This is a genomic window from Pseudomonas sp. MWU12-2029 (assembly GCF_023242425.1).
GTDB classification, from domain to species: Bacteria; Pseudomonadota; Gammaproteobacteria; order Pseudomonadales; family Pseudomonadaceae; genus Aquipseudomonas; species Aquipseudomonas kribbensis.
Window position 1 is genome coordinate 908442 of the sequence record NZ_JALJDY010000001.1, and the last position, 114940, is coordinate 1023381.

The 114940-nt window shown below is 60.3% G+C and carries 101 protein-coding genes, 3 tRNA genes, 1 other RNA gene and 2 pseudogenes (1 of these 107 running past the window's edge); 35 read left to right on the plus strand and 72 right to left on the minus strand.

The window, feature by feature from the left end; genetic code table 11:
* Window positions 1–6: 6 nt before the first annotated feature.
* Both M5B44_RS04360 and M5B44_RS04365 read right to left on the minus strand, forming a co-directional pair.
* A complete protein-coding gene (locus M5B44_RS04360; protein ID WP_248738330.1) occupies window positions 7–264 on the minus strand; it encodes a hypothetical protein in 258 nt (85 codons plus the stop codon).
* Window positions 265–424: 160 nt separating this feature from the next.
* Complete coding sequence (locus tag M5B44_RS04365) at window positions 425–1654, minus strand: MFS transporter (protein ID WP_248738331.1); 1230 nt, start codon at window positions 1652–1654, stop codon at window positions 425–427.
* A 436-nt stretch (window positions 1655–2090) separates the two neighbouring features.
* Here M5B44_RS04365 and M5B44_RS04370 point away from each other — a divergent pair, with 436 nt between their 5' ends.
* Together M5B44_RS04370 and M5B44_RS04375 are read left to right on the plus strand one after the other, a co-directional pair.
* A complete protein-coding gene (locus tag M5B44_RS04370; RefSeq protein ID WP_248738332.1) occupies window positions 2091–2498 on the plus strand; it encodes a helix-turn-helix transcriptional regulator in 408 nt (135 codons plus the stop codon).
* Window position 2499: 1 nt separating this feature from the next.
* Complete coding sequence (locus M5B44_RS04375; RefSeq protein WP_248738333.1) at window positions 2500–3825, plus strand: type II toxin-antitoxin system HipA family toxin; 1326 nt, start codon at window positions 2500–2502, stop codon at window positions 3823–3825.
* Between the two features lie 98 nt (window positions 3826–3923).
* Here the strand turns inward: M5B44_RS04375 and M5B44_RS04380 are convergent, their stop codons facing one another.
* Complete coding sequence (locus tag M5B44_RS04380) at window positions 3924–5507, minus strand: peptide chain release factor 3 (protein WP_248738334.1); 1584 nt, start codon at window positions 5505–5507, stop codon at window positions 3924–3926.
* A 357-nt stretch (window positions 5508–5864) separates the two neighbouring features.
* Here M5B44_RS04380 and M5B44_RS04385 point away from each other — a divergent pair, with 357 nt between their 5' ends.
* From M5B44_RS04385 to M5B44_RS04405, 5 genes are all read left to right on the plus strand, one after another.
* Window positions 5865–6554, plus strand: coding sequence for an ABC transporter permease (locus M5B44_RS04385; RefSeq protein ID WP_248738413.1), 690 nt, complete (start codon window positions 5865–5867; stop codon window positions 6552–6554).
* Between the two features lie 21 nt (window positions 6555–6575).
* Window positions 6576–7469 (plus strand): glycine betaine ABC transporter substrate-binding protein, encoded by an 894-nt coding sequence (locus tag M5B44_RS04390; RefSeq protein ID WP_248738335.1) that lies wholly within the window; start codon window positions 6576–6578, stop codon window positions 7467–7469.
* A gap of 13 nt (window positions 7470–7482) precedes the next feature.
* Window positions 7483–8136: an ABC transporter permease gene (locus M5B44_RS04395; RefSeq protein WP_007953690.1), complete on the plus strand. Its 654-nt coding sequence runs from the start codon at window positions 7483–7485 to the stop codon at window positions 8134–8136.
* Window positions 8133–9287, plus strand: a complete 1155-nt coding sequence (locus M5B44_RS04400; protein WP_248738336.1) for a betaine/proline/choline family ABC transporter ATP-binding protein — start codon at window positions 8133–8135, stop codon at window positions 9285–9287. The genes M5B44_RS04395 and M5B44_RS04400 overlap by 4 nt, the downstream gene beginning before the upstream one ends.
* Window positions 9288–9869: 582 nt before the next feature.
* On the plus strand, window positions 9870–11033 hold the full coding sequence (locus M5B44_RS04405; protein ID WP_039769212.1) for a type III PLP-dependent enzyme: 1164 nt from the start codon (window positions 9870–9872) through the stop codon (window positions 11031–11033).
* 60 nt (window positions 11034–11093) lie between these two features.
* Here the strand turns inward: M5B44_RS04405 and M5B44_RS04410 are convergent, their stop codons facing one another.
* Together M5B44_RS04410 and M5B44_RS04415 are read right to left on the minus strand one after the other, a co-directional pair.
* A complete protein-coding gene (locus M5B44_RS04410; protein ID WP_248738414.1) occupies window positions 11094–11795 on the minus strand; it encodes a tetratricopeptide repeat protein in 702 nt (233 codons plus the stop codon).
* Between the two features lie 57 nt (window positions 11796–11852).
* Entirely contained in the window at window positions 11853–12533 is a 681-nt protein-coding gene (locus M5B44_RS04415) for a Fe2+-dependent dioxygenase (protein ID WP_248738337.1), read from the minus strand.
* 207 nt (window positions 12534–12740) lie between these two features.
* On the opposite strand from M5B44_RS04415, the gene M5B44_RS04420 reads away from it, so the two are divergent.
* A complete protein-coding gene (locus M5B44_RS04420; protein WP_248738338.1) occupies window positions 12741–15059 on the plus strand; it encodes a TonB-dependent receptor in 2319 nt (772 codons plus the stop codon).
* A gap of 132 nt (window positions 15060–15191) precedes the next feature.
* The gene (locus tag M5B44_RS04425; RefSeq protein ID WP_248738339.1) at window positions 15192–17720 is read left to right on the plus strand and encodes a PepSY domain-containing protein; all 2529 of its coding nucleotides are present in this window, start codon (window positions 15192–15194) and stop codon (window positions 17718–17720) included.
* A gap of 55 nt (window positions 17721–17775) precedes the next feature.
* Here the strand turns inward: M5B44_RS04425 and M5B44_RS04430 are convergent, their stop codons facing one another.
* The 4 genes from M5B44_RS04430 to ptsP are packed head-to-tail and all read right to left on the minus strand — an operon-like array spanning window position 17776 to window position 24924.
* Window positions 17776–19317, minus strand: a complete 1542-nt coding sequence (locus M5B44_RS04430) for an alkaline phosphatase D family protein (RefSeq protein WP_248738340.1) — start codon at window positions 19315–19317, stop codon at window positions 17776–17778.
* 59 nt (window positions 19318–19376) lie between these two features.
* Window positions 19377–21110 carry a PTS fructose-like transporter subunit IIB gene (locus M5B44_RS04435; RefSeq protein ID WP_248738341.1) on the minus strand — a complete coding sequence of 578 codons (1734 nt, stop codon included), beginning with the start codon at window positions 21108–21110 and terminating at the stop codon, window positions 19377–19379.
* Window positions 21111–21121: 11 nt separating this feature from the next.
* Window positions 21122–22063 carry a 1-phosphofructokinase gene (gene pfkB, locus M5B44_RS04440; RefSeq protein ID WP_248738342.1) on the minus strand — a complete coding sequence of 314 codons (942 nt, stop codon included), beginning with the start codon at window positions 22061–22063 and terminating at the stop codon, window positions 21122–21124.
* Entirely contained in the window at window positions 22063–24924 is a 2862-nt protein-coding gene (ptsP, locus tag M5B44_RS04445) for a phosphoenolpyruvate--protein phosphotransferase (protein ID WP_248738343.1), read from the minus strand. Before ptsP ends, pfkB begins: the two co-directional genes overlap by 1 nt.
* Window positions 24925–25230: 306 nt before the next feature.
* On the opposite strand from ptsP, the gene cra reads away from it, so the two are divergent.
* Window positions 25231–26226, plus strand: coding sequence for a catabolite repressor/activator (cra, locus tag M5B44_RS04450; protein WP_248738344.1), 996 nt, complete (start codon window positions 25231–25233; stop codon window positions 26224–26226).
* A 3-nt stretch (window positions 26227–26229) separates the two neighbouring features.
* Entirely contained in the window at window positions 26230–27006 is a 777-nt protein-coding gene (locus tag M5B44_RS04455) for a TatD family hydrolase (protein ID WP_248738345.1), read from the plus strand.
* On the opposite strand, the gene M5B44_RS04460 is transcribed toward M5B44_RS04455, so the two are convergent.
* The 6 genes and pseudogenes from M5B44_RS04460 to M5B44_RS04480 form a co-directional block, all read right to left on the minus strand.
* On the minus strand, window positions 27007–27396 hold the full coding sequence (locus M5B44_RS04460) for a hypothetical protein (RefSeq protein ID WP_248738346.1): 390 nt from the start codon (window positions 27394–27396) through the stop codon (window positions 27007–27009). It abuts the gene before it with no gap.
* Between the two features lie 153 nt (window positions 27397–27549).
* A complete protein-coding gene (locus M5B44_RS28935; RefSeq protein ID WP_412546959.1) occupies window positions 27550–28479 on the minus strand; it encodes a methyl-accepting chemotaxis protein in 930 nt (309 codons plus the stop codon).
* Window positions 28456–29547, minus strand: a pseudogene (locus tag M5B44_RS28940) (methyl-accepting chemotaxis protein); the annotation flags it as partial. The pseudogene M5B44_RS28940 and the gene M5B44_RS28935, both read right to left, overlap by 24 nt.
* A gap of 218 nt (window positions 29548–29765) precedes the next feature.
* Complete coding sequence (gene ampE, locus M5B44_RS04470; RefSeq protein WP_085711839.1) at window positions 29766–30602, minus strand: regulatory signaling modulator protein AmpE; 837 nt, start codon at window positions 30600–30602, stop codon at window positions 29766–29768.
* Complete coding sequence (gene ampD, locus M5B44_RS04475; protein WP_085711840.1) at window positions 30599–31159, minus strand: 1,6-anhydro-N-acetylmuramyl-L-alanine amidase AmpD; 561 nt, start codon at window positions 31157–31159, stop codon at window positions 30599–30601. Before ampD ends, ampE begins: the two co-directional genes overlap by 4 nt.
* A gap of 63 nt (window positions 31160–31222) precedes the next feature.
* Window positions 31223–33412, minus strand: coding sequence for a DUF1631 domain-containing protein (locus M5B44_RS04480; RefSeq protein ID WP_248738348.1), 2190 nt, complete (start codon window positions 33410–33412; stop codon window positions 31223–31225).
* A gap of 255 nt (window positions 33413–33667) precedes the next feature.
* On the opposite strand from M5B44_RS04480, the gene nadC reads away from it, so the two are divergent.
* Window positions 33668–34516, plus strand: coding sequence for a carboxylating nicotinate-nucleotide diphosphorylase (nadC, locus tag M5B44_RS04485; protein WP_085711842.1), 849 nt, complete (start codon window positions 33668–33670; stop codon window positions 34514–34516).
* A gap of 51 nt (window positions 34517–34567) precedes the next feature.
* Here nadC and M5B44_RS04490 read toward each other — a convergent pair whose 3' ends face one another.
* Window positions 34568–34867: a DUF6388 family protein gene (locus M5B44_RS04490; RefSeq protein WP_085729552.1), complete on the minus strand. Its 300-nt coding sequence runs from the start codon at window positions 34865–34867 to the stop codon at window positions 34568–34570.
* 276 nt (window positions 34868–35143) lie between these two features.
* On the opposite strand from M5B44_RS04490, the gene M5B44_RS04495 reads away from it, so the two are divergent.
* A complete protein-coding gene (locus M5B44_RS04495; RefSeq protein WP_248738349.1) occupies window positions 35144–35647 on the plus strand; it encodes a hypothetical protein in 504 nt (167 codons plus the stop codon).
* Between the two features lie 7 nt (window positions 35648–35654).
* Here the strand turns inward: M5B44_RS04495 and M5B44_RS04500 are convergent.
* The 16 genes from M5B44_RS04500 to rlmE form a co-directional block, all read right to left on the minus strand.
* Window positions 35655–35730 (minus strand) — tRNA-Thr (locus M5B44_RS04500).
* 129 nt (window positions 35731–35859) lie between these two features.
* Window positions 35860–37965: a polyribonucleotide nucleotidyltransferase gene (gene pnp / locus M5B44_RS04505; RefSeq protein ID WP_007953735.1), complete on the minus strand. Its 2106-nt coding sequence runs from the start codon at window positions 37963–37965 to the stop codon at window positions 35860–35862.
* 193 nt (window positions 37966–38158) lie between these two features.
* Complete coding sequence (gene rpsO, locus M5B44_RS04510; RefSeq protein ID WP_085698397.1) at window positions 38159–38428, minus strand: 30S ribosomal protein S15; 270 nt, start codon at window positions 38426–38428, stop codon at window positions 38159–38161.
* A 115-nt stretch (window positions 38429–38543) separates the two neighbouring features.
* Window positions 38544–39461, minus strand: a complete 918-nt coding sequence (gene truB / locus M5B44_RS04515; RefSeq protein WP_007953739.1) for a tRNA pseudouridine(55) synthase TruB — start codon at window positions 39459–39461, stop codon at window positions 38544–38546.
* 4 nt (window positions 39462–39465) lie between these two features.
* Window positions 39466–39864, minus strand: coding sequence for a 30S ribosome-binding factor RbfA (rbfA, locus tag M5B44_RS04520; protein WP_248738350.1), 399 nt, complete (start codon window positions 39862–39864; stop codon window positions 39466–39468).
* Window positions 39865–40024: 160 nt separating this feature from the next.
* On the minus strand, window positions 40025–42544 hold the full coding sequence (gene infB, locus M5B44_RS04525; protein WP_085711845.1) for a translation initiation factor IF-2: 2520 nt from the start codon (window positions 42542–42544) through the stop codon (window positions 40025–40027).
* 27 nt (window positions 42545–42571) lie between these two features.
* Entirely contained in the window at window positions 42572–44053 is a 1482-nt protein-coding gene (gene nusA / locus M5B44_RS04530) for a transcription termination factor NusA (RefSeq protein ID WP_003221546.1), read from the minus strand.
* Between the two features lie 47 nt (window positions 44054–44100).
* A complete protein-coding gene (gene rimP, locus M5B44_RS04535) occupies window positions 44101–44559 on the minus strand; it encodes a ribosome maturation factor RimP (protein ID WP_065260004.1) in 459 nt (152 codons plus the stop codon).
* A gap of 138 nt (window positions 44560–44697) precedes the next feature.
* Window positions 44698–44774 (minus strand) — tRNA-Met (locus M5B44_RS04540).
* Window positions 44775–44871: 97 nt separating this feature from the next.
* Window positions 44872–44957 (minus strand) — tRNA-Leu (locus M5B44_RS04545).
* Between the two features lie 22 nt (window positions 44958–44979).
* Window positions 44980–45363 (minus strand): preprotein translocase subunit SecG, encoded by a 384-nt coding sequence (secG, locus tag M5B44_RS04550; protein ID WP_011332406.1) that lies wholly within the window; start codon window positions 45361–45363, stop codon window positions 44980–44982.
* A 4-nt stretch (window positions 45364–45367) separates the two neighbouring features.
* Window positions 45368–46123: a triose-phosphate isomerase gene (gene tpiA / locus M5B44_RS04555; RefSeq protein WP_119426653.1), complete on the minus strand. Its 756-nt coding sequence runs from the start codon at window positions 46121–46123 to the stop codon at window positions 45368–45370.
* A gap of 65 nt (window positions 46124–46188) precedes the next feature.
* Window positions 46189–47526 carry a phosphoglucosamine mutase gene (gene glmM / locus M5B44_RS04560; RefSeq protein WP_248738351.1) on the minus strand — a complete coding sequence of 446 codons (1338 nt, stop codon included), beginning with the start codon at window positions 47524–47526 and terminating at the stop codon, window positions 46189–46191.
* Window positions 47527–47542: 16 nt separating this feature from the next.
* The gene (gene folP / locus M5B44_RS04565; RefSeq protein ID WP_248738352.1) at window positions 47543–48394 is read right to left on the minus strand and encodes a dihydropteroate synthase; all 852 of its coding nucleotides are present in this window, start codon (window positions 48392–48394) and stop codon (window positions 47543–47545) included.
* Between the two features lie 8 nt (window positions 48395–48402).
* On the minus strand, window positions 48403–50313 hold the full coding sequence (gene ftsH / locus M5B44_RS04570) for an ATP-dependent zinc metalloprotease FtsH (protein ID WP_085711849.1): 1911 nt from the start codon (window positions 50311–50313) through the stop codon (window positions 48403–48405).
* Window positions 50314–50515: 202 nt separating this feature from the next.
* Complete coding sequence (rlmE, locus tag M5B44_RS04575; protein WP_134825455.1) at window positions 50516–51145, minus strand: 23S rRNA (uridine(2552)-2'-O)-methyltransferase RlmE; 630 nt, start codon at window positions 51143–51145, stop codon at window positions 50516–50518.
* Window positions 51146–51246: 101 nt separating this feature from the next.
* On the opposite strand from rlmE, the gene M5B44_RS04580 reads away from it, so the two are divergent.
* Window positions 51247–51555, plus strand: a complete 309-nt coding sequence (locus tag M5B44_RS04580; RefSeq protein WP_011332401.1) for a YhbY family RNA-binding protein — start codon at window positions 51247–51249, stop codon at window positions 51553–51555.
* A gap of 9 nt (window positions 51556–51564) precedes the next feature.
* On the opposite strand, the gene M5B44_RS04585 is transcribed toward M5B44_RS04580, so the two are convergent.
* The 8 genes from M5B44_RS04585 to grpE all read right to left on the minus strand — a co-directional run bounded on the left by M5B44_RS04585 (window position 51565) and on the right by grpE (window position 62039).
* A complete protein-coding gene (locus M5B44_RS04585) occupies window positions 51565–51969 on the minus strand; it encodes an MFS transporter (RefSeq protein ID WP_248738353.1) in 405 nt (134 codons plus the stop codon).
* 28 nt (window positions 51970–51997) lie between these two features.
* On the minus strand, window positions 51998–52474 hold the full coding sequence (gene greA, locus M5B44_RS04590) for a transcription elongation factor GreA (RefSeq protein WP_085711852.1): 477 nt from the start codon (window positions 52472–52474) through the stop codon (window positions 51998–52000).
* Window positions 52471–55692: a carbamoyl-phosphate synthase large subunit gene (carB, locus tag M5B44_RS04595; protein WP_085711853.1), complete on the minus strand. Its 3222-nt coding sequence runs from the start codon at window positions 55690–55692 to the stop codon at window positions 52471–52473. Before carB ends, greA begins: the two co-directional genes overlap by 4 nt.
* A gap of 126 nt (window positions 55693–55818) precedes the next feature.
* On the minus strand, window positions 55819–56955 hold the full coding sequence (gene carA / locus M5B44_RS04600) for a glutamine-hydrolyzing carbamoyl-phosphate synthase small subunit (protein ID WP_065259971.1): 1137 nt from the start codon (window positions 56953–56955) through the stop codon (window positions 55819–55821).
* A gap of 257 nt (window positions 56956–57212) precedes the next feature.
* Window positions 57213–58019, minus strand: a complete 807-nt coding sequence (gene dapB, locus M5B44_RS04605) for a 4-hydroxy-tetrahydrodipicolinate reductase (protein WP_114881376.1) — start codon at window positions 58017–58019, stop codon at window positions 57213–57215.
* A 9-nt stretch (window positions 58020–58028) separates the two neighbouring features.
* Window positions 58029–59153 carry a molecular chaperone DnaJ gene (dnaJ, locus tag M5B44_RS04610; RefSeq protein WP_085711856.1) on the minus strand — a complete coding sequence of 375 codons (1125 nt, stop codon included), beginning with the start codon at window positions 59151–59153 and terminating at the stop codon, window positions 58029–58031.
* A gap of 297 nt (window positions 59154–59450) precedes the next feature.
* A complete protein-coding gene (dnaK, locus tag M5B44_RS04615; protein WP_085711857.1) occupies window positions 59451–61367 on the minus strand; it encodes a molecular chaperone DnaK in 1917 nt (638 codons plus the stop codon).
* Window positions 61368–61469: 102 nt separating this feature from the next.
* Window positions 61470–62039 (minus strand): nucleotide exchange factor GrpE, encoded by a 570-nt coding sequence (grpE, locus tag M5B44_RS04620; protein WP_085685597.1) that lies wholly within the window; start codon window positions 62037–62039, stop codon window positions 61470–61472.
* Window positions 62040–62279: 240 nt separating this feature from the next.
* Here grpE and recN point away from each other — a divergent pair, with 240 nt between their 5' ends.
* Window positions 62280–63953 carry a DNA repair protein RecN gene (gene recN / locus M5B44_RS04625; protein ID WP_248738354.1) on the plus strand — a complete coding sequence of 558 codons (1674 nt, stop codon included), beginning with the start codon at window positions 62280–62282 and terminating at the stop codon, window positions 63951–63953.
* A 75-nt stretch (window positions 63954–64028) separates the two neighbouring features.
* Here the strand turns inward: recN and fur are convergent, their stop codons facing one another.
* Window positions 64029–64433, minus strand: coding sequence for a ferric iron uptake transcriptional regulator (gene fur / locus M5B44_RS04630; protein WP_064119476.1), 405 nt, complete (start codon window positions 64431–64433; stop codon window positions 64029–64031).
* 97 nt (window positions 64434–64530) lie between these two features.
* On the opposite strand from fur, the gene M5B44_RS04635 reads away from it, so the two are divergent.
* A complete protein-coding gene (locus M5B44_RS04635; RefSeq protein ID WP_085711859.1) occupies window positions 64531–65058 on the plus strand; it encodes an outer membrane protein assembly factor BamE in 528 nt (175 codons plus the stop codon).
* A 61-nt stretch (window positions 65059–65119) separates the two neighbouring features.
* Here M5B44_RS04635 and M5B44_RS04640 read toward each other — a convergent pair whose 3' ends face one another.
* The 3 genes from M5B44_RS04640 to M5B44_RS04650 are packed head-to-tail and all read right to left on the minus strand — an operon-like array spanning window position 65120 to window position 67272.
* Entirely contained in the window at window positions 65120–65434 is a 315-nt protein-coding gene (locus M5B44_RS04640; RefSeq protein ID WP_248738355.1) for an RnfH family protein, read from the minus strand.
* Window positions 65427–65861, minus strand: a complete 435-nt coding sequence (locus M5B44_RS04645; RefSeq protein WP_248738356.1) for a type II toxin-antitoxin system RatA family toxin — start codon at window positions 65859–65861, stop codon at window positions 65427–65429. Before M5B44_RS04645 ends, M5B44_RS04640 begins: the two co-directional genes overlap by 8 nt.
* A 7-nt stretch (window positions 65862–65868) precedes the next feature.
* On the minus strand, window positions 65869–67272 hold the full coding sequence (locus M5B44_RS04650; RefSeq protein ID WP_114881374.1) for a sodium-dependent transporter: 1404 nt from the start codon (window positions 67270–67272) through the stop codon (window positions 65869–65871).
* Between the two features lie 119 nt (window positions 67273–67391).
* On the opposite strand from M5B44_RS04650, the gene smpB reads away from it, so the two are divergent.
* Entirely contained in the window at window positions 67392–67874 is a 483-nt protein-coding gene (gene smpB, locus M5B44_RS04655; protein ID WP_007953781.1) for an SsrA-binding protein SmpB, read from the plus strand.
* A gap of 50 nt (window positions 67875–67924) precedes the next feature.
* On the opposite strand, the gene M5B44_RS04660 is transcribed toward smpB, so the two are convergent.
* Window positions 67925–68692 (minus strand): FCD domain-containing protein, encoded by a 768-nt coding sequence (locus M5B44_RS04660; RefSeq protein WP_085729535.1) that lies wholly within the window; start codon window positions 68690–68692, stop codon window positions 67925–67927.
* Between the two features lie 261 nt (window positions 68693–68953).
* Between M5B44_RS04660 and M5B44_RS04665 the strand changes: the two genes are divergently transcribed.
* From M5B44_RS04665 to M5B44_RS04700, 8 genes are all read left to right on the plus strand, one after another.
* Window positions 68954–70648: a lactate permease LctP family transporter gene (locus M5B44_RS04665; protein ID WP_085729534.1), complete on the plus strand. Its 1695-nt coding sequence runs from the start codon at window positions 68954–68956 to the stop codon at window positions 70646–70648.
* Between the two features lie 161 nt (window positions 70649–70809).
* On the plus strand, window positions 70810–71634 hold the full coding sequence (locus M5B44_RS04670; RefSeq protein ID WP_248738357.1) for a (Fe-S)-binding protein: 825 nt from the start codon (window positions 70810–70812) through the stop codon (window positions 71632–71634).
* Window positions 71631–73085 carry a LutB/LldF family L-lactate oxidation iron-sulfur protein gene (locus M5B44_RS04675; RefSeq protein ID WP_134825452.1) on the plus strand — a complete coding sequence of 485 codons (1455 nt, stop codon included), beginning with the start codon at window positions 71631–71633 and terminating at the stop codon, window positions 73083–73085. Before M5B44_RS04670 ends, M5B44_RS04675 begins: the two co-directional genes overlap by 4 nt.
* Window positions 73085–73756, plus strand: a complete 672-nt coding sequence (locus M5B44_RS04680; RefSeq protein WP_085746872.1) for a LutC/YkgG family protein — start codon at window positions 73085–73087, stop codon at window positions 73754–73756. Before M5B44_RS04675 ends, M5B44_RS04680 begins: the two co-directional genes overlap by 1 nt.
* Window positions 73753–76575, plus strand: a complete 2823-nt coding sequence (locus M5B44_RS04685) for an FAD-binding and (Fe-S)-binding domain-containing protein (RefSeq protein ID WP_248738358.1) — start codon at window positions 73753–73755, stop codon at window positions 76573–76575. Before M5B44_RS04680 ends, M5B44_RS04685 begins: the two co-directional genes overlap by 4 nt.
* Before the next feature lie 130 nt (window positions 76576–76705).
* Window positions 76706–76984, plus strand: a complete 279-nt coding sequence (locus M5B44_RS04690) for a hypothetical protein (protein ID WP_192552867.1) — start codon at window positions 76706–76708, stop codon at window positions 76982–76984.
* 95 nt (window positions 76985–77079) lie between these two features.
* Window positions 77080–77469: a transfer-messenger RNA gene (gene ssrA, locus M5B44_RS04695) on the plus strand.
* Between the two features lie 67 nt (window positions 77470–77536).
* Complete coding sequence (locus M5B44_RS04700; RefSeq protein ID WP_248738359.1) at window positions 77537–78019, plus strand: isochorismatase family protein; 483 nt, start codon at window positions 77537–77539, stop codon at window positions 78017–78019.
* A gap of 136 nt (window positions 78020–78155) precedes the next feature.
* Here M5B44_RS04700 and M5B44_RS04705 read toward each other — a convergent pair whose 3' ends face one another.
* From M5B44_RS04705 to M5B44_RS04715, 3 genes are read right to left on the minus strand one after another with little or no spacing between them, the layout of a single operon-like run.
* The gene (locus tag M5B44_RS04705; RefSeq protein WP_248738360.1) at window positions 78156–78353 is read right to left on the minus strand and encodes a hypothetical protein; all 198 of its coding nucleotides are present in this window, start codon (window positions 78351–78353) and stop codon (window positions 78156–78158) included.
* The gene (locus M5B44_RS04710) at window positions 78350–78637 is read right to left on the minus strand and encodes an STAS-like domain-containing protein (protein WP_318653914.1); all 288 of its coding nucleotides are present in this window, start codon (window positions 78635–78637) and stop codon (window positions 78350–78352) included. The genes M5B44_RS04705 and M5B44_RS04710 overlap by 4 nt, the downstream gene beginning before the upstream one ends.
* Window positions 78637–79623 (minus strand): hypothetical protein, encoded by a 987-nt coding sequence (locus M5B44_RS04715; protein WP_248738362.1) that lies wholly within the window; start codon window positions 79621–79623, stop codon window positions 78637–78639. The genes M5B44_RS04710 and M5B44_RS04715 overlap by 1 nt, the downstream gene beginning before the upstream one ends.
* A 417-nt stretch (window positions 79624–80040) precedes the next feature.
* Between M5B44_RS04715 and M5B44_RS04720 the strand changes: the two genes are divergently transcribed.
* From M5B44_RS04720 to M5B44_RS04730, 3 genes are all read left to right on the plus strand, one after another.
* Window positions 80041–80406, plus strand: a complete 366-nt coding sequence (locus M5B44_RS04720) for a DUF6124 family protein (RefSeq protein ID WP_248738363.1) — start codon at window positions 80041–80043, stop codon at window positions 80404–80406.
* Window positions 80407–80642: 236 nt separating this feature from the next.
* Complete coding sequence (gene rimJ, locus M5B44_RS04725; RefSeq protein ID WP_248738364.1) at window positions 80643–81230, plus strand: ribosomal protein S5-alanine N-acetyltransferase; 588 nt, start codon at window positions 80643–80645, stop codon at window positions 81228–81230.
* A gap of 69 nt (window positions 81231–81299) precedes the next feature.
* Window positions 81300–82736 carry an ArnT family glycosyltransferase gene (locus tag M5B44_RS04730; protein ID WP_248738365.1) on the plus strand — a complete coding sequence of 479 codons (1437 nt, stop codon included), beginning with the start codon at window positions 81300–81302 and terminating at the stop codon, window positions 82734–82736.
* Window positions 82737–82800: 64 nt separating this feature from the next.
* Here the strand turns inward: M5B44_RS04730 and M5B44_RS04735 are convergent, their stop codons facing one another.
* Window positions 82801–83622, minus strand: coding sequence for a phosphatase PAP2 family protein (locus M5B44_RS04735; RefSeq protein ID WP_248738366.1), 822 nt, complete (start codon window positions 83620–83622; stop codon window positions 82801–82803).
* Window positions 83619–84290 (minus strand): histidine phosphatase family protein, encoded by a 672-nt coding sequence (locus tag M5B44_RS04740; protein ID WP_248738367.1) that lies wholly within the window; start codon window positions 84288–84290, stop codon window positions 83619–83621. The genes M5B44_RS04735 and M5B44_RS04740 overlap by 4 nt, the downstream gene beginning before the upstream one ends.
* Window positions 84291–84679: 389 nt before the next feature.
* Between M5B44_RS04740 and M5B44_RS28945 the strand changes: the two are divergent.
* Together M5B44_RS28945 and M5B44_RS28950 are read left to right on the plus strand one after the other, a co-directional pair.
* A pseudogene (locus M5B44_RS28945) lies at window positions 84680–85558 on the plus strand (methyl-accepting chemotaxis protein); the annotation flags it as partial.
* A gap of 201 nt (window positions 85559–85759) precedes the next feature.
* Complete coding sequence (locus M5B44_RS28950; RefSeq protein ID WP_412546960.1) at window positions 85760–86464, plus strand: methyl-accepting chemotaxis protein; 705 nt, start codon at window positions 85760–85762, stop codon at window positions 86462–86464.
* A 99-nt stretch (window positions 86465–86563) separates the two neighbouring features.
* Here M5B44_RS28950 and M5B44_RS04750 read toward each other — a convergent pair whose 3' ends face one another.
* From M5B44_RS04750 to M5B44_RS04785, 8 genes are all read right to left on the minus strand, one after another.
* On the minus strand, window positions 86564–86995 hold the full coding sequence (locus M5B44_RS04750) for a type II toxin-antitoxin system VapC family toxin (RefSeq protein ID WP_248738369.1): 432 nt from the start codon (window positions 86993–86995) through the stop codon (window positions 86564–86566).
* The gene (locus tag M5B44_RS04755; RefSeq protein ID WP_248738370.1) at window positions 86992–87237 is read right to left on the minus strand and encodes a FitA-like ribbon-helix-helix domain-containing protein; all 246 of its coding nucleotides are present in this window, start codon (window positions 87235–87237) and stop codon (window positions 86992–86994) included. Before M5B44_RS04755 ends, M5B44_RS04750 begins: the two co-directional genes overlap by 4 nt.
* Window positions 87238–87331: 94 nt before the next feature.
* Complete coding sequence (locus tag M5B44_RS04760; RefSeq protein WP_248738371.1) at window positions 87332–88705, minus strand: DUF1329 domain-containing protein; 1374 nt, start codon at window positions 88703–88705, stop codon at window positions 87332–87334.
* A gap of 32 nt (window positions 88706–88737) precedes the next feature.
* Window positions 88738–90696, minus strand: coding sequence for a DUF1302 domain-containing protein (locus M5B44_RS04765; RefSeq protein ID WP_114881357.1), 1959 nt, complete (start codon window positions 90694–90696; stop codon window positions 88738–88740).
* Window positions 90697–90741: 45 nt separating this feature from the next.
* Window positions 90742–92028: a phospholipase gene (locus M5B44_RS04770; RefSeq protein ID WP_248738372.1), complete on the minus strand. Its 1287-nt coding sequence runs from the start codon at window positions 92026–92028 to the stop codon at window positions 90742–90744.
* 116 nt (window positions 92029–92144) lie between these two features.
* Complete coding sequence (locus M5B44_RS04775; RefSeq protein WP_248738373.1) at window positions 92145–93713, minus strand: FGGY-family carbohydrate kinase; 1569 nt, start codon at window positions 93711–93713, stop codon at window positions 92145–92147.
* Window positions 93714–93733: 20 nt separating this feature from the next.
* Window positions 93734–95329 carry a glycerol-3-phosphate dehydrogenase/oxidase gene (locus tag M5B44_RS04780; RefSeq protein ID WP_248738374.1) on the minus strand — a complete coding sequence of 532 codons (1596 nt, stop codon included), beginning with the start codon at window positions 95327–95329 and terminating at the stop codon, window positions 93734–93736.
* A gap of 5 nt (window positions 95330–95334) precedes the next feature.
* The gene (locus tag M5B44_RS04785; protein ID WP_248738375.1) at window positions 95335–96930 is read right to left on the minus strand and encodes an FAD-binding oxidoreductase; all 1596 of its coding nucleotides are present in this window, start codon (window positions 96928–96930) and stop codon (window positions 95335–95337) included.
* 211 nt (window positions 96931–97141) lie between these two features.
* Here M5B44_RS04785 and M5B44_RS04790 point away from each other — a divergent pair, with 211 nt between their 5' ends.
* A complete protein-coding gene (locus M5B44_RS04790; RefSeq protein WP_248738376.1) occupies window positions 97142–98170 on the plus strand; it encodes an AraC family transcriptional regulator in 1029 nt (342 codons plus the stop codon).
* On the opposite strand, the gene M5B44_RS04795 is transcribed toward M5B44_RS04790, so the two are convergent.
* From M5B44_RS04795 to M5B44_RS04835, 9 genes are all read right to left on the minus strand, one after another.
* On the minus strand, window positions 98167–98535 hold the full coding sequence (locus M5B44_RS04795; protein ID WP_085734057.1) for a glyoxalase superfamily protein: 369 nt from the start codon (window positions 98533–98535) through the stop codon (window positions 98167–98169). The two genes, M5B44_RS04790 and M5B44_RS04795, sit on opposite strands and share 4 nt — an antisense overlap.
* A 117-nt stretch (window positions 98536–98652) precedes the next feature.
* Window positions 98653–100110 (minus strand): N-acyl-D-amino-acid deacylase family protein, encoded by a 1458-nt coding sequence (locus tag M5B44_RS04800; protein WP_248738377.1) that lies wholly within the window; start codon window positions 100108–100110, stop codon window positions 98653–98655.
* A 25-nt stretch (window positions 100111–100135) separates the two neighbouring features.
* The gene (locus M5B44_RS04805) at window positions 100136–100774 is read right to left on the minus strand and encodes a YdcF family protein (protein WP_085713216.1); all 639 of its coding nucleotides are present in this window, start codon (window positions 100772–100774) and stop codon (window positions 100136–100138) included.
* Window positions 100771–101478, minus strand: a complete 708-nt coding sequence (locus M5B44_RS04810) for an HAD family hydrolase (protein ID WP_248738378.1) — start codon at window positions 101476–101478, stop codon at window positions 100771–100773. Before M5B44_RS04810 ends, M5B44_RS04805 begins: the two co-directional genes overlap by 4 nt.
* Window positions 101444–102619, minus strand: a complete 1176-nt coding sequence (locus tag M5B44_RS04815) for an MFS transporter (protein ID WP_248738379.1) — start codon at window positions 102617–102619, stop codon at window positions 101444–101446. Before M5B44_RS04815 ends, M5B44_RS04810 begins: the two co-directional genes overlap by 35 nt.
* 64 nt (window positions 102620–102683) lie before the next feature.
* Complete coding sequence (locus tag M5B44_RS04820; RefSeq protein WP_248738380.1) at window positions 102684–104405, minus strand: carbamoyltransferase; 1722 nt, start codon at window positions 104403–104405, stop codon at window positions 102684–102686.
* 419 nt (window positions 104406–104824) lie between these two features.
* Window positions 104825–105718: an NAD-dependent epimerase/dehydratase family protein gene (locus M5B44_RS04825; RefSeq protein WP_248738381.1), complete on the minus strand. Its 894-nt coding sequence runs from the start codon at window positions 105716–105718 to the stop codon at window positions 104825–104827.
* A gap of 103 nt (window positions 105719–105821) precedes the next feature.
* A complete protein-coding gene (locus tag M5B44_RS04830; protein ID WP_007953823.1) occupies window positions 105822–106733 on the minus strand; it encodes a LysR family transcriptional regulator in 912 nt (303 codons plus the stop codon).
* A 60-nt stretch (window positions 106734–106793) separates the two neighbouring features.
* Complete coding sequence (locus M5B44_RS04835) at window positions 106794–107384, minus strand: NAD(P)H-dependent oxidoreductase (RefSeq protein ID WP_085713210.1); 591 nt, start codon at window positions 107382–107384, stop codon at window positions 106794–106796.
* 201 nt (window positions 107385–107585) lie between these two features.
* On the opposite strand from M5B44_RS04835, the gene M5B44_RS04840 reads away from it, so the two are divergent.
* The gene (locus M5B44_RS04840) at window positions 107586–107900 is read left to right on the plus strand and encodes a putative quinol monooxygenase (RefSeq protein ID WP_248738382.1); all 315 of its coding nucleotides are present in this window, start codon (window positions 107586–107588) and stop codon (window positions 107898–107900) included.
* On the opposite strand, the gene M5B44_RS04845 is transcribed toward M5B44_RS04840, so the two are convergent.
* Window positions 107890–108654: a sulfite exporter TauE/SafE family protein gene (locus M5B44_RS04845; protein ID WP_192552830.1), complete on the minus strand. Its 765-nt coding sequence runs from the start codon at window positions 108652–108654 to the stop codon at window positions 107890–107892. The two genes, M5B44_RS04840 and M5B44_RS04845, sit on opposite strands and share 11 nt — an antisense overlap.
* Before the next feature lie 82 nt (window positions 108655–108736).
* Here M5B44_RS04845 and M5B44_RS04850 point away from each other — a divergent pair, with 82 nt between their 5' ends.
* The 3 genes from M5B44_RS04850 (at window position 108737) to M5B44_RS04860 (ending at window position 110635) form a co-directional block, all read left to right on the plus strand.
* A complete protein-coding gene (locus M5B44_RS04850; RefSeq protein ID WP_248738383.1) occupies window positions 108737–109618 on the plus strand; it encodes a LysR family transcriptional regulator in 882 nt (293 codons plus the stop codon).
* Between the two features lie 172 nt (window positions 109619–109790).
* Window positions 109791–110300, plus strand: coding sequence for a flavin reductase (locus M5B44_RS04855; protein ID WP_007953834.1), 510 nt, complete (start codon window positions 109791–109793; stop codon window positions 110298–110300).
* A gap of 59 nt (window positions 110301–110359) precedes the next feature.
* A complete protein-coding gene (locus M5B44_RS04860; RefSeq protein WP_085713206.1) occupies window positions 110360–110635 on the plus strand; it encodes a helix-turn-helix domain-containing protein in 276 nt (91 codons plus the stop codon).
* A gap of 52 nt (window positions 110636–110687) precedes the next feature.
* Here the strand turns inward: M5B44_RS04860 and M5B44_RS04865 are convergent, their stop codons facing one another.
* The 4 genes from M5B44_RS04865 to M5B44_RS04880 form a co-directional block, all read right to left on the minus strand.
* Window positions 110688–111245, minus strand: coding sequence for a chorismate--pyruvate lyase family protein (locus M5B44_RS04865; RefSeq protein ID WP_248738384.1), 558 nt, complete (start codon window positions 111243–111245; stop codon window positions 110688–110690).
* Window positions 111246–111320: 75 nt separating this feature from the next.
* Window positions 111321–111686: an ArsR/SmtB family transcription factor gene (locus M5B44_RS04870; protein ID WP_085713204.1), complete on the minus strand. Its 366-nt coding sequence runs from the start codon at window positions 111684–111686 to the stop codon at window positions 111321–111323.
* A 129-nt stretch (window positions 111687–111815) separates the two neighbouring features.
* A complete protein-coding gene (locus M5B44_RS04875; RefSeq protein WP_248738385.1) occupies window positions 111816–113267 on the minus strand; it encodes an efflux transporter outer membrane subunit in 1452 nt (483 codons plus the stop codon).
* Window positions 113268–113276: 9 nt separating this feature from the next.
* Window positions 113277–114940 carry the 3' portion of a MexW/MexI family multidrug efflux RND transporter permease subunit gene (locus M5B44_RS04880; protein ID WP_248738386.1) on the minus strand. It continues 1414 nt past the right edge of the window, so only the last 1664 of its 3078 coding nucleotides appear in the window; the start codon falls outside the window, past its right edge — the gene reads right to left on this strand; the stop codon is at window positions 113277–113279.

The following is a 114940-nucleotide window of genomic DNA, read 5'->3' on the forward strand; positions in this document are numbered from 1 at the left end:
TGCGATCTACGTCTGGCTGTCGCCATCGTCCGGATCATCGGTGTCCGGCTCGTCGGTGGTCGAGTCGTCATCGTCCTTGCTGCCACCCTGATCCTGATCACCGGGTTCGGATTCGGACTTGGCGAGCATGATCACACCCGCGTGCCCGTGGGCCGCATTGAAGCCCTGTGCGGGCGCCGCGTTGCTCGCCCACGCCGCCGTGGTGCCAAGCGTCAGCATCACCAAAACCTTAAGCAACAACACTATGCGTTGAAAAATGCTCATAAGCGTTTCCATCCTTTCGTGGTTGAAGCCAGAGTGCCGGTCCGGCGCTGAATAAAATCTAGTTCCGATCAGCCGGGTTCACCAGATAGGACGCTAACCAATGCCCGGAAATGCCATGGCTGGACAGACCGCTTTCGAATAACCCCCATAACCGGATCAGCTAAGCGAGGCGGCTTTGCGGGTTTGCACGGGCTGGCTGGCCGAGACGCAAACGAGTCGCCAGACAAACCAGCGGGACCGACATAATGGCCAGCGCCGCACTGGCTACCCAGACACTGTGCCCACCGAAATGCCCGTACAACTGACCGCTGAGCACCGGTGACAACAACGCACTCGCACTCCAGGCCATGAAGAACAGACCGAAGTACTGGCCGCTCTTGCCACGTTGCGCATGCTGCATGACCAGCACATTCAGCGGCGGCATGAACAGCGCCTCCCCCAGTGTCCAGACCACCGTCGACAGGCAGGCATAAAACAGCCCGGAACCCAGTGGCAGCATGCCGAGCCCGACTGCCAGCAATACGCAACCGGCGATCAACGGGCGGCGCGAGCCCCAGCGTTCGCCCGAATGCGAGATTGGAATCTGCAGCGTCACGACAAGGACTGCATTGATTGCGAACTGCCAGCCGATGGCCTCGGTACTCAAGCGATAGTAGTCGCGCAGATAGTTGCCGAGGGTGCTGTAAACGGTGTCGAACGCCATGCCGAGCAGGACGGTCGCCGCCAGCAGCCAGAGAAACGGTTTGTCGCGATATGGCAGGCCGGAGCCGGCCTGCGTCTCTGGCGTTTCGTCCGGGATCAGCACCGTTCGCCCCCAGGTCGTGCGGACAAACCACAGCAGCGCCACCAGCGTCAGCACCGCACTGATGAAGAACACCCAGCGAAAATCCGTCTGCGCCAGAACACCGCCCGCGATACCGGCGGCGGCCATCCCGAGGTTTCGCGCGATACGGCTCAAGGCCTGCGCCCGGGCGCGCTGTGCAACCTCGCAATATTCCATGATCAGGCGTTGATGCAACGTACGGATCGCGCCGTCGATCGTACCGCTGAGCAACAGCAACGCGGCCAGCAACGGCACTTGCGTCACCAGCCCGAGCCCGAGCAGCACCCATGCCGAAACGAAGAACAGCGCCGCCGTCAGCCGCGCGGTGCGGATATGGTCGCTGAGCAAGCCCCCCAACATCGAACCGATCAACAGCCCGCCGCCATACGCCGCCAACAGCCAGCCGACGGTCTCGATGGCGAAACCCAGCTCCTGACGCAGATACAACGCCATGAACAGCTTGACCATGCTGCTCAGGCGATTGATGAACAACAGCGCCGCGAGTACCCAGGCCATGGTGCTGAAGTAACCGTCGAATCGCAGCAAGTGAGTGAACAACCCTCTCATTCCATTGATCCTTGGAGGTGCGTGAGCGTTGACACTAGCCGCCAGAAAGCGGGTTGTCGCCTGGACAATCAGTGAAGATTGAAATCCGGAGTCCGCTCACCTACTGATAGGAAAAGGCCTACACGAAGAGCCTGTGCACTCTTTTACATCGCACGTAGCATTGGCATCGAATTGAAAGTGCCTCCAGGCAACCAGGCGAGAGCCGAAAGCGCTCCACTGGTCTGAAAAGAGCGTCTTCATGATCGCAAAATCATCACGAAATCTTAGCTAGCCTATAACACAAAGAAATATTTTCATTTGCCCGCACTTCATCGCATAAAACAAATAAAAATTTTCCTTAGAGAGTCGAATGAAAAGATCTAAAACTATGCATAATACAAAAAAATATTTTCCTTGAGTCTGAAAAAAGACCACAACACAAAGGAATATTTTCCTTATGCGAATACAACGTAAAAGTGATGACGCAATCTCCGCTCAGTTAGGTGAGGCCCTGCGCGCGCGCCGCCTGCGCAAGGACATCACACAAGACCAGCTTGCAGACAGTGTCGGAGTCAGTACTCCCACGATTCAAAAGCTGGAAAAAGGCAAAGGCACCCTACAGTTACTGATCGCAGTGCTACGAGAGTTTGACTCTCTGGACCTTCTCTCCGGCCTGATCGAGCCTCCCCGTGCGAGCCCGATGGCTGCGGCTCAGACAGGCAAGACAGGTCGTGTCCGTGCGCTGGGGGCCGTTCGTACCAGCGACGGCCGGATACATGTCCACCAAAGCACTCAACCGCAGACATCAACAAAAAACAAAGAGCAGGGCAAAGCGAAACCTTTGCTGATACCAAGGAAGAAATGACGTGGCGATAACTGCAGAAGTGTGGATGTGGGATACCAAGGTAGGCGCTGTGCTTTGGGATGAAAGCCAGTCCCCCGCAACAGCAACATTTGAATTCGATCCAGCGTTTACCGAAATCGGACTGGAGATTGCACCACTGACCATGCGAGCAGTGGCAGGTGAGGTGTACGCCTTCCCATCGCTGAACGTTCAGGCTTTCAAATCTCTCCCGCCATGCCTTTCAGATTCGCTTCCCGATGACTTCGGTAACGCAGTGATCGACGCTTGGCTGGCCAAGGAAGGACGCGACCCCAACAGCTTCACTCCCGTTGAGCGATTGCTTTACATCGGCGCCCGAGGCATGGGGGCGCTGGAGTTCCGCCCTGCCGTGGACAGGGCCAGGACCAGGATCGAAAAGCTGGAGCTCGATTCTTTGGTGGAGCTTGCCGGACAGATCCTCGAGCAGCGTCAACAGCAGTTTGCCGGGCTGCAACTGGGTCATGAAGGCAAGCAGGGTGAGGAAGCGCTCAAGCATATGTTTCAGGTGGGTTCATCGGCTGGCGGCCAACGACCGAAGGCAATCATTGCCATCAATGAAAAGACCGGTGAGCTTTGCTCGGGACAAATCACGGCCCCGGCGGGGTACAGCTATTGGCTGTTCAAGTTCGACGTGCCCAAAGGGGCAAACTCACTGGGTGACCCTGCCGGCTTTGGCCGGGTGGAATACGCTTACCATCTGATGACTGTCGCCTCGGGGATTACCATGACCGAGTGCCGTCTGCACATTGATGGTCCTCGCGCTCACTTCATGACTCGCCGTTTCGACCGGATGGACGATGGTGACAAGATTCACGTGCAAACATTGTGCGCCATGGACATTGCCGACTACACCAAACCAGGCGCGTACTCTTACGAACAAGCGCTACTCGTAGCGAGGGATCTGAGTCTTCCCAGAGAGGATCAAATAGAGCTGTTTCGACGCGCCGTGTTCAATGTGATTGCGCGAAATCAGGACGACCACACTCGAAATATTGCTTTCCAGGTCTGGAGGGACGGGGTTTGGCGCCTGACTCCGGCATATGACATGTGCTGGGCTTATCGCGTCGACTCGCCATGGGTATCCACTCACCAGATGACCATCAATGGGAAAAGGGATGCCTTTACGGTCGAAGATCTGCTCGCACTGGCGAAACAGATCCCCAGGTTGAACGGGCGCAAAATCATCAAGGAGGTCGCCGATTCGGTTCGTCGATGGCGCGAATTCGCAGGTATCGCTGGCATTGAAAATGAAAAACTGATCGAAGAAATTGAACACAGCCACCGGCTGTATCTTGCGGACGACCTGTGAAGCAAAAACAAAAAAGCCCTGCAGGCGTAAACCTGCAGGGCTGTTCGCTCTGAACCCCGCAGTTTGCGCTGCAGGGAATCAGCACAGTAGATCAGCGCTTAGTGATGCTCACGGGTCGCACGGAATTTCACGTCCGGCCAGCGCTCTTCCATCAGGGCCAGGTTGACACGGGTCGGGGCGAGGTAGGTCAGGTGACCGCCGCCGTCCAGCGCGAGGTTTTCCACAGCCTTGTTGGAGAATTCCTCCAGCTTCTTCTTGTCGCTGCATTCGATCCAGCGCGCGGAATACACGGTGATCGGCTCGTAGGAGCATTCGACCTTGTATTCCTCTTTCAGGCGGCTGGCGACCACATCGAACTGCAGCACACCGACGGCGCCGAGGATGATGTCGTTGCTGCGCTCCGGGAAGAACACCTGGGTCGCGCCTTCTTCGGCCAGCTGTTGCAGGCCCTGGCGCAGTTGCTTGGATTTCAGCGGATCGCGCAGGCGTACGCGGCGGAACAGTTCCGGGGCGAAGTGCGGGATACCGGTGAAGCCCAGGGTTTCGCCTTCGCTGAAGGTGTCGCCGATCTGGATGGTGCCGTGGTTGTGCAGACCGATGATGTCGCCGGCGTACGCCTCTTCCAGCTGTTCACGCTCGGAGGAGAAGAACGTCAGGGCGTCGCCAATGCGCACGTCCTTGCCGGTACGCACGTGGCGCATCTTCATGCCTTTCTCGTACTTGCCGGAGCAGATACGCATGAAGGCGATGCGGTCGCGGTGTTTCGGGTCCATGTTCGCCTGGATCTTGAAGATGAAGCCCGAGAACTTCTCTTCCACCGGCTCCACGGTGCGCTCGTTGGCCACCCGTGGCAGCGGACGCGGCGCCCAGTCGACCACGGCGTCGAGGACGTGATCGACACCGAAGTTGCCCAGTGCGGTACCGAAGAACACCGGGGTCAGCTGGCCGTCGATGAACTCCTGCTGGTTGAACTCGTGGCAGGCGCCCTGCACAAGTTCCAGCTGCTCGAGGAAACGATCGTACTCGTCGCCCAGATGCGCGCGGGCTTCGTCGGAATCGAGCTTTTCGATGATCTTGGTTTCGGTACGTTCGTGACCGTGACCGGCGGTGTAGACAATGATGTAGTCGTCCGCCAGGTGGTACACGCCCTTGAAGTCGCGGTAGCAACCGATCGGCCAGGTGATCGGCGCAGCCTTGATCTCCAGAACGGCTTCGATCTCGTCGAGCAGTTCGATCGGGTCGCGGATGTCACGGTCGAGTTTGTTGATGAAGCTGACGATCGGCGTGTCACGCAGACGGCAGACGTCCATCAGGGCGATGGTCCGTGGCTCTACACCTTTACCGCCGTCGAGAACCATCAGGGCCGAGTCCACCGCGGTCAGGGTGCGGTAGGTGTCTTCGGAGAAGTCTTCGTGGCCCGGGGTGTCGAGCAGGTTGATCATGTGTTCGCGATACGGGAACTGCATGACCGACGTGGTAATGGAAATACCCCGCTGCTTCTCCATCTCCATCCAGTCGGATGTCGCATGGCGGTCGGATTTACGGGATTTCACCGTACCGGCCACTGCAATCGCCTTGCCCATCAACAGGAGCTTTTCGGTGATCGTGGTTTTACCGGCATCGGGGTGGGAAATAATGGCGAAAGTGCGGCGTTTCGCGACTTCGGCGGCCTGTCTGGTCATGGGAAATCGCCTGGCGGTGATTCAAAAAAGGGCCGCGATTATAGCCCAAGTCAAGACAATAACCGAACCGTTGAGCACATTAAGGGTGGCCAAATGCTGCCTCAGATGGGAACCTTTTAAAGCACGGAGACGTCCATCCCCTGTTACGACTTTTCGTCAGGGGCTGAAAAATCAGCAAGTTAGCCTGACGAGGCTGCGCTCATGGCTCGCTTTCAGACCGCTTTTCGCCGGTGCTGGGGGAGCTGCTTCTCGCGAACGTTCACTCCCGGCAGCCAGGCATGGCATGCCACTCGGGACAGCGTCCGCCGACTATAAAAAAGGAGTCCGCCTGTGGCTATCCGCTATGGCAAAGGGCTGATGGGAGGTGCGGTGGTGATCGCGCTCCTGGCCCTGCTGGTTCACTGGATCGGCATCAACACGATCGAACACTACCGCGACGATTTGTTGTTTTACCTGCAAGCTCATCTGATTCTCGTCCTCGCTTCAATGCTGGCCGCCCTTTTCGTGGGCATCCCCGCCGGTATCTTCCTGAGCCGCCCGACCATGGTCGGCCGCGCCGAACGCTTCATGCAGATCTTCAACATCGGTAACACCGTGCCACCGCTGGCCGTACTGGCGATTGCCCTGGGGATACTCGGCATCGGCAGTGGTCCGGCGATCTTCGCTTTATTCCTCGCCTCACTCTTGCCGATTGTGCGCAACACCTACGAAGGCCTGAAAAACGTCCAGGGCTCGCTGAAAGAAGCCGCCACCGGCATCGGCATGACCCCGCGCCAGGTGTTGTGGCAAGTCGAGTTGCCCAACGCCGTGCCGATCATCGTCGGCGGTGTGCGAGTGGCCCTGGCGATCAACGTCGGTACGGCGCCGCTGGCGTTCCTGATCGGCGCCAACAGCCTCGGCAGCCTGATTTTCCCCGGCATCGCCCTGAACAACCAGCCGCAACTGCTGCTCGGCGCCGCGTGCACCGCGCTGCTGGCCCTGCTGCTCGATGGCGTGGTCACCCTCGCCAGCCGTCTCTGGCTGGAACGCGGTTTGCGCCCGTCTTAAGGCTTCGGCAAAGGAATATTCATGAAACGACTTAGCTTGATTCTGGGCTGCGTTCTGCTGTTCGCAGGATTTGCCCAAGCGGCGGAAAAGCCGCTCATTCGCCTCGGTGCCCGAGTGTTCACCGAACAAACCCTGCTCGCGGAAATCACCGCCCAATACCTGGGCAGCAAAGGCTATGACGCGCAGATCACCGGCGGACTGGGCAGCAATCTGGCCCGCAGCGCCCACGAAAGCGGGCAGCTGGACATGCTCTGGGAATACACCGGCGTATCGCTGGTGGCCTACAACCATGTCACCGAGAAACTCGACAGCGAACAGTCCTACGCCCGGGTCAAAGAACTCGACGCGAAAAAAGGCCTCGTCTGGCTGACCCCGTCGAAGTTCAGCAACACCTACGCCCTCGCCCTGCCAAAAAAGGTCGCCGAGGAATATCCGCAGATCAGCACCATAAGCCAGTTGAACGATGTGCTGCGCAGCGAGGCCAAGAGCAATCATCTGGTGGCGCTGGACACCGAGTTCGCCAACCGCTCCGACGGCCTTAACGGCATGGTCAAGCTCTACGACATGAACCTGACCCGCCAGAACATCCGGCAGATGGATGCGGGGCTGGTCTACACCGCACTGCGCAACGGCCAGGTGTTTGCCGGCCTGGTCTACACCACCGACGGTCGCCTCAACGCGTTCGGGCTGAAGCTGCTGGAAGACGACAAGCATTACTTCCCGGACTACACCGCCGCACCTGTGGTGCGTCAAGCCTACCTCGACGCTCACCCGCAACTGGCGGCGCAACTCAAGCCGCTGGCCGAGCTGTTCGACGACGAAACCATGCGCCAGCTCAATGCGCGGGTCGATGTCGATCATGAAAGCCCGTCGAAAGTCGCTGCCGATTTCCTGCGCCAGCACCCACTGAACTGAAGGAGGAGAAGTCATGGAATTCCTGAACGCCTTTTCCCACCTCGACTGGCAGCAGGTGATGCACCTGACCTGGCAGCACATCACACTGGTCGGCATCGCCGTCAGCCTGGCGATTCTCATCGGCGTGCCGCTGGGCATCCTGATGACGCGTTTCCCGAGCCTCGCCGGCCCGTTGCAGGCCAGCGCCACGGTGCTGCTGACCGTGCCGTCGATTGCACTGTTCGGCCTGTTGCTGCCGTTCTACTCGAAGTTCGGCCAGGGCCTCGGCCCGATGCCGGCGATCACCGCCGTGTTCCTTTATTCACTGCTGCCGATCATGCGCAACACCTACCTCGCCCTGACAGGCGTCGAACCGGGCATTCGCGAAGCTGCACGCGGCATCGGCATGACCTTCGGCCAGCGCCTGCGCATGGTCGAGCTGCCTATTGCGGTGCCGGTGATCCTCGCCGGCGTGCGCACCGCCGTGGTGATGAACATCGGCGTGATGACCATCGCCGCGACCATCGGCGCCGGCGGCCTCGGCGTGCTGATCCTCGCCTCCATCAGCCGCAGTGACATGTCGATGCTGATCGTCGGCGCGCTGCTGGTCAGTCTTCTGGCGATCTTCGCCGACCTCATTTTGCAGTGGCTGCAACGTTCGCTGACTCCAAAAGGACTCCTCAAATGATCGAACTTCAAAACCTCAGCAAGACCTTCCAAAGCAACGGCAAAGACGTGAAAGCCGTGGACTCGGTAAGCCTGACCGTCAATGAAGGCGAAATCTGCGTGTTCCTCGGGCCATCGGGTTGCGGCAAAAGCACCACGCTGAAAATGATCAACCGCCTGATCAGACCCACCTCGGGCAAGATCCTGATCAACGGCGAAGACACCACCGATCTCGACGAAGTGACCCTGCGTCGCAACATCGGCTACGTGATCCAGCAGATCGGTCTGTTCCCGAACATGACCATCGAAGAAAACATCGTGGTGGTGCCGAAACTGCTCGGCTGGGACAAACAGAAATGCCATGACCGCGCCCGCGAACTGATGAGCATGATCAAGCTTGAGCCCAAGCAATATCTGCATCGTTATCCGCGTGAACTGTCCGGCGGCCAGCAACAACGGATCGGCGTGATCCGCGCACTGGCGGCGGATGCACCGTTGTTGCTGATGGACGAACCGTTCGGCGCAGTCGACCCGATCAACCGCGAGATGATCCAGAACGAGTTCTTCGAGATGCAGCGGGCGCTGAACAAGACCGTGATCATGGTCAGCCATGACATCGACGAGGCGATCAAACTGGGTGACAAGATCGCCATCTTCCGCGCCGGCAAACTGCTACAGATCGACCACCCGGACACCCTGCTCGCCCATCCGGCGGACGACTTTGTCAGCAACTTCGTCGGCCAGGACAGCACGCTCAAACGCTTGTTGCTGGTGAAGGCGGAAGACGCAGCGGACAACGCTCCATCGGTGAGCCCGGAAACTCCGGTGGCCGATGCGCTGGAGTTGATGGACGAGCATGACCGTCGTTACGTGGTGGTCACCTGCGCCGAGAACAAGGCACTGGGTTATGTGCGACGTCGCGACCTGCACCGTCAGACCGGGACCTGTGCGCAGTTCCTGCGTGAGTTCAACGCCACGGCTGCGTACGACGAGCATTTGCGCATCCTGTTGTCGCGCATGTACGAGTTCAATCGGGCGTGGTTGCCGGTGATGGATGCCGAGCGAGTGTTCCTTGGCGAGGTTACCCAGGAGTCGATTGCGGCGTATCTGAGTTCGGGTCGTTCGCGCGGAATGAAGACCAATATCGTGTCGCCGGCCGAAGCGGTAGCCTGATCAAAAGCAAAAGGGCTGTTCGACAGCCCTTTTTTTCGACCGCCGGATCCTCAAGGCCGGGATTTTTTCGCCGACGATGAGCCGGCAAGAAATATCAACACACCAGAGCGCCGAACCCGGCCGATTTTGTCAGCTGCAACCAGCAAATCCCCCCTCACCTGCCCTTCTCGCCGCCAACGTCGCCGATGTTGAAGTGATCGTAGTTATCTGAGAGTTGGCGCACATCAGCATCGAACGTGCAGGTATTTTTAACACCTGAAAATTATTGCGGAACATCTGACCGTCATCTCGGTCGGCTACAAAGAGTGATATCCGCGACGCACGTCAGAAGCGTGCAGAAACGCGACATTTTTAGTTGATCTCAGGCCCCTCACGCCCTAAAGTTCGCGCCGAACGTCCATGCTGGAAACGATCCATCCGGCTCAAGTACTGACGACGAGACAGCAAGGCCAAGGGCAACGACCCATGGCCTTTTTGCTTTCGGCGACATGCCTTGGGAAGTAGGCGAACCAAAGTGGGGATACGGAGGACGTTCATATGCACCCATTGTTTTTACCCGTTTGCCCATAGGAGCTCCCAAGTATGTCGATCCAGGTCGAAGACTATTTCGCGCGCGAAACCTTTCAGAAAATGAAGGCGTTCGCCGACAAGCAGGAAACCCCGTTCGTGGTGATCGACACCGCGATGATCGCCCAGGCCTACGATGACCTGCGCGCCGGTTTCGAATTCGCCAAGGTCTACTACGCGGTCAAGGCCAACCCGGCCGTCGAGATCATCGACCTGCTCAAAGAGAAAGGCTCGAGCTTCGACATCGCCTCGATCTATGAGCTGGACAAAGTGCTGAGCCGTGGCGTCAGCCCGGACCAGATCAGCTACGGCAACACCATCAAGAAATCCAAGGACATCCGCTACTTCTATGAGAAGGGCGTGCGCCTGTTCGCCACCGACTCCGAAGCCGACCTGCGCAACATCGCCAAGGCTGCGCCGGGCGCCAAAGTCTACGTGCGCATCCTGACCGAAGGCTCGACCACGGCCGACTGGCCACTGTCGCGCAAATTCGGCTGCCAGACCGACATGGCCATGGACCTGCTGATCCTCGCCCGCGACCTGGGTCTGGTGCCGTACGGCATCTCGTTCCACGTCGGTTCGCAACAGCGTGACATCAGCGTCTGGGACGCGGCGATCGCCAAGGTCAAAGTGATCTTCGAGCGCCTGAAGGAAGAAGACGGCATCCACCTCAAGCTGATCAACATGGGCGGTGGCTTCCCGGCCAACTACATCACCCGCACCAACAGCCTGGAAACCTACGCCGAAGAAATCATCCGCTTCCTCAAGGAAGACTTCGGTGATGACCTGCCGGAAATCATCCTGGAGCCAGGCCGTTCGCTGATCGCCAACGCCGGTATCCTGGTCAGTGAAGTGGTACTGGTTGCGCGCAAATCCCGTACCGCCGTCGAGCGTTGGGTGTACACCGATGTGGGCAAGTTCTCCGGCCTGATCGAAACCATGGACGAAGCGATCAAGTTCCCGATCTGGACCGAGAAGAAAGGCGAGATGGAAGAAGTCGTCATCGCCGGCCCGACCTGCGACAGCGCCGACATCATGTACGAAAACTACAAGTACGGCCTGCCGCTGAACCTGGCGATCGGTGATCGCCTGTACTGGCTGTCGACCGGTGCGTACACCACCAGTTACAGCGCCGTAGAGTTCAATGGCTTCCCGCCACTGAAGTCGTTCTACGTGTAAGCGTTGCTGCCGTAATGCAAAAAGCCCATGACGTGTCATGGGCTTTTTTGTGGCTGCGATTCAGGTGTTCTGTAACTCGACGCAGCGGTGAGCGTATGCCTGCGCCAGTGCCTGGATTTTAGGATCGGTTGCGCTCGCCAGCGTCTGGCTCGCCACTCTCAGGAAATTCAGATTGCCGCCGGTCAGCGCTTTCTCCAGCCAGACAATCGCGTCGTCGACGCGCCCCTCAGCCGCCAGCACCGCCGCATGACTGAACTGCCCGCGAAAATCCCCGCCCTCGGCCGAACGTCGATACCAGTCACGGGCCGCTACGGGATTCGCCGGGCACACTTGCCCTTCTTCCAGATAACGCCCGAGCAGATTCATCGACTTGGCATGACCGGCTTCGGCCGCGCGTTGATACAGCGTCATGGCCTGAAGATGATCGACCGCTACACCGCGCCCGGTCGCCAGCAGATTGGCGAGGTTGTACATCGCCCAATCCAGCCCGGCATCCGCTGCAACGCGATAATGCCTGGCGGCAACCGCCGCGTCGGCCACACAACCCCATCCATGTTCATGGCAACGGCCGAGCATGTTTCGCGCCATCAGATGACCTTGTCCTGCGGCGATTCCAAACCAGCGCAATGCCAACGGTTGATCCTGAGCGATCCCGTGACCATCGAGCAGAATCTGCCCGAGCAGCGCCTGTGCCTCCAGCACGCCCTCACCCGCCGCCATCAGAATCGCTTGAGCCGCGCGGGCCGGACTTTCTTCAAGCATCGCGGTGAGGCGTTCGCCGTCGAGGACTTCCTCGCGGCGCAAACGAAAATCCGCCACTCAGACCTCGACCCAGCGACGCAACAGGTTGTGATAAGTGCCGGTGAGGCGGATCAACGAAGGGTGATCGGGCATGTCATGGGTGAGTTGCTGGATCGCGCCGTCCATCTCGAACAGCAAGGCGCGCTGGCTGTCTTCGCGCACCAGGCTTTGGGTCCAGAAGAACGAGGCATAACGTGCGCCGCGGGTGACGGCGTTGACCTTGTGCAAGCTGGTGCCGGGGTACAGCACCATGTCGCCGGCGGGCAGTTTTACGCGCTGGGTGCCGTAGGTGTCCTGGATCTCCAGCTCGCCGCCGTCGTAATCCTCGGGCTCACTGAAGAACAGCGTGGCCGACAGATCGGTGCGCACGCGCTCGATGCTGCCCTTGGGCTGACGCACCGCGTTGTCGATGTGAAAATCGAAACTGCCGCCCGCCGTGTAGCAATTGAGTAACGGCGGAAATACTTTGTGCGGCAATGCGGCCGACATGAACAGCGGATTTTTCCACAGGCGTTCAAGCATCGCGGCGCCGATTTCCTTGGCCAGTGGGTGACCTTCCGGCAGTTGCAAATTGTGCTTGGCCTTCGCCGATTGATAGCCGGCGGTGATCTTGCCATCGGCCCAGTCGGCCTGTTCCAGAGCCTCGCGGATGCGCCGCACTTCGTCTTTCTCGAACAGAGCGGGGATGTGCAGCAGCATGTCGAAGTCACCTGATGGCAAAGAGGCGGCAATGGTATTGATTCTTATTGGCTGTGTAAAACCCGCTAGACGAATGAATCGGCAAAAACCGTAAGGTTAAATTGTAAAGAATGTAAATTCGTCGCGAATAACAATGTTTCGCAATTGATACGAATACCTGTTTACCCTATATTCCGCCGCCTCAAATCCTTGGGGAGGGGAATAAAAATGTCACGTCAACACGCACAATTACCCGTCAGCTCACCACGTCTGCTCGCCTCTGCCATCGGCGTTGCACTGACCGCCGGCTCCGCAGGCCACATGGTGTTCGCGGCCGAAAAGACCGACAGCAAAGCCTCCGGCAATGCCATTGCCCTGGACGCCACCGCCATCACCGGCGAAGCCCAGGACTCGACGTCCTACCAGGTCGAGAAAGCCTCCTCGCCCAAGTACACCGCGCCGCTGGTCGACACGCCGCGCTCGGTCACCGTGATTCCGCAACAAGTCCTGAAAGACACCGGCGCCCTGAACATGCAGGATGCGCTGCGCACCGTACCGGGCATCACCTTCGGTGCCGGTGAAGGTGGCAACCCGCAGGGCGACCGTCCGTTCATCCGTGGTTTCGATGCCCAGGGCGACACTTACCTCGACGGCGTGCGCGACACCGGTTCCCAGAGCCGCGAGATCTTCGCCGTGGAAAACATTGAAGTCAGCAAGGGCCCGAACTCCGCTATCGGCGGTCGCGGCGCAGCTGGCGGCAGCATCAACCTGGTGAGCAAGAAAGCCCACCTGGGCAACTCGTTCGACGGTGGTTTCACCTGGGGTTCCGACCAGACCCAGCGCTACACCCTGGACGGCAACTACCAGTTCAGCGATACCGCTGCCGGCCGTCTGAACCTGATGAGCCACGAGAGCAACGTCGCCGGTCGCGACAGCGTCGACTACGACCGTTGGGGCATCGCGCCGTCCCTGGCCTTCGGCCTGGGCACCGACACACGCGTCAACCTCGACTACTACCATCTCGAAAGCAACGACACGCCGGATTCGGGCATCCCGTACACCATTCCGAAGGCCGGTTCGGCGGCACGCACCAAGTCCAACCCGGACAAGCCGTACTCCGGTGGCGATCACAGCAACTTCTACGGTCTGGACGGTCGCGACTTCCGCAAGGGTCGTACCGACACCGCGACCTTCGCCATCGAGCATGACCTGAGCGACTCGCTGACCATCAAGAACACCCTGCGTCACGGCACCAGCATGCAGGACTACATCCTGACCCAGCCGGACGACAGCAAGGGCAACGTCAACAACGGCAGCGTCTGGCGTCGTGCGAACACTCGCGTGAGCAACACCGAGACCACCACCAACCAGACTGACCTGTTCGGCAACTTCTACGTTGCGGGCTTCAAGAACAGCTTCTCCACCGGTGTCGAATACACCCGTGAGGAAAGCCGCAAATCCTCGTACAACGTCAACACCGACACCACGCCGCGCACCAGCGCCGCGACCACCAACTGCACCCCGTCGATGATCGGCGCGTCGAGCGGCTACAACTGCACCTCGCTGTCGAACCCGAACCCGAACGATCCGTGGAACGGCGCAATCTCGCGCAACTACGCCGGCACCGACACCCAGTCCGATACCTACGCGCTGTATGTGTTCGACACTCTGGAACTGTCCTCGCAATGGCTGGTGAACATGGGCCTGCGTTACGACCACTTCGAAACCGGCTACCACACCTACACCAACGCGGGCACCACCACCGCCAAAGGTGCTGACACCAGCGAGTTCGTCACCGGTCAGTTCGGCATCGTCTACAAACCGGCAGAGAACGGCAGCATCTATGCGTCCTACGCCACCTCCGCCACGCCACCAGGCAACACCCTCGGCGAAGGCATGGACGGCAACCCGCTGAGCGGCACCACCGATCGCAACGGCAACCTGCTCAAGAGCGACATGGAGCCGGAAACCACCAAGAATTACGAAATCGGCACCAAGTGGGATCTGTTGAACGATCGCCTGTCGCTGACCGCCGACATCTTCCGCACCGAGAAAGAAAACGCTCGTGTCCAGGTTGATACCACCTCGTACGAAAACGCCGGCAAGACTCGTGTACAAGGTATCGAGTTGTCTGCCAGCGGCAAGATCACCGACAAGTGGCAAGTGTTCGCCGGTTACGCCTACATGGACAGCGAACAGGTTGATGGCGGCCCGCTGAACCGTGCCACCGACGGAAACGAACTGCCTAACACGCCGAAAAACAGCGCCAGCCTGTGGACCACTTACCAGGTCACGCCGAAGCTGACCATCGGTGGCGGTGCGTTCTACGTGGATGACGTGTTCGGCAGCGTGGCCAACACCACCATGGTCGATTCCTACGTTCGCTACGACGCGATGGCCGCGTACAAGCTGACCAAAAACGTCGACCTGCAACTGAACGTGCAGAACCTGACCAACGAAACCTACTACGACAAAGCCTTCTCGACTCACTTCGCCAACCAGGCGGCGGGCCGTACGGCATTGCTGAGCACCAACTTCCACTTCTGATCGAAGAGGGAAGTACCGAGCCCCGTTCATTCACTTGAACGGGGCTTTTGTGCGTAATAAAGAACGTTTCTCGATAACCCACGGCATAATGCACGCCGTGAACATCACTTTCGAACGGACAAGGCTAGCGACGTGTTGAAGAAAACCCTGTTCCAGTTGCACTGGTTTTTTGGCATCACTGCCGGGCTGGTGCTGGCCCTGATGGGCATCACCGGCGCTGCCTATTCGTTTCAGGACGAGATCCTGAAAGCCCTCAACCCCTCCGTGTTGCAGGTGGAGAAACAGGTCGCCGGCGTCCTGCCACCCGCCGAGCTGGTGGCGCAGATCGAAGCCGCCTCGGGCAAGAAAGTCTCGATGCTCTCGGTCGAGACCGAGAGCGGCACCGCCGGGCGCGTCTGGTTCACTCCGCCGAAAGGCGAGCGCCGTGGCGAGATGCGTTACTTCGACCCCTACACCGCCGAGTTCAAGGGCGAGGCCACCGGCCAGGACTTCTTCGGCCTGATGCTGCAGCTGCACCGGTTCCTGGCCATGGGCGATACCGGCCGCAACATCACCGGCGCCTGCACCCTGATGCTGCTGTTTTTCTGCCTGTCCGGCCTCTATCTGCGCTGGCCGCGCCAATGGAACAGCTGGCGCGTGTGGCTGACCCTGGACTGGAAGAAAAAGGGCCGCAGCTTCAACTGGGACCTGCATTCGGTGTTCGGCACCTGGTGCATGCTGGTTTACCTGCTGCTGGCGCTGACCGGACTGTCCTGGTCCTACGAGTGGTACAACAAAGGCCTGACGAAACTGCTGTCGGACGCGCCGCAAAACGAGCGCGTGCGCGGCGGCCGTGGCCCGGCTCCCGAAGGTCCGGCGCCGACTGCCGATTACGCAGCCATGTGGATCAGCATCTACAGCGCCGCCGGTCCAGGCCTCGCCTCCTACAACATCCGCATGCCGCCAGTGGCCGGCCAACCGGCGACCGTGTTCTACCTGCTCGACAACTCGCCCCACGAGCGTGCGCTGAACCAGATCACCCTCGACCCGGCCACCGGCGTCGTCAAACGGGTCGACCGCTACGCCGACAAGAGCTTCAAGGCGCAATTGCTGACCAGCATTTATGCGCTGCATGTCGGAAGCTATTTCGGTCTGGTCGGGCGGATCATCGTGACGGTCGCGGCGGTGCTGATGCCGCTGTTCTTCATCACTGGCTGGCTGTTGTACCTGGATCGCCGACGCAAGAAAAAGCAGATCAAGGATGCCCGTCAGGGTCTCGAACAACCGGCCGGCGATGGCCCGGCGTGGCTGATCGGTTTCGCCAGCCAGAGCGGTTTTGCCGAACAACTTGCTTGGCAGACGGCAGGCCAGTTGCAGGCCGCCGGTTTGCCGGTGAAAGTGCAGCCGTTGGCGAATGTCAGCGAACAGGATCTGCAGGAATCAAACAACGCGCTGTTCGTGGTCAGTACCTTCGGCGACGGCGAGGCGCCGGACAGCGCTCGCGGTTTCGAGCGCAAAGTCCTGAACCGTGCCTCGGCTCTCGACAACCTCAACTACTCGGTGCTCGGTCTCGGCGACCGTCAGTATCAGCACTTCTGCGGCTTCGCCCGACGCCTGCATCAATGGCTGGGCGAACACGGCGGCAAGACCCTGTTCGCCCCGGTGGAAGTCGATAGCGGCGACCCTTACGCGCTGCGGCACTGGCAGACCCAGCTCGGTCTGATCACCGGCCAGGTGCCGGTCGATACCTGGCAGGCACCGAGCTACGGCAACTGGACGCTGGTCCGCCGCGAGTTGATGAACCCTGACAGCAGCGGCTCGCCAGTGTTTCTGCTGGGACTTTCCGCACCGGATACCAGCAGCTGGCTGGCCGGCGACCTGGTGGAAGTGCTGCCGCGCAACTGCCCGTGGGCCATCGAACACTTCCTCGACGGCCTCGGCATTCGCGGCGAAACCAGCGTGAAGGTCAACGGCCTGGAAGAATCGCTGGAAGTGGCCCTCGCCACCCGCCAGTTGCCCGAGCACCGCGCCCATCTGGTCGGCCTGCACGCTCAGGCGCTGGTGGATGCGATGGTGCCGCTGGCGATGCGCGAATACTCGATCGCCTCGATTGCCGCCGACGGCGTACTGGAACTGATCGTGCGTCAGGAACAGCACAGCGACGGCACCCTCGGCATCGGCTCCGGATGGCTGACCGAGCACGCGCCGGTGGGCGGCAGCATCAGCCTGCGGGTTCGGCGTAACAGCGGGTTCCACCTGCCGAACCAGCCTGTGCCGATGATCCTGTTGGGTAACGGCACCGGCCTTGCCGGTTTGCGCAGTCTGCTCAAGGCGCGGATTGCCGACGGGCAGCAGCGCCAATGGCTGTTGTTCGGCGAGCGCAATCGGGAACACGATTTCCTCTGCCGCGCAGAACTCGAAGAGTGGTTGATCAATGGTGATCTGGCGCGTCTGGACCTGGCGTTCTCCCGGGATCAGGCCGAGAAGATCTACGTCCAGGACCGCTTGCGCGAATCGGCTGGGGAACTGAAGAAGTGGCTGGCGGACGGTGCCGTAATCTACATCTGCGGCAGCCTGCAAGGCATGGCGTCAGGCGTCGACCTGGCGCTGCATGACATCCTCGGCGCCGAAGAAGTCGAACGCCTGATCGAACAGGGTCGCTACCGCCGCGACGTTTACTGACCATAAATAACAACTGTGGGAGCAAGTTCGCTCCCACAGTTTGTTTGCGCTGAACTCAGGTCGGCTGTAACTTCTGCTCGAATACCGCCACCCCGTTCAGATCCCGCAACACCACGCTCATCTCCCCGCTCTGCCCCTCGATATTCACCTCGCCAAAAAACTGGAATCCGGCAAACGGCGAGGCGTTTTGCGTCGGCGGCGCTTTCTGGAACACCACTTCCGGGCCAAAAGTCTTGTCCAGCGGATTGGGTCCGAAGCTCCCGGCATTCAACGGTCCTGCGACAAACTCCCAGAACGGTTCGAAATCCTGGAACGCCGCGCGTTCCGGGTGATAGTGATGCGCCGCGCAGTAATGCACGTCCGCTGTCAGGAACACGAAATTGCGCACCTGATGTTTACGTAGAAACCCGAGCAATTCCGCGACTTCCAGCTCACGGCCCTGAGCCGGGCCGGGGTCTCCGTTGGCCACGGCCTCCCAACGCGGCACGCCGGGGCTGACTTCACCGTCCGGCACGCCAAGACCGATCGGCATGTCGGCCGCGATGACTTTCCACTGGGCTTTCGAGGCCTTCAATCCGCGCTTGAGCCAGTTCAGTTGCTCACGCCCGAGGAACGGTTTTTCCGCCCCGAGATTGTCGTCGTTGGCGCCGCGATAGCTGCGCATGTCGAGCACGAACACATCGAGCATCGGCCCATAGCTCAACTTGCGATAAATCCGCCCGCCACCGTCCGCTGCCTGACGGCGCATCGGCGAATATTCGAGCCAGGCCTGACGCGCGCGCCCGACCAGGGTGTGGATATCTTTTTCCTGATAGCGCTCGTCGAGCTGCTTGCCCGGCGACCAGTTGTTGACCACTTCATGGTCGTCCCATTGCCATATCTGCGGCACTTCGGCGTTGAAGCGGCGGATGTTTTCATCCATCAGGTTGTAGCGATAGTTGCCGCGATAATCGTCGAGGGTCTGGGCGACCTTGCTCTTGGCTTCCGTGGTGAGGTTGCGCCACACGCGGCCACCCTCGGTGGTCAGTTGCGCCGGCACCGGGCCGTCGGCGTAGATGGTGTCGCCGCTGTGGATAAAAAAGTCCGGCAGACGCAAACGCATGGATTCGTAGATGCGCATGCCGCCGATGTCCGGGTTGATGCCGAAGCCTTGACCGACCGTGTCGCCGCTCCAGACGAATCGGATATTGCGCCGTGCGGTCGGTGCGCTGCGCAGGTGGCCGAGCCACGGTTCACTGGCGACGCCGGTCTGGGCGTCCTTGAAATACACGCGATAGAAAATCGCCTGATCGGCGGGCAATCCGGTGAGCTCGACGCGGGCGGTGAAATCGCTGCGCGCGTCGGCCAACGCGGAGATGACACGCCGAGGATGGCGGAACTGACTGCGGGTGTCCCACTCCACCACCATCCGCGCCGGGCGGTCGCTGCGGCTCCAGATCATTGCCCGGTCGCCCTGCAGGTCGCCGGACTGCACGCCGTCGGTGAGTTGCGGTCGATCCTTGACCGAGGCGATCACGGCCGGCGCCAGCCCCGGCATCAGCAAACCGGCGCCGACCACTTGCATCACGCGCCGGCGACCGAGGTTGAAATCGCTCATGCTGTTCTCCCTGAAAAAAGGAAAACTTAACCATCACCAGATGAAGCGGGTATGACACCTCAGGCGTTGGCCGGCTCCAGCGCCAGCTCGACCGCTTCCGGCCGCTTGACCAGCGCATACACCACCGCCGTCAGCAGACTGCCCGCGACAATGGCCAGCAGGTACAGCAGCGCATGGTTGATCGCATTCGGAATCGCCAGCACAAACAGGCCACCGTGGGGCGCCATCAGCTTGCAGCCGAAGTACATCGACAGCGCACCGGTCAGCGCACCGCCGGCAATGCTCGCCGGGATCACCCGCAACGGGTCTTTCGCGGCAAACGGAATCGCCCCTTCGGAAATGAAGCACAAGCCCAGCACCAGCGCCGCCTTGCCCGCCTCGCGTTCGGTCTGGGCGAACTTGCGTCGAGCGATGAACGTAGCGATGCCCAGACCAATCGGCGGCACCATGCCGGCGGCCATGGTCGCGGCCATCGGTGCGTAACTCTGCGAAGCCAGCAGCCCCACCGAGAACGCATACGCAGCCTTGTTGATCGGCCCGCCGAGGTCGACGCACATCATGCCGCCCAGCAACACACCCAGCAGGATCGCGTTGGTGGTGCCCATGCTGTCGAGGAAGTGCGTGAGCGCCGCGAGCATCCCGGCCACCGGTTTGCCGACCACGTAAATCATCACCAGCCCGGTGATCAGGCTGGCGAACAGCGGGATGATCAGAATCGGCTTCAGCGCTTCCAGACTTTGCGGCAATGCCACATAACGACTGATCAGCTTCGCCGCATAACCGGCAATGAAACCGGCGACGATCCCGCCGATGAACCCGGCGCCCAACGTACTCGCCAGCAAACCACCGATCATCCCCGGCGCCAGGCCCGGACGGTCGGCAATCGAGTAGGCGATGTAACCGGCCAGCAACGGCACCATCAATTTGAACGCGGTTTCGCCACCGATCTGCATCAGCGCCGCCGCCAGCGTGCCCTCTTCCTTGAACGCGGTGATGCCGAACACGAACGACAACGCAATCATCAAACCGCCCGCCACCACCATCGGCAGCATGAACGACACACCGGTCAGCAGGTGTTTGTAGACGCCGGTTTTCTCTTGTTTGGCCGGGGCCTTGCCGTCGCTTGCAGCGCTTTCCTGCTTGCCTTCGGCCAGGGCTTTTTTCAGCGTGGCTTCGGATTGCTTCAACGCGATCCCGGTGCCGCAGCGGTAGATTTTCTTGCCGGCGAATCGCTCGGTGGCGACTTCGATATCGGCTGCCAGCAGCACCACGTCGGCCTCGGCAATCGCTGTTGCGCTCAGGGGATTTTTCGCTCCCACCGATCCCTGGGTTTCCACTTGAAACTCATAGCCCAGACGCTTGGCGGTTTGCTGCAACGCTTCGGCGGCCATGAAGGTGTGGGCCACGCCGGTCGGGCATGCAGTGACGGCGACGATGCGTGGCACGCGTTGCTCGACCGCAGCCGGGGCGACTTCGCCGGCGACATGGATTTCGGCTTCTTCGGCACCGCGACGCAGCGCCGCTTCGACATCCTGCAGCGCTTGCGCCGGCGCGATCCGGAATACGCGCTTGCCGATGAAACGCGTCATGTCGATGTCGCCGGTGGCCACCAGCAACACCCACTCCGCCGCCTCGATGGTGGCCGCCGACAACGCGCGTTCAGGATGCGCCGCATCCACCACTTCGACGCTGGTGCTCCAGCCCTGACGCTGGGCCGCGGCATCCAACAGCCGGGCACACAGCACACTGGTGACCATGCCGTTCGGGCAGGCCGTGACGATGGCTAACTTCATGACAAACCCTCTTATTGTTCTGTCAGGGGACGCACGCGCACGCCCTGTTCGAGCTGCGTCAGTTGCGCAGCATCGTGAATACCGAAACCGATCTGGGTCACCGCCTGCGCCGCAATCGCCGTGGCCGTGCGCAGGGTCTGTTCCGGCGTATCGGCGCTGAGCAGACCGTGGAGCATGCCGGCCAGCAACGAATCGCCGGCACCGACCGTGCTGGCGACGCTGACCTTCGGCGGCGTGGCATGCAACGCCGAGCCGACGCTGAACCAGTTCACACCGTCGGCACCGTGGGAAATCACCACGTGCTCGATGCCTTGGGCGTGCAAGCGACTGGCCGCTTCTGCCTCTGCAACGTGGGACAGCACTTCACACCCCAGCGCGTCGGCCAGCTCTTCGGTGTTCGGTTTGATCAGCCACGGCCCAGCCTTGAGTGCCGTGCGCAGCGCTTCACCGCTGGTATCCAGCGCCACTTTCAGGCCCAGCCCCTTCAGGCGCTCGATCAATTCGCGCAACCACTTCGCACTGACCCCGCGCGGCAGACTGCCGGCCACCACCACCGCGTCATGCCCCGGCGCAATCTGCACCAGTCGATCCAGCAACGCCTGTTGCGCCACTGCGCCCACTACCGGCCCCGGACCGTTGATGTCGGTGATTCGTCCTTCCTGTTCCGCCACTTTGATATTGCTGCGGGTCTCGCCCGGAACGCGGATGAAGGCGTCGACGAAGCCGCGTTTGGCGAACAGGTTTTCGAACGCCTGCAGATTGTCTTCGCCGAGAAATCCGCTGACGGTCAGTTGATGACCGAGATCGGCGAGCACCTGCGCGACGTTCACGCCTTTACCGGCAGCGTGGGTGTGCATCTCGTCGCTGCGATTGACCTGACCGGGTTCCAGACGCCGCAACTGCACCGTGAGGTCCAGCGCCGGGTTGAGGGTCAGGGTAAGAATCTTGGCCATTACAGGGCCTCCACTAATGCGCGCACTTCGTTGGCGCTGCCCACGGCCAGGGCTTGTTGAGCAAGGGTTTGCGTCTGGGTCAGGCTGAGTTCGCGGATGCGCGCCTTGACCTCGGCGATGCTGCGTCCGGAGACGCTCAGTTCATCCACGCCGAGGCCGACCAGCACCGGTACCGCCAGCGGGTCCGCCGCCAGTTCGCCGCACACACCGACCCATTTGCCGTGGGCATGGGCCGCACGCACGGTGATGTCGATCAGTTGCAACACCGCCGGGTGCAGGCCGTCCGCCTGGGCGGACAGGGTCGGATGACCACGGTCGATGGCCAGGGTGTATTGGGTCAGGTCGTTGGTGCCGACGCTGAAGAAGTCGACCTCTTTGGCCAGCACCGGCGCCAGCAAGGCAGCGGATGGCACTTCGATCATGATCCCCAGTTGCAGGTCGGCGACCGGGATTTCCAGACGCAGGCGCTCGGTCATGTTCCGGGCCTGACGCCACTCGTCGACGCTGCCGACCATCGGGAACATGATCCGCAGCGGACGGTTGTCCGCCGAGCGCAGCAAGGCGCGCAACTGCGCTTCCATGATCTGCGGACGCTGCAGGGTCAGGCGAATCCCGCGCACACCGAGGAAGGGGTTTTCTTCTTTGGCGATCGGCCAATACGGCAGCGGTTTGTCACCGCCGACGTCGAGGGTACGCACCACCAGCGGCCGGCCGGCGAGGCCATCGAGGACGCGGCGGTATTCGGCTTCCTGAGTCGCCTCGTCCGGCGCCTGCGGGTGAGCCATGAAAATCAGTTCGGTGCGCAGCAGACCGATGCCTTCGGCGCCCTGCTCCACCGCGCTGATCACACCGGCGCTTTCGCCGATGTTGGCGAACACCTCCACGGCGTGGCCGTCGGTGGTGTGCGCCGGTTGGTGACGTTGTTCGGCGGCGGCTTTCAGGCGTTGTTCGCGTGTGTCGCGTTCTTCGGCGGCGCGTTGCAGGGTCGCGGCATCCGCATCGACATGCAGGCGACCGCGCTGGCCGTCGAGCAGCAACGGCGTGCCCGGTTTCAGCAGCAACACCGCTGCGCCCGCACCGACCAGTGCCGGAATGCCCAGCGCGCGAGCCACGATGGCGCTGTGAGCGGTGGCGCCACCCCGGGCGGTGAGAATCCCCGCCACCCGCGCCGGATCGAGCCGCGCCACGTCGGACGGACCGACCTCATCCATCACCAGAATGTACGGTTGCTCAGGCTCGGCAGGCGTCTGCACGCCGCACAGTTGCGCCAGCACCCGACGCCCGATGTCGCGCAGATCGGCAGCACGTTCGGCGAGCAAGGCGTCCTGCAGGGATTCCTGCTGCTTCGCGGCGGCCTCGATCACCGCCATCCACGCCGCTTCGGCGCTTTCGCCCTGCTTGAGGCGGGTGTCGACCTCGTCGGTGAGTTCCGGGTCGTCGAGCATTTCCTGATGGGTGATGAAAATCTCGCGGATCGCCTTGGCCTTGCTGCGCTCGATCAGGCCCTGAATGTCTTGGCGCACATCGGCCAGCGCTTGCTTGAGGCGTTCACGTTCGATGGAAGCGGACTCGCCACGCAACGGGTAATCGATGGTTTGCTGGACCTGAATGTGTGCCGGGCCGATGGCAATACCGGGGGCGGCGGGAATCGCTTGCAGCAGGCTGCCGGAGGCCGGGGCGCTCAGGACTTCGGCAATGTCGGCAATGACTTCGCGTTGCTGACTGACTGCCGGCAGCGGTTCGACTTCTTCGCCGAGGCCTTCTTCGATGGCGGCCAGCAAGGCCGGCAAGGCATCGGCAGCGATGCTCGGCTCGGCGATGATTTCCAGCACCTGGCCGCGACGGGCGCCGAGGCTCAGCAGTTTGCTCAGGCTCTTCACCGATACAGCGCTGTCCTGACCGTCGACGATGCGGACACGGATTTCACCGTCAAAACTCTTCGCCAGTTGCGCGAGAATCTTCGCCGGCCGCGCATGCAAGCCATGGGCGTTGGCCAGGGCAATCCGCGCACTCGGCCAGTCGGCCGGCAACTCGCCGCCGAGCACTTCGAGGACTTTGCGACTGCTGGTGGCACGGCCCAGTTCATGGCCGCGACCTTCGATCAGCAGCGCACACAAACGCTCGAGCAACGCCTGATGCGCTTCGCCGAGACTGGCCAGGCAAAACAGACCACTGAGGGGCTGACCGAGGTAACGCATCGGTTTGTCCGGCGTGACGAACGCCAGGCCCGGACGCTTCACGGTCTGTTCGCTATGCAGCCACCACAATCCATCACCCAGCGGCAGCGCTTCGACTTGCTGCAACACCCCGGCAAAACCGTTGCTCACGCAATCAGCCTGACGCAGCAGACGCGCACCGCGCCAGACCAGTTCTTCGAAATCGTCGGCAGATACGCCGAGGCCGATCATCTGCGCATCCAGTGCCAGTTCCTGCGGCGCGCCTTGTAGCAGTTTCAGCAACGCTTCGGGCGAACTGGCGCGGCGCAGGGCCTGGCCCAGATCGGTCTCGCCGAGGGCGCGGGTCAGCAATTGCAGCAGGCGCAGGTGTTCGTCGGATTTGGCCGCGATGCCGATGGCCAGGTAGACGATCTGCCCGTCGCCCCAGTCCACGCCGTCGGGAAACTGCATCAGCCGCACGCCGGTAGCAAATACCTGATCGCGGGTTTCGGGCGTGCCATGGGGGATCGCAATCCCCTGACCGAGAAAGGTCGAGCCCTGGGCTTCCCGCGCCTGCAAACCGGCCAGGTAACCGTCGGCGACCAGACCATCAGCGACCAGATGATTGGCCAGCAATTGCAGGGCGGCGGGTTTATCCACAGCCGATTGGCCCATGGATATCTGCTCTACAGTGAGCTCGAGCATGCGATCTCCTTTTTGACGCGTTGGTGCGCCAGGTATTGTTTTGAATGGTTGCAGCTTAGGCGCTTGTAGGCTTCCCTTTCAGGAGGCAGTTTTGGCGGTTTCACGGCAGAACCGGCCAAAGGCGTCTAAAACGTAGAAAATACGCTTGCTGAAACGTTTAATCTAGATTGATCGGCACGTTACTCGATAATGTCTCATCCTTGAAGTCCAACTTGTCGGATGCGCTGCGACAATGGTCGCCTGCCTGAATCGGGTAGGATTGGCGAAAATGTGGCGGCAAGCTCGAAAAAACAAGGAAATCCCGGGTTGAAACTCAGTGATATCGCGCGGTTGGCCGGAGTGTCCGTGACCACCGCCAGCTACGTCATCAACGGCAAGGCCGAACAGCAACGCATCAGCACCGCGACCGTCGAGCGGGTACGGGCGGTGGTCGATCAGCACGGCTTTACTCCCAATCCACAGGCGGCCGGGCTGCGCAGTCGGCACACCCGGACCCTGGGTTTTATCCTGCCGGATCTGGAAAACCCCAGTTACGCGCGGATCGCCAAGTTGCTGGAACAAGGCGCCCGGGCGCGGGGCTATCAGTTGCTGATCGCCAGCTCCGACGATGCACCTGACAGCGAACGGCAACTGCTGCAACTGTTCCGCGCCCGACGCTGCGATGCGTTGATCGTCGCCAGTTGCCTGCCGGCCGGTGACGACAGCTACCGCCAGTTGCAGGCCAAGGGCTTGCCGGTCATCGCCATCGACCGGGTGATGGACCCCGAGCATTTCTGCTCGGTGGTCAGCGACGACCGCGAGGCCAGCCTGCACCTGACCGAAAGCCTGCTCGACCCGCAGCCGAAACAGATAGTGCTGCTGGGCGCCCGCCCGGAACTGAGCATCAGCCAGGAACGTGCCGCCGGTTTCAAACAGGCCCTCGCCGGCTTCAAGGGCGAAGTGCTGATCGAGCACGCCGAGTCCTTCAGCCGCGAGTGCGGCAAGCAATTGATGGAAGAACTCCTGCAACGCCTCGGGCATTTGCCGGATGCGCTGGTGACCACGTCCTACGTACTGCTGCAGGGCGTGTTCGATGCACTGCATGACTTCCCGCTGAAAAACCGCCCGTTGCGTCTCGGCACGTTTGGCGACACCCAGTTGCTGGACTTCCTGCCGCTGCCGGTCAACGCCATGGCCCAGCAGCACCAGTTGATCGCCGACAAGGCCCTGGCGCTGGCGCTGGCAGCGGTCGAACAATCGGATTACCAGCCTGGCGTGCAGGCCATCGCCCGTACCTTCAAGCAGCGCATTCACCGGGACTGAGCCGTGGAGCTGATCGACAGCCACACCCATCTGGACTTTCCCGACTTCGACGCCGACCGTGCGGCGCTGATGGCCGAAAGCCGTGCCCTCGGGGTGCGGCGGATGGTGGTGCTGGGGGTGTATGAAGGCAACTGGCAGCGAGTGTGGGATCTGGTGCAAAGCGATCCCGACCTTTACGCGGCGTTCGGCCTGCACCCGGTGTATCTCGATCAGCATCGACCGGAAGACTTGCTTGCCCTGGGCGACTGGCTGACACGGCTGCGCGGTCATCGACAACTGTGCGCTGTCGGCGAAATCGGACTGGATTACTTCATTGAAACCCTCGACCGCGAACGCCAGCAGGCACTGTTCGACGCGCAACTGCAACTGGCGGCGGATTTCGAGTTACCGGCGCTGATCCATGTGCGGCGCAGCCACGCGGCGGTGATTGCCACGCTCAAGCGTTTCAGGCTCAAGCGCGCCGGGATTATCCACGCCTTTGCCGGCAGCCGTGAAGAAGCGCGGGAATACATCAAACTCGGTTTCAAACTGGGTCTCGGCGGCGCGCCGACCTGGCCCCAGGCCTTGCGTATGCATCGGGTATTGGCGGATTTACCGCTGGGCTCGGTGGTGCTGGAAACCGACTCACCGGACATGGCGCCCGCCATGTACCCCGGCGTGCGCAACACACCGGCGCATCTGCCGGCGATCTGCAACGCGATTGCGGGATTGATGGGTATCAGTGCAGAACAACTTGCCGAAGCCAGCACCGCCAACTGCTGTGAGGTGTTCGGCTGGTAGTCAGTCGCCGTGAGCCTTCACCGCGTCGAGCGTCAGGGTCATGTGCTGACGATGGTGAACAAAACGCATCAGCGCGAAGTACACGAAAACCACGATCAATGAAGCATTCAACTGCTCCGTCACGTTAAGCAGCCCGATCCACTCCATCACCAGCGCCACCAGCAGCGCGGTGCACACCGTCAACGATGCACTGAAGCGCAACCAGCCCAGCGAATCGAGAGATTTGAAGCGTCTGATCTGTTTCGGGCAGCGCAGCTCCAGGGTTTTCTGGCAGTGAGCGCAGGTGAACGGTTCATTGATCGCGATGGCATTCAGTTGCCAGGGTTTGAGCAGCAGCGTGGTCTGGCAATGGGCACAGCGGCCCTGGACTCCCAGGGTTGCAACAGACATGTGTGGCCTCCTCCAAACGGTCAGTTGATGTGATCTTGATCCATTGAAGACGAAAAATCAGAGCACGGAGGAAATCAGGAAATTGCTTACAAACGTAAGCAAAGAAGTACTACAAATTATTCCGACATGCCTGCCTCCGGAGAGGCAGGCCGCTTAAACCCGGAACGCGCTGATCAACTGCTTCAACTCCACCACCTGCGCCGACAGTGCCCGACTGGCATTTTCGGTCTGACAGGCACCTTCGGCCGTGCGCTCGCCGGCGCGGTTGATTTCAACGATGTTCTGGTCGATGTCATGAGCCACTGCGGTCTGCTGCTCCACGGCAGCGGCGATCTGCTGGTTCTGATCAACGATCATGCCTACCGCACCGAGGATGTTTTCCAGCGCCTGCTGGACCTTTTCCGACTGTCCGACGGTGCCGCTGGCCATCGAATGACTGACGCCCATGGCTTTCACCGCTGCACCGACCCCGCCGTGCAGTTTGGCGATCATCTGCTCGATTTCTTCGGTCGATTGCTGGGTGCGTTTGGCCAGCGTCCGCACTTCGTCCGCCACCACCGCAAAGCCCCGGCCCTGCTCACCGGCCCGCGCCGCCTCGATCGCCGCGTTGAGGGCCAGCAGATTGGTCTGCTCGGCAATGCTCTTGATCACCTCCAGCACGCTGCTGATCGACTGGCTGTCGCTGGCCAACTGATTGATCACCCGCACCGACTGATCGATCTCGCTGGCCAGTGCCGCGATGCTGCCCTGCTGCGACTCCACCAGGCCACGTCCGCTGATGGTTTCGTCGTTGACGCTGTGGGCGCTGCTCACCGCAGCCGCCGCACTGCGCGCGACTTCCTGCGAGGTCGCCGACATCTGGTTCATGGCCGTGGCCACCTGCTCGATCTGGCTACGCTGACCGGCCACGGCCTGGTTGCTTTGCGCCGAGACATCTTCCACTTGCCCGGCCTGACGCTCGACTTCGCCGACCGTATGACCGACCCGCTCGATCAGGTCGTGGATCTTGCGCACCGTGCCATTGAATACCTCGCCCAGTTCGCCCAGTTCATCGCGGCTATGGGCCACGAAGTTGACCGTCATGTCCCCGGCCGCGACTTTGTCCATCATCGCGCCAAGACGTTTTAGCGTATTGCGGGTCGAGGCGTAGAAGCCGCCGTAGAGGTAGAAAATCAGCACGAACACCACAGACAGCGCCACGGCCTGCAACACCATGTGCGTGCGGTTCTGCGTCAGGCGTTGTTGTAATTGGGTATCGAGAAATTTCAGGGTGGCTTCGTTGAGCTGATACGTGCGGTCCATCAGCCCGGTGACCTGATCGTAAAAAGCCTGCCACGGCGCATCGAGGGTCTCGGCAACCACCACTTGCTCTTCGAATATTTCGCTGGCCTGCTTCAGCGTGGCCTTGCTGGCGTCGGCCGCCGCACTCAGCGAATCCCGCGCGGCCTTGCTCGAGCCCAGAGCGTCCTGCAGTTTCAGCCCGTACTCGCCTTGGAGCTTTTCGATCTGCGCCAGCAGTTCATCGAAGCGGGTGCTGGAGGAACTGTTGAGAAACCCCTGCCCCAACGAGAAAGAGCCCATGGCCCGGCCTTCGCCAAGGGTCTGGGTGATGGCTGGCGTGATCGCGGTGACCAGTTCGCTGAGTTGGCGGATATCGCTCTGGGTGTCGCGGCTCAGACCGGCCTGGCTGGCGACGATCTGGCTGAAAATCTGCGCACTGCCCAGCAGTTTGCCGATCAGCGCACTTTTGCTTTGCAGGGAGTTCTCCGCTTGCTGGGCCTTGAACGCGGCAATCATTTCATCGCGCTTGGCATCGAAGACCTTGATCTGTTCCGGGTCCTCGGTCATGGCCGTCAGCCCTTGCAGGCGCGCCAGAACGTTTTGCTCGAGGCTGGTGATTTGCGACTCGACATTGCCGGCCTTGCCCGACTGGCCGAGGGTGACGTTGATCTGCACCAGGTTGTTGAGGGTTTCCAGATCCCGACGCAGGGTCAGGCTGCTGCCCAGCAGGTCGAGGCTTTGCAACTCCACCCGGGTGCCCTGGAATTCGCGATAGGAATCGCGCACCAGATAGAAGTTGGTCACCAGCATCGGTACCAGGAACAGCACGCTGATCAGGCTGAACTTCATGCCGAAGCTCAGGCGGTTCATCAGCGAGACGGCGGGATAGAGCAAGCTCTTCACTGGAAGTCTCCCTTGGTTTTTTTCTTGTTTTTATTGGCAGGCGCGGAGCGACAGCAGATAGCCACTATCGGGCGCTATCTCTGTATAGCTCAAATCGAAGGGAGGTTTTGTAACTTAAGGTTAACGGCAGAGAATCGCCCGAACACGGGCTGCGTTCGGGCGACATTTTGATCTTCAGGCAGGCATCAGTGGATCAGGACGGTCCAAAGGGCAAACCCGGCGTACCACAACACCGCTGCACGCAGCAGCAGCTCCCACAGGCAATCGAGGGTGTTGATGCCTTCCGGGCCGACGACGGCGGGCGGGATTTCTCCGGCGGCCAGGCCGACCCTGTTGATCAATTGCGCGGCGCTGATGTTCCAGTTCAACAGCTCATGCAGCATGATGCGGCTGACCGCAACGAAGTTGCCGACCAGAGCCAGACTCGCCGCCAGCAGGCGCACCGGTACCCAGTCGAACGCGTGCCGCAGCTGCCCTGCCCGCTCGGCCAGTGCCGGGTTCTGTGCGTTTTCCTCAGCCAGCGCCAGCAGGCGATAGCTCAGCGCGGCAACCGGGCCAAGCAGGAAGTACCAGAAAATCACCGCGAAAAAGCTCTGGTAGGCCTGCCACAACAGATGCCGCTGCACTTGTTCCAGCAATTGCTCGCCACTCTCGGCGCAGATATCCAGATCGCGCTTGGCCACGTGAGCGGCGGCTTGCAAGTCTTCCCGACGCCAGGCATCACGGAACGGACCGAGACCGCCGAGCAGATCGCCGCGCCCCAAGCTGTAAATCACCACCAGCAAATGCACCGGCAGGGCCAGCAAGCCGTAGGCGACCGGCTCCAGCACCAGCAGCAATAACCCCAGCAATGCCACCGGCAGCAGCACCAGAATGACCAGCACCAGCCACGGCCGTTTTGCCAGGTTGCCGCTTTCAAGCTTGTGCAGTTCGCGGATCCATCCGCCATCGCGTTGAACCCGATGGCGCAGGGCCGAGAACTTCTCGATCCATACCGCCAGCAGTAACACCAGAAAACTCATTGTCCTTCCTCTTGTGCCAGGGCGGCGCGGTAGCGTGCCCAGTCGAATGCGGGTCCAGGGTCGGTCTTGCGTCCGGGTGCGATGTCGCTGTGTCCGCAGATACGTTCGACAGTGATCGCTGGAAACGCTTTTTGCAAATGCCGGGTCAGCACGATCAACGCCTGATACTGCGCCTCGGTGAACGGCAGATCATCGGTGCCTTCAAGCTCGATGCCCACGGAAAAATCGTTACAGGTTTCCCGTCCTTCGAACACCGACACGCCGGCATGCCAGGCACGCTCAAGGCAGGAGACAAACTGGGTGACCTTGCCGTCACGTTCGATCAGGAAATGCGCGGAAACGCGCAGGTCGGCGATCCCTGCAAAATAGGGATGCTCCGTGACATCCAGACGATTCTGGAAAAATTCCTGCACCTTGCCGGTGGCGAACTGCGCCGGCGGCAGGCTGATGTTGTGGATGACCAACAGGGAGACTTCGCCCGCCGGGCGTTCATTGAAGTTGGGCGAGGGGCAGACCTGCACCCCGTGACACCACCCGCTTGCGGGATCCAACTGCATACCGATTCCTTCAACGCCGACTGTGTTGCGCCCAGTATGCCGTGATCGGCCCCCGGCGCGCGATCACTTGCCGCGATTGAGCCGTCGCAGATTGCCGAGCACCGACTCCAGCGCGCGGTCGAACAACAACGTGTCATCCAGCGCCCGCACCGTCCCGCGACGGAACTCCATGGCCAGGGCGATGCGGCTACGCTCCTGCACTTTCGTTCCGGTGCGGTCGACAAACACATACTTGCCGGTCGCCTCGATGATCGCCGCCAGTTTGCAGCGCAAGGTGTGTTCCTCATCCTCTTCGAACGCCACCCAGCTACCCAGGCGCAACTGGTCGACCTGACGCAGACTGGCGTCATCGGCCGGCAAACGCTCCGGGCCCAACATCGGATGACCTTCTTCGGCGGTCTGCAAAACGATGGCCTGAGACACCTGGATCATCGGCGGCGACTCGGCCTGATCCGGCTCGGTGCAAGGCCGGAGCAAACGAACGTGCAACGCTTCCAGCGCGCTGAAGAACTCGCTGGTGGCAAACGGATCGAACGCCGAGCTACTCAACCCGTCACGCAGCGACTTGAGCAGTCCCGGCACCAGTGACAGCAAACGCAGGCCCGACTCGGCATCCTCGTGACGCTGCACGCTCCAGATCAACTGTTCCATGGTCTGCACGTCGGCCTGCCATTCGGCGGACTGATCGCCGTGCTTGAGGCACGTCAGCAGCAAGACTTTGCTCCAGGCCGACTGGACGAAGGTCACCACCGTCGGCGGCAGGACTTTGCCGAGCATTGCCTGGTTCAACGCCTGCTCGACACGCAGGCGGGCCAGTTCGGTTTTCGCCCGGCCCTCTTCGGCATCGCGCAGGCGCTGCTCAAGCAGTTCACTGCGGCGGCGCTCGTCGCTGGTGAAGGTGAGGAAGTCCGCCAGCAACTCGGAGAAAATCGCCGGGTCATCGACGAAATCCGTCAGCAAGCGCTGCACCACTTGCTCGATGCGCAGATAGAGGCTGTCGCGCGCGTCGCCGTCGCATTCACCCCAGCCCATGGCCGCTTCGGCGATTTCATTGAGCAGGCGTCGAGCCGGATGGCTGCTGCGACTGAAAAAACTCTTGTCGATCACCGCGACCTTCAACATCGGGATCTGCAACCGGGCGATCAGCGCCTTGAGTGAATCCGGCAGATTGCGGTCGTCGAGAATGCAGTCGAAAACCATGGCGACCAGGTTGATCACATCCTCGTCCGCACCGCCGACGATCCGCGATTTGCCGCTTTTCACGCTGACCCGAGTCAGCAGTTGTTCAAGCTGATTGCGCAGATCGAAATCTTCTTGTCCTGCCAACGCCGGCACGTACTGCTGCAAGTGCGAGAGCAGACGCAGCAGGTCGCGGGTGGAAATCGGCTGGGGCGCTGCACTCGGTTCAAGGGTCGGCGCGACACTGCCGCGCACGTGCAACAGCAACTCCTGGAGTGCGGCGAAAACTTCCTGCACGCCCGCGTCCGCCGGCGATTGATCGTGTTCGTCAAACTCGCTGTGCGCGCTGGCCGAGGCGTGATCCCTGGCCCGGCGGGCCGGTGCAGGCTTGAGCTCGGGCAACACCCCGGTGGCGACCAACAGTTGGTTGGCCTCCGCGAAAAGTTGGTCGGTGTCGGCCAGCACATAGCGCTCGAACAGTTTGAGCAGGATCAGCTTGACCTTGATCTCCACGCCCAGGTTGCGCCCGGCCTGGAGGAAATACTCACACAGCATCGCCGGGCCCAGCGGGTTGTGTTGATCGTCCAGGGATTTGCCGAGCAGCGCATTGAATCGCGCGGTCAATTGATCGAGGGCGAAACCGTCGCGATTCAGTACGCGCCCCACCATCGTTTCGATTGCGACGCTGCGCTCCATGTCGTCGGTGCGCGCCGTGGTGTCCTCGTACTGCAACGCGTGAGGCACGACATTCGGTACGGGATCATATTGAGTGAGGCCGACAAAGGCCTCGAAGAATTGTTCGAGAAAGCCGCGCTCGATGTTCTTGCGCTTGAGGCGCAAGTCGCGCATGGCTTCGAAAAAGATGTTCTGTTCGACGTCGTTGCGGGCCCGGTCGGCCATTTCGAATAGCGTGTCGTCGGCGTTATCGAACAGTTCCTGCAGGCCATTGCGCAAGCGCTGTGCAGCCTTGTCGCGAACCTGAAGCAGAATCACAGGCAGGCGGGCGAGCGGCGAGTGAGTCGCCTGATCGGTAGCAACCTTGTGCAAAGGCACTACATTCCCGTCGTTGTGCATCCAAGCCTCCTGAAACGGTGATTTGCCGACGTCAAAGTCATGGCGTCAAATGCAAGGCGGATTATCTTGCAAAAGTTGTCTCCGGCGCCAGAGCCGTCAGGGTTTCCCCTATAAGCCGTCACCTTCCAGTGACCACGACGGAATCGGGTTTGCTCAAAGAAAATCGACCGGATGCAGCGCTACGTAGCCGTTCTCGCCTTGGGTTGGCCGACGCCATGCCCCTATAATCGGGCCACTTAGTTTGTGGAGCCCGTTATGCCGAATCTACGTCTCGCCGATTTGACCGCCGAAATCGAAGCCAACGTGCGCCGTGCGTTGCTCGAAGACATCGGCAGCGGCGACATCACCGCGCAACTGATCCCGGCCGAACGCCTGGCCAAAGCCACCATCATTACCCGCGACGCGGCTGTCATCTGCGGCACAGCCTGGGTCGATACGGTGTTCCGTCAGCTCGACCCTCGGGTGGCGGTGCACTGGCAAGTGCGCGATGGCGAACGGGTTTCGCCGAACCAGCCGTTGTTTCACCTGGAAGGCCCGGCCCGTTCGCTGCTGACCGGTGAACGCAGTGCCCTGAACTTCCTGCAGTTGCTGTCCGGCGTGGCCACCCGCGCGCAATACCTGGCCGACTTCGTGGCCGAAACCGACGTGAAACTGCTCGACACCCGCAAGACTCTGCCGGGTCTGCGCCTGGCGCAGAAATACGCGGTCACCTGCGGTGGTTGCCATAACCATCGCATCGGTCTGTACGACGCGTTCCTGATCAAGGAAAACCACATTGCCGCCAGCGGCGGAATCCCGCAGGCCATTGCCGCCGCACACAAGATCGCGCCGGGCAAACCGGTGGAAATCGAAGTGGAAAGCCTGGATGAACTGAAGGAAGCGCTGGCGGCCGGCGCCGACATCATCATGCTCGACGAACTGAGTCTCGACGACATGCGCGAAGCCGTGCGCCTGAACGGCGGCAAAGCGAAGCTGGAAGCCAGCGGCGGCATCAACGAAAGCACGTTGCTGCCGATTGCCCAGACAGGGGTGGATTACATCTCGATCGGTGCGATGACCAAGGATGTGAAGGCCGTGGACCTGTCGATGCGCCTCAGTCTCTGAATCGAGCGCGCAATAAAAAACGCCAGCCCTTTCGAGGCTGGCGTTTTTGTTTCAGACCACCAGATTATTCATCTCGCAGTACTCTTCCCAATCGACACCCAGCACTTCGGCCGCCTCCTTGTGCAGTTCCAGGCGTTTGGCCTCGAACTCTTCAGGGCTGCTGGTGTACTTGAGCGTCAATTCCCACGGCTGCAAACCCTGGGCTTCGGCTTCATCTTCGAACGCCCACTGGATCTGGTCCTTCTGCTCATCGGGACTCAGGTCCTTGATCTCGTCCATCAACTCCGGCGCATCAAGTTTGTACTTCTCCAGCGCTTGTTCGTGGCGTTGCTCTTGGGTCAATTCAGTCATGGCGTTCTCGCTGATCGTAAGAATGGAAGATGGATCTGGATCATCAAGGATCTCTCTGACGCGGATTGTCCGGCCTTCGGAACCATTCGGGATCATCTGAAAACTGCTGGGCGATGCTCATGCAGACAGCGAATATAGGACGTTTGGCGAGCGAATTACACGGGTCTTTACATCTCTCCCACAAAAAGTTGACCTGCGGAACATAAACCGGATTTCCAAGTCATAGCGATGTGCCATATCGGCACTCACCTTCGCTGTTCACAAGGAAACCCAGTGATGCGCAGTTTTTCGAAGATTTCTTCTGTTGTGTCCGCCACCGCTTTGACCGCCCTGCTGGGCACACTGGCCCTGCCGGCCAGCGCAATGGCCGTTGAACTGAGTAGCAGCAGCCCTTCCTATGGCGACCAGATCTCCGCCATTCACAACGATTTCGGCAAAGACGTGGTGATCAAGAGCGGTATCGGTGTCGAAGACCTGAAAAAGATGCGCGACACCGTCAACGACCAGTCGCGTCAGATCGAAGAACTCAAGCGCAGCAGCGGTTCGAGCTCAAGCTCCAGCGGCAGAGAGATTGATGACCTGAAGAACAAGGTCAAGGAACAGGATCGTCAGATCGATACGCTGAGCCGTCAGGTCGACGACCTCAAGCGCAACAGCGGCTCAAGTTCCAGTTCGAACAACAGCGAAATTTCCAGCCTGAAGCAGAAGCTCAACGATCAGGATCGCGCGATGGATCAGCTCAAACGCACCGTCGAGGAGTTGAGCCGCAAGGTGAAATAAGGGGAAGTGGTGCCCGAGACAGGAATCGAACCTGCGACCTTCGCGTTACGAGTGCGCTGCTCTACCGGCTGAGCTACACGGGCGGTGGGCTAAACCTAGCACCGGTATTGAAGGTCGGCAACTTCGTAGAATGACTCGATATTTCGCAGACAAAAAAATGCCCCGCCGTTTTCACGGCGGGGCATTTTTATTGCGCTAAAGCGACGGGGTGATTAAACGCCCGAAGCCTTGGCCGCTGCCACGTCTTTGATGGACAGCTTGATACGACCGCGGTTGTCCACGTCCAGTACCAGCACTTCCACTTCCTGGCCTTCTTTCAGGATGTCGGTCACTTTCTCAACACGAGCGTCGCTCAGCATCGAGATGTGAACCAGACCGTCCTTGCCCGGCAGGATGTTGACGAACGCGCCGAAGTCGACGATGCGCTCAACCTTGCCGACGTAGATCTTGCCGATCTCGGCTTCTGCGGTGATACCCAGAACGCGCTGACGTGCTGCTTCAGCCGCTTCCTTGGTTTCGCCGAAGATCTTGATCGAACCGTCGTCTTCGATGTCGATCGAGGCCTTGGTTTCTTCGCAGATCGCACGGATGGTCGCGCCGCCTTTACCGATAACGTCACGGATCTTGTCGGTGTCGATCTTCATCGCGATCATGGTCGGAGCGTTGGCCGACAGCTCGGTACGCGACTGACCGATGATCTGGTTCATCTGGCCGAGGATGTTCAGGCGCGCTTCCAGGGCCTGGCCCAGAGCGATTTCCATGATCTCTTCGGTGATGCCCTTGATCTTGATGTCCATCTGCAGCGCGGTAACACCTTTGGCGGTACCGGCTACTTTGAAGTCCATGTCGCCCAGGTGGTCTTCGTCACCCAGGATGTCGGTCAGAACAGCGAATTTCTCGCCTTCTTTAACCAGACCCATGGCGATACCGGCAACTGGTGCCTTCATCGGAACACCAGCATCCATCAGGGCCAGGGAAGCGCCGCAAACGGAAGCCATCGAGCTCGAACCGTTGGATTCAGTGATTTCCGAAACCACACGGATGGTGTACGGGAACACGTCAGCAGCAGGCAGCATGGCCGAAACCGAACGACGGGCCAGACGGCCGTGACCGATTTCGCGACGACCGGCGCCACCCATGCGACCACACTCGCCCACCGAGAACGGAGGGAAGTTGTAGTGCAGCATGAACGGGTCTTTTTTCTCGCCTTCCAGGGTGTCCAGCAGCTGTGCGTCACGGGCGGTGCCCAGCGTCGCGACGACCAGAGCCTGGGTTTCGCCACGGGTGAACAGTGCCGAACCGTGGGTCTTCGGCAGAACGCCGACTTCGATGTTCAGCGGACGTACGGTGCGAGTGTCGCGACCGTCGATACGTGGCTTGCCGTTAACGATGTTTTCGCGAACGGTGCGGTATTCGATTTCGCCGAAAGCGGCTTTGACGTCGGAAGCCGAAGGCTGGCCTTCTTCGCCGGACAGCTTGGCAACCACTTGGTCACGCAGCTCGCCCAGACGCGCATAACGGTCGGCCTTGATGGTGATGGTGTAAGCCTGGGAGATCGCTTCGCCGAACTCGGAACGGATGGCGGCCAGCAGCTCGGTGGCTTCCGGAGCCGGGGCCCAGGTCCAGGTCGGCTTGGCCGCTTCGGCAGCCAGTTCTTTGACTGCATTGATCACGACCTGGAACTCGTCGTGAGCAAACAGTACCGCGCCCAGCATCTGGTCTTCGGTCAGCTCTTTGGCTTCCGATTCAACCATCAGTACGGCGTCCGAAGTACCGGCAACGACCATGTCCAGGCTCGAGGCAGCTTGCTGCTCGTAGGTCGGGTTCAGCAGGTAGCCGGTGCTTTCGTGGAAAGCAACGCGGGCGGCGCCGATCGGGCCGTCGAACGGAATGCCCGAGATCGCCAGGGCAGCCGAGGTACCGATCATCGCAGCGATGTCCGGATCGGTCTTCTTGCTGGTGGAAACGACGGTGCAGACAACCTGCACTTCGTTCATGAAGCCTTCAGGGAACAGCGGACGGATCGGACGGTCGATCAGTCGGGAAGTCAGGGTTTCTTTCTCGGAAGGACGGCCTTCACGCTTGAAGAAACCGCCAGGGATCTTGCCGGCAGCGTAAGTCTTTTCCTGGTAGTGAACGGACAGAGGGAAGAAGCCCTTGCCCGGATCGGCTTGCTTGGCACCGACTACGGTCACCAATACGCTGACATCGTCGTCAACGGTGACCAATACTGCGCCGGAGGCCTGACGGGCGATACGGCCAGTCTCGAGGGTAACGGTCGACTGACCGAACTGGAATTTTTTGATTACCGGGTTCACGGTGTCCTACCTTCTTTGTGGCTCTTGGGGGAACTGGTTTCTTGCGAAATTCTTGGGCAACGTCGGGAATCGGCCCGCCGACTGTCCGGGTAAAACGGTAGTTCAGATAAAACTTGAGGCTGGGAGCCTGCCATGCGCCAGCGGGAAACCCGTTGACGCACGACAGACAACCAACCTCTAGCGCAATCGCTGATTAGCGACGCAGACCCAGGCGAGCGATCAGAGCGCTGTAACGGCTCAGGTCCTTGCCTTTCAGGTAGTCCAGCAGCTTGCGACGCTGGTTTACCATGCGGATCAGACCACGACGGGAGTGGTGGTCTTTACCGTTGGCCTTGAAGTGACCTTGCAGTTTGTTGATGTTGGCGGTCAGCAGTGCAACTTGCACTTCTGGCGAACCAGTGTCACCAACAGCTTGCTGGTAGTCAGCTACGATTTGGGCTTTTTCTTGAACGTCGAGAGCCATGAGGCAATCCTTTTATCAGGAAACCGTTACAAAAACGGTTTCAACAGGCCAGGGACAAATCCCTGTATCTATAAATGAGTAGTGACCGTGCCTGTTAACAGCCACACTCGTTCGGTCATTCTGACCGAATCAGTCGACGCGGCGCGATGCGCCCGTCTTCGCTCACTTCACCGATACCGATGAAGCGACCGTTATGATCCTGTACCCGCACCATGCCGAACTTCGGAGCATCCGGGGCACGTACCGGCTGGCCGTTGAGCCAGTAGAACGCGCTCGCTTCCGAGAACTGCAGCAGTGGCCAATCCTGCAGGCCGCTGTCCGATGGCATCAGGAAGCGGTCGACCGCTTCGTTGCCGCCTTCGGCATGTACCGCTTCCAGCTCTTCGAGGGTCACGGTCTGCGCCAGGGTGAAAGGCCCGGCCTGGGTACGACGCAGTTCAGCGACGTACGCACCACAACCGAGTTGCTCACCGATATCCTCCACCAGGGTACGAATATAGGTGCCCTTGCTGCAATCCACCGCAAGACGCGCAGTATCGCCTTCGAAGGCCAGCAATTCCAAGCGCGCAATAGTAACAGAACGCGGTTCGCGCTCCACTACTTCGCCTGCACGGGCCAGCTTGTACAGCGGCTGGCCATCACGCTTGAGAGCCGAGTACATCGGCGGTATCTGACTGATTTGACCGCGAAATTTCGGCAGGACCGCTTCAATGTCGGCCTGACCAACGGTCACCGGGCGCTCCTGCAAAACCTCGCCTTCGGCATCTGCCGTGGTGGTGGTCTTGCCCAGTTGCGCCAGGGTTTCATAACCCTTGTCGGAATCGAGCAGGTACTGCGAGAACTTGGTCGCCTCGCCAAAGCACAGCGGCAGTACGCCGGTGGCCAGCGGGTCGAGACTGCCGGTGTGGCCGGCCTTCTCGGCGTTGAGCAGCCAGCGAACCTTCTGCAACGCGGCGTTGGAGGTGAACCCCAACGGCTTGTCGAGCAGGATGATGCCGCTGACGTTACGACGGATACGTTTGACCTGAGCCACCGAGTTACTCCTTGGAGTCTTCGGGTGCAGCAGTTTCGTGCTGACTGTCTTCGGCCACCGCGCGCTCGATCAGAGCCGACAGGTGCGCACCACGGGCGACACTTTCGTCGTAGTGGAAATGCAATTGAGGCACGCTGCGCAGCTTCATTTCACGGGCCAGCTGCATGCGCAGGAAACCGGCGGCAGCATTGAGCACCTTGATGCTTTGCGCGATGTCTTCGGCGTTGTCCTGCCCCATCACGGTGATGAAGATCTTCGCGTGACCCACGTCACGGCTGACATCAACAGCGGTAATGGTGACCAGGCCGACACGCGGATCTTTGACTTCACGACGGATCAGCTGGGCCAGCTCACGCTGCATCTGATCGCCGATACGTTGGGTACGGCTGTATTCTTTTGCCATGATTTGTTACCTGTTACTGCCCCGCGGTGAAACCCGCAAGGTCTGAAAGCGGCAAACGCCCGGCCTGACAAAAAGCCAGACCGGGCGTTGCGTTTAGAGTCCTGACGCCGTGCCGCGCATTTTCATGCGACGGCCCGACGTGGCCCTTGAAGTGCGCGAGTCAGAGGCTGCGAGCAACCTGAACCTTCTCGAAGACTTCGATCTTGTCACCGACCTTGACGTCGTTGTAGCTCTTCACGCCGATACCGCATTCCATGCCGGCACGTACTTCGGAAGCGTCATCCTTGAAGCGGCGCAGGGATTCCAGCTCGCCTTCGAAGATCACGATGTCTTCACGCAGTACACGGATCGGACGGTTACGGTGAACAGTACCCTCGATCACCATGCAGCCGGCGATGGCGCCGAACTTAGGCGAACGGAACACGTCACGGACTTCGGCCACACCGAGGATGTTCTCGCGAACATCGCTGCCAAGCATACCGGTCAGGGCTTTCTTGACGTCTTCGATGATGTCGTAGATCACGTTGTAGTAACGCATGTCCAGACCTTCCTGCTCGACGATCTTCCGTGCGCCGGCATCGGCACGCACGTTGAAGCCGAACAGTACAGCGTTGGAAGCCAGTGCCAGGTTGGCGTCGGATTCGGTGATACCACCGACACCGCCACCGACCACGCGCACTTGCACTTCGTCGTTGCCCAGGCCGTTCAGAGCGCCCTGCAGTGCTTCCAGCGAACCACGGACGTCGGATTTGAGGACGATGTTGAGCGTCTTCTTCTCTTCCTGACCCATGCTTTCGAAGATGTTTTCCAGCTTGCCGGCGTGAGCGCGAGCCAGTTTGACTTCGCGGAACTTGCCTTGACGGAACAGAGCCACTTCACGGGCTTTCTTCTCGTCGGCAACCACGCTCATCTCGTCGCCAGCATCAGGCGTACCGTCCAGGCCGAGGATCTCGACCGGAATGGCCGGACCTGCTTCCTTGATCGGCTTGCCGTTCTCGTCGAGCATGGCGCGCACGCGGCCGTAGTTCGAGCCGACCAGCACCATGTCGCCTTGACGCAGCGTACCGTCCTGAACCAGAACAGTCGCCACCGGGCCACGGCCCTTGTCCAGACGCGATTCAACCACGACGCCACGGCCAGGAGCCGATGGAGTGGCAGTCAGTTCGAGAACTTCGGCTTGCAGCAATACCGCTTCAAGCAGTTCGTCGACGCCGGTACCCATTTTCGCCGAGACCGGAACGAATGGAGTGTCGCCACCCCAGTCTTCGGAGGTCACGCCGTGGGCCGACAGTTCGCTACGGATGCGATCGAGATCAGCGCCCGGCTTGTCGATCTTGTTCACTGCAACTACCAGCGGAACGCCAGCAGCCTGAGCATGCTGAACGGCTTCGATGGTTTGTGGCATCACGCCGTCGTCCGCCGCAACCACCAGGATCACGATGTCGGTCGCCTTGGCACCACGGGCACGCATTGCGGTAAACGCGGCGTGACCCGGGGTGTCGAGGAAGGTGACCATGCCGCGTTCGGTTTCAACGTGGTAGGCACCGATGTGCTGGGTGATACCACCGGCTTCGCCAGCAGCTACCTTGGCACGACGGATGTAGTCGAGCAGCGAGGTCTTACCGTGGTCAACGTGACCCATTACGGTCACAACCGGCGCACGAGGAACAGCCTCACCTTCAAACTTCAGGGACTCGGCCAGGGAATCTTCCAGGGCGGTGTCGCTGACCAGGGTCACTTTGTGGCCCAGCTCTTCGGCTACCAACTGAGCAGTTTCCTGATCAAGCACCTGGTTGATGGTCGCTGGAGTACCCAGTTTGAACATGAACTTGATGATTTCAGCAGCCTTCACCGACATCTGTTGAGCGAGATCGCCAACAGTGATGGTTTCGCCGATTTTCACTTCACGCACGACAGGGCCGGTCGGGCTCTGGAAACCGTGGGCGTTGCGTTTCTTCAGCTTGGCCTTGCCGCGACCGCCGCGACGGAAGCCATCGCTTTCTTCGTCGGTAGTGCGTGGCGCCACACGTGGAGCCGGTGCCTTTTCCTTGACCGAAGCGCGATGCGGAGCGTTCTTGCGCTCGCCATCGCCACTGCCGCGACGGTTGTTGTCGTCGGCGCGTGGTTTGTCCGGACGGCGCTGTTCGTCACGCTTGCGAGTGTCGGCAGCTGGTGCAGCAGCCACAACCGGTGCAGCTTCGCGCACGGGTTCAGCGGCTGGCGCAGGCGCAGCAACAGGCTCGGCGGAAGCGGTCGGTGCAGCAGCAGGCTGGCGACGCGCTTCTTCTTCGGCGCGAACGCGGGCTTCTTCTTCAGCCTTTTGACGGGCAGCATTTTCTACTGCGCGACGCTCATCCAGTTCACGCTTGCGCTCGGCTTCGATTTCTTCCGGGCTACGCTGTACGAAAACTTTCTTCTTGCGGACTTCAACGCTGATGCTTTTGCTGCCAGCCACACGCAGGGTGCTGGTGGTTTTACGCTGCAGCGTGATCTTGCGTGGTTCTTCCACTTTCGCCTTGTGGCTGCTCTTCAAGTGAGTCAGCAGGGATTGCTTCTCACTGTCAGTCACATGTTCTTCGGCGGCGGTGTGCGGCAGACCTGCCTCACGCATCTGCTGCAACAGGCGCTCTACCGGTGTTTTGACCTCATCGGCCAGTTGTTTCACCGTGACTTGCGTCATGCATTTCTCTCCTCAGGCCGCGCCTAATTACTCGAACCAGTGGGCTCGGGCGGCCATGATCAACTTGCCGGCACGATCATCGTCAATGCCGTCGATGTCGAGCAGGTCGTCAATAGACTGCTCGGCCAGGTCTTCGCGGGTAATTACGCCGCGCACCGCCAGTTCCATCGCCAAATCCTTGTCCATACCCTCAAGCGAGAGCAGGTCTTCGGCCGGATGGGCGTCTGCCAGCTTTTCCTCAGTAGCGATGGCTTTGGTCAACAAGCGATCCTTGGCACGAGCGCGAAGCTCGTTGACGATGTCTTCGTCAAAGCCGTCGATGTTGAGCATTTCTTCCAACGGTACGTAGGCAATCTCTTCCAGGCTGGTGAAGCCTTCGTCTACCAGCACCTGAGCCAGCTCTTCGTCGACTTCCAGCTCGTCGATGAAGTTGCGCAGGATGTCGCCGGTTTCCGCTTGTTGCTTAGCCTGGATGTCCGATTCGGTCATCACGTTCAGGGTCCAGCCAGTCAGCTGGCTCGCCAGACGCACGTTCTGACCACCACGACCGATGGCCTGAGCCAGATTGTCTGCGCCAACGGCGATGTCCATGGCGTGGGCATCTTCGTCAACGATGATGGCCGCCACTTCTGCCGGCGACATGGCATTGATCACGAACTGCGCCGGGTTGTCGTCCCACAGGACGATGTCGACACGCTCGCCACCCAACTCGCCCGACACGGCCTGGACGCGCGAACCGCGCATACCGATGCACGCGCCCTGCGGGTCGATGCGTTTGTCCTTGGAGCGGACAGCGATCTTGGCGCGCGAACCCGGATCACGGGAAGCGGCCATGACTTCGATGAGGCCTTCAGCGATTTCCGGCACTTCGATACGGAACAGCTCGATCAGCATTTCCGGCGCGGTACGCGACAGGATCAGCTGCGGGCCGCGGTTCTCGGTGCGGATTTCCTTGAGCAGCGCACGCAGACGCACGCCGACACGGAAGGTCTCGCGAGAAATGATGTCTTCACGGGCCAGCAACGCTTCGGCGTTATTACCCAGATCGACGATCACGTTGTCGCGGGTCACTTTCTTCACGGTGCCGGAGATGATTTCTCCCAGGCGCTCGCGATAAGCGTCGACCACTTGAGCGCGCTCGGCTTCGCGCACTTTCTGCACGATGACCTGCTTGGCGGTCTGCGCAGCAATACGGCCGAATTCGATGGATTCGATCTTTTCTTCGACGACGTCACCGACCTTGGCACCAGGATGCGTTTCGGCAACCTTGCTTGGCCAGGTTTCGATGGCCGGATCATCGAGATCATTCTCTTCGACGACCGTCCAGCGACGGAAAGTTTCGTAAGAACCGGTGTGGCGATTGATTTCCACACGCAGATCAACTTCGTCTTCAAAACGCTTTTTGGTAGCAGTGGCCAGAGCCAGCTCCAGCGCTTCAAAAATTACGCTTGCCGGTACGCCCTTTTCATTGGATACCGACTCAACAACCAGCAGTACTTCTTTGCTCATCGTACGCCTCGCCTTTCGCAAGCCATTGGATCCGCGGGATCCGCGTCTCAGTCAAAACTGGGAATAATGTTGGCCTTGTCGATCATATCGATCGGCAACAGGAACTCATGGTCATCTACCTGCACCACGACATCCTGCTCTTCTACACCGCGCAGAAGGCCCTGAAAGTTGCGTCGTCCTTCAAAAGGCGAGCGCAGCCTGATCTTTACTTGTTCACCGGCAAATTTGGCAAACTGCTCAAGAGTGAACAGTGGGCGTTCCATGCCAGGCGAGGAAACTTCAAGGGTGTATTCAACGGAGATCGGATCTTCAACATCCAGCACGCCGCTGATCTGACGGCTGACGATGGCGCAATCGTCCACCAGTACGCCGCCTTCCTTATCGATATAAACGCGCAACATTGAGTGACGACCTTGAGCCGAGAACTCAATACCCCAGCATTCATAGCCCAGGGCCACGACCACCGGGGCCAACAAGGCCTGCAACTCTTCTAGCTTGCTCGACACCTGAACCCCCTCGTGCATGTATGTGCATGCTTTGCAAAATAAAAAAATGGGCGAAACGCCCATCCTTGAAACGCCGTCGAACAGCGGCGTTGAAAGTGTCCAGCTAACAAAAAGCCCCTTAAAAGGGGCTCCTTAAACTGGTTGCGGGGGCCGGATTTGAACCGACGACCTTCGGGTTATGAGCCCGACGAGCTACCAGACTGCTCCACCCCGCGACAAAGCTGGGGCGGAAGTATACGACCGATCCCCAATAGGGTCAATGTAACCTTCCACCTGCAAGAAAGCCCGCAACAGCGGGCTCTCCTGACTAATTGGTACCGAGAAGGGGACTCGAACCCCTACACCCTATGGGCACAACCACCTCAAGGTTGCGTGTCTACCAATTCCACCACCTCGGCAATACTACGTTTGAAACCCTTCTTACTTCTGCTCTTGAGCTGGAGGCACGTCAGTCGCTGGAGTAGCCGACTTTTGCTCTTGAAGCACCGGGACATCATCAGAAGCCGGTTGTTGCTTTGGAACTTCCAACACTGCCGGATTTGGCAAACCTGCTTGAGTCAGCTGATGAGCCTTCTCTTTAGCAAAGTATCCTAACCCCAAGCTGGTTATGAAGAAACCGGCGGCAAGTATAGCAGTAAACTTACTAAGAAAGGTAGAGGAACCTTGGCTTCCGAACACAGTATTTGAAGCACCTGCTCCGAAAGACGCGCCAGCGTCCGCACCTTTACCCTGCTGCAGCAAAACCAGAGCAACTACGCCCAATGCACCCAGCAGATGAAAAACGACTACGACTGTTTCCAGCATTTTTTCAGTTTCCCGCGGCGCGACAGATCGCACCGAACTCATCTGCATTCAGGGAAGCTCCACCAATGAGCCCCCCATCGATATCCGGCATGCCGAACAGTTCGACCGCATTGGCCGCCTTCACGCTGCCGCCGTATAGAAGCCGCACATTTCGCGCGACTTCAGAATTCTCTGCCGCCAGCTGCTCGCGAATGGCTTTATGCACATCCTGAGCCTGCTGCGGCGTTGCAGTCAGCCCGGTGCCAATGGCCCAGACCGGCTCGTAAGCGATCACTGCATTGGCAAAAGCACCGACACCCAGCTCCTCGATGATGCTGCCCAGCTGACGCCCGACAACCTCAAGAGTTTTTCCGGCTTCGCGCTGCTCCAAGGTTTCCCCTACACACAACACCGGAATCAAGCCACATGCCTGTGCCGCTGCGAACTTGCGATTCAGCATTCCGTCTCGCTCGCCCATGATCTGGCGGCGTTCGGAGTGCCCGACAAGCACCAGGGAACAACCTGCATCCACCAACTGACTCGGTGCAATTTCACCGGTCAACGCACCTTGCATCGATTCCACCGCAGAATTCTGCGCGCCGACCGAAATCGACTTTCCTTTCAAGCCATCAATCACTTGATTGATATGCAGGCAAGGCGGGAATACCGCGACATCAACACCGCTTGGCAAGGCCAGATGACGAAGGCCGTTGATCAGCTCAGCGACGCTGGCGCGGGTACCGTGCATCTTCCAGTTACCAGCTACCATAGGGCGACGCATGCTGTACCTCGTCGGTCAAAGTGGGCGCAGATGTTACCCAACACAATCATGGCTGGCAAGCCGTATCAGGCAGAAACTTCAGTTACCAGTTTTGCCAGTTCTTCGGCATAGCTGCGAACCTGGGTTTCGTCCTCGCCTTCGACCATGACACGCACCAGAGGCTCTGTCCCGGACTTGCGCAGCAGCACACGCCCACGACCCGCCATTGCGTCGGTTACACGCTTGCTGGCTTCCTTGACAGCCGGGTGATCGAGCGGACTGTCGCCGCCACCGAAACGGACATTGATCAACACCTGAGGACACTTGCGCAACGCCTGACGGGTTTGCGCCAGGCCCTCGTTTCGGGTTTTCAGCGCCATCAACACCTGCAGGGCCGCGATGATCGCATCACCTGTCGTTGTGTGATTGAAGCAGACAACATGCCCCGAGTTTTCACCACCCACCAGCCAATCGCGCTCAAGCAGCTCGGCAATCACATAACGGTCGCCGACATTTGCACGCACGAAAGGAATACCGAGATCCGCCAGCGCCAACTCCAGGCCAAGGTTGCTCATCAGCGTACCGACCACGCCACCCTGCAATTTGCCACGCTCATGCAGGTCACGCGCAATAATGAAGATCAGCTCGTCACCATCAACAATTGCACCCGTGTGATCGACCATCAGTACCCGGTCGCCATCACCGTCGAATGCAATCCCCAGATCAGCGTGCTCGGCCAGCACCGCCGCCTGCAACGGCCCCATATGAGTGGAGCCGCAGTTGTCGTTGATGTTCAGACCGTTCGGCTGCGCGGACAGCACCACGACGTCAGCGCCCAGCTCGCGGAACACACTTGGCGCGACTTTATAGGTCGCTCCGTGTGCACAGTCGATCACGATCTTGAGACCTGCAAAACTGGTATTGGTCGGCACACTGCTCTTGCAGAACTCGATGTATCGGCCGGACGCGTCGTTGATTCGCGAAACCTTGCCGATCTTGCTCGACTCGACAACGGTCATTGGCGTATCGAGCAACTCCTCGATCATCAGCTCCAGCTCATCCGGCAACTTGGTGCCTCTGCCGGAGAAAAACTTGATGCCGTTATCGTCGTGAGGGTTGTGCGATGCACTGATCACAATGCCGGCTTCAGCCTGGAAGGTTCGCGACAAGTAGGCGATAGCCGGCGTCGGCATCGGACCGAGCAGCATCACATCAGCACCCGCCGATGTCAGGCCGGCTTCCAGCGCCGATTCGAACATGTAACCGGAGATTCGCGTGTCCTTGCCGACGAGCACCTTGCAGGCACCCATTTTTCGGAAGGCCATGCCCGCAGCCCAGCCGAGCTTGAGCATGAAGTCAGGAGTAATCGGGTATTCACCGACACGACCACGAATGCCGTCGGTACCAAAGTATTTCTTGCTCATAAGTGCTCCATCATTCTTATTCGGCTGATTCCACGGCCGCGATCATCCGCACAACATCCACCGTCTCCGCCACGTCATGGACGCGCAATATACGCGCCCCCTTGACGGATGCCAGCGCCGCCAGGGCCAAACCACCATGCAGACGCTCGCCCACAGGGCGATTCAGGGCCTGTCCAATCATGCTTTTTCGCGAGACACCAACCAGCAGAGGCCGCCCCAATGCATGAAGGGCATCCATGTGCTTGAACAAGCTTAGATTGTGCTGCAGGGTTTTGGCGAAGCCGAAGCCAGGATCAAGAATGATCCGCTCGGCAGGAATGCCAACCGAAGCGCATCGCTCCATACGCTCGGCGAGAAACTCACTCACTTCCCGGGTGACATCCTGATATTGCGGATTGTCCTGCATGTCACCTGGCTCACCCAACATGTGCATCAGACAGACCGGCAACCCGGTGGCTGCAGCGGCATCCAGTGCACCGTCACGCTGCAGCGACCTCACGTCATTGATCAACCCGGCGCCCAGTCGAGCAGTTTCCCGCATGACGGCCGGAGTCGAGGTATCGACAGAGATGATCACATCCAGCTCGCGATTGATCAGCTCTACGATCGGCGCCACACGCTCCAGCTCTTCGAGTGGCGAAACCGCTCGCGCACCAGGCCGTGTGGACTCTCCGCCAACATCGATCAGCGTCGCACCGGCCAACACCATTGCCTCGGCATGACGCAGGGCCGCATCAAGCTGGCTGTATCGGCCACCATCGGAGAAGGAGTCGGGAGTGACATTGAGAATGCCCATGACATGCGTCCGGGCCAAATCAAGAACCCGGTTGCCGCAAGGCAACCGGGTCAGGGACTGTACAGAAGTCATTTCAAACCTTAAACGTCAGCAGCCGGACCGCCAATCGGTGTTTCCGGACGCTCATCCTGAACCACCGGAGGAGGCGTGCCAGTTCCGGTACCACCCGACCAGTCACGAGGTTCGCGAGGCGTGCGACCCGCCATGATGTCGTCGATCTGCTCGGCATCGATCGTCTCGTACTTCATCAAGGCATCTGCCATGGCATCGAGCTTGTCACGATTGTCGGTCAGGATCTGCTTGGCGGTGCCGTAGCACTGATCGATGATGCTGCGCACTTCCGAGTCGATCAGCTTCGCGGTTTCGCCCGAGAAGCTGGCGTTCTGACCGCCACCGCCACGACCGAGGAACACCTCGCCCTCTTCTTCTGCATACATCAACGGACCGAGTTTTTCAGACAGGCCCCACTTGGTCACCATGTTCCGTGCAATCTGGCTGGCACGCATGATGTCGTTGGAGGCGCCGGTGGTCACACCGTCGAAGCCCAGGGTCATTTCCTCAGCGATACGACCGCCATACAGCGAGCAGATCTGACTGATCAGCGCGCGCTTGGACAGGCTGTAGCGATCCTCTTCCGGCAGGAACATGGTCACACCCAACGCACGACCGCGCGGGATGATCGAAACCTTGTAGACCGGATCATGCTCGGGCACGACGCGACCGACGATAGCGTGACCCGCTTCGTGGTAGGCAGTGTTCTGCTTTTCTTTCTCGGACATGACCATGGATTTGCGCTCGGCGCCCATCATGATCTTGTCCTTGGCCAGCTCGAACTCTTTCATCTCGACGATACGCTTGCCGGCACGGGCAGCGAACAGCGAGGCCTCGTTGACCAGGTTGGCCAGGTCAGCACCGGAGAAACCCGGAGTACCACGTGCGATAACGGCCGGAGCAACGTCATCACCCATTGGCACTTTACGCATGTGCACCTTCAGGATCTGCTCGCGACCACGGATATCCGGCAGACCGACCACTACCTGACGGTCGAAACGGCCCGGACGCAGCAGCGCCGGGTCCAGCACGTCAGGACGGTTGGTTGCAGCGATGACGATGATGCCATCATTCATTTCGAAGCCGTCCATCTCCACCAGCAACTGGTTGAGGGTCTGCTCGCGCTCGTCGTGACCGCCACCCATGCCGGCGCCACGATGGCGACCAACGGCGTCGATCTCGTCGATGAAGATAATGCAGGGTGCGTGTTTCTTGGCTTGTTCGAACATGTCGCGAACACGGCTGGCGCCGACACCGACGAACATTTCGACAAAGTCGGAACCGGAAATGGTGAAGAACGGCACCTTGGCTTCGCCGGCAATCGCCTTGGCCAGCAAGGTTTTACCGGTGCCCGGAGGACCAACCATCAGCACGCCGCGAGGAATGCGGCCGCCCAGACGCTGGAACTTGCCCGGATCACGGAGGAACTCGACCAGTTCGCCCACTTCTTCCTTGGCTTCGTCGCAACCGGCAACGTCAGCCAGGGTGGTTTTCACCTGATCTTCGGACAGCAGACGCGCCTTGCTCTTGCCAAAGCTCATCGGCCCGCCCTTGCCGCCCGCACCGCCCTGCATCTGGCGCATGAAGAACATGAACACCGCGATGATCACCAGGATCGGGAAGCTGGCCACCAGAAGCTGGGTCCAGATGCTTTGCTGCTCAGGCTGCTTGCCTTCGACCACGACGTGATTGTCGACCAGGTCGCCGATCAGGCCATTGTCCTGGATTGCCGGACGAATGGTCTTGAAGCTGTCGCCATCGTTGCGCTTGCCGGTAATCACGTAGCCGTCGACGGCCACGCGCTCGACCTTGCCATCCTTGACCTGCTGGATGAAGTCGGAATAGTTGAGGGTCTGCGGCTCGTTAGGGCTGGAGAAGTTGTTCATCACCGTCACCAGGACAGCCGCGATGATCAACCACAGGATCAGATTCTTTGCCATATCGTTCAATTAACTACCCTCTGAAGCAAGCTCCGCTACTGGCGCGCGCTTCGCATGATATTCACCGGCCTAACTTACTACATTACCTACAGCTCTGGCAGGCGCCGTCTGTAACCCTTTGTGAAACACTTTCTACACAATATTCGCTTATGCACGCGGGGCGAAATACGAAAAACCTATCACCCCGCCAAAAAACTTCGCTTTACTCGTTACCACCGCGATAACCCCAAGCCAGCATGTACTGCTCGCGGGAACTGTCTCGGGAAGAGTCCGGCTTGATCATCTGGACCTTGTCGAATTTCCGACGAGCGTCCTTCAGGTAAACATCGAACCCCTCACCCTGAAATATCTTGATCAGGAAATTACCGCCCGGCTTGAGAATCCGCTCGGCCAGGTCAAGCGCCAGCTCGCAAAGAAACATGGCTTTCGGCATATCTACGGCAGGCGTACCACTCATATTGGGGGCCATATCGGAAATCACAAGGTCTACCTGTGAATTACCCACCGCCTCAAGGATTTGAGCGAGCACTTCATCCTGAGTGAAATCCCCCTGAATGAAGGTCACGTCCGGAATGCTGTCCATTTCCAGGATGTCCGAGGCGATCAGACGCCCCTGGCCACCGATCAGCCGACTGGTGACCTGAGACCAGCCGCCGGGCGCCGCGCCCAAGTCGACCACGCTCATGCCTGGGCGGATCAGTTTGTATTTCTCCTGGACTTCCAGAAGCTTGTAACTCGCACGCGAGCGGTAGCCATCCTTCTGCGCCTGCTTCACATAAGGATCGTTGACATGTCGTTTCAGCCAACCAAGGCTTGTCTTGGAACGCGCCATTGGGCACCTCGTTGATTAGGGTCGTGATTAATTGGGCGGATCCACGAGCCCTCGGGTAAAATGGCCGCCATTTTACAGAATCCAGACGAAAGGGTCAGATTATGCCGCTCACTCCAGAGCAGAAGAAACAGTACAAATCCATCGGCCACCACCTCAAACCAGTTTTGACGGTAGCTGACAACGGTTTGACTGAGGGTGTTTTAGCCGAACTCGAACGCGCATTGGCGGACCACGAGCTGATCAAGATCAAGCTCAACATCCTTGATCGCGAGGCGCGCCTGGCGTCCGTTGCAGAACTGTGCAAGGTCGGCAAGGCCGATCTGGTTCAGGTCATCGGCAAGATGGCACTGATCTACCGCAAGAACTTCAGCGTCAACAAGCAGCTGTCGAACGTTCATCGCTTCAAGTGATGAAAAGGGTCAAGGGTGTGCTTCGCGCACCCTGCCACTCCATCCCGGCACCGGCTGCAACACCAGTACCAGCCCGGAAAAACCCAGAACAAGATAACTGAACACCTGCCAGCGCTGCGCATCCGGCCAGCCGACACGCACTGCGACATACATCGCACTCGCATACAACGCCATCAGCAGCACTTGCCCGCGAAAATCCCGCCATAGACTGGCAAGGCCTTCGGCCCGTACCAGCACCAAAGCCTGAAAAACCACACACACGGCAGCGAAACCCACCACCGGTACTTCAAACGCACTGGCGATTTCGTCGATCAGCAGCGGCGCCAGGCCAATCTGGCCCAGCACCGGCCGCAGACCGAGGTGCACCAGCCATAAACCGCCGACCCACAACATCTGGGTCAGCTGCCAGAGCATGGCGCCCGCCTGCAGCGGGCGCCCTGTTTCAGATGTGACGGACTTCGACAATCTCATACTCGATATCGCCGCCCGGCGTTTTCACGACGACCGTGTCGCCCTCTTCCTTGGCAATCAAGGCGCGGGCGATCGGCGAGCCGACCGAAATCTTGCCGAGCTTGATGTCCGCCTCGTCTTCACCAACGATCTGGTAAGTCACGCTTTCATCAGTCTCGACGTTGGCGATTTCGACGGTAGTGCCGAAAATCACCTTGCCGGTGTGCGGAATGGTCGTCACATCGATGATCACGGCATTCTGCATGCGACCTTCGATGTCACGGATCCGCGCCTCGACCATGCCCTGCTGTTCGCGGGCGGCATGGTATTCGGCGTTTTCCTTCAAGTCACCCAACTCGCGGGCCGTACCGATGTCCTGGCTGAGCTTCGGACGAACGACCTTGGTCAGATGAGCGTGTTCCTCTTCCAGGGCTTTCGCGCCCTGGACGGTCATTGGGTATTTATTCATGCCTTCAATCCTGCGTGTAGATCCTGCAAGCGGCGCACGGTCTTCTCGGGACCGAACTTCAGCGCTTCGCAGATGGCTTCGCCAGCAGCAATGGTGGTGGTGCAGTAGATCTTGTGCTGCAAGGCGTTACGACGAATGGAGTAAGAGTCGGCGATCGACTGACGACCTTCGGTGGTGTTGATGATCAGTGTGACTTCGTCATTCTTGATCATGTCGACCACGTGCGGACGACCCTCGGTCACCTTGTTCACACGACGCACTTTCAGGCCTGCAGCCTCGATCAGCTTGGCAGTGCCGGCAGTGGCGACCACTTCGAAGCCCAAGTTGATCAGATCACGCGCCACACCTGCAACCAGCGGCTTGTCGTCATCACGCACGCTGATGAATGCGGTACCGCCGGTCGGCAGTACTTCGCTCGCGCCCATCTGGGCTTTTGCAAACGCTTCGCCGAAGGTGTCGCCGACGCCCATTACTTCACCGGTGGACTTCATCTCCGGGCCGAGGATCGGGTCAACGCCAGGGAATTTGGCGAACGGGAACACCGCCTCTTTCACGCTGTAGAAGTTCGGGATGATTTCCTTGGTGAAGCCGATTTCCTTCAGGGTCTTACCGGCCATCACGCGAGCCGCGATCATGGCCAGGGAAACACCGATGCACTTCGACACGAACGGTACGGTACGGGAAGCACGCGGGTTGACTTCGATGACGTAGATGTCTTCGCCTTGCAGCGCCAACTGAACGTTCATCAGGCCGACCACGCCCAGCTCCAGGGCCATTTTCTTGACCTGTTCGCGCATCTCGTCCTGGATGTGCGCCGGCAGCGAGTACGGCGGCAGCGAGCACGCGGAGTCACCGGAGTGAACACCTGCCTGTTCGATGTGCTGCATGATCGCGCCGATCACTACATCCTTGCCGTCGCAGACCGCATCCACGTCCATCTCGATGGCGCAGTTGAGGAAGTGGTCGAGCAGCACCGGGCTGTCGTTCGACACTTGCACCGCGTCACGCAGGTAACGCTTGAGCTCTTCTTCCTTGTAGACGATTTCCATCGCCCGGCCGCCCAGTACGTAGGACGGACGCACCACCAGCGGGTAACCGATCTTCGCGGCAGCGCGAACGGCTTCGTCTTCGCTGCGCACGGTGGCGTTTGGCGGCTGACGCAGATTCAGACGCTCAACCATCTGCTGGAAGCGCTCACGGTCTTCGGCACGGTCGATGGCGTCAGGGCTGGTGCCGATGATCGGCACGCCGGCCGCTTCGAGGGCGCGAGCCAGTTTCAACGGAGTCTGGCCGCCGTACTGGACGATCACGCCTTTCGGCTTCTCGACGCGGCAGATTTCCAGCACGTCTTCCAGGGTCACCGGCTCGAAGTACAGACGATCGGAAGTGTCGTAGTCAGTGGAAACGGTTTCCGGGTTGCAGTTGACCATGATGGTTTCGTAGCCGTCTTCGCGCAGGGCGAGAGCGGCGTGTACGCAGCAGTAGTCGAACTCGATGCCCTGGCCGATACGGTTAGGGCCGCCACCCAGAATCATGATCTTGTCGCGGCCGGACGGCGCTGCTTCGCACTCTTCCTCGTAAGTCGAGTACAGGTAAGCGGTGTCGGTGGCGAACTCGGCAGCGCAAGTGTCGACGCGCTTGTAGACCGGGAACACTTCCAGCTTTTGACGGTGAGTGCGCAGGTTCTTCTCGGTGACGCCCAGCAGCTTGGCCAGACGCTGGTCGGAGAAGCCTTTGCGCTTGAGCTTGAACATCAGGTCGCGGTCGATAGCGGACAGACCCAGGGTCTTGACCTTCTCTTCGTCCTTGATCAGATCTTCGATCTGCACCAGGAACCACGGGTCGATCATGTTCATGCCGAAGATTTCTTCGACGGTCATGCCGGCGCGGAAAGCGTCCGCCACGTACCAGATACGCTCGGCGCCCGGCACGGTCAGTTCGCGCTTGAGCACGCTCATGCTTTCCGGATTGCTCAGGTCGACTTTCTCGTCCAGACCGCAAACGCCGACTTCCAGACCACGCAGAGCTTTCTGCAGGGATTCCTGGAAGGTACGGCCGATGGCCATGACTTCACCAACCGACTTCATTTGAGTGGTCAGGCGAGCGTCAGCGTTGGCGAACTTCTCGAAGGCGAAGCGCGGCAGCTTGGTCACGACGTAGTCGATGGACGGTTCGAAGGACGCCGGGGTCTTGCCGCCGGTGATGTCGTTCGACAGCTCGTCGAGGGTGTAGCCGACTGCCAGTTTGGCCGCAACCTTGGCAATCGGGAAACCGGTGGCTTTCGAAGCCAGGGCCGACGAACGCGATACACGCGGGTTCATTTCGATCACGACCATACGGCCGGTGTCCGGGCAGATACCGAACTGAACGTTGGAACCGCCGGTCTCGACGCCAATCTCGCGCAGTACCGCCAGAGAGGCGTTACGCAGGATCTGGTATTCCTTGTCGGTCAGAGTCTGAGCCGGGGCAACAGTGATCGAGTCACCGGTGTGCACGCCCATCGGGTCGAAGTTTTCGATCGAGCAGACGATGATGCAGTTGTCCTTTTTGTCGCGGACAACTTCCATTTCATATTCTTTCCAGCCGATCAGCGATTCGTCGATCAGCAGTTCCTTGGTCGGCGACAGGTCCAGACCACGGGCGCAGATTTCTTCAAACTCTTCACGGTTGTAAGCGATACCGCCACCGGTGCCGCCCATGGTGAAGGACGGACGGATGATGCACGGGAAGCCCAGGCGCTCGAGCACCGCGTTGGCTTCTTCCATGCTGTGGGCAATACCGGAACGCGGGCATTCCAGGCCGATGGCCTTCATTGCCTTGTCGAAACGCGAACGGTCTTCAGCCTTGTCGATGGTGTCGGCGTTGGCGCCGATCATCTCTACGCCGAACTTCTCCAGAACGCCTTCGCGTTCCAGGTCCAGGGCGCAGTTCAGAGCGGTCTGGCCGCCCATGGTTGGCAGCACCGCATCCGGACGCTCTTTTTCGATGATCTTGGCAACGGTCTGCCACTTGATCGGCTCGATGTAGGTGGCGTCGGCCATGTCCGGGTCGGTCATGATGGTGGCCGGGTTGGAGTTCACCAGGATGACGCGGTAACCCTCTTCGCGCAGGGCTTTGCAAGCCTGGGCGCCGGAGTAGTCGAATTCGCAGGCCTGGCCGATAACGATCGGGCCAGCGCCGAGAATCAGGATGCTTTTAATGTCTGTACGTTTTGGCATGGGTTTGTCACTCAAATCCGCAGGTCAGTCGGCAAGCCGTCTTGATCGATTTCTGAAGTCCCGAGGGGGCCGCCGGTTCCGGGGCCGCCCTCGAGGGGCTTCTCGCTACAGTCTCAAGGCGAGCGCTTAGCGTCGCTTGGCCATCTCGTTGATGAAGCGGTCAAACAGAGGGGCCACATCGTTCGGGCCCGGGCTCGCTTCAGGGTGACCCTGGAAGCTGAACGCGCTCTTGTCGGTGCGCTCGATGCCTTGCAGGGTGCCGTCGAACAGCGACTTGTGGATCGCACGGACGTTGGCTGGCAGGGTCGCTTCGTCAACCGCAAAACCGTGGTTCTGGCTGGTGATCATCACGACGCCAGTGTCCAGATCCTGAACCGGGTGGTTGGCACCGTGGTGGCCGTGGCCCATTTTCAGGGTCTTGGCGCCAGACGCCAGGGCCAGCAACTGGTGACCGAGGCAGATGCCGAACACCGGAATTTCGGTTTCCAGCACTTCCTTGATCGCCTTGATCGCGTAGTCGCAAGGCTCCGGATCGCCAGGGCCGTTGGACAGGAACACGCCGTCCGGATTCAGGGCCAGCACGTCGGCTGCCGGGGTTTGCGCCGGCACTACGGTGACACGGCAACCGCGCTCGACCAGCATGCGCAGGATGTTGACCTTGACGCCGTAGTCGTAGGCAACCACGTGGTATGGCAGCTCGGAGGCTTCGATTGTCGCGTGGCTGTCGGTTTTCAGCTCCCAGACAGTGGAGCGCCATTCGTATTGGGTCTTGGTGCTGACGACTTTCGCCAGGTCCATGCCCTTCAGGCCCGGGAAGCCTTGCGCAGCGGCGATAGCCGCTTCTTCGGAGATGTTGTCGCCGGCCATGATGCAGCCGTTCTGTGCGCCTTTTTCACGCAGGATGCGGGTCAGGCGGCGGGTGTCGATACCGGCGATTGCCACAACGTTGTTGGCTTTCAGGTAGTCGGACAGGGACATCGTGTTACGCCAGTTGCTCGCTACCAGGGGCAGGTCACGGATGACCAGGCCAGCGGACCAGACGCGATTGGACTCGGCGTCTTCCGGCGTGGTGCCGGTGTTGCCGATGTGCGGGTAAGTCAGGGTAACGATCTGTTGGGCGTAGGAAGGATCGGTAAGGATTTCCTGATAGCCGGTCATTGCGGTGTTGAACACCACCTCACCAACGGTCTGACCGTCGGCTCCAATGGCTTCGCCGCGAAAAATGCTGCCATCAGCAAGGGCGAGTATGGCTGGCTTAGTCAAGAAGACCTCCCGTAAATAACGCATGAAAGGGCAATCGCAGGTTGTAAAAAAGCGGAGTGACGTATGGACACGTCACCCCGCTTCTTCACTGAATTATTCTGCGCGCTTTTAGTGGACACACTAAAGCTGTAGCTTACAGAAAAAGGGATTTTTGGTCTACCGCCAATGAGCCCGAAAGGCCGGAGAATGCGACAGGACGTCGCCAGGCGGAGCAAAACCGGCACAAACAGGGCGTTTGCGCCGGGTTCAAACAAGGCTCAACGCAGGTCGAGCACGTCCTGCATGTCATAAAGACCCGGTTCGCGAGCATCCAGCCACAACGCCGCACGCACCGCACCCTTGGCGAATGTCATGCGGCTCGAAGCCTTGTGGGTGATTTCCAGACGCTCGCCCTCGCAGGCGAACAGCACCGTGTGATCACCTACCACATCACCACCGCGAACAGTGGCGAAACCGATGGTTTCACGCTCACGCGCACCGGTGTGGCCTTCGCGACCATAGACCGCGACCTTCTGCAGATCACGATCCAGTGCACTGGCAATCACTTCACCCATGCGCAGGGCCGTACCCGACGGCGCATCGATCTTGTGACGGTGATGGGCTTCGATGATTTCAATGTCCGCATCATCACCCAGCACCCGTGCAGCCATGTCGAGCAGCTTCAGCGACAGATTGACGCCAACGCTGAAGTTGGCGGCGAACACGATCGGAATATCCTTGCCCGCCTCGGCCAGCAACTGCTTCTGGGCAGCGTCCAGCCCGGTCGTGCCGATCACCATCGCCTTGCCGGCCTTGCGGCAGAAGGCCAGGTTTTTCAGCATGACTTCCGGCAGGGTGAAGTCGATCAAGACATCGAACTCTTCTGCGACCGATTCCAGATTCCCGGACAACGGCACGCCGATTCGACCGAGCGAAGCCAGCTCACCGGCATCCACCCCGATCAGCGTACTGCCAGGGCGGACAATTGCAGCCGTCAAACCGGTCAGCGGCGCGCGCTGCTGCACGGCCTCGACCAGAATCTTGCCCATGCGCCCGGCGGCGCCCATCACAGCTATACGTCGCATGCCGACTCCTTACAGATCGCCGAAGAAGCGCTTCACGCCATCGAACCAACCGGTGGTTTTCGGCGAGTGGCTGTTGTCATCCGCCAGAGAGCTGCGGAATTCTTCGAGCAATTCACGCTGACGACGGTTCAGATTGACCGGGGTCTCGACCGCCACACGGCACATCAGGTCGCCCGCACCACCGCCACGCACCGGCGCCACGCCTTTGCCGCGCACGCGGAACTGCTTGCCGGTCTGAGTCCCTTCCGGAATCTTCAGCTTCACGCGACCGTCGAGGGTCGGGATTTCCAGCTCGCCACCCAGGGCAGCATCGACAAAGCTGATCGGCACTTCGCAGAACAGATGCTTGCCGTCACGCTGGAAGATCGCGTGCTCGCGCACATTGATCACAACGTACAGGTCGCCGGTCGGGCCACCCTGAGTGCCCGCCTCGCCTTCGCCGGACAGACGAATGCGATCACCGGTATCGACACCGGCCGGTACTTTGACGGAGAGGGTTTTGTATTCTTCGACGCGACCGTCACCGTGGCAGGAGTCGCACGGATCGGAAATGATCTTGCCCTGGCCATGGCAACGCGGGCAGGTCTGCTGCACCGAGAAGAAGCCTTGCTGCATGCGCACCTGGCCGATGCCGCCGCAAGTCGGGCAAGTCGATGGCGACGAGCCTTTCTTGGCGCCCGAACCATCGCACGGTTTGCAGTTGACCAGTGTCGGAACGCGGATATTCACGGTGGTGCCGCGCACCGCTTCTTCCAGGTTCAGCTCCAATGTGTAGCGCAAATCGCTGCCACGCTGGGCGCCGCCACGGGAACCGCCGCGACCGCCACCGAAGAAGTCACTGAAGACATCACCGAAGATGTCGGAGAAGTTCTGACCGCCGAAACCGGCACCGCCGCCACCCATGCTCGGGTCGACGCCGGCATGGCCGTACTGATCGTACGCCGCACGCTTGCTGGAATCGGACAATACTTCGTAGGCCTCGTTGGCCTCTTTGAACAGTTCTTCCGACGCTTTGTCATCGGGATTACGGTCCGGGTGATGCTTCATCGCCAGACGGCGATAGGCCTTTTTCAGGTCTGCTTCGCTTGAGCCGCGCTCAACACCCAACACTTCGTAATAGTCACGCTTAGCCATAAGTTCTTCATACTCTTGAGGACGTTCGGCAAACCCCTCCTGAGCTTCGCCAAACTCGTTGAGCCCCAATACAGGCCCGGACCCAACTCACGTCAATTCAACGATCCTGGTCTTTGATTCATGCGGTACTTGCGGCGCGAAAAGCAGGAGCATTCCCGGCCATACCGCCAACACGCGAAGCTTGTCGCATGCTGTAAAAATTCGCGTATTCCAGATACGCCAACGCGGGAGCAAGCTCCCGCGCGGCGACATCCTACCAGTCAGTGCCCAAAGGCAGTCAACCGGCCGACCAACAACTTACTTGTGGTCTTTGACTTCTTCGAACTCGGCATCGACAACATCGTCAGCCTTTTCAGCTTTCTCTGCGTGCGGTGCCGCGCCTTCGGCAGGCTGAGCCTGTTCGGCGTACATCTTCTGGGCAACCGGCGCAGAGACTTTCGACAGCTCTTCAACCTTGGCGTCGATGGCAGCCTTGTCGTCGCCTTTGACGGCGGCTTCCAGGGCAACCACGGCCGCTTCGATTGCAGTCTTCTCTTCTGCAGTCACTTTGTCGCCAGCGTCAGCGATCATCTTGCGAGTCGAGTGAACCAGTGCATCACCCTGGTTACGGGCAGCGGCCAGCTCTTCGAACTTGCGGTCTTCCTCGGCGTTCAGCTCGGCGTCGCGCACCATCTTCTGGATTTCTTCATCCGACAGGCCGGAGTTGGCCTTGATGGTGATCTTCTGCTCTTTGCCGGTCGCCTTGTCTTTCGCGCCGACGTGCAGGATGCCGTTGGCGTCGATGTCGAAGGTCACTTCGATCTGTGGCACACCGCGTGGCGCTGGTGGAATCTCGGCCAGGTCGAACTTGCCCAGGGACTTGTTCTGTGCGGCTTGCTTGCGCTCACCTTGCAGGACGTGAATGGTCACGGCGCCCTGGTTGTCGTCGGCAGTCGAGAACACTTGCGATTTCTTGGTAGGAATCGTGGTGTTTTTCTCGATCAGCGCGGTCATCACGCCACCCATGGTTTCGATACCCAGGGTCAGCGGGCTGACGTCGAGCAGCAGAACGTCTTTCACGTCACCGGCCAGAACGGCGCCCTGGATGGCAGCACCCATGGCAACGGCTTCGTCCGGGTTCACGTCTTTACGAGCTTCTTTACCGAAGAAATCGGTAACTGCCTTCTGCACCAGAGGCATACGAGTCTGGCCACCGACCAGAATCACGTCGTCAATTTTGCTGGCATCGATGCCGGCGTCTTTCAGAGCGATGCGGCATGGCTCGATGGTACGGTTCACCAGATCTTCAACCAGCGACTCGAGTTTGGCGCGAGAGATCTTCACGTTCAGGTGCTTAGGACCGGTCGCATCTGCTGTGATGTACGGCAGGTTGACGTCGGTCGACTGCGAAGAAGACAGCTCGATCTTGGCTTTCTCGGCGGCTTCTTTCAGACGCTGCAGGGCCAGAGGATCGTTCTTGAGGTCCATGCCGGACTCTTTCTTGAACTCGTCGACGAGGTAGTCGATCAGACGCATGTCGAAGTCTTCACCACCCAGGAAGGTGTCACCGTTGGTGGCCAGTACTTCGAACTGGTGCTCGCCGTCAACTTCAGCGATTTCGATCACGGAAACGTCGAAGGTACCACCACCCAGGTCGTAAACGATCACGGTGTGATCGCCCTTGGCCTTGTCCATACCGTAAGCCAGAGCAGCTGCGGTTGGTTCGTTGATGATACGTTTTACGTCCAGACCGGCGATGCGACCGGCGTCTTTGGTCGCCTGACGCTGGCTGTCGTTGAAGTAGGCCGGAACGGTGATCACCGCTTCGGTCACTGCTTCGCCGAGGTAGTCTTCGGCGGTCTTCTTCATCTTCTTCAGGACTTCGGCGCTGATTTGCGGCGGAGCCATCTGCTTGCCGGAGGCCTCGACCCAAGCGTCACCATTGTTGGCCTTGACGATCTTGTAAGGCACCAGCTTGATGTCTTTCTGCACGACTTCTTCGTCGAAGCGGCGGCCGATCAGGCGCTTCACCGCGAACAGTGTGTTGTGCGGGTTGGTCACAGCCTGACGCTTGGCGGACTGGCCGACCAGGATTTCGCCATCGTTGGCGTAAGCGATGATCGACGGCGTGGTACGCGCGCCTTCGGCGTTTTCAATAACTTTGGCTACGCCGTTTTCCAGCACGGAGACGCAGGAGTTGGTAGTCCCCAGGTCGATACCGATAATTTTGCCCATGTTCACTCTCCCGAAACTTTGGATTTGGTTGCCGCAGCAGTGGTGGCTAACTGCGGTAATACTTAAACGCTTGACTTCTAAATGGGGGCCTTGCGGCTAATTTCAAGCCTTCTCGTCAATCGAAGGCGAAACTGGCGCCGGCGCCTTGCTGACCACGACCATCGCCGGACGCAGCAGGCGACCGTTGAGCTGGTAGCCCTTCTGGAACACTTTCAGAACGCTGTTCGGTTCCAGGTCAGCACTTTCCTGCATGGCCATCGCCTGATGTTCCACGGCGTTGAACGGCTCGCCTTCCTGCGGACTGACGGCTACAAGCTGATAGCGCTTGAGGGTGTCCTGGAACATTTTCAGGGTCAGCTCGATACCTTCGCGCATCGGACGGATGCTTTCGTCGTCCGGGCTCGACAGCTCGAGGCCGCGCTCCAGGCTGTCGACGATCGGCAGCAGGTCGCCGGCGAATTTTTCCAGTGCAAACTTGTGAGCTTTCTCTACGTCCTGCTCGGCACGGCGGCGGACGTTCTGCAGATCGGCAGCTACGCGCAGAGATTGATCCTGCGCGGCGGCCAATTGCTCTTCGAGCACTTGTACACGGGTCGCCAGGTCATCACCCGAAGCCTCGGGCGCCTGATTGGCTTCTGGATTTTGCGTATCTACTGTCTGTTCGTCAGCCATAGAATTCTCCTTTCAATATCGTCCGCGAGTTCGATTCGCGCTTCTGCACCGGTATATGGGGCCGCAAAATCAGGCTTCAAGGGCTGACAATGATTAACCCTACAAAAAAGTGCTGCATTGTCATTCCCGGGCGCGATAAGCATTTGATCGGATCAAGCCAATCGAGCTAAGCGAGGGCATTGTCAGGCCGAAACAAAACACTGTATAAATAACCAGACCTAAAGCCTGGGAGCGGCCTTTATGCTGGTGCACCTGTCCGTACACAACTACGCCATCGTTGAACATCTCGATCTCGAACTTGATCGCGGGATGAGCGTGATTACCGGGGAAACCGGCGCCGGCAAGTCGATCATGCTCGACGCCCTCGGCCTGACCCTTGGCGATCGTGCCGACAGCGGCGTGGTTCGCCCGGGCGCCGACAAGGCCGATATCCTGGCGACCTTCGACCTCATCGACATTCCCGAAGCGAGCGCCTGGCTGGCCGAACGCGACCTGGAAATCGACGGCCCGTGCATCCTGCGTCGGGTCATCACCTCGGAAGGCCGCTCCCGCGGCTATATCAACGGCACGCCCTGCCCGCTCGGCGACCTCAAGGCCCTCGGCGAGCTGCTGATCGACATCCACAGCCAGCACGAACACCAATCCCTGCTCAAGACCGATACCCACCGCCGTCTGCTCGACGAGTACGCCGGCGCCACCGATCTGGCCCGACAGGTACAACTGGCTGCCCAGCGCTGGCGCCAGACCCGCCAGGAGCTGGAGCGCCTGTCCAACTCCGGCGACGAGCAACGCGCCCGTCATCAACTGCTCAGCTATCAGCTCGAAGAACTGGAAAACCTCGGCCTCGGCGAGAACGAACTGGAAGACCTTGAGCAGGAACACAAGAACCTGACCAACGCCGAAACCCTGCTGGGCATCTGCCGGCAAGTGGTCGAACAATGCAGTGAAAGCGATTCCGGCAATGTGCTGAATGCGCTGACCGCCAGCCTCAATCGCCTGTCCAGCGTGAACAACTCGATTGGTGCCCTGGGCGAAGCCAGCAGTTTGCTGACCAGTGCGCAGATCCAGGTCGAAGAGGCTGTCGGTGAACTCAATCGTTTCCTCGACAACTTCGACGCCGATCCGGCACGCCTGCAGTATCTGGAAGAACGCCTGGACGCCATTTACACCCTGGCGCGCAAACACCGGATCCAGCCGACCGAAGTCGCCGAGATGCAGCAAAAACTGCTGGATGAAATCGAAACCCTGAATGCCAACGATGAATCCATCGAGCGTTTGGGCGAAGAGCTTGCTTCGTATGCCCGTCATTATCAGGAAAAGGCTCGCGAGCTGAGTGATCTGCGCCATCAGGCTGCGGGCAGCTTGGCCAGCGCGGTAGAGCAGGAGATTCAACGCCTCGGCATGCCTGGAGGACGCTTCACCATCGAGTTGCGGCCCAACGCCAGCGGCGAACTCCTGCCCAACGGCCTCGAACAGGTCGAACTGCTGGTCAGCGCCAACCCTGGCCAGCCATTAAAGGCCTTGGCCAAAGTGGCCTCCGGCGGCGAACTCTCGCGGATCAGCCTGGCGATTCAGGTCATCACCGCCCAGACCTCACGCGTGCCGACGCTGGTATTCGACGAAGTGGATGTGGGCATCGGCGGCCCGACGGCCGAGATTGTCGGCCAGTTGCTGCGACGCCTGGGCGAACGCGGTCAGGTCCTGACCGTTACGCACTTGCCGCAAGTGGCCGCGCAGGGCCATCAGCATTTGTTCGTACACAAGGTGCGGGGCGATCAGGCGACTCACACGGCCGTCTCGAAGCTGAGCAAAAATGACCGTATAGAAGAAGTCGCACGTATGCTCGGCGGCATCGATCTGACCAAAGAGTCCCTGGCACACGCCAAGAAGATGGTCGTTACCGCAAAGGTTTAAGCACGACAGAAAGCACGAAGGCGACCCTTGGGTCGCCTTCGTTCGTTTCGCGAACCTGAAATTCGCGCGACATGCTTACTTTTTCTTGCGTACGTACAGCACCAGGTTGTGATCCACCAACTCGACACCGTGCTCTTCGGCAATTGCCTTCTGGAGCTTTTCGATTTCGATGCTGACGAATTCGACAACCTCACCGGTTTCCACGTTGACCATATGGTCGTGGTGGCCACCGTCGGCCAATTCGAATACCGCGTGGCCACCGTCGAAGTTGTGACGGACCACGAGGCCAGCCGCTTCGAACTGGGTCAGAACACGGTAAACCGTGGCCAGACCGACGTCCTCGCCAGCTTCCATCAACGCCTTGTAGACGTCCTCGGCACTCATGTGACGCTGCTCGGTAGAGTCGAGCATTTGCAGGATCTTGACCCGTGGCAGGGTCACTTTGAGGCCGGCTTTGCGTAGTTCGCTATTTTCAACCATGGTCAGCTTTCTCGCGATGCTGCTTCGCAGCTTCTCTTAATGCGGGTATGATCGGCGTTTACGTTGTCCCAGCCAAGATAGTGGAAGTCGCCCACCGATGCAAAACACCAAGCTCTTGCTAACCAGTTTCACCTTTGTGGGACTGCTCGCACTCGCCGGTTGTTCATTCCCCGGGGTTTACAAAATCGACATCCAGCAGGGCAATGTCGTCACGCAGGACATGATAGACCAGTTACGCCCGGGAATGACCCGGCCGCAAGTACGGTTTATCATGGGCAACCCTCTGCTTGTCGACACGTTCCATGCCGATCGCTGGGATTATCTGTACAGCCTGCAACCTGGTGGTGGTGAACGCCAGCAGGAACGCATGAGTGTCATTTTCGACTCTAACGACCGCCTTGTCAGCCTGTCCGGTGACTTCATGCCGGGCGTGAGCCGTGACGAAGCCATTCTCGGCAAGGACAGTGGCACCAGCGTGACCGCTCCTGCCGAAAACGCCGAGAAGCCAAAACCGGAAAAACCGGTCAAGCCAGGCTCCTTGCTGGATCAGATCCAGAAGGACGTCGATGGTGTGGAAACCGTTCCGGTTCCGACACCAGAGCCGCTGGACACCTCGCCGCAATAATTTGCGACGCAATAAAAAACCCGGAAACTCCGGGTTTTTTATTGCCTGCCGATCGGCGCAATCACTGTTTTCCGGCTTTAGCCTCGGCAGCCTTGGCGGCCCGCAATCGGCGCACCTCTTTCGGATCAGCCAGCAGCGGTCGGTAGATTTCCAGGCGATCCCCCGCCTGAACAACCCGCACATCCGGATCGGCAATCACTTTGCCGAAAATCCCGACCGGACAACCCGCCAGATCCAGCTCGGGAAAGTCGGCATCGATGCCGCTGGACGACAGCGCAGCACGCACCGTCGAACCTTCTGCCACGCTGATCGTGCGCAACACCTGACGATCAACCGCCGCGTACACCACTTCTATTTCGATCACCGGCTCAACCATGCATCTGTTTGGCACGTTGGCAGAATGCATCCACCAGCGTGTTGGCTGCCTGATTGAACAGCGGCCCGAGCGTGGCGCGCACCAGCGGGCCGGCATAATCGAAGGACAGATCGAGGCTGATCTTGCAGGCCTTCTCGTTCAGCGCCTTGAACACCCAGACCCCGTGCAATTGATTGAACGGGCCTTCCTCAAGGTTCATCTCGATCGACTGCCCCGGCACCAGGGTATTGCGTGTCACGAAGTGCTGGCTGAGGCCGCCCTTGGCCACACCGACGCTGGCGCGCATGTGTTCAGGCGAGCTTTCCAGGACTTCCGCAGACGAACACCACGGCAGAAACTCCGGATAACGCGCCACGTCATTGACCAGGTCAAAGAGAAATTGCGCCGGATAAGGCAGCAGCGCTGATCGTTGAATATGTGTCGTCATGTAAGCGTCACTTCCAGAGCTGGGTGGCAAACACTACAAGAATGCCGATGGGCGCCACATAGCGCATCAAGAACAGAGACAGGGCGAACAGCGCCGGGCTGCGAATCGACAATTCGTCACGCACCGCTTCACGCCCCATCACCCAACCGGCAAACAGCACAAAGCACAGCCCGCCGAGCGGCAACATGATCCGCGAGGTGAAGAAGTCGATCACACCAAAGAAGTCCAGACCGCCTGCGGCACCCCATTGGTAGAGATGGAACATCCCGCCTTCGTTCACGAAAAATTTCGCTTCCTTCCAGATATTGAAGGAAAACACCGTGCCCAGGCCGACAAACCAGCAGGTGAACGCCAGCCAGAATGTCACCCACGCACGACTGATTTTAGTCCGCTCGACCAGATAGGCGACCATCGGCTCCAGCAGGGAAATCGCCGAACTCCAGGCAGCGATCGCCACCAGAACGAAGAACACCACGCCCATCAACTGGCCGAACAGCACGTTACCGAACGCAAATGGCAGGCTGACGAACATCAACCCCGGACCTTCGCTCGGGTTCAAACCGCCGGCGAACACAATCGGAAACAACGCCAGACCGGCGACCAGCGAAACGAAGGTGTCGAGCAGCGCCACCCCCACGACGGTGCCGGAAAGCGAGGCTTCCTTGGTCATGTAGGCGCCGTAAATCATGATCGAGCCCACGCCCACGCTCAGGGAGAAGAACGCGTGCCCCATGGCCGGCAGCAAGCCGTCGAGGACTTTCTCCGGGTGGAAGTCGAACATGAAATGCACGCCTTCCATGAAGTGCCCGGTGGTCATGCTGTAACCCAGCAACACCAGCACCATCACGAACAGCAGCGGCATCATGATCCGCAGGCTGCGCTCCAGCCCGGCCACCACACCCTTGGCGATCACCACCGCCGACAGCAGCATGAACACCGTGTGCCACAGCGTGATGCGCCATGGGTCGGCGATGACATTACCGAAATAGGCACCGACCTGATCAGCCGTCGCCCCCTGGAAATCCCCACGCCCCATATCAATGATGTAATCCAGCGACCAGCCGCCGACCACACTATAGAAAGACAGGATCAGCAACGCCGTGATCATCCCGGCGAACGCGCCCCACGACCACTTGCCCGAGTGCCCGGCCTCCAGCGCCAGCACCTTCAGAGCATTCGCCGGACTCTGACGGGCACGCCGGCCGATCAGGGTTTCCGCGAGCATCACCGGAATGCCGATCAGGGCGATACACGCCAGAAACATCAGCACGAAGGCGCCGCCACCGTAGACCCCGACCATGTAGGGGAATTTCCAGATGCTGCCCAATCCCACGGCCGAACCGGTCGCGGCGAATATGAAAACCCAGCGGCTAGCCCAACTGCCGTGGACAGAAACCTTGTCTGTCGACATCGTTTATCACGCCCAAGCGTTAGAAAAAGAGGCCGCATTGTCCGGGATTCACTCAACCTGCTCAAGCACGCAGCATCACCGTAGCCGACAGCCGTTTATCTCCATATAATGCCGCCCCTATGGCTAAACAGAAGAAACACCCAACAGGGACCATCGCGCAGAACAAAAAGGCGCGACACGATTACTTCATCGAGCACAAGTTCGAGGCTGGTCTGGTCCTGGCCGGCTGGGAAGTAAAAAGTCTGCGGGCAAGCAAGCTGCAACTGGTCGACAGTTACGTCCTGCTCAAGGACGGCGAAGCCTGGCTGCTCGGCAGTCACATCACGCCGTTGATGACTGCCAGCACCCACGTCATCGCCGACCCGGTCCGCACCCGCAAGCTGCTGCTCAACCGCCGCGAGCTGGACAAGCTGGCCGCCGCCGTACAGCAGAAGGGTTATGCCTGCGTGTGCCTGTCCTGGTACTGGAGCAAGCACATGGTCAAGTGCGAAATCGCTCTGGGCAAGGGCAAGAAGGAATACGACAAGCGTGATACCGAACGCGAACGCGACGCTGGTCGCGAGCTGCAGCGTGCGGTGCGCAACAAGGGCAAGGAAGACTGATTCTTCTGCCTGAATGACCGTTCCCGCGCCCGGCACGGGAACGGTCATGCTTACATCCCTTTGCGCCGCTCGGCCCGAGCCATGCGCTGTACTTCCTGACGCACTTCTTCCAGCACTTCCTGTACATACAGAATGTGTCGGCTGGAAACCTCTCGTGCCTGCTCCGCCCGCCCTTCGATAATCGCCTGATACAGTTCCCGATGCTGCGTGATCAGCATGTCGCGGGTTTCCGTGCGCTGCTTGTACATGCCGCCGATGTTGGTCACCACGTTGCGCTTGAGCAGGTCGAACAACCCGCGAATGGTGTGCAGCAACACAGCGTTGTGGCTGGCCTCGGCGATGGCCAGGTGGAATTTCGCATCCGCCGCGCCCTCTTCCGCCCGACTCACTTCGTCATGGCGCGAGTAGCAGTCCTGTAGCTCTTCAAACGCTGCGGTCAGTCGCTCGCGATCCACGTCCGTAGCGCGCAATGCTGCGTAATAAGCGCACGATGCCTCCAGCGTGTGGCGAAATTCCAGCAGATCGCGCTGAGCTTCCGGATTGCTTTCCAGCAATTGCAGCAACGGATCGCTGAAGGTCGAACCCAGGCTTTCCACCACGTAATTGCCGCCGCCCTGCTTGCTGACCAGCAGCCCCTTGGCCGCCAGTTTCTGAATCGCCTCACGCAGCGAAGGTCGGGAAACACCGAACTGCTCCGCCAATGTGCGCTCGGCCGGCAGGCGCTCGCCAGACTTCAGCGTGCCCTCAAGGATCATCCCCTCGAGCCGCTCGACAATATCGTCAGACAAACGGCGCTGACGTATCTGATCAAACCCCATCACTCAATTCTCCACGAGCCCGACCACTCGCCGGGCTCTCTATTCTGGCCTATCGGCGCCTTGCCGACACCTGCCAGATGAAACGCCCCGGACCGGATCAGATCGAGTCTGCACCGGTGATTCGACGAAAGTTTCAGGGCGGCAAATTGACACACCGACATCAAGGCTTTTACCCTAGCCAACAGCGATTGTAAATTGGTCTTACCAATTAACCAAGAACGCTGACAGTGCCTGACCAACAACAATTAGGGGCCACCCCATATGCAAACCTGGCAACAGCTCTACAGCCCGCTCGGCAGTCTCGGCGTGTCCGCACTCGCGGCCGTCATTCCTATCGTTTTCTTCTTTCTCGCCCTGGCGGTGTTCCGCCTCAAAGGTCATGTCGCCGGCAGCATCACACTGGCCCTGGCGATTCTTGTGGCGATCTTTGCGTTCCAGATGCCGGTGGACATGGCGTTCGCCGCCGCCGGTTATGGTTTCGCCTATGGTCTGTGGCCGATTGCCTGGATCATTGTCGCGGCGGTGTTCCTGTACAAACTGACGGTCAAGAGCGGTCAGTTCGAAGTCATCCGCAGTTCGGTGCTGTCGATCACCGATGACCAGCGTCTGCAGGTGCTGTTGATCGGTTTCTGCTTCGGTGCTTTCCTCGAAGGTGCGGCCGGTTTCGGCGCGCCAGTGGCGATTACCGCTGCACTGCTCGTAGGACTGGGCTTCAACCCGCTGTACGCCGCCGGCCTGTGCCTGATTGCCAACACCGCGCCGGTCGCGTTCGGTGCCTTGGGGATTCCGATCATCGTCGCCGGGCAAGTCACCGGTATCGACGCGTTCAAGATCGGCGCCATGACCGGCCGTCAACTGCCGCTGCTGTCGCTGTTCGTGCCGTTCTGGCTGGTGTTCATGATGGACGGCCTGCGCGGCGTGCGTGAAACCTGGCCAGCCGCACTGGTTGCCGGCCTGAGCTTCGCCGTGACCCAATACTTCACGTCGAATTTCATCGGCCCGGAACTGCCGGACATCACCTCGGCCCTGGCCAGCCTGATCGCGCTGACCCTGTTCCTGAAAGTCTGGCAGCCAAAACGCACTGCAGGTGCACAGATTGCCGGTGCGACGTCGAACGTCGCGGTCACCGCCAGCGTCGGCGGTTTCGGCCAGAAACGCACCACCATCGAATCCCCCTACAGCCTCGGGGAAATCTTCAAAGCCTGGTCACCGTTCCTGATCCTCACCGTACTGGTCACCATCTGGACCCTCAAACCGTTCAAGGCGATGTTTGCCGCTGGTGGTTCGATGTACGCCTGGGTGTTCAACTTCGCGATCCCGCACCTGGATCAACTGGTGATCAAGACCGCACCGATCGTCGCCACACCGACAGCCATCCCGGCGGTGTTCAAACTCGACCCGATCTCCGCCACCGGCACAGCGATTTTCTTCTCCGCGCTGATCTCGATGGTCATCCTGAAGATCAATTTCAAAACTGGTCTGACCACTTTGAAAGAGACCTTCTACGAACTGCGCTGGCCAATTCTGTCGATCGGCATGGTGCTGGCGTTCGCCTTCGTCACCAACTATTCCGGCATGTCTTCGACCATGGCTTTGGTGTTGGCAGCGACCGGCGCAGCATTCCCGTTCTTCTCGCCGTTCCTCGGTTGGCTGGGCGTGTTCCTCACCGGCTCCGATACCTCGTCCAACGCGCTGTTCAGTTCGCTGCAAGCGACCACCGCGCACCAGATCGGGGTCAACGACACCTTGCTGGTGGCGGCCAATACCAGCGGCGGCGTGACCGGCAAGATGATCTCGCCGCAGTCGATTGCCGTGGCCTGCGCCGCGACCGGGCTGGTGGGCAAGGAATCCGATCTGTTCCGCTTCACCCTCAAGCACAGCCTATTCTTTGCAACGATTGTCGGCCTGATCACATTGGCTCAGGCCTACTGGTTCACCGGCATGCTGGTGCACTGATAACGACAAGAAGACTACAAGAAGCACGGAAATAACCGACGCTGGTTCGTGATTCCGGCGTCAGCAATTCACGACCCGGTCTGTAAGGCTGCTGAAAGCAACGCGCTCTATATTCGGCAGCCTCACAGACGGATAACCGGGCCCACCCGGAGACACGCCTGATGAGCGAGCTTTTTTACAACGCAGTGCCCAACGCCACTCGCGTCGCACCGCCACTGCCAGAACCCCGGCAGTACCCGAGCGAGAAACCGTCGCGGGTCTACCTGTTCGGCACCTGCGTGGTCGACCTGTTTTATCCCGAAGCCGGGATGGACGCGATCCACTTGCTGGAGCGCGAAGGCATTCGGGTCGAGTACCCGCAAGGGCAGAGTTGCTGCGGACAACCGGCCTACACCTCGGGTTACACCGAACAGGCGCGGACGGTGGCGCGCTCGCAACTGGCGCTGTTTGCCGGGGACTATCCGGTGGTGGTGCCGTCGGGTTCCTGCGCGGGAATGCTGCGCGAGCATTACGCCGACTTGTTCAAGGACGAGCCGGAAACGTTGAAACAGGTTCTGGCCCTCGCGGCCCGCACCTATGAGCTGGCCGAGTTCCTGCTGTTCGTCTGCAAGGTGCAGCTCAAGGACAACGGCGAGCCGGTGAAAGTGGCGCTGCACACATCGTGTTCAGCGCGACGGGAAATGAACACCCACCTGCACGGCCGCGAGTTGTTGGCGCAGTTGAGCAATGTGGAACGAGTCAACCATGACCATGAAAGCGAATGCTGTGGCTTCGGTGGGACATTCAGCGTCCGTATGCCAGACATTTCCGGCGCGATGGTGGCTGACAAGACCCGGGCGTTGAAGGAATCCGGCGCGCATCAGGTGCTCAGTGCCGATTGCGGCTGCTTGATGAACATCAACGGCTCGCTGGAAAAACAGCAGGAAGCGCTGCGCGGGCAACACTTGGCAAGTTTCCTCTGGCAACGAACCGGAGGTGCGCGATGAGCACTTCCACGATTATTCCTACGGTTGCCGTAGAAGAAGATTTCCGCACCCGGGCGCACAACGCCCTGGGCGACCAGCAGTTGCGGAACAACTTCCGCACCGCGATGGATTCACTGATGACCAAGCGGGCAGCGGCTTTCAGCGATGCCCACGAAAGAGAACACCTGCGTGAACTGGGCAATGCGATCCGTGCCCGCGCGCTCTCCAAGTTGCCCGACCTGCTCGAGCAACTGGAACAGAACCTGACCCGCAACGGTGTGACAGTGCACTGGGCGGAAACGGTGGACGAGGCCAATGGCATCGTCCTTTCGATCATCCGCGCTCACGAGGCGCGGCAAGTGATCAAGGGCAAATCGATGGTCAGCGAAGAGATGGAGATGAACCATTTCCTCGAAGCTCGGGACATTGAATGTCTGGAGTCCGACATGGGGGAGTACATTGTCCAGCTCGACCACGAGAAGCCTTCTCACATAATCATGCCGGCAATCCACAAGAATGCCGGTCAGGTCGCGTCCTTGTTCCACGACAAACTTGGCGTGGAATACACCAAGGACGTTGACCAACTCATTCAGATCGGTCGCAGGGTCCTGCGGCAGAAATTCTTCGAAGCGGACATCGGCGTCTCCGGCGTCAACTTCGCCGTGGCCGAAACCGGCACCCTGCTGCTGGTGGAAAACGAAGGCAACGGGCGCATGACCACCACGGTGCCGCCGGTGCACATCGCCGTCACCGGCATCGAAAAGGTTGTGGAAAACCTGCGCGACGTGGTGCCGCTGCTGTCGTTGCTGACCCGCTCGGCGCTGGGCATTCCGATCACCACCTACGTCAACATGATCTCCGGCCCGCGCAAGGAACACGAACTCGACGGCCCGCAGGAAGTGCATCTGGTGCTGCTCGACAACGGTCGCAGCCAGGCGTTTGCCGACAGCGAACTGCGTCAGACCCTGAACTGCATCCGTTGCGGCGCGTGCATGAATCATTGCCCGGTCTACACCCGCGTCGGCGGCCACACCTACGGCGAGGTTTACCCCGGCCCGATCGGCAAAATCATCACCCCGCACATGGTCGGCCTGGCGAAAGTCCCGGATCACCCGAGTGCGTCTTCGCTGTGCGGCGCCTGCGGTGAAGTGTGTCCGGTAAAAATTCCTATCCCCGCACTGCTGCGTCGCCTGCGCGAAGAGAACGTCAAAGCCCCCGACAGTCCTCATCAAGTGATGCGCGGCCAGGGCAGCAAGTATTCGCGCAAGGAACGCTTTATCTGGAACGCCTGGGCGAAGCTCAACAGCTCGCCGACTTTGTATCGATTGTTTGCGTTTTTCGCCACGCGCCTGCGCGCCCTGGCGCCGAACAATGTCGGCCCGTGGACGCAGAACCACAGCGCTCCCAAACCCGCCGCCCGCTCACTGCATGACATGGCTCGCGAGCACCTGGCCAAACAAGGAGACCGTTGATGAGCGCCAAGCAAAACATCCTCGGCAAGTTGCGTAAAAGTCTGACGGGCACCACACCGATTGCCGACAACTTCGATGTCGATCTGGTGACCCAGCCTTACACCTACAGCGCCGAACAACGGATCCCGCAACTGCGCAAACTGATGGAAGCGGTGCACACCGAAATCCATCTGACGTCCGCTGAAGCGTGGCCGGCGCTGCTGGCGCAATTGCTGCGCGACCGTCAGTTGCCGAGTCTGTTGATCGCTCCGACGACGCCCCACGGGCAGCGCATCACACAGCACTGGGCGAACAATCCTGATCTGCCGGCGCTGAAATCCTACGACCGGCCGATGGAAGAGTGGAAAGCCGAGCTGTTCAACGACACCCCGGCCAGCCTCACCGGCACTCTCGGCGCCATTGCTGCTACCGGCAGCCTGATTCTCTGGCCGACCCGCGAAGAGCCAAGGCTGATGAGTCTGGTGCCACCGGTGCATTTCGCCCTGCTCAAGGCCAGCCAGATCCGCGACAACTTCTATCAGGTGCAGCAGGAATTCGAATGGGCCCAAGGCATGCCGACCAACGCGTTGCTGGTGTCCGGCCCGTCGAAAACCGCCGACATCGAACAAGTGCTGGCCTACGGCGCCCACGGCCCAAAAGACCTGGTGGTGTTGATCCTGGAGGACCAATGACCTTACCGGCGACTTTCCTGCGCGATGCGCAGCAACTGATTCCGGCCGAACGGCGTTTCAACGATCCGCTGTCGACCCTGGCCTTCGGCACCGATGCCAGTTTCTACCGGCTGATTCCGCAACTGGTGATCCGCGTCGAATCCGAAGATGAAGTGGTGGCACTGCTGAAACTGGCCCAGCGCGATCAGGTGCCGGTGACCTTCCGCGCCGCCGGCACCAGCCTGTCCGGCCAGGCGATCAGCGATTCGGTGCTGATCGTGCTTGGGGATAACTGGAACGCCCGGGAGATCCGAGGGCAAGGCACGCAAATCCGCCTGCAACCCGGCGTGATCGGTGCCCAGGCCAACGCCTGGCTCGCGCCATTCGGGCGCAAGATCGGTCCGGATCCCGCGTCGATCAACGCCTGCAAGATCGGCGGCATCGTCGCCAACAACGCCAGCGGCATGTGCTGCGGCACTGCACAAAACACCTACCACACGCTGGCCGGAATTCGTCTGGTGCTGGCCGACGGCACGCGCTTGGACACCGAAGACGCCGCCAGCGTCGCGGCATTTCGCACAAGCCACGGCGAGTTGCTGGAACGCTTGGCGACACTGGGCCGCGAGACCCGCGCCAATGCCGAACTGGCCGCACGAATCCGCCACAAATACCGTCTGAAAAATACCACCGGCCTGTCGCTCAATGCCCTGGTGGATTTCGATGAGTCTGTGGATATCTTGAGCCACTTGCTGGTCGGCTCAGAAGGCACCCTCGGTTTCATCAGCGCGGTGACCTACGACACGGTGATCGACCACCCGAACAAGGCCTCGGCGCTGATCGTTTTCCCCGACGTGGAAACCTGCTGCAACGCCGTCACCGTGCTGAAAAGCCAACCGGTGTCCGCCGTGGAACTGCTCGACCGCCGCAGCTTGCGCTCGGTGCAGGACAAACCCGGCATGCCGGAATTCGTACAGCACCTGTCGAACAATGCCTGCGCGCTGCTGATCGAATCCCGCGCCGCCTCTTCCACGTTGCTGCAGGAACAACTGGCGCAGATCATGGCGTCGCTCAACGGTTTCCCGGTGGAAAAACAGGTCGATTTCACCGAAGACCCGGTCGAGAACGCCCGCCTCTGGGCCATCCGCAAGGACACCTTCCCCGCCGTCGGCGCCGTGCGCAAGACCGGCACCACGGTGATCATCGAAGACGTCACCTTCCCGGTGGAACAACTGGCAATCGGCGTGAACCGTCTGATCGAGCTGTTCGACAAACATCACTACGACGAAGCGATCCTTTTCGGACACGCGCTGGAAGGCAATCTGCATTTCGTCTTCACCCAAGGCTTCAACAGCCCGGAAGAAGTCGCACGCTATCAGGCGTTCATGGACGACGTGGCGCAACTGGTGGCCGTGGAGTTCGGCGGCTCACTGAAGGCAGAGCACGGCACCGGGCGCAACATGGCGCCGTTTGTCGAGCTGGAATGGGGCAGCGACGCCTATCAATTGATGTGGCAGCTCAAGCGCCTGCTCGACCCCAACGGCATTCTCAATCCGGACGTGGTGCTCAGCGAAGATCCGCAGATTCACCTCAAGCACCTGAAGCCGCTGCCGGCGGCCGACGAGATTGTGGACAAGTGCATCGAGTGCGGTTTCTGCGAGCCGGTTTGCCCATCGAAAGGCCTGACCCTGAGTCCGCGTCAGCGCATCGTGATCTGGCGCGATATTCAGGCGCGAAAACGCGCCGGGATCGACACCACCGAACTGGAAAAAGCCTACGAATACCAGGGCATCGACACCTGCGCCGCGACCGGTTTGTGCGCGCAGCGTTGTCCTGTAGGCATCAACACCGGCGAGTTGGTGAAAAAGCTTCGCAGCCGTCACGCCACGCATCAGAAAGCCGCCAACTGGATCGAAGGAAATTTCGCCACCACCCTGCAAGGGGCGCGCTTCACCCTGCACGTGGCTAACGGTGCGCGGATGTTGCTGGGGGCCCCGCGTCTGTCGAAACTTTCGGCGACGCTGACGCGCCTGTCCAAGGGCCAGGTGCCGCAGTGGACCAATGCCATGCCTCAGCCGGAAAAAGCCATTCGCCTCAGTCCGACCGTCTCGGACGAACGCCCGCGCGTTGTGTATCTGGCAGCCTGCGTATCGCGGGTGATGGGACCGGCAGCGAGCGACAAGGAGCAAATGTCGCTGTACGACAAAACCCGTGGCCTGCTGGAAAAGGCCGGTTATCAGGTGGTGTTCCCGGACAATCTGGACAACCTCTGCTGCGGTCAGCCGTTCGCGTCCAAAGGCTATGCAGAACAGGCCGAGCACAAGCGTCAGGAGCTGATTGGCGCCTTGCTGCACGCCAGCCGTGGCGGGCTCGATCCGATCTATTGTGACACCAGTCCCTGCACCTTGCGACTGGTGCAGGATGTGGGAAATGTTCGCCTGGATCTGTATGACCCTGTGCGTTTTATCCGTACGCATATGATGGATCGTCTCGAATTCACGCCGCAGGAAGCACCGATTGCCGTTCATGTGACGTGCAGCACTCAGCACCTGGGGGAAAGCCAGGCGTTGATCGATCTGGCGCGCAAGTGCAGCAAGAACGTAGTCATCCCGGAAGGCATTCATTGCTGCGGCTTTGCCGGCGACAAGGGCTTCACCACGCCGGAACTCAACGGCCACTCCCTGCGCACCCTCAAGGATGCGGTGCAACATTGCAGTGAAGGGATTTCCACCAGTCGCACCTGTGAGATCGGTCTGACACAACATGGCGGCATCGACTACCACGGACTGGTCTATCTGGTGGATCGAGTGACCCGGGCCAAACCCCGTGAAACCGCCATCTGAAGAAAAATAGAACCCCTGCGAACGAGAGCAGTCCACAGAACAGGCCCCGAACAATCGGGGCTTTTCCTCCATTCGGTTGCCCGTCCTGACGGCCAGCGAAGTCGGGATCCCTCAGTTCAAGGAGATTCATATGAAACGTTCTGTACTGTTAGGTCTGTTCGTTACTGCCTCGATGATGGCTTCCACGTCCTTTGCTGCAGACAAGCCTGCCGACCTGTGCGATGCCAATATCCAGACCATCAACAATGCCAAGGGGCAGCTGTCATCGTCGCCCGAACTGAGCCAGCGTGCTGAAACCAGCGTGCAAAAGGCTCAGGCGCTCAAGGCCCAGGGCAAGATCGATGACTGCGTTGCGGAAACCTCCCAAACCATTCTGGAACTGCGCAAATCCAGCGGCACCAACAATTGATCCAGGCCCGGCCAACCTTCGGGTTGGCCTTGCGGGCCGTTTGGCGTACACTGCGCGTGCTTGTTGCTCGAACAGATGTACCGGGCAATGAGTTCGGGGCCGTTTAGGATTCGACGCCGGTTGCGAAACTCTAGGTGCATGCCGACTTGGTAACAGAAGTCGTAAATCCACTGTTGCAACTTCTTATAGTTGCCAATGACGACCAATACGGTGCTGCTCTCGCTGCTTAATTGCAGCTGACATGCACTCCTGGTGCCTTCGGGCCCAGCAATCATCAGGGGATGTCTGTAAACCCGAAATGATTGTCATATAGAACAGAATCGCCGTGCAGTACGTTGTGGACGAAGCGGCTAAAACTTACACAACTCGCCCAAAGCACCCTGCCCGTCGGGTCGCTGAGGGTTAACTTAATAGACACGGCTACGCATGTAGTACCGACAGCGGAGTACTGGCGGACGGGGGTTCAAATCCCCCCGGCTCCACCAACTCTCAACGACAAGGCCCGCCAAGTGCGGGCCTTGTTGCATCTGGGGATTTATATCCGGAGAGCTCATGCGCCAGGCACTGCTGATCATCGACGTACAGCCCTGCTTTTCCCCGCCGCAATGGCTGGTCGAAGGCATCCGGTCGCTCATCGGCACGCTGCCCAGCGTCGCCACCGTTGAACGTCACGACGAAAGCCGCACGCCTTTCCAGCGTCAGCTCGGCTGGCACCCGGCGGCGGACGATGACAGCCTGATCGATGCGGATCGCATTTTCATCAAACACGGTTATGCGCCGTCGATGGACACGATCAATTATCTGAAAGGCCTGAATCTGGATCGTGTGTTGGTTTGTGGTCTGCAAACCGAGACTTGCTGCCTTGCCGCCGGGTTTGCGCTGTTTGATGCTGGGTTGCAGCCGACGTTGATTACGGACCTGACGGTGGGTTCGTCGCTGGATCGCTCGGGCGGGCTGGGTGTGCGACTGTGGGAACACCACTTCAAGCACACGCTGACGTCGAGTGAGCTTCGCACCTGTCTGCAGGCGTCCTAGGAAATTTCCCGCAACCCGCGTCGATTTTCATGAATTGGTTCAAGATGCTTCCGAGCGCGAGTCTTCGCGATCCGCTGCGAGCCGGCAGATGGTTTACTAAAGGAATTCGCCGGGTGCCTGACACCATAGTGCGTTGTCATGAAAAGACACTCGAAGCCAAATGAAAAAGGGGGACTGATTGATTTCCTTCAAAATAAATCCCCTTTTCACTCTGGATGCCGCAAGCTGATGAAGCCGCGGGCGTCAAAGCGAAGCCTGCATTTGCCGCTCCATTCAATAATGTAGGCAATAAAAAAGAGGGCTCATAGCCCTCTTTTTTATTTGCGGCAATCATGCCGCGGCAAGCCGACGACGCTTCATCGCGATAGCGATCGAACGGAGCACATCATCCGCAGCGTTCACTATTTTGACGTGCGTAACCACGAAGTCGAACCCTCGCTCCAACACTAGCACACCGAATAACTCATCGGCGAAGGATTCGGAAATGGACTCTACAGCCGCTAGGTCAATCACAACGTGCTCGTGATCATGCAACTGTCGATACAATGCGCTCCGTTCCTTCGAGGCGAGGCTTCGGGAAGCTAGGTCACTGTGCCTTAAGGCAAATGTTTCCATCATTACCCCCTTAGTAGTTTCATAATATCTTCAACATCTTCAGCCACATCAGCCTTAGCGGCCATGAGGCTGGACTCTTTAAGCGATAACGAAATCGCCACGCCCTTCCAAGGCTCTCGCAGAATCCTAAACTGAGCGTTATAGCCAAGGCGCATAGTCATAAGACAATTGCCTGACGCAATCTGCAAAACACCCCGATAGGTTTCAGCCAGTTCTACAAGCTTAGCCAGTCCAAGGCCTTGGTGGTGGTTTCCGTTTTCGCCGGTAACCATTGCAACATTTCCGAAAGGATTGCCACCGATGAAATCGTTTGGAACAGACTGAGCCCAATCATCCTGAGCAGCAGCAAGCTTAGAAGAATTACCCTCTTGGATGCACCATGCAATCGCATCCCTGTCAGACCGGATGCCGTTTTTTGCAGCAATCCTCGCCCGTTTCAGCTCCTCAAAGAATCCCATACCGCAGTCAGCTAGCGAAAACTCCACCGCGTGATCATCTCCACGACGGATAGATTGACGCTGGGCGACGGAATAGCCCGTATTCAAACCATGAGACCACACGTTATCGTGTAGTTCACCAACAACATGTGTCAACTCCTTAAAGGCTGGGCTACGGCTGTAGTCCACAGCACCGTTAGAAGCGTAGGCTCTCAAACATCCGTTGATCTGAGCCGTTGCTGTCTCCACGGCGTCTTGAGAGGCCAGTGGAGTGAGCGTAGCGTAATTTACCCCCGCGTTCCGCCTTTGGAATGGGTAATCGTCAATCCCCCAGACGGCCAGGGCAAGTCCCACAGCGGAAAAGTATTCCCGATTTGCATCATTGTCGAATACGACGGACTCACGGTGCACCCTCTTATTCGTCAAATAGGCTGCAAACGCTGCAATAAATCCTGGCGAGTAATACCTATCAGGGATGCGGTGCTCCGCATCAGCTGCTAGGTGACCGAAATGAAGAGGTAGCCAATCGAGCGCATCAACGAGAGTAGCCAAAACCATTCCTTGGAATTTTTGTATGAGGAATTATATTGCCATTACGTATTTACGCCTTCAAAACATTCCGATAGCTGGCTCAGTGCTGGTTAAAGTCGAAATAACAGCGATATGGCAGCGTTGACGCTGGAGTCTTCTAAATCAAAGAGTTAGACGGGGGGGGCAAATCCCCCCGGCCCACCAACTCTCAACGACAGGGCCCACCAAATACGGGCCCTGTCGCATCTGGGAATTCATATCCGAAGAGCGAGCTCCGATCCTTCCCGCCAGCCTCCGAGGAAATTTCCCTCAACCCGCGTCGACTTCCATGAACTAGTCCCCCCGCCCCCACCCGGTTACCCTCCACCCCTCGCAACAAACAGGTGAACGGCACTACCCGCCGAAGCGCAAGGATCACCCCTCACATGGAGTCCGGTCATGAAAAAAGACACCCCCGATCCATCCGAAAATTCCCCGGTTACCGAGTCCAGGACGATCTCGACTTCCGAACGCCCCATTACCGTTGCCCGCAGGCGCAATTCCCGGCTTCTTCCGGTTGATCAGATCTTCAGCGTGCGCCCGGACGCCGACCTGGTCACGCTGTTGACTCACGCCAGCCAGAATCTCGCGGCGCTCAATATGATGGCGCATGATCTCGTCCATCGACCGGATGAGGTGCAACGGGCGCGGATCGTTGCGATGCATCAGTTGGCGGGGTTGGCGGAGATGCTGGTCAGCAGCGCCCTGAGCAAACTTGACCCACTGCAGCAGGCGGCCGATTCGAAGCCGGTTATCTGCCACTGACCCTCTTGAAAGAGCCGAAATCAGGGGACCTGGCGTCTTGAGCGAAGGTGCAGCGAGATGAATTTTTCTTCACTGCCCCGCCTCCGCCAAAGCTGTAAAGTCCGCTCGCTCATTCAAGAAACTACGGTTCGCCCGCTCTCCTGCGGGCTTTTTTTTGCCCGGGTTTTGGCCACGCGTTTGTGTTTTCCCGCCCACCGCGCAATTCTGGCGATCAATCCCGCCCCCCGGAGCCCCCAATGCCGCTATTGACCCTCCCCTGCCAACGCCTGACGCTCGCGGTGCTCTCCCCGGACCAAGCGCCTCTGGAAAGTGATTTCTACCAACGCAACCAACGCCATCTCGCGCCGTGGTCACCAATCCGCACCACCGACTACTTCTCCACCGAACAGATCCGCCGACGTCTCGAAGTCCAGGCCAGCGCTTTCGATGCCGGGCTGGCGGTGCACATGGCGCTGCTGACTCCCGACGGCCAGCAAATGATCGGCGCCTGCAATTTCAGCGGGATCATTCGTGGCGCGTTCCAGGCGTGTTATCTGGGTTATCACATCGATGCAGCCCACCAGGGTCAGGGTCTTATGCAGGAAGCGCTGGAGTCTGCGATCGCCTACATGTTCGAGACCCAGAATCTGCACCGGATCATGGCCAACTACATTCCCGGCAACGAACGCAGTGCGCGGCTGCTCGAGCGCCTGGGGTTCGAGCGTGAAGGCTACGCCAAGGCTTACCTGAACATTGCCGGACGCTGGCAGGATCATGTGCTGACGGCGCTGGTCAATCCGGCATTCGAAGCACCGGATCAGCGCTGGTCGCGGCGTCTTGCGTGAGTTTCACAATTTGTTAAGCATTGGCGAAGTATGCTCACGCCTCTCGCCCCTTCCGGTTAACTGAAACCTATGTCGTCGCGTGTCGTCACTTCCCTGTTCCTGCTTGCCGCCCTGCTGTTTTTCTTCGCGTTGGGTAACCATCAATTGCAAGGCTCCACCGAGGCCCGCGTCGCCGGCATCGCCATGGAGATGCATCTGGACGATGACTGGGTGACGCCCCGTCTGTTCGGTGAACCGTTTCTGGAAAAACCACCGCTGAGTCTGTGGCTGGACGCCGGCGCCATGCGCGTGTTCGGTGTTTCGCCGTGGGCGGTGCGGCTGGCGTCAGCAGTGGCCGGCCTGCTCAGCGTGATGATTCTGTACGGCATGCTGCGGCGCTTCGGGCGACCGAAAGCGATCGCGTGGACGGCGGGAATCCTGCTGGCGACCATGGCCAGTTACTGGAGCAACGTGCGCGGGGTTGGCGAGGATGCGTTGCTCGCACTCGGCGTGACCACGGCGTTGCTGGCGTTTTTCCAGGCGCAACGCGCTTCGACGCCGGGTAATTCGTTGCTGTTTGTGATCGGGATCGCGATCGCCACGTTGAGCAAAGGCGTGCTCGGTCTGGCGATGCCGGGGGTGGTGATTTTCGCTTACCTGCTGGCCGACAACCTGATGGACAAGCGCTTCAAGCTGATCGAGTGGCTGCGGCCCGGTTTGTTGACCGCGCTCGGGCTGATTCCGCTGCTGATCTGGCTTGCGGTGCTCTATCAGCACGGCGGCGCCCAGGCCGTCAGAGAAGTCTTGCTGACCAACAGCGTCGGGCGCTTCAGCGGTTCCTTCGTCGAGGCCGGGCACTATGAGCCGTTCTACTACTACATCGCCAAACTGCCTGAAGCTTTCCTGCCGTGGAACATTCTGGTGTACCTGGGGCTGTGGCACTTCCGCAAACAATTGAAGGCCAATCGTTACCTGCTGTTTTTCAGCCTGTGGATTGTTGCGCAGTTCATCATGCTGACCCTGGCCTCAAGCAAGCGCACGGTGTACCTGATGTCGATGACGCCGGCTGCGGCGGTGATTGCGGCGGAATATGCAGGCGTACTGTTCGAGAGGTTGAAGGACCGTAACAGCGGGTTTGTCGGATGGATCGCCCGTCATCGTCAGGCATTGGCAGCAGGGATACTGACGGTGGTGATCGCCAGTTACCTCGGCGCCGCGCAATGGGCGCTGCCTAAGGCGGACAAGGAATTGTCGTTCCTGCCACTGACCGAACATATCCAGAGCCTGCAAGCCAGCGGCCATCAGGTCGCCCTGTTCCAGGCCAACGAACGGGTCGGCGGTGCCAGCGTGTTCTACACCCAGAGCGTCCTCAAGGGGCTGGATACCGATGCGCAACTGAAGGATTACCTCAGTGCCTCGCCTTCGAACATCGCGGTGATGTCGGGGGACAGCGAGCCCGCCGCCCCGTTGAAAGTCCTCAAGACCATGATGGTCGGGCGTCAGGCGTACTACTTCGTAGGCTATTGATACAGCGATGCACCAACGAAAAACCCGCCGGTGATGGCGGGTTTTTCATTTCAATGGCGACGCTTCAGAGAGCAGCCTCGGGCTGTGCACTGAACACCTGTCGCTCACGCTTGCTCAACACCGGCAGTTCCAGACGAGCCCGGCCATAGAACGCCAGCGCCGTCAGCAGACACGCCAGCCAGACGAAGATACCGGCCCAGAACGTGTGGGACATGTAGTGCCAGCCCTGCAGGACGCGTGTGGTGCCGTAGACGAAACCGAGCAGCAGCGAGCCCCACAACAAGGCGCTGGAGAAGCGCCATTGATAACGCCGCGCGACAAAATACAGCGCCAGCATGGTGAAACCGCCGGAGGCGTGTCCGCCCGGCCAGCAACGGCCGTCGCCAGCCTCATGGAACAGCTGGAAATTGTTGTACCACTCGATGTGCGCCATCTTGCCGCCGTACAGCGTCGTCTCGATCGGGCAGTAAACGCTGGTGTGGGCCTTGAGGAAGTGAATCACGCCGGTACACACCGCGAACGCCACCACCACAAACAGAAAATCCCGGCGATGGTCAGCGGCAAAGCGCAGCACAGGCGCCACTTTGCAGCGCTCGAGAAACCCGGCGAGGCCCGGGCGCTTCTGCGGATTGACCAGCGGCCAGACCACCGACAGCATCGCACCGACCAAGGCAATTTCAGCAGTCCAGTTCGGAATGATCCGCGCCCACTTGTGGGTCAACTTTTCAAAGAAGTGGATCTTGTCGAGGGGGAAGGTATTGGTCAGCGGATCGAACAGCAGATTACTGAAGGCAATGTCGATGTTCGTCATGTCGAACATCAGAAACACAACAGCAGCACAAACCAGCGGGATACCAAAGTTGTAAGCGTAAAAGCGAGCACTCATCGGATGGACACCGTGCGCCAGTCGGAGGCTTCGATGAAGCCGAGCATTTTCGGAGCCGCCGGGTTGGCCGCGGAAACGAACAGCGAGGATCCATAACCGAGGGTCGAGGCCGGCACCTTGAGGTCTTTTTCCAGTTGCGCCATGCATTCGCTGTGGGTGACCAGGATCAGGTTGCGCCCCGGGACCTTGTGCGCGAGCGCATCCTGCAACATGCGACCCTTGCAGCTGATCAGCCAGTCTTCGCCGGTCGTCGCGTGGTTGAACATGTAACCGGCGGTCTGCACGGTGCGGGTCATCGGGCTGTTGTAGATGTCGACATGGTTCAGGCCCAGGTGTTCGAACTGCGCGCCGACGGCGACCGCGACACTGCGCGAACGGTCGGTGATGCCGTCATTGCCGCTCAGGCATGGCGCCGGGGAGTGATCGCAGCGCTCGACATGACGTACCAGCACGATCATATCGCCCTTGGCCCAACCGGCCGCCAACGCCTGCGCACCGGCCACATTGCCGTGGGCCAGATCAGGCACCGCCGCCGGGGCAAGCAACCACAGGGTCAATGGCACCACCAGCGCCAAGGTCGCCAGGACAACCCCGGCGTTCCGAAAACGGGCCAAACCGCTCAGGTCGATCGAGCGTTTGACGCCGAACAGACTCAGTCTCAATTCCACAAAAATCCGCCTCGCCAGCGTATATCACTGTCATTTGATGCGGCGAAGGTACAGAGGCCCCCGTGGGCAGCCAGTGAAAGTCATGTGAAAAAAGTCTTGGGATCCCTTGTTACAAATTCCGTCGGACAAAATCCTTTCAGCTCTCGGATTTGCGGCCGATACAGTCCTGCTAACACCCTTGCTGGCTCAAAAAAACAACAATCTTCCAGCCTGACCGACGATCAAGACGCACAACGTTTTCTGGAGGAATTGTGATGAATAGCTGGTTCGGCAACATCAGCGTGAACCTCAAACTGGGGCTGGGTTTCGGTCTCGTCCTGGCCCTGACCTGCATCCTCGCCCTGACCGGCTGGACCAGCCTCGGCGGCCTGATTGACCGCAGCAACTGGATGAGCGACATCACCCAGCTGAACGCCGGCCTGACCAAGCTGCGCGTGGTGCGCCTGCAATACATGCTGACCAACGGCGATGAAACCGCCGCGCAGAACGTGCAGACCACCCTCGACGGTTTCGCTGCACAGCAACAAGCGCTGATCGGCAAGTTCAAGAGCCCGGAGAACGTCAAGCTGCTCAAGGAGCAGGCGGCGACTATCGCCGAGTACCAGACGTCCCTGAACAAGATGCGCAACGCCTACCGCACCGGTAACACCGCGCGCGACACCATGGCCGCCAATGCCGAAACCGCGTACAACCTGATCGAGTCGATCAGCAACCGCGTGCAGCAAATGCCGCTGAGCGATACACGTTTCGAACAGTTCCAGGCCATCACCGAAGCCAAGGAAGCGTTCATCCTGGCGCGCTATGAAGTGCGCGGCTACACCGCCACCGCCAATGCCGACACCGAGCAGAAAGCCGTCGGCCAATTGGATGTGGCCATCGCCAGCCTGAAACAGCTGAGCGTGCATTTCTCCAGCACCCAGCAAGACACCCTGCGTCAGCTGGAAACCGCGCTGACCAACTACCGCAGTGCCTTGCAGGCGTTCAAGAACGCCAACAGCGAAGCGGTGCAGGCACGCAAGGAAATGACCGATCAGGGCGCCACCATCGTGACCCTGAGCGAGCAGATGTATCAGATCCAGCTCGATCGTCGTGACATGGAAAGCGCTCAGGCCCGCACCCTGCAACTGATCAGCACTCTGCTGGCGTTGCTGGTGGGCGTCATCGCTGCCTTCATCATCACCCGCCAGATCACCCGTCCGCTGCAGGAAACCATGGCCGTGGTCGAGCGCATCGCCAGCGGCGACCTGAGCCACAACGTGATCGTCACCCGCCGCGACGAACTCGGCGTGCTGCAACAAGGCATCGCGCGCATGGGCGTGACCCTGCGCGACCTGATCAGCGGCATCCGCGACGGCGTGACCCAGATCGCCAGCGCCGCCGAAGAGCTGTCGGCCGTGACCGAACAGACCAGCGCCGGCGTGAACAGCCAGAAGATCGAGACCGATCAGGTGGCCACCGCGATGCACGAAATGACGGCCACCGTGCAGGAAGTCGCGCGCAACGCCGAAGAAGCCTCGCAAGCCGCAGCCGCCGCTGACGGTGAAGCCCGCGAAGGCGACAAGGTCGTGAACGAAGCCATCGCCCAGATCGAGCGTCTGGCCAGCGAAGTGGTGCGTTCCACCGAAGCCATGAGCGTGCTGCAACAGGAAAGCGACAAGATCGGCAGCGTCATGGACGTGATCAAGGCCGTGGCCGAGCAGACCAACCTGCTGGCCCTCAACGCCGCCATCGAAGCCGCCCGTGCCGGTGAGGCCGGTCGCGGTTTTGCCGTGGTCGCCGACGAAGTCCGTGGTCTGGCCCAGCGCACCCAGAAATCCACCGAGGAAATCGAAGGCCTGGTGGCCGGCCTGCAGAACGGCACGCAACAGGTTTCCGCCGTGATGAACAACAGCCGCGCCCTGACCGACAGCAGCGTGGCCCTGACCCGCAAGGCCGGCGACTCCCTGGAAAACATCACCCGCACGGTGTCGAACATCCAGTCGATGAACCAGCAGATCGCCGCAGCCGCCGAACAGCAAAGCGCCGTGGCCGAAGAAATCAGCCGCAGCATCATCAACGTCCGCGACGTGTCGGAACAGACTGCTGCGGCGAGTGATGAGACGGCCAAGTCCAGCGTTGAACTGGCGCGGTTGGGTGGGCAGTTGCAGCAGATGGTGAGCCATTTCCGCGTTTGATGTTTAGCGTCGAATAGCGATTACAACGAAAAAGCCCGCGCCCGAAATGATTCATCATCACTTCGGGCGCGGGCTTTTTTGCGAGAGCGCTATAAACGGCTAAGGCATCGCTACGGTCACCCAGGGGTTAATCACCTCAACCCCGCTGAACTCAAAGTCCTTCACATTGCGAGTAGCAATCGGCACTCCATGAGTTCGACAGATGGCTGCTATCTGCGCATCCGCCATCGATGCGGCTCGCCCCTTTGATTCGCAATCTGCAACCAGTGTCGCGTACTCGACAGCGGCATGCGCATCGAAGGGCAAAATGCGTCCGGCGAAATCCTCTTCGAACATCGCCATGGCAAGGGCTTCAAGATTTTGTTTGCGCTTTCCCGAGGGAAGCCGCGCGATTCCGTGGAGTATTTCTGCCACCGTTATCGCGCTGATTGCCAAATCCATCGAGGGTTGAGCATCAACCCAGGTAAGCACCCGGGTCTCAGGTTCGACGCGCATAAACTCTGAAAGAACGTTGGTATCGAGCACTATCATTCAGAAAAATCCACCCCTGCAGCTTTCTCTGAACGCTCAGGCAGATCAAGATCCACTCCGCCGACAGCACTGAACCTATTACGTATCCGACTTCCAAGACCTCCGGCTCGGTCAACTGTTGCCAAGGCCCGGCCGAGTATCAGACGAGCCTCTTCTTCCATGGAGTGTCCATTGTGAGCGGCAGTGATCCGCAACTGCTCCTTGAGCTTTTCATCAAGGTTTCGAATGGTGATGCTGGCCATGATGCCTCCTGCAATCAATGAAATCATTGATTGCAGGCTAGCACACTGGATCTTGTTGAAACTTGAAAATCTGCCGAACGGCCGATTTACCTGTTCACCTCGTCCCCCGCTGCCGCAACGCCGACGGCATGAAGTACGAATCCTCCGGCACCGGTTGCGAGAAGTCGACGGTGGAGGCCTCTTCGTTATCCAGGTTCTGCACGTAGTACCGTCGGGCCTGCAAGTCGTGGAAGACGTCCAGTGCGCTCCAGGTGGTGGGCAGGTCGTAGAAGTTTTTCAGGTAGGCCATCGACACGCGCCACAACTCCCCTCGCCCGTCGTACTGGTCCACCAGCGCGGCGCCCCAGCTGTCTTCGTCGAGGAACAGCACTCGCTTGGAATAGACATGCCGCGCACCCGGTTTGAGCGTGCCTTCCACCACCCAGACCCGGTGCAGTTCGTAGCGGGTGTATTGCGGGTTGAGGTGGCCGGGGGTGAGCAGTTGGGCGTATTTCACGTCGGGGCTGCCGACCTTGTAGTTGTTGTAGGGGATGTAGATTTCCTGTTTGCCCTTGAGCTTCCAGTCGAAGCGGTCCGGCGAGCCGTTGAACAGGTCGGTGTCGTCTGCGGTGCGCAAGCCATCGGAGGAAGCGATCGGCGTGTCGTAGGCGAGGTTCGGTGCGCGGCGGACGCGGCGTTGGCCGGCGTCATAGATCCAGGCCTGGCGCGGGTCCTTGAGCTGGTCCAGCGTCTCGTGCACCAGTGCGGCACCACCGGCGAGGCGCGCCGGGCTTTTCACGAAGGCGAGGTAGTAGAACAGGATGTTTTTCAGGTCGGCGAACTGGCCGCCCGGGCGGTAGTAGTTGAAGAAGCCTTCCTGCTGCGAGGTCACCAGGGCGAAGCTGCCGTTGCGTTGTACCGGTGCTTCGGAAGCGCGACGGACCACGTAGATGCCGCGATAGCGGGTGATGTGGTTCCACAACACTTCGACCCCATCCTTCGGCACCGGGAACGGCACGCCGCCATAGGCATCCGCGAACCCGCTGCCACCCTCCAGCAGTTTGGCCGAGGTCGCATTTTTCAGGGTGTTGTCATACAGCCATTGCGGTGCGGAGCCGGATCGACGCGAGGGATAGACCGGCATCTGGAAGGTGTCGGGGTAGCTGTTGAACAGGGCGATCTGACCGGGGCTGAGATGCGCCTTGTACTGGTCGAGGTTGGCCTTGGTGATGGTGAACAGCGGTTTGTCCGCCGCATACGGATCGGGGTGATGCTGGCCGGGTTTGTAACCGGCCGGTGCCTGGGTGATGCCGCCGGTCCAGGCCGGGATGGTGCCGGCCGCGTTGCCGGTGCGCTCGGCCCCCATGGGGGTCAGCGTGGTTTTCAGTTGCTCGGCCTGCTGGGGCGAGATGGCGGCCAGTGCGCTTGCAGCGGTGAGGCTCAAGAGCAACGCCAGTGTGGTCTTGGTCAGTCGTGATGCAGGAAACATGTTCGTTCTCCGAATTCAAAAAACCTGTGGACTCACAAGAAATACTTGAGGTTGAACCCGACGTTGTCGCGGTCGCGAATGCCGTTGTTCTGCCCGCCGCCCCAGAACTCGGTGTATTGCAGTTCGGCTTCGAGCTTGTTCTGGTAGTTGGCCTTGACCCCCAGGGTGTAGGCCTTGCGCCCGTCGATGGCGTTGCCGGCCTGGTAGCTGTTGCCCTTGAAGTCGTCCTTGTAGACGACGTAAGGCGAGACGTTGATCCCGGCGTACACGTCGTTCCAGGTGCCGTTGAACATCACCGTGTAGCTGTAGGAATTGCGGTTGACCTGATCGTCGCGATCGCCGCCGGATACGTACGAAGTGTTGCCGGTGCCGGCGTAGTAACGGGTGCTGCCGTCGTAGGCGGTGTATTGCAGGCTGCTGCCGCGCAGGTGCTCGGAGGCCAGTTCGAAGATGCCGAACATCGAGTCGAACGACAGCGTCGGGCCGAAGTTGTAGATGCTGCCCAACGAGGTGTTGAACGCTTCCACCCGCTCGGCGTTGTTGATCTGGCTGTCGAGGGTGACCATTTGCCCGCCGACGTTGATGGCCTTGCCGGACACCGCCGCCGCAGCGCCGTTGGCCAGATCGCCGATCAAGTCGTTGGTGGCGGCGATGCCGATGGGCAGGTTCGGCCGATAGGCCAGTTCACCGAACACCGAGGCATTGCCCAGCGTGGTGTTGAAGCTGAAACCGTACATGCGAATGTCTTCGGCATACCGCCGATGAGCCTGGATGTTGCCCATCACATCGGCAGTCGCCAGACCGTTGGCGAGGGCCCCGGCCTGACTGCCGGCAACGCTGGAAAGCATGTTGGTCAGGGCATTCATGTCGATGCCCTTGTAACCACCCAGGTCGGCGGCGATGGTCGGTTCCTTGGCGTGGTAGTTGACCATGTACAGGCCGAACTCGGTGCTGTTGAGTTCTTCGGCGATGTAGCGAAAGGCAAAGCCGAACTGGCCGTCGTTGCGTGCGTTGTAGTCCTTGCCGATGGACGCCACCTTGAGAGTGTTGCCGTAGGCCGGGGTCACGCCGTTGGCATAGAGACCGGTGGACTTCAGCGCCGGGCCCAGCATCGGGTTGTTGCCCAATGCGCTGTACAGACCGATGACATTGCCGAAACCCGGCACCGGCGTGTCGAGGGCAGTGCCGCTGAAGTTGTTGTAAGCGGTGTTGCCGCCGTCGGCGAACAGGTCGGTCTGCGAGTAGAACGTGCCGACCGGATCGATGCGGGTTTCTTTCCAGTTGGTCTGGTAGAAACTCTCCATGGTCAGGCTGTCGGTCAGGCCGATGTTGAAGCTGACCGCCTCCACCGGCATCAGCACTTCCTTGACCTCGGCGCCGGGCAAGCGGTACTTGGCGGCATCCACCGGGTTGGTGGTGTTGATCCCGCCGCGATAGAAAATCCCCTCGCCCCAGTTGAACACCTGACGCCCCACCCGTGCTGTGACCGGCATTTGCGCAACGTCCCAGCTGCCATGGACGTAGGCGTCGAGCATCTCGATCCGGCTGCCGGCGATGTCGCGGGTCTGGCTGGTGAAACGGTCGTCCTGGGGATAACTCTGGCTCGGCTGCGACGGGCTGTTGTTGTGGTAGTAGTCGTTGCGCTTGTCCATCAACTGGGTGTCGTAGAACGCGGTGCCGCGCAGGAACATCCCGTAGTTCTGGTAGTTGGCTTCCAGCTCCGAGGTGATCTTGTACACCTCGGAAACCAGCCCGGTGTCGAAGTTGCGATTGCCGTCGTTGGTGTTGACGTCATCGTTGTTCTTGTCCCGGCCCTGCACCCGCCACAAGCGGCCATAGGACAGAGTCGTGTCGAGCGATCCGGTGACCTGATTGTCCAGCACACTGAACTCGGCGGCCTGCACCGCATCGACTGCGCAGAGTTGCAGCAGCCCTGCCAAACCGACACCGGGGAGCGCTACGCCAGACAGGCGCAATCGAGTGTTGATCATCTGTTCCTCCTTCCCTGTTCTTATTGTTGTGTGTTGCCGCGATGCTCAGGGCGCCAGTCCCGCGCTGACATAAATCCGGCTGTGGGCGCCGAAATGGCCGAGCAGTCTGAGTAGTTGCCGATTCAGTTCCGGATGGTCGAAATTCTCTTGCTGCAACTGATTGCCGGCACTGAAATCGCTGGTGACCGGGGCCGTTTCCAGCCACTGGCCAATAGCTTCATCGAAGGCCGCAGAGTCATCGACCGACTCGGCACTCACCACTTCGCGCAAATAGTCCACGGAGTACGGCGGGTAATGCGCGTCCCCGGCGGCATCGGCGTAAGCGTCGAGCATCGGATGCGGCTGGCCGGCGCGCAGCACGCGGCGCAGCCAGGTCGACTGGTATTTCTCGACTTCCATGTGGCGGGTCGCGACCCGTTCGATGGACGCCTGTTTGTCATCCGCAAAACCGGCCAGCGCCTTGCCCTCCAGCAGCAGAAGGCTCGGCAGTTCGACGCCCGGCAACGGCTTGGCGTGATACGGCTGGGTCAGGTCCTGAACGTGGTGCAGGCCCCAACCGAGGAAGCGATAACCCCAGTAGGAATGCCCCGTGGCAAACGCCAGTCGCGCCAGCCCCATGTATTGATACGCGCGCCAGTCCGGCCAGCTGCGTTCGAGAAATCCGGCGGCCGCGTAGACCACCGGACTCTCATGGAAGAAGCCCATGTGGAACGGCGCCTGGGAGCTGTACTGGAAGCGTGCATCGCCAAACGGCTGCGGGCCGAAGCCGTACAACGCGGCGACTTTGCCGGGGTTGTCGCTGAACAGATTGATGTCGTGGCCGTAATCCGGCTCATCGGCGGCACTCGCCAGCACGGCCAGGGGCGCGACTTTTTCGTGATCGGCCACGCGAATGAAACGCTGGCGATTCCACGGCGAAAGCGTCTGCTCGACCATCACCTGATCGGCCTGTAGATGCTCGCGCTCGGGCAGGTCCTTGCCCGGCAGCGGCTGGATGACCATCGCCAGATGAATCTGCGGATTGATCCGCAGCGCAGTGAGGAAATCGTGGCGCAGATTGTCGCTCGGCGCGGCGGGCAACTTGAGGTTGTCGGGGCGCGGCGGGTATTGCTTGAAGTGTTCGCGGGCGAAGCGTTCCTGCTCATCGAGCAACGTGACGATGGCCGGGTATTGCTCGGAGAGAAACCGCTCCAGCGGTTCGACCTCGACGGGCGACGCATCGCGCAACGCCGGCAGATCCTGCAACGCCAGGTAGCTGCCCACCGTATGGTTCGACCAGCCCCACGCCGTCGGGGCCATTGCGCAAAGCAGCAGGAGGGAGATCAGCTTCATTGCTTCTGGTTCTTGTTATGTGTGCCGTGGGGATCGAGCCTAACAACCGACCCCGCCCCTGACACTGTCCGATCTCACCAGAAAAGTTCTCCGATAGCGCCACGTGCGCTGTTGTTTCAGGCCGGGTATCCGGTGATCTTGCGGATGCTCTGGTACAACGGCTTGAGCTGCCGGTACATGCGCAGATACACGTCCCGGTAAAGTCGCTCATAGACCTTTTGCGCCTCGGGCTGCGGCATGAATACCGCGCCGACCCGGGTCATCGCCGCTATCGCCGTGGGGAAATCCGCGTGCAGCCCCAGACCCACCGCACAACAAATCGCCGCCCCCAGACCGGACGCTTCATAGACATGCGGACGCTCCGCCGGCAGGCCGAAAATGTTCGCCGTCAGTTGCATCGCCGCGTCACTTTGCGAGCCACCACCCGCGACCCGCAAACGGGTGACGGAGATCTTCGAGCGCTTCTCGATTTTCTCCATGCCCTGACGCAGCGCATAGGCCAGACCTTCGAGGATCGCCCGGTAAATGTGCGCACGGGTGTGCACGTCGCCGAAGCCGATCATCGCGCCTTTGGCTTCAACACCCGGTTCGCGAATGCCCGGCGACCAGTACGGCTGCAACATCAATCCCATCGAGCCCGGCGGCACCGCCTCGACCAGTGCGTCGAACAGCTGCTCGGGCTCGATGCCCTGCTCTTTGGCCTGCTGCATCTCGCGCAGGCCGAACTCGTTCTTGAACCAGCTGACCATCCAGTAGCCGCGATAAATCATCACTTCGCAGTTGTACTGATCCGGCACCGCCGACGGATACGGCGGAATCAACGGGACGATTTCCAGATAGCGCGAGCGGGTGCTGGTGATCGTCGCGGTGGTGCCGTAGGACAGGCACACCGTGCCCGAGTCAACGACGCCGGAGCCGAGCACTTCACAGGCCTTGTCGGCCCCCGCCGCAATCAGCGGAACGCCTTCGGGAATGCCGGTGTGAAGACTGGCTTCGGCGGTTATGTGGCCGAGGGTTTCACCGGGTTTGTGCAAGGTCGGCAGTTGCTCGGGGCGCACCGCCAGCGCCTGCCATTTCCAGTCACGCGGTGCCGCCCAGCGCAGGCGTTTGAAGTCGAATGGCAGGTAACCGACGCAACAGCCCACCGAGTCGACAAAGCGCCCGCAGAGGCGATGCGTGAGAAAACCGGAGAGCAGCAGAAATTTGTCGGTCGCCGCCCACACATCAGGCTGATGGCGGGCGATCCAGTTGGCCTCGGCCTGAGCGCGAAAGTAATCCACGGTGGCCTGCGCGCCGGCCAGTTTGAACAGCCAGCCCCACGGTCCCTTGATCCCGCCTTCGACTTCGCTCTGGCGCTGATCGAGCCAGAGAATCGCCGGGCGCAGCGGCTTGCCCTGGGCATCGACGTTGATCACCGTGCCTCGCTGGGTGGTCAGGGAAACGCCGGCAATCTGCGAGCGATCGATGCCGGTTTGCGCCCACACCTGTTGGCAGGCCTCGCCCAGTTTCGCCCAGTAATATTCCGGGTCCTGCTCGGCCCAGCCCGGTTGCGTCGAGTAATAGGCCTGCAATTCAACCTTGCCCTTGCCGAGCAGATTGCCCTGCAAATCGAAGAGCAGCGCGCGCACGCTCTGGGTGCCATTGTCGATGGCCAGCAGGTAACGCTTGTTCGGGTGGTTGTCCATGGAGCTCTCTTCGAGGGGCATCACTGCGCGATATCCGGCAGGCCGTGATGGCGTTGCCATAACGCCTGATAGCGTTGCTGTTCCTGTTGCCAGTGTTCGTCGTCCCAGCCCAGACGTGGTTGGCAGAGCCGGCGAATGGCCGGAAAATAATCGGCGCCGCCACGGGGCAGCAACAGGCCCAGACGGGTTCGACGCAGCAGAAGGTCGTCCAGATGCAGAACCATTTCTGCTTCGCAGGCGAAGGCCAGTTCGGCCCACAAGGTGTCGGTGGCGCCGACGGTGTCATGGCCCAGTTCGGCGAGCCGTTGCGCCAGCCTCGGCAGGTCTCGGCCATGGCGCCCGGCCAGACGTCGCCACTGACCGGGGCTGAGACCGGGGATCGCCAGTGGCGGCACGGCGGCAAATACCGGTGCGGCATCGTCATCGAAAGAACGGCCGAGCATGTCGGCGCAAGCCTTGAGCACTTCGATGGCTTGCGGGCGGAACGTCGTGAGTTTGCCGCCGGCCAGCGTGACGCAACCTGGCTCCTGCCACAGCACGTGTTCACGGGTTTCATTCGATGGCTTGCCCTGATGCGCACCCGACGCACTGCCCACCACCGGGCGCACGCCGGACCAGGTTGAAAGCACATCGGCCGCTGTCACTTCAGCGCCGGGAAACTGCTGTCGACAGGCCGCCAACAGATAGTCGAGTTCTTCGCCGCTGATGCTCGCGCCCTGGTCCAGATTCTCGCGGTGATCGAGGTCGGTGGTGCCCACCACCGTGGCGCCTTCCCACGGGAAAACGAACACCGGCCGCCGATCCTGCTCGTGCATAAACGTAAAGGCTTGGGCCACCGGCAAGCGCCAGCCCGGCAGCAGCAAATGGCTTCCGCGCAACGGGCGCAACTGGCGCGGCGCCTCGGGTGGACGCAGGCGTTCGGCCCACGCCCCGGTGGCTACCGCCAGCACACCACACCGCAATTGCAGCGATGCACCGGCCTCGCAATCCTCAACCTGAACTCCGCACACCCGACCGTTTTCCCGCAGCAGATGTTCGACGCGCACGCCGTTGAGCACCACCGCGCCGTCGGCCCGCGCTTCGCTCAACACGCGCATCACCAGCCGCGCGTCATCGGTCAGCGCATCGACAAAACAGGTGCCGCCCAGCAGGTCATTTTCCTTCACGCCCGGCGCCAGAAAACGCAGTTGCTGCGCATCATGAAAACGATGATCGCGGCGCCCGGCCAGTGCGTCATAGACCGACAACAAACCACCCAGCACCCGAGGCCCGGGAAAGCCGCCGCGATAGTGCGGCATCATGAAACTCATCGGCTCCACCAGCCCCGGTGCTTCGTCGAGCAGGCGCTGGCGTTCGCGCACGGAATCGCGAGTCAGCCGCCATTGGCCCTTGGCGATGTAGCGCAAACCGCCATGGACCATTTTCGAGGATCGACTGGACGTGCCCCAGGCGAAATCACGCTGCTCCAGCAGCAGGCAACGCCAGCCACGGCGCGCGGCTTCGCGCAGGATGCCGGCGCCGCTGATGCCGCCGCCGATCACGATCAAATCCCAGTTCTCACCCGCCAGCGTCGGCAGGATTTGCTCGCGCCATTCGGCGTTCCAGTCCGCGCTCATCGCCGTCACTCCTGCAACAGCGTGCCGGGGTTCAGGCGCCCGGCCGGGTCGAAGTGCCGGCTCAGCGCCTGCAGGGTGTCCATCGCCAGCGCGCCCTTTTCGCGCGGCAGGTACGGCGCGTGATCCTTGCCCACGCCGTGCTGGTGGCTGATGGTGCCGTGGTTGTCGACGATGGTCTGGCTGGCCGCGTGTTTGAGGGCCTTCCAGCGGGCGAGCGTCGCGGGATAGTCCGCCGCCGGGCGAAACACGTAAGTGGTGTAGATGCTCGAACCTTCGCCGTAGACGTGGGACAGATGGGTGAACACATGCACCCGTTCGCCCTCGGCCGCCAAGGCATCCCGCAGGCTGTTTTCGATCCGGTTGAGCAGATTGTCGACGTTGCTCCAGTCGGTGGCGGTTTCGAGGGTGTCGACCACGTAACCGGCGTTCCACAGGTTCTCCCGCAGATACGGAAAACGAAAGCGGTTCTGCGCCCACTTCTTGCCGAGCAGCGTGCCGGTGAACACACCACCAAACGCCTTCAGATGCTGGCGGGCCTGAGTCAGGGACAACGCATTCTGCTTGCGATTGCCGGTCACGCCGAAGGTCAGCAGGCACTTGCCCTGCCCCGCGCCGCGCAGGTTCAGATACTTCTCCAGCCAGGCGATCTGCTGCGGATGACCGGCCAGCGCCAGTTGGGTTTCGGTCTCCACCGCGTTGGACAGGCGCAGCATCGACAGCGGCACCCGCGCTTGCGCCAACTGGCGGATCGCTTGAAGTGCCTTGCTCCAGTTGGGCAGAAACACACCGTAGAAACGCTCATCGGCAGGCAGCGCGCTGACCCGCACCTTGACCTCGGAAATGATCCCGAAACGCCCCTCGCAACCCAGTACCACTTCGCGCAGATCAGGGCCGGCCGCCGAGGCCGGGAACGTTGGAATCTGTAGCGGCCCGGCAAAGGTTTCCAGGGTTCCGCCGGCGAACAATTGCTCGATCCGCCCATAACGCAGCGACTGCTGGCCGCTGGAGCGACTGGCCACCCAACCGCCCAGCGTCGACAGCTCCCACGACTGCGGAAAATGCCCCAGCGTGTAGCCACGAGCGCGCAACTGGCTCTCTACCTGCGGGCCACTGGCGCCGGGGCCGAAAGTCGCCAGCAGGCTTTGTTCGTCGAGGTCGATCAGGCGGCTCATCCGCGCCAGAGAAACAGTCACCACGGGCCGCGCAGAGTCCGGCGGGTTGATGTGCCCGGCCACCGACGTGCCGCCGCCGTAGGGAATCAGGCACAGGTCCTGCGCCTGGGCGAGCGCCAGCAACTGGCGAATGTGTTCGGCGGTTTCCGGAAACGCCACGGCGTCGGGATAATTGCCCAGCGCGCCTTCGCGCAACGCCAGCCAGTCCGGCAGGCTCTGCCCCCGGGCGTGCAGCAGACGCTCATGGGCATCGAGGCTGTACAAGGCGTGTTCCGCCAGCCGCGAGACCGGCACCCGGGCCAATGCTGCTTCCAGCGTTGCGTCGGGCAGCGCGCGTCCCTCCTCCAGTCGCTCATGGAGAAAACTTGCGCCCTGGGCCGGCAGTTCGACCACCGTGGTTGCATCTCCCCAGCCGTTCCAGCGTCGCATGCGTGTGTCCTTCTGTGCAGTCTGATCAGTGAGATTTCAGGCCCTCATACTAGTCAGCCGGCCGAAAGTGTCACGGTCGCATCCGGCCAGTTCGAGTAGCCAATTGAGTCAAACGTCGCGCAAGCGTCAGCCATTTACTTTAGTCGTGGATTCAAATTACCTTTCAGGGCGCTCATCCGCCCGTGGCGGCCTCGATCAAGGGAATTCGGTCATGCAATCGCTCGGCTTCACCTCCGTTCCGCCTCTGCTCAAATACCTGCGCCATGCCGAACATCTGGGCCTGGCCATCGAGCCTGCGTTGGCGGCGGCGGGGTTGCAGGCGCAGCAGTTGAGCGACAACAGCCTGCGCCTGCCGGGTGAAACCCATGAACGGTTGCTCGATTACTTTTGCGAACACTCGGGCGATCCGCTGTTCGGTCTCAACGCGGCGAATTTCGTGCTGCCCAACTCCTGGAGCGTGCTGGGCTACATCACCATGAATTGCGCGACACTCGGCGACGCCATGAGCCGCATCATGCCGTTCGAGAAATTGGTGGGTGACATGGGCGTCAGCCGCGCCGAGGTGCAGGACAGCCACGTGCACCTGATCTGGAGCTGCCGCTTCGAACGCCCGCGGATTCGCCGGCATCTGGTGGAAAACGTGCTCGGCTCCTGGCTGCAATATGCACGCTGGATCGCCGACACACAGTTGTCGCCGGCCGCCGTGTGGCTGGAGCACTCACGCCCGGCGGACACGACGCTGGAACAGTACGAACAGTTTTTCGAATGCCCGGTGCTGTTCGATCAGCCGTATTCCGCGCTGATCGTGCCGTTGCCGTATTTGCAGTTGCCGTTACGCCAGGCCGATGCGCATTTGCTGCGTACCCTGGAAGAACACGCGCAAAGTCTGATGGCGACACTGGAAGATGCATCGCTTGAGCAGCGGGTCAAAAGCATCCTGCGTCAGTTGCTCAAGGAAGGTCTGCCGCGCAAGGAACAGGTGGCCGAGCATTTGGCTGTCTCGGTTCGCACGCTGCAACGCCAGTTGCATCAGGCCGGCACCTCGTATCAGCAGATTCTCGATGACTTGCGCCAGGAACTGGCCGAGCATTATCTGTTGAACAGTGCGTTGCCGATTCAGGACATCGCGCAGTATCTGGGCTTTACCGAACCGCGCTCGTTTCACCGTACCTTCAAGAGCCGGCGCGGGATGCCGCCCGGTGAGTTTCGGCAGACTCACCGGGTATCGAACGACAGTTAGAGGCTGATCGCGTTGGTGAACACCAGGCGATTGCCGAACGGGTCGGCGATGGTCATGTCCTGGCTGCCCCACGGCATGGCCTGAATCCCCGGGTGCGAGAACTTGTAGTTCTTGGCCAGCAGTTGCTGCTGGAACGCCTCAAGTTCATCGGTCTCGATCCGCAGGGCCGAACCCGGTGTTGCATCGCCATGATGCTCGGACAGGTGCAGCACACATTCGCCCCGGGAGACTTGCAGATACAACGGGAAACCGGGTTCGAAACGATGCTGCCAATCGATCTTGAAACCGAGGAAGTCGACATAGAACTCCAAGGCCTTGGCTTCATCGAAAATCCGCAGGATCGGGGTGGTTTTGCCGAAGCTCATGGGGTGCTCCCTGACTGATTGGCCCCGCAGTGTAGCCGGGGTAGATGTCAGCAATTCGGCTAGGTGATGGCTTTCTTTAATCGCAATGTGCCATCACTGTGACGCAATCCGCGAAACTCAGTGAAAGTTGTCACGCAGATCACCCTCACGCGCCAGAAAGCGCCCTGCCCTTTGCCCGTTGGCCTGCCCCTCGCGATAACTCAGCACGCCGTTGATCCACACGCCGTCGATGCCTTGCGCGGCACGTTGCGGGTCGCTGAAGTCCGCCACGTCATGCACGGTTGCCGGGTCGAACAACACCAGATCCGCCCAGTGTCCTTCGCGAATCTCGCCGCGCTCCTTCAAGCCAAAACGCGCCGCCGACAGACCGGTCATCTTGTGCACGGCGGTGTGCAGCGGAAACAGGCCGACGTCGCGACTGAAATGCCCGAGCACCCGTGGGAAAGCGCCCCACAGGCGCGGATGGGGGAACGGGTCTTCCGGCAAACCGTCGGAACCGACCATCGTCAGCGGATGGGCGAGGATCCGGCGTACGTCGTTCTCGTCCATGCCGTAATACACCGCGCCCGCCGGTTGCAGGCGTCTGGCGGCATCGAGCAGTGGCATCGTCCATTCGGCCGCGATGGCGGTCAGGTCGCGACCGCTGACTTCCGGGTGTGGCGTCGACCAGGTGATGGTGATGCGGTGGGCGTCGGTCACCTGTTTCAAATCCAGCGTCGAAGAACTTGCCGCGTAGGGGTAGCAATCACAGCCGACCGGGTGGGTTTTCGCCGCTTCTTCCAGCGATGCGAGCAACTGCGGACTGCGCCCCCAGTTGCCCACGCCGGCACATTTGAGGTGGGAAACGATCACCGGCGAACGGGCGTGGCGGCCAATGCGAAAGGCTTCGTCCATGGCCTCCAGCACCGGTTCGAATTCACTGCGCAGATGGGTGGTGTACACCGCACCGAACGCGTTCAATTCTTCAGTCAGCTGCATGACTTCATCGGTGGACGCGGAGAACGCGCTCGCATACGCCAGCCCTGTGGATAAACCGAGGGCGCCCGCCTTGAGGCTTTCACGCAACTGCTCGCGCATCGCGGCGACTTCATCGTCGGTCGCCGTGCGAAACAGATCATCGAGGTGATTGCTGCGCAGCGCCGTGTGCCCGACCAATGCCGCGACGTTCAGCGTGGTGTTGGCCGCTTCGACCGCCGCACGGTAATCGCTGAAACGCGGATAGACGAAGGCGGCGGCCGTGCCGAGCAGGTTCATCGGATCCGGTGGATCGCCCTTGAGACTGACCGGTGCGGCGCTGATGCCGCAGTTGCCGACGATCACCGTGGTCACGCCCTGGCTGAGCTTGGGCAGCATCTGCGGCTGGCGGATCACCACGGTGTCGTCGTGGGTGTGCACGTCGATGAAACCCGGCGCCAGCACGCGGCCGGCGGCGTCGATCTCTTCGCTGGCGCGGGCATCGCCCAGATCGCCGATGCGCGCGATGCGGCCATCGAGGATTGCCACGTCAGCGGCGTAACCGGGAGTGTTGCTGCCGTCGATGACCAGGGCGTTGCGAATCAGTGTGTCGTACTGCATGTCAGTCTCCGGCGGCAGCGCGGCGTCAGTGTCTGCCTTTGATCAAATGGTGATCGAATCCTTGTTCGATGAGGTAGCGCCAGGCTGCCTCGACTTCCTCGGGAATCACCTGCTCGGCCTGAAAGCCCAGCGAAGGGTAAACCATGATCCGGTGGATATCCCCGACCATTTCGTCGATCAGTCCCAGGACCCCGATCAGGTTGCTGACCTCACCCGGAAAACCGAACGACGGCGCATCCACCCACGCCTCAAGCCCTGGCCATTGAACGGGCAAGGTCAGCGCCACACGCCGGATCGAATTCGGCTTGGTCAGGAACGTCGCCCGGCGCACGTCCGGGAACAACTCCCGGGCAAACGCGATGTTCTCGGCGAAGTTGGTGGCACGGGATTCGAGGGTGAACTGATCCGGCGAAACACCTTGAATCATGGCCCGTTGCGCAAAAATATCGGCTTCGGTGCGTTCCCACAAATGCTTCGTCCAGTTGCCGGTGTTGCCGGTGAACAACAGATGCGGGGCGACGCCTTTTTTCAGCAACTGACAGGCGTAATCACAGACCCGCAGGTCGTAGGAGCCGCACACCACGATCAGCTCACAATCGCTGTGTTGGCGCCCTGCACCGAGGAAATTCCACAGGACGGTCGCGTGTCGCAAGGTCGGTGTCATGAGCGTGCGAACCTCTGGGCAAGCTGCCCGCTGATAAACAATCCACCGTCAGCATAGAGGTGTGTATCCACCCCGCCCTGCGAGACCGGGAGCGCCGTGAAATCCGCGTACGTCCGCAGTGCTCCGTGGGCAGTCAGCGTCGGATCGTCGCCGATACCGATGCACAGCGCGCCGCTGCTGACCGCCGACTGCACACCGCTGACGGAGTCTTCGAAGACCAGGCATTCATCGCTCTGACGCTCCAGTCGCGCGGCGGCCAGGCGATAGGGATCGGGAGCGGGTTTGCCACTGCGTACATCGTCGCGGCAGATGATGCAGTCGAAAACCGACGTCAGGTCGTGTTGCTGCAGGACGTGGTCGACGCGCGCTCGCCAACTGCTGGTCACCAGCGCCAGCGGCACGCGCCCACTCAATTGGTCGATGAACGCAGCGACACCCGGCACCAGCGCGCAGATCGAAACCTCTTCGATGGCATCGACTTCTTGCTTGATGGTCACGCGCTGCTGCTCGTCAAACTGACCAAACAGGGCCTGCAGGGTGTAACCACCCGGGCGGCCGTGAATGTGATCGTCGATGAAGGCCTGATCGACGGTCACACCGTACTTGCGCGCCACCGTGGTCCAGGCCAGCTCGATGACCTGGCGCGACTGGATCAGCACGCCATCCATATCAAAGCAGACGGCTGTAAACGTTCGTTGTGTCATCGGCTGCACTTCGCATTTTCTGGTGAGCAATGAATGCCAGCACGGTCCCCATCAGGGCAAACAGCGCCATGACATACCAGGACCATTGTGGCTGCGTCTCGTACAGATACCCGGCAAAGGGTGTGGCCAAACCCATGGGCAAGGCAACTGCCAGCGAGTAATAGACCCCCTGGGTAAACACCTGGATATCCGCCGGGGCATGGTCGCGAATGCAGCGCATGATCGCCGAGTGATACGCCGCGAAACTCAAGGCGTGCAGGCATTGCCCCAACAGGATCACCGGCACCGCATCGCTGTCGGAAAACAGCGCCCAGCGCGCCGCCGCGCAGACACTGGAAAACATCACGATGGATAACGGCGAACAGAACGACAGGACTTTGTTGGAGAACGCGAAGTAGGTGATTTCCGCGATCACCGCCACTGACCAGAACACCCCGATGGCGGTTGAAGAGTAGCCCTTCACGCCCCAGCCGATCGACGCCGTGGAAAAGTACAGGGTGTGACTCAGCTGAATGAAACTGGCGGCGGCAATCGCGATCAGCAGGCCTTTCTGGGCGAACAGCGCCTTCCAGTCGGGGCGCTTCGTCACACGCTCGGGTGGTTGCAGATGCGCCAGCGTGACCTGACGTTTCAGCCACAGACACGCCAGCGCGGTGAGCAACATGCACGCGGCAATCACCACCGGCACCCAGGACTGGCTGTATTGCGCAAACAACAGGCCACCGAGGGTCGATGTCAGGATAAAGGCCGAAGAGCCCACCGCGCGGACCCAGCCGTAGTTCTGCAGGGCTTGCTTGTCACGCTTGAGCAGATAGGACTCGGACAGCGGCAACACCACCATCCACAGCCCGCCAAACAGAATGCTCAGGCACACGAATCCCCACAGGTGCACCGGCATGAAATAGAACAGCAACGTACACAACGCTGCCGAGAAACCGAGAAAAGCCGCGAGCCGAAGCTGGTCCACGCGCCAGTCGGCGACGTAGGTGATCAACACTCCGGTCGCGACCTGGGGCCAATAGACCGCCGCGATCAGCAAGCCAATCTGGCTGGCGCTGAAGCCCAGCGAATTCAGCCAGGTCGGCCAGAACGGGTAGATGATCCCTTCCGCGGCAAAGAACCCGAAAAAGATCAGATACATGAATCAACCATACGCTCGATACTCCTGAGCAGGGCTCCAGCGGAGCCCTGTAACCATCCTTCCGTTATTCGAAGCGTTGCTGGGTGAAGCTGTTTTTGCCTTTGCGCCAGACAATCAGCGACTCACTCATCACCACCAGATCGACCATCCCTTCTTTCAGCGCATCCAGTGCATCCTGAGGCGAACACACGATCGGCTCTTCGTGCCGGTTGAACGAGGTGTTGATCAACGCTGCCTGACCGGTCCGCTCATGCCAGGCATTCAACAGACGATGCATGAACCCATCGCGCTCCGGGCGAATGATCTGCGGCCGCGCCGTGCCATCGATGTGCACCACCGCCGGACTGGCTTCGCTGAACTGCGGATGACAATCGTAGGTCATGGTCATGGTGTCTGCCGCGACTTGATCTTCATCCCATCCGACGTAGCAGGCCGCGGCCTGTTCGATGGCGGTGACCGGGCCGAACGGCATGAACTCGGTGCGGTGCATGCGTTTGTTCAGCCAGTCGTTCACTTCGCCATCCTGCGCGTGATAGACGATGCTGCGGTTGCACAGTGAACGCGGGCCGAACTCCATCTTGCCCTTGAACATGCCCAGCACCTGGTTTTCCATCAATGCGTCGGTCAGCACGTCGATGATGTTCGACGGGGTGTGGTAACCGAGTTCAGGGTAGTCGCGATGGATCAGGTTGATGTTCTGCGAAACGCTGCGCGAGTCCGGGCCGAGGGTCATTACCGGGTTCTTGAAGCGGGTGCCGTTCTCCAGGTAAGCCGCCCCGACGGCCGCCGCCAGCGCCAGGCCACCATCGCCCATGCACGGCAGCACATAAACGTTCTTCACGCCGGGAATCTCGCGCAGGCGCTGGTTGAGTTTGACGTTGCCAAACACGCCACCGGCCAGGCACAGGTTGGTGCTGCCGCGTTGTTCCAGATGATGTTTGACGACCGCCACCAGCAAGTCTTCGGAGTGGCGCTGCACGGCGGCGGCGATGTCCTCGGGGGTTTCCCGGGAGAACAGGGTTTCCAGTGATTCGCTGTAGTTGTTGTAGGACGGCACGAACAGGTCGCCGCAACTCGCCTTGATGCGCCCGTCTTCGAAACGGATCATCTGCTGCATCACCCCCAGCAACTTCTGCGGATCACCGAACGCGGCCAGGCCCGTGACCTTGCCTTCATGACGGTTGGGTTTGTAGCCCAGCAAGTGGGTGATCCGGCCGTAGAAGTAACCCAGGCTGTCGATGCTGGTTTCGCGCTGCAGCACCGTGGTTTCGGTCGGGCTGTACCAGGTCACAGTCAGGGACTGGAAGTCGCCGCGCCCGTCACAGGTCAGGGTCAAGGCTTCATCAAACGGCGAGCAGACATAGGCACCCAAGGCATGGCACTCGTGGTGATCGATGTAGTACGCCTTGCCGGCCAGGCCATTGGCGACAATGTACTGGTCGAATTCGGCGCGCTTCTCTTTGTCGTTGCGGACTTCATCGGTGACACGCTGGCGGAACTGCGCCAGGCCCTCGGGGTTGTTCCGGACCTCTTCGACGATCCGGTCGAAATACAGCTCCAGGTGTTTATCGGCGTTGAAACCGGCATTCCATCCGTAAGCCACGTAGTCGAGATCTTCCAGCGACACGCCAGCCTGGCTCAACACAAACTCGATGGATTTGGCGGGCCAGATCTTGTGGTCCTTGATCCGGGTGAAACGCTCTTCGCTGACCGCCGAGAGAATCTGACCGTCGCGTACCAGGCAAGCGCCCGACAAATCGTTATTGGTAATGCCCAAAATGACCATAACTACTCCTTGTTCTTGCCAATTTCGCGGATGAATTTGCCCGTGACCGAAGAGCGCAATGCTCCGGCCAGGGCGCTTGGCGCCGTGTCATGAACCGTGAGGAGGCGAAATCGTCTGGTTCGCCCGGGATATGCCTTTACGAGCAGGCAGCAGAGGTGCGTATTGCCATCGCAAATTCCTTTTTGCAGAAAAATTCCACGGGCGTTACCCACCGACCTGGCCTCATGGCCAGACAACCAGTGGGTGCCCGCTATCCTACAAACCGGCCAGTTGCGTTGGCCATGTCTGTGCGGGGATCAGACTAGTAGGAAATGTCTGAACGTTTCGATGAGCCTCGACGCCCTGTCCTTCATTTCCGGGGCATAAAAAAACCTGTGGGAGCCGGTTGGCTCCCACAGGTTCAAGTGTGGTGTGTGGACTCACACCATTTCGTTGCGAATCCAATCAACCACCGACGTACGCTTCGGCGCCCAGCCCAGCAGTTCGTGGGCGTGTTTGCCGCGTACCCGGCTGTTGGAGCCGAGGCCGTAGTTGGCCATTTCGTAGCCCCATTCGGCTTCGGCGTCTTTCAGCGGCCAGTCTTGTGGCTCGCCCAGAGTCAGGGCCACGGCCATGGCGGTGGTCATGTCGATGAACGACGCTTCGCCGCTTTCGACGAAGTAGAAGGTGCCCGGGACGTTCTTGGTCAGGGCCAGCAAGTACAGCGCCACCACGTCTTCGATGTGCACGTTGGACCAGATGTTCTGACCAGTACCGACGTGACGCACCACGCCGCTTTTGCGTGCCTGTTTCAGCAGACGCGGCAGTTGCACGCTGTCGCGATTGACGCCCAGGCTGTGGCCGTAGATCAGGGTGTTGCAGATCACTGCCGAGTTCACGCCGTCCTTCGCTGCCGCGAGGATCAGATTGTCGATGGCCACGCGTGCAGCCTTGTCGACGGTGGGCTCCGGCAGGTTGTCTTCGAAGTAGACGACGTCGCTGGATTTGCCGCCCGAGGCATCGCCGACGATGCTCGAACCGCTGGTGTGCAGGAACACTTTGTTCGAGCCGCGCAGGGCATCGAGCAAGGCTTCGACCGCACCGCGATGGTCGCTGCTGGCGGCGTTGATCACGGCGTCGGCGGCGCGAGCCTGTTCGGCCAGCAGTGCCTTGTCGTCGAGGGTGCCGATCACCGGGGTGATGCCCAGTGCTTTCAGCTCATTGGCCTGTTCGGCGCTGCGCACCAGACCGGTGACGGTGTGGCCGGCCTGGATCAGACCGGTGGCGATGGAGCCGCCGATAAAACCGGCAGCGCCGGTGACGAATACGTTCATGGAGAAACTCCCTGCGTGAATAAGTGATGCAACGAGTATCGACCGGCGAGTCCTGTGGAAAAACCCGCCCCCAGCCAATTCACTCTTGCGCAGGGATCACGAATCAGCCTTTGAAATCGGCGCTGGCGTAAGCCGCCAGTTTGCTCTGGATGAAATCCAGGAAGCACTGGATCCGCAGCGCCAGTTGCGAGTTGCGGTAGTACACCGCGTTGATCGGCTGGCGATAACCGCTGTTGAATTCCGCCAGCAACACCTTGAGGCGCCCGGCGCGAATGTCGTCGATGGTCATGAAATGCGAGAGGCAGGCAATGCCCTGGCCTTCCAGCGCCAGATGGCGAACCGTCTCGCCGCTGGAGGCGCTGATCGCCGGGGTGATCGGCCAGCGGTCCCCATGCACGTAGCGCAGCGGCCATTGGTTGAGGCCTTCGTTCTGGGTGAAGCCGAGCAAGGTGTGCTCGCTCAGATCGGCAACCTGGAGCGGCGCACCGTGTTTTTCCAGATACGCAGGACTGGCGACAATCAGCAGCGGACTGCAACCGAGCGACCGGGCATGCAACGTCGAATCGGCAAGAGTGCCGATGCGGATGGCGACGTCGGTGCTTTGTTCCAGCAGGTCAATGATCAGGTCGTTGCTGTTGAGTTCGAGCTGGATGTCCGGGTACAGCCGCCGGAACTCGTCGATGTACGGCACGATGGCGTGGAGCATGAACGGTGAGGCGGCGTTGATGCGCAGCCGCCCCGATGGCGTCTGTTGACGTGAAGACAGGCGCTCTTCGAGTTGATCCATCTGGTCGAGGATCAGCTTGGCCTGTTCGAAGAAATACTTGCCCTCCTCGGTCAGGTCCATGCGTCGAGTGGTGCGGTTGATCAGCGTGGTGTCGAGCTTGGCCTCCAGCCGCGACAGCGTGCGGCTGACCGCCGACGGCGTCTGCCCGACCTGCTCGGCGGCGGCGGAGATTGAACCGCATTCGATCACGCAGACGAAAATCTGCAACTCATCGGATCTGGCTTTCACGGGTGTCCTCGAATCGAAAGGCCTGCTGCACAGGCTCAGGCCTTCGATAGTAGCCGAGCGTCAGGCCTTGAGGCCAAACACCTCGCTCAGATGCTGCTCGTAACGCGCCACGTCGGCCTCGATGTTCGGGCGCTTCATCACGTCCACACAGAGGAACGTCGGCAGACCGGTCATGCCGAGGAACTCGTTGGCCTTGTGGAACGGGAAGTACACCGCGTCCACGCCTTTGGCTTCGAAGAAGTCGGTCGGATCATCGAACGCCTGCTGCGGTGCGTTCCAGGTCAGCGACAGCATGTATTGCTTGCCCTGGATCAGACCGCCGCTACCGTACTTCTGCGACGAATCGGAACGGGTGCGACCGTCGCTGGCGTACAGACTGCCGTGGCCTTCGGTGAAGACTTCGTCGATGTACTTTTTCACGGTCCACGGCGCGCCCATCCACCAGCCCGGCATCTGATAAATGATCACGTCGGCCCAGAGGAATTTCGCGACTTCTTCGGCGATGTCGTAACCCTCGTCGATGAAGGTGGTCTTGACGTCGACACCGCCGCGATCCAGCACGCTCAACGCCGCTTCGTGCAGGGTGGTGTTGTAGCGACCGTCGGAGTGGGCGAATTTTTTACCACCGTTGAGCAACAGTACTTTTTTCATGGGACAGCCTCGATCGGATGCCGATGCACAGCGCAGAGCGCCGGATGGACAAGGGGAGAAATTGGATGGCGGCAGATTAACGATGCACCTCGCGCGGAATAAGCCGCGGTTGCGCAAAAATCATTTGAGTAAAACGCACGAATCGATTGCCGATTGTTGCCTTAGGATTGGCCGCCATCTGAATCTGAGGAGTTTTTTGCGATGAGCGAACGCCAGGGTTTCATCCTGCACGCCAAGACCCGCCCGGAAAAAGCCGAGGCCTTCGAAGCGTTTTTCCGCGCCTACGTCGAGCCGAGTCGCGCCGAACCCGGCTGCATCGAGTACCACATGCTGCGCGACAAGCAAGACCCGACCCTGTTCATCTTCTACGAGATCTGGGAAAGCCAGGCGCATCTGGACGTGCACTCGAACCTGCCGCACATGCAGCAATTCCTGGCCCAGCGCATGGAGTATCTGGAGCGGGATTTCGATATCCGTCCGATCGAGATGCTCAGCGCTTCGTCCGCTAGCCGCTGATCAAGAGATGGGCGCCGAGCGCGCCCAGACCGATGAAAAACACCCGCTTGAACAGCACGGCACTGATGCGCTGACGCAGCCATTGCCCGAGCAGCATGCCAAGCATCGCCGGGATCAGCGCCAGCAGCGAAGCGCTCAGTTCCGCGCCGCCAAGTGAGCCGCGCCAGAGTAATCCACCGGCCAGCGCCAGTGTCGACACAGTGAAGGACAGGCCCAGCGCCTGCACCAGTTCATCGCGGCTCAAACCCAGTGCCTGCAGATACGGCACCGCCGGAATCACGAACACGCCAGTGGCCGAAGTGATGACGCCGGTGATCACCCCACACAGCGGCCCCAGCCATGGTTCATGGCGACGGCTGACACTCAGCGTCGGCAGGAACAATCCACTCAGCGCATAGAGCAACAACGCCGCGCCGAGCCCGCGCACCACCCAATGCCCGCCCGCCATGCCGATCCACAACGTGCCGATGGCCGTACCGAGAAAGATCGCCAGCAGCATCGGCCACAGCCGTTTCACCAGCCCGCGCAAATGCCCGCCGAACGCCAGTTGCCAGACGTTGGTCAAGGTCGCCGGAATGATCAGCAACGCCGCAGCCTGCGACGGCACCATAGCCAGACCGAGCAGGCCCATGGCGACGGTGGGCAGGCCGAGGCCGATCACGCCTTTCACCAGACCGGCAAGGACGAAAGTCATCAGCACCAGCAAAGACAGGGCCAGACCGAGGTTTTGATAGAAATCTGCGAGTGCGTTCATGTCGATACTGTGCGCCTGCGCGGATGAACTGAAAATCTGTCATACACTGAGGCAGCCTCTCTTTCAGCAAGAGTCACCCGCCATGCACTTCGACCTCACCGACCTGCGCCTGTACCTGCACATTATCGACAGCGGCAACATCACCGCCGGCGCTGCCCGCAGTCATCTTTCGCTGGCGGCGGCCAGTGCGCGGATCCGGGCCATGGAAGCCTCGTTGGGTACAGAGTTTCTTGAGCGCGGGCGCCGTGGCGTCACACCGACACCGGCCGGTAAAGCGTTGGCGCAACATGCGCGAGTATTGCTGCAACAGGCCGAACGTCTGCAACAGGATCTGGCCGAATACGCCCGGGGCGTCAAAGGTCAGGTGCGTCTGTTGTGCAACACCACGGCACTCAGCGAATACCTGCCGGAGGTGCTTGCGGATTTCCTGTGCGGGCATCCCAATCTCGACATCGATCTGCAGGAGTTGCCCAGCGCCCGCATCACCCATGCCTTGCGCCAGGGGGCGGCGGATCTGGGCATTGTGTCCGACGCGATCGACACCACCGACTTGCAGACCCGAGCCTTTCGCGATGACCCGCTGGTGCTGATTCTGCCGCTGGAACATCCGCTGTCTGACGCGACCGATGTCAGCTTCAGCGATGCCCTGCGCCATGACTTCGTCGGGCTGCATGCCGACAGTGCGCTGGCGGTGTACCTGGAAGAACAGGCGCTGCACAGCGGCTCGCGGATGCAGATCCGCATCCGCGCCGATGGTTTCGACGGCGTGATGCGCATGGTCGCTCGGGGTGCCGGTCTGGGCATCGTGCCGCTGGCGGCGGTCCAGCGTGCCGCGCCGCAAACCTTCAAGTCCCTGCCGATGAATGAAGCTTGGGCCAGGCGCAAACTGTTGCTGTGTGCCCGGGATTTCTCCTCGTTGCCGCCCTATGCAACAGCCTTGTTGCGAGCCTTGGCTCTTCCCTGAGCGTGATCTTTTGATCTGCAAAATAAGCACAAGGAATAGCTTGCAAGGTACGTATACATACGTACTATATCGCTAGAGCGAACGTGTTGCCCGATACCCGTTTTCGCACAACGACAACGGACAAGGAAGAACGGATCGGCTCCATTAAACCTACATGGAATGAGGTGACGCGATGGTTGATTCAACGGAGTTTCGTAATGCAATGGCGATGCTGGGGAGTGCCGTCACCATCGTCACGACCGATGGCCCTGCAGGGCGTTTCGGCTTTACCGCGTCGGCGGTGTGCAGCGTGACGGATTCACCGCCCACGCTGCTGGTGTGCGTCAATCGCTCGTCGTCCAATCACGAGCATTTCAAGACCAATGGCGTGCTGTGCGTGAACGTCCTGACCGGCGACCACCAGTCGACATCAGGGGCATTCGCCAATCGGCAGTTGAGCATGCAGGAGCGTTTTTCCAGCGTGAACTGCCAGACATTGAAGACCGGTTCGCCAGTGATCGAAGAAGCGCTGGTCAGCCTCGATTGCCGGGTCAGCAAAGTCGACGAGGTCGGCACTCACAGCATTTTCTACTGTGAAATCCTCGAGCTGCAGCAACACAGCGAGGCCACGGAAGGCCTGGTCTATTTCAACCGCAGTTACTACCGTCTGAACGACGAACTGCGCCTGGCACCCGAGCAGTGATCCAGACACCCGCCGGCCTCGGCTGACGCCAGCCGGCGGGTCATGACAGGGATGTAACCATGCTATTCAATGAAGACAACTTCGCGGATATCGACCTGAACCTGATCATCATTTTCCTGGTGCTGTTCCGCGAACGCAGCGTGTCACGCACGGCCGAGCGCCTGCACGTCAAACAACCCGCCATCAGCGGATCGCTGGCACGGCTGCGCAAGCGGTTCGATGATCCGTTGTTTTTGCGTTCATCCAGAACCATGCGCCCGACCAGCAAAGCCGAGGAGCTGGCGCAGGCTCTGACACCGGCAATCAAGCAGATCGAAGCGGTCATCCGGCTCTGAACAAACGGCGAAAAAAAACCTGCGGGCGTTCGCTCCCGCAGGTTTTATTTTGTCAGGCCGACTTGCGCGCCTGAGCGTACTCGACCCGGGCCCAGAACGCCGGCAGAAAACACTCGCTGACCAGCAGCGCCGAGCCATTGCGGGTGAAACGCGAACGCCGGGCCAGCAGGCGCTTGGCCTGCGGCGCGTAGCGATGGGACAGCGCCGCCAACGGTGCGCCGGGGGGCAGCAAGGCGCACTGGAAGGGCTCGCGCAGCGTCTGCTCCGAGGTGTAGAGAATCTCGGCCAGCGGTCGACGACCGTAGCCGTTCAGATCCGCCCAGTCGCCGTTCAGCGCCGGCATGCTGGTCAGGCTGCGCGCGGTGACGCAGGCCTCGCCATCCAGTTTCATCACCACCTCGCGCACCCAGCCGATGGTCACCGGCGGCACGTTCAGCGCTTGCGCTTCTTCTGGATTGAGCGGGCCATGGGACTGCTCGACCACTTCGATTGAATAGTCGCCCATGGCTTTCAGACGCGGGGTCAGTGCCCCGGGCAAAAACAGCCAGTGATGCTCGGAGCCGGTCAAATCCGACAGGGGTCGCGACGACCAGTAATGACTTGTATCCATACCCGCACACACCTTCCTGGTGATGGTGAATTGATTGGTTGCCGTGGAAGGCCAACCCTTCACCGGCGGTGTCTGTCACTCGGTTCCGTTTTCTTCGGTCACTTCGTGTTTGCTGATCACGCTGATGGTCTGTTCATCGGTCTTGACCGCCGACAGCAGCGAATCGAGCAGGCCAGGGAAACGCACGTCCATGTCTTCACGACGCAAGGACAACAGGTTTTCCCGACCGTAGGGGCGTTGCCAAATCAGACCGCTGTCGCGCAGGACCCGCCAGTGGTGAGTCATGGTCGACTTCGATGCGCCCTTGAGGATCCGGCCGCATGGATGTTCCTGGCCATCGGACAACACTTTCAACACGGTCAGGCGTAGCGGGCTTCCCAATGCGTTCAGCACATTTTCCAGAAGGATCTGATCCTGATTGGGATGATTCGGGACGTTCATAGGTAGGTACCCTTGATGATATAGGCGGGGAAAATCCGTCTTGTATTCGTCTATACGAGAACAGTAAGACTATACACAAGATGCTTTTTTCCCGCGACAGCCGCCCCGAAGGCGGCGTCCCGGAAAACACTACAGAGCACTGCTCTGTGCCGTCTCCAGCGCGGGGGCCTGGAACCCGCCGCCCAGCGCCGCCATCAACGAAACCGAGCTGTCGATGTGCTTGCTGTTGAGGAAGGCCAGGCGCATTTCGTCCTGAATCAATTGTTGTTCGATATTCAGCGCGTCGAGGAACGTATCTTCCCCGGCCTTGTAGCGCGACTGCGACAGATCGTAAGACGACTGCGCAATCGAGCAGGCATCGCGCTGCACGACGATTTGCTGCTCGAAGGAACGCAGCTGCGTCACCGAAATTGCCACCTCGTGCAGGGCCGAATTCAACACTCGGTTGTACTGGGCGATGGAGCTGTCGAGTTCGGCGTTGCCGGCCTTCAGATCGGAGCGCAGGCGCCCGGCATCGAAGATCGGCAGCGACACCGTCGGCGCCACATTCCAGAATTTGCTGACGCTGGCGAACATCGCATCACCGGTCAAGGCATGGGAACCCGCCGCCGCCACCAGATTGATGTTCGGGTAGAACGTGGTCTTCACCGCCTCGACGTTCCTGGTCTCGGCCTCCACGCGCCAACGTGCAGCGACGATGTCCGGACGACGACCGAGCAACTGGGCCGGCAACTGCGCCGGCAATGCCACCACGCTGGCCTGCAGAGTCGATGGCCGCTCAAGCGTGTGCGCACGATCGACGCCCTTGCCGATCAGCGCCGACAATTGCAGCCGGGCGATTTCGATGTCTTCGTTGGCGCCGATCAGCGTCGATTCCGAACGCGCCTTGAGGCTCTGCACCTGCTTGAGTTGCGACAGATTGTCGAGCCCCGAGCCATAACGTGAATCCGTCAGCTCCACCAGTTTGCTCAAACGTTCCAGATCGCGCTGATTCAGCTCCGACACCTGCCAGGCATACGCCAGCTGGTTGTAGGCCTTGGCCACGTTGACCGCCAGAATCAGCCGCGACGATTGCAGGTCGACTTCTGCAGCTCTTGCGCTGTTGAGCGCCGATTCCCAGGCGGCACGCTGGCCGCCCCAGAGGTCGAAGGTGTAGCTGAAGTTCACCGCCAGATTGCGTGCGGTGAAATACTTTTCACCCTCGCCGCTGTAGTCCTCGAAGCGCGACAGCCGACCGCGAGTGACACCCGCCGACGCGTCCATTTCCGGGTATCGCTCAGCATCGCGCAGATCGAGAAATGCGTTGGCCTTGGCCACCCGGGCAGCGACTTCCTGCAAGTCCGGGTTGCTGGCATACGCCTCCTCAATCAACGCGCCCAGACGCGGATCACCCAGCGATGTCCACCAGTCCGCACGCGGCCACTGGGCCGGTGGCAGCTTGTCTTTCAGGCTGTCGGACGGCGCATCGCCGACCGCCAGCAATTTGCCCTGATGATCGATTCCGGCGTAGTTCACACAACCCGCCGCCAACAGGATGGACGCCGCCAGGGGCGCCAGCATCAAACGTGTAATCGAATACATGTCACGTCCTCACAGGATGGGTTGCGGCACACCGGCCGGTTCGGCTTCGGGTGCGTGGCTCGGCTGCTTGATCGAACTGAGCAGCGTGTACACCGACGGCAGAATGAACAGGGTGAACAAGGTGCCGATCAGCATCCCCACCACAATCACCAGACCCAGGCCGAAGCGGCTGTTGGCGCCGGCACCGCTGGCGAACAATAGCGGCGCCAGGCCGACCACCATCGCTGCGGTGGTCATCAGGATTGGCCGCAGACGTACTTGCGCGGCGTGCTGGATCGCTTGCACGCGGTCCATGCCTTGCTGGCGTTGCAACTCGTTGGCGAACGCGACCATCAGGATCCCGTGCTTACTGATCAGACCGATCAGTGTGATCAGGCCGATCTGGGTGTAGATGTTCATCGAGGTCATGCCCAGCGCCAGCGGCACCAGGGCCCCGCAGATCGACAGCGGCACGCTGATCAGGATGATGAACGGGTCGCGGAAGCTCTCGTACTGCACGCTCAGCACCAGGTAGATGATCACCAGGGCCAGGCCGAAGGTGAACGCCAGGCTGTTGCCTTCCTGCACGTATTGGCGGGCGTCGGACTGCCAGTCGAAACTGAAGCCGGCCGGGAAGCCTTCCGATTGTTTTTGCAGGAAGCCCACTGCATCACCCAGGGTCACGCCCGGTGCCGGAATGGCCTGGAACGTGGCGGAGTTCTGCTGGTTGAACTGGGTCAGGCGGTTCGGCTCGACTTTGACGCTGAGGGTGGCCAGTGTCGACAACGGCACCGGGTTGCCCTTCTGATCCTTCACGTAATACAGCTTCAGGGTTTCCGGGGTCAGGCGATCCGCCGACACCGACTGCGGGATCACGTCATAGGAACGGCCGTGGAACGAGAACCGGTTGACGTACTTCTCGCCGATCAGGCTGTTGAGCGTCTCGCCGATGTCCTGCATGCGGATGCCCAGGGCGTTGGCCTTGGCCCGGTCAACCTGGATTTCCACCACTGGATTGTTGAAGTCCAGATCGCTGTCGACCACCGCGAACAGACCACTGGCCTGCGCAGCCTGCTTGAGCTGATCCATCACGTTGTACAGCGCCAGGTAATCCTGATCACTGCGGATCACCATCTGCACCGGCAGACCACCGGTAGAGCCCGGCAGCGGCGGCATCTGGAACACGAAAATGCTCGTGCCTTCGATCTGGTTCACCCGTGCCTGCAAGTCAGGCTGGATGGTGTTGGCGTCGCGACCGCGCTTTTCCCAATCCACCAGGTTGATCCCGCCGACGCTGTTGGACAGACCGTCGGATCCATTCGCCACCCAGTTGCTGTAGCCCTCGGGGATTTCGTTGAAGGTCTTGTACAGCTCGTGAGCGTAGGCCTCGAGGTAGTTCAGGTTGGCGTGCTGCGGTGCCTTGATGGCGGTCAGCAGGATGTTCTGGTCTTCCAGCGGCGCCAGTTCGGTCTGCGCCGAGCGATAGAGGAACGGCAGACTGAAGAAGATCACCAGCGCCACGCTCAGGCTGATCCAGCGACGTGCCAGCGAACCGCCCAACAGCGCGCCATAACGACGGGACAGGTACTGGAAGAAACGATCCGCCTTGACCGCCATGAAGCCTTCGCTGGTTTTCGCGTCCAGCAGACGGGTGCTCATGATCGGCGACAGGGTCAGGGCGACGATGCCGGAAA

What these genes read in the sequence shown, in the direction of transcription:
- M5B44_RS04680 (WP_085746872.1), top strand. Translation starts at nt 73,085, where the DNA reads ATGAGCGCCAAGCAAAACATCCTCGGCAAGTTGCGTAAAAGTCTGACG.
- nusA (WP_003221546.1), bottom strand. Translation starts at nt 44,053, where the DNA reads ATGAGCAAAGAAGTACTGCTGGTTGTTGAGTCGGTATCCAATGAAAAG.
- secG (WP_011332406.1), bottom strand. Translation starts at nt 45,363, where the DNA reads ATGCTGGAAACAGTCGTAGTCGTTTTTCATCTGCTGGGTGCATTGGGC.
- M5B44_RS04690 (WP_192552867.1), top strand. Translation starts at nt 76,706, where the DNA reads ATGAAACGTTCTGTACTGTTAGGTCTGTTCGTTACTGCCTCGATGATG.
- M5B44_RS04430 (WP_248738340.1), bottom strand. Translation starts at nt 19,317, where the DNA reads ATGAGCGATTTCAACCTCGGTCGCCGGCGCGTGATGCAAGTGGTCGGC.
- M5B44_RS04870 (WP_085713204.1), bottom strand. Translation starts at nt 111,686, where the DNA reads ATGAACGTCCCGAATCATCCCAATCAGGATCAGATCCTTCTGGAAAAT.
- M5B44_RS04460 (WP_248738346.1), bottom strand. Translation starts at nt 27,396, where the DNA reads ATGTCTGTTGCAACCCTGGGAGTCCAGGGCCGCTGTGCCCATTGCCAG.
- M5B44_RS04580 (WP_011332401.1), top strand. Translation starts at nt 51,247, where the DNA reads ATGCCGCTCACTCCAGAGCAGAAGAAACAGTACAAATCCATCGGCCAC.
- M5B44_RS04400 (WP_248738336.1), top strand. Translation starts at nt 8,133, where the DNA reads ATGATCGAACTTCAAAACCTCAGCAAGACCTTCCAAAGCAACGGCAAA.
- M5B44_RS04735 (WP_248738366.1), bottom strand. Translation starts at nt 83,622, where the DNA reads ATGAGTGCTCGCTTTTACGCTTACAACTTTGGTATCCCGCTGGTTTGT.
- grpE (WP_085685597.1), bottom strand. Translation starts at nt 62,039, where the DNA reads ATGGCTGACGAACAGACAGTAGATACGCAAAATCCAGAAGCCAATCAG.
- recN (WP_248738354.1), top strand. Translation starts at nt 62,280, where the DNA reads ATGCTGGTGCACCTGTCCGTACACAACTACGCCATCGTTGAACATCTC.
- M5B44_RS04640 (WP_248738355.1), bottom strand. Translation starts at nt 65,434, where the DNA reads ATGGTTGAGCCGGTGATCGAAATAGAAGTGGTGTACGCGGCGGTTGAT.
- M5B44_RS04670 (WP_248738357.1), top strand. Translation starts at nt 70,810, where the DNA reads ATGAGCGAGCTTTTTTACAACGCAGTGCCCAACGCCACTCGCGTCGCA.
- ptsP (WP_248738343.1), bottom strand. Translation starts at nt 24,924, where the DNA reads ATGCTCGAGCTCACTGTAGAGCAGATATCCATGGGCCAATCGGCTGTG.
- tpiA (WP_119426653.1), bottom strand. Translation starts at nt 46,123, where the DNA reads ATGCGTCGCCCTATGGTAGCTGGTAACTGGAAGATGCACGGTACCCGC.
- M5B44_RS04750 (WP_248738369.1), bottom strand. Translation starts at nt 86,995, where the DNA reads ATGATAGTGCTCGATACCAACGTTCTTTCAGAGTTTATGCGCGTCGAA.
- dnaK (WP_085711857.1), bottom strand. Translation starts at nt 61,367, where the DNA reads ATGGGCAAAATTATCGGTATCGACCTGGGGACTACCAACTCCTGCGTC.
- M5B44_RS04665 (WP_085729534.1), top strand. Translation starts at nt 68,954, where the DNA reads ATGCAAACCTGGCAACAGCTCTACAGCCCGCTCGGCAGTCTCGGCGTG.
- M5B44_RS04480 (WP_248738348.1), bottom strand. Translation starts at nt 33,412, where the DNA reads ATGCACAACGACGGGAATGTAGTGCCTTTGCACAAGGTTGCTACCGAT.
- M5B44_RS04800 (WP_248738377.1), bottom strand. Translation starts at nt 100,110, where the DNA reads ATGCAGTACGACACACTGATTCGCAACGCCCTGGTCATCGACGGCAGC.
- M5B44_RS04390 (WP_248738335.1), top strand. Translation starts at nt 6,576, where the DNA reads ATGAAACGACTTAGCTTGATTCTGGGCTGCGTTCTGCTGTTCGCAGGA.
- M5B44_RS04855 (WP_007953834.1), top strand. Translation starts at nt 109,791, where the DNA reads ATGGTTGATTCAACGGAGTTTCGTAATGCAATGGCGATGCTGGGGAGT.
- M5B44_RS04795 (WP_085734057.1), bottom strand. Translation starts at nt 98,535, where the DNA reads ATGAGCTTCGGCAAAACCACCCCGATCCTGCGGATTTTCGATGAAGCC.
- M5B44_RS04790 (WP_248738376.1), top strand. Translation starts at nt 97,142, where the DNA reads ATGCAATCGCTCGGCTTCACCTCCGTTCCGCCTCTGCTCAAATACCTG.
- M5B44_RS04805 (WP_085713216.1), bottom strand. Translation starts at nt 100,774, where the DNA reads ATGACACCGACCTTGCGACACGCGACCGTCCTGTGGAATTTCCTCGGT.
- greA (WP_085711852.1), bottom strand. Translation starts at nt 52,474, where the DNA reads ATGAATAAATACCCAATGACCGTCCAGGGCGCGAAAGCCCTGGAAGAG.
- M5B44_RS04370 (WP_248738332.1), top strand. Translation starts at nt 2,091, where the DNA reads ATGCGAATACAACGTAAAAGTGATGACGCAATCTCCGCTCAGTTAGGT.
- M5B44_RS04405 (WP_039769212.1), top strand. Translation starts at nt 9,870, where the DNA reads ATGTCGATCCAGGTCGAAGACTATTTCGCGCGCGAAACCTTTCAGAAA.
- M5B44_RS04645 (WP_248738356.1), bottom strand. Translation starts at nt 65,861, where the DNA reads ATGACGACACATATTCAACGATCAGCGCTGCTGCCTTATCCGGCGCAA.
- rbfA (WP_248738350.1), bottom strand. Translation starts at nt 39,864, where the DNA reads ATGGCAAAAGAATACAGCCGTACCCAACGTATCGGCGATCAGATGCAG.
- M5B44_RS04360 (WP_248738330.1), bottom strand. Translation starts at nt 264, where the DNA reads ATGAGCATTTTTCAACGCATAGTGTTGTTGCTTAAGGTTTTGGTGATG.
- M5B44_RS04495 (WP_248738349.1), top strand. Translation starts at nt 35,144, where the DNA reads ATGCGCAGTTTTTCGAAGATTTCTTCTGTTGTGTCCGCCACCGCTTTG.
- M5B44_RS04785 (WP_248738375.1), bottom strand. Translation starts at nt 96,930, where the DNA reads ATGCGACGCTGGAACGGCTGGGGAGATGCAACCACGGTGGTCGAACTG.
- rpsO (WP_085698397.1), bottom strand. Translation starts at nt 38,428, where the DNA reads ATGGCTCTCGACGTTCAAGAAAAAGCCCAAATCGTAGCTGACTACCAG.
- M5B44_RS04365 (WP_248738331.1), bottom strand. Translation starts at nt 1,654, where the DNA reads ATGAGAGGGTTGTTCACTCACTTGCTGCGATTCGACGGTTACTTCAGC.
- M5B44_RS04770 (WP_248738372.1), bottom strand. Translation starts at nt 92,028, where the DNA reads ATGAAGCTGATCTCCCTCCTGCTGCTTTGCGCAATGGCCCCGACGGCG.
- M5B44_RS04780 (WP_248738374.1), bottom strand. Translation starts at nt 95,329, where the DNA reads ATGAGCGCGGACTGGAACGCCGAATGGCGCGAGCAAATCCTGCCGACG.
- M5B44_RS04820 (WP_248738380.1), bottom strand. Translation starts at nt 104,405, where the DNA reads ATGGTCATTTTGGGCATTACCAATAACGATTTGTCGGGCGCTTGCCTG.
- M5B44_RS04410 (WP_248738414.1), bottom strand. Translation starts at nt 11,795, where the DNA reads ATGCTTGAAGAAAGTCCGGCCCGCGCGGCTCAAGCGATTCTGATGGCG.
- rimJ (WP_248738364.1), top strand. Translation starts at nt 80,643, where the DNA reads ATGCCGCTATTGACCCTCCCCTGCCAACGCCTGACGCTCGCGGTGCTC.
- M5B44_RS04705 (WP_248738360.1), bottom strand. Translation starts at nt 78,353, where the DNA reads ATGATTGCCGCAAATAAAAAAGAGGGCTATGAGCCCTCTTTTTTATTG.
- M5B44_RS04840 (WP_248738382.1), top strand. Translation starts at nt 107,586, where the DNA reads ATGAGCGAACGCCAGGGTTTCATCCTGCACGCCAAGACCCGCCCGGAA.
- M5B44_RS04385 (WP_248738413.1), top strand. Translation starts at nt 5,865, where the DNA reads ATGGGAGGTGCGGTGGTGATCGCGCTCCTGGCCCTGCTGGTTCACTGG.
- M5B44_RS04850 (WP_248738383.1), top strand. Translation starts at nt 108,737, where the DNA reads ATGCACTTCGACCTCACCGACCTGCGCCTGTACCTGCACATTATCGAC.
- M5B44_RS04650 (WP_114881374.1), bottom strand. Translation starts at nt 67,272, where the DNA reads ATGTCGACAGACAAGGTTTCTGTCCACGGCAGTTGGGCTAGCCGCTGG.
- M5B44_RS04825 (WP_248738381.1), bottom strand. Translation starts at nt 105,718, where the DNA reads ATGAACGTATTCGTCACCGGCGCTGCCGGTTTTATCGGCGGCTCCATC.
- carB (WP_085711853.1), bottom strand. Translation starts at nt 55,692, where the DNA reads ATGCCAAAACGTACAGACATTAAAAGCATCCTGATTCTCGGCGCTGGC.
- M5B44_RS04755 (WP_248738370.1), bottom strand. Translation starts at nt 87,237, where the DNA reads ATGGCCAGCATCACCATTCGAAACCTTGATGAAAAGCTCAAGGAGCAG.
- M5B44_RS04660 (WP_085729535.1), bottom strand. Translation starts at nt 68,692, where the DNA reads ATGGGGTTTGATCAGATACGTCAGCGCCGTTTGTCTGACGATATTGTC.
- M5B44_RS04710 (WP_318653914.1), bottom strand. Translation starts at nt 78,637, where the DNA reads ATGATGGAAACATTTGCCTTAAGGCACAGTGACCTAGCTTCCCGAAGC.
- M5B44_RS04435 (WP_248738341.1), bottom strand. Translation starts at nt 21,110, where the DNA reads ATGAAGTTAGCCATCGTCACGGCCTGCCCGAACGGCATGGTCACCAGT.
- M5B44_RS04720 (WP_248738363.1), top strand. Translation starts at nt 80,041, where the DNA reads ATGAAAAAAGACACCCCCGATCCATCCGAAAATTCCCCGGTTACCGAG.
- M5B44_RS04635 (WP_085711859.1), top strand. Translation starts at nt 64,531, where the DNA reads ATGCAAAACACCAAGCTCTTGCTAACCAGTTTCACCTTTGTGGGACTG.
- M5B44_RS04810 (WP_248738378.1), bottom strand. Translation starts at nt 101,478, where the DNA reads ATGACACAACGAACGTTTACAGCCGTCTGCTTTGATATGGATGGCGTG.
- M5B44_RS04380 (WP_248738334.1), bottom strand. Translation starts at nt 5,507, where the DNA reads ATGACCAGACAGGCCGCCGAAGTCGCGAAACGCCGCACTTTCGCCATT.
- fur (WP_064119476.1), bottom strand. Translation starts at nt 64,433, where the DNA reads ATGGTTGAAAATAGCGAACTACGCAAAGCCGGCCTCAAAGTGACCCTG.
- ampE (WP_085711839.1), bottom strand. Translation starts at nt 30,602, where the DNA reads ATGAGTTTTCTGGTGTTACTGCTGGCGGTATGGATCGAGAAGTTCTCG.
- M5B44_RS04420 (WP_248738338.1), top strand. Translation starts at nt 12,741, where the DNA reads ATGTCACGTCAACACGCACAATTACCCGTCAGCTCACCACGTCTGCTC.
- dapB (WP_114881376.1), bottom strand. Translation starts at nt 58,019, where the DNA reads ATGCGACGTATAGCTGTGATGGGCGCCGCCGGGCGCATGGGCAAGATT.
- M5B44_RS04675 (WP_134825452.1), top strand. Translation starts at nt 71,631, where the DNA reads ATGAGCACTTCCACGATTATTCCTACGGTTGCCGTAGAAGAAGATTTC.
- M5B44_RS04865 (WP_248738384.1), bottom strand. Translation starts at nt 111,245, where the DNA reads ATGGATACAAGTCATTACTGGTCGTCGCGACCCCTGTCGGATTTGACC.
- M5B44_RS28950 (WP_412546960.1), top strand. Translation starts at nt 85,760, where the DNA reads ATGACGGCCACCGTGCAGGAAGTCGCGCGCAACGCCGAAGAAGCCTCG.
- M5B44_RS04415 (WP_248738337.1), bottom strand. Translation starts at nt 12,533, where the DNA reads ATGCTGCTGCACATCCCCGCTCTGTTCGAGAAAGACGAAGTGCGGCGC.
- M5B44_RS04490 (WP_085729552.1), bottom strand. Translation starts at nt 34,867, where the DNA reads ATGACTGAATTGACCCAAGAGCAACGCCACGAACAAGCGCTGGAGAAG.
- M5B44_RS04775 (WP_248738373.1), bottom strand. Translation starts at nt 93,713, where the DNA reads ATGGACAACCACCCGAACAAGCGTTACCTGCTGGCCATCGACAATGGC.
- folP (WP_248738352.1), bottom strand. Translation starts at nt 48,394, where the DNA reads ATGACTTCTGTACAGTCCCTGACCCGGTTGCCTTGCGGCAACCGGGTT.
- rlmE (WP_134825455.1), bottom strand. Translation starts at nt 51,145, where the DNA reads ATGGCGCGTTCCAAGACAAGCCTTGGTTGGCTGAAACGACATGTCAAC.
- M5B44_RS04765 (WP_114881357.1), bottom strand. Translation starts at nt 90,696, where the DNA reads ATGATCAACACTCGATTGCGCCTGTCTGGCGTAGCGCTCCCCGGTGTC.
- M5B44_RS04700 (WP_248738359.1), top strand. Translation starts at nt 77,537, where the DNA reads ATGCGCCAGGCACTGCTGATCATCGACGTACAGCCCTGCTTTTCCCCG.
- glmM (WP_248738351.1), bottom strand. Translation starts at nt 47,526, where the DNA reads ATGAGCAAGAAATACTTTGGTACCGACGGCATTCGTGGTCGTGTCGGT.
- M5B44_RS04685 (WP_248738358.1), top strand. Translation starts at nt 73,753, where the DNA reads ATGACCTTACCGGCGACTTTCCTGCGCGATGCGCAGCAACTGATTCCG.
- pfkB (WP_248738342.1), bottom strand. Translation starts at nt 22,063, where the DNA reads ATGGCCAAGATTCTTACCCTGACCCTCAACCCGGCGCTGGACCTCACG.
- M5B44_RS04395 (WP_007953690.1), top strand. Translation starts at nt 7,483, where the DNA reads ATGGAATTCCTGAACGCCTTTTCCCACCTCGACTGGCAGCAGGTGATG.
- M5B44_RS04845 (WP_192552830.1), bottom strand. Translation starts at nt 108,654, where the DNA reads ATGAACGCACTCGCAGATTTCTATCAAAACCTCGGTCTGGCCCTGTCT.
- M5B44_RS28935 (WP_412546959.1), bottom strand. Translation starts at nt 28,479, where the DNA reads ATGACGGTCAACTTCGTGGCCCATAGCCGCGATGAACTGGGCGAACTG.
- M5B44_RS04860 (WP_085713206.1), top strand. Translation starts at nt 110,360, where the DNA reads ATGCTATTCAATGAAGACAACTTCGCGGATATCGACCTGAACCTGATC.
- infB (WP_085711845.1), bottom strand. Translation starts at nt 42,544, where the DNA reads ATGACGCAAGTCACGGTGAAACAACTGGCCGATGAGGTCAAAACACCG.
- M5B44_RS04760 (WP_248738371.1), bottom strand. Translation starts at nt 88,705, where the DNA reads ATGTTTCCTGCATCACGACTGACCAAGACCACACTGGCGTTGCTCTTG.
- ampD (WP_085711840.1), bottom strand. Translation starts at nt 31,159, where the DNA reads ATGCAGTTGGATCCCGCAAGCGGGTGGTGTCACGGGGTGCAGGTCTGC.
- dnaJ (WP_085711856.1), bottom strand. Translation starts at nt 59,153, where the DNA reads ATGGCTAAGCGTGACTATTACGAAGTGTTGGGTGTTGAGCGCGGCTCA.
- nadC (WP_085711842.1), top strand. Translation starts at nt 33,668, where the DNA reads ATGCCGAATCTACGTCTCGCCGATTTGACCGCCGAAATCGAAGCCAAC.
- M5B44_RS04875 (WP_248738385.1), bottom strand. Translation starts at nt 113,267, where the DNA reads ATGTATTCGATTACACGTTTGATGCTGGCGCCCCTGGCGGCGTCCATC.
- ftsH (WP_085711849.1), bottom strand. Translation starts at nt 50,313, where the DNA reads ATGGCAAAGAATCTGATCCTGTGGTTGATCATCGCGGCTGTCCTGGTG.
- M5B44_RS04815 (WP_248738379.1), bottom strand. Translation starts at nt 102,619, where the DNA reads ATGTATCTGATCTTTTTCGGGTTCTTTGCCGCGGAAGGGATCATCTAC.
- smpB (WP_007953781.1), top strand. Translation starts at nt 67,392, where the DNA reads ATGGCTAAACAGAAGAAACACCCAACAGGGACCATCGCGCAGAACAAA.
- M5B44_RS04585 (WP_248738353.1), bottom strand. Translation starts at nt 51,969, where the DNA reads ATGCTCTGGCAGCTGACCCAGATGTTGTGGGTCGGCGGTTTATGGCTG.
- M5B44_RS04835 (WP_085713210.1), bottom strand. Translation starts at nt 107,384, where the DNA reads ATGAAAAAAGTACTGTTGCTCAACGGTGGTAAAAAATTCGCCCACTCC.
- M5B44_RS04730 (WP_248738365.1), top strand. Translation starts at nt 81,300, where the DNA reads ATGTCGTCGCGTGTCGTCACTTCCCTGTTCCTGCTTGCCGCCCTGCTG.